Source organism: Nesterenkonia alba DSM 19423 (assembly GCF_000421745.1).
Lineage (GTDB): Bacteria > Actinomycetota > Actinomycetes > Actinomycetales > Micrococcaceae > Nesterenkonia > Nesterenkonia alba.
The window spans coordinates 229,775-345,117 of record NZ_ATXP01000001.1 but is presented as its reverse complement, the minus strand read 5'-3'; the positions used below and the strand labels follow the sequence as shown (position 1 = coordinate 345,117).

General features: G+C 64.5%; 100 protein-coding genes, 5 tRNA genes, 1 other RNA gene and 2 riboswitches (2 of these 108 running past the window's edge). Of the genes, 48 read left to right on the top strand and 58 right to left on the bottom strand.

Annotation, left to right across the window (positions count from 1 at the left end):
• From H578_RS0101575 to H578_RS0101555, 5 genes are all read left to right on the top strand, one after another.
• Positions 1-1,176, top strand: partial view of a DNA polymerase III subunit delta' gene (locus H578_RS0101575; protein ID WP_022871958.1) — the 3' portion only. The gene continues 42 nt to the left of window position 1, outside the view; only the last 1,176 of its 1,218 coding nucleotides appear in the window; its start codon lies off the left edge, out of view; its stop codon occupies positions 1,174-1,176.
• Entirely contained in the window at positions 1,169-2,716 is a 1,548-nt protein-coding gene (locus H578_RS12480; RefSeq protein ID WP_022871957.1) for an alpha/beta hydrolase, read from the top strand. Before H578_RS0101575 ends, H578_RS12480 begins: the two co-directional genes overlap by 8 nt.
• Before the next feature lie 143 nt (positions 2,717-2,859).
• On the top strand, positions 2,860-3,867 hold the full coding sequence (locus tag H578_RS0101565) for a universal stress protein (RefSeq protein WP_022871956.1): 1,008 nt from the start codon (positions 2,860-2,862) through the stop codon (positions 3,865-3,867).
• Between the two features lie 125 nt (positions 3,868-3,992).
• Positions 3,993-4,068, top strand: a tRNA-Thr gene (locus tag H578_RS0101560).
• A gap of 14 nt (positions 4,069-4,082) precedes the next feature.
• Positions 4,083-6,956 (top strand): FAD-binding and (Fe-S)-binding domain-containing protein, encoded by a 2,874-nt coding sequence (locus H578_RS0101555; RefSeq protein ID WP_022871955.1) that lies wholly within the window; start codon positions 4,083-4,085, stop codon positions 6,954-6,956.
• A gap of 43 nt (positions 6,957-6,999) precedes the next feature.
• Here H578_RS0101555 and H578_RS0101550 read toward each other — a convergent pair whose 3' ends face one another.
• Positions 7,000-7,464, bottom strand: a complete 465-nt coding sequence (locus tag H578_RS0101550) for a hypothetical protein (RefSeq protein ID WP_022871954.1) — start codon at positions 7,462-7,464, stop codon at positions 7,000-7,002.
• A gap of 97 nt (positions 7,465-7,561) precedes the next feature.
• On the opposite strand from H578_RS0101550, the gene H578_RS0101545 reads away from it, so the two are divergent.
• A tRNA-Ser gene (locus tag H578_RS0101545) sits at positions 7,562-7,647 on the top strand.
• Positions 7,648-7,664: 17 nt separating this feature from the next.
• Here H578_RS0101545 and H578_RS0101540 read toward each other — a convergent pair.
• Positions 7,665-8,492, bottom strand: a complete 828-nt coding sequence (locus tag H578_RS0101540; RefSeq protein WP_156837160.1) for a hypothetical protein — start codon at positions 8,490-8,492, stop codon at positions 7,665-7,667.
• Between the two features lie 49 nt (positions 8,493-8,541).
• Here H578_RS0101540 and H578_RS0101535 point away from each other — a divergent pair, with 49 nt between their 5' ends.
• Both H578_RS0101535 and H578_RS0101530 read left to right on the top strand, forming a co-directional pair.
• Positions 8,542-10,029: a phosphohexomutase domain-containing protein gene (locus tag H578_RS0101535; RefSeq protein ID WP_022871952.1), complete on the top strand. Its 1,488-nt coding sequence runs from the start codon at positions 8,542-8,544 to the stop codon at positions 10,027-10,029.
• Between the two features lie 20 nt (positions 10,030-10,049).
• On the top strand, positions 10,050-10,568 hold the full coding sequence (locus tag H578_RS0101530) for a GbsR/MarR family transcriptional regulator (protein ID WP_028463829.1): 519 nt from the start codon (positions 10,050-10,052) through the stop codon (positions 10,566-10,568).
• Here the strand turns inward: H578_RS0101530 and H578_RS0101525 are convergent.
• The 4 genes from H578_RS0101525 to H578_RS0101510 all read right to left on the bottom strand — a co-directional run bounded on the left by H578_RS0101525 (position 10,538) and on the right by H578_RS0101510 (position 15,754).
• Entirely contained in the window at positions 10,538-11,596 is a 1,059-nt protein-coding gene (locus H578_RS0101525) for a FecCD family ABC transporter permease (RefSeq protein ID WP_211215166.1), read from the bottom strand. The two genes, H578_RS0101530 and H578_RS0101525, sit on opposite strands and share 31 nt — an antisense overlap.
• Positions 11,597-11,640: 44 nt before the next feature.
• A complete protein-coding gene (locus H578_RS0101520) occupies positions 11,641-12,606 on the bottom strand; it encodes a FecCD family ABC transporter permease (protein WP_245554870.1) in 966 nt (321 codons plus the stop codon).
• A 55-nt stretch (positions 12,607-12,661) separates the two neighbouring features.
• On the bottom strand, positions 12,662-13,708 hold the full coding sequence (locus H578_RS0101515; protein WP_022871948.1) for an iron-siderophore ABC transporter substrate-binding protein: 1,047 nt from the start codon (positions 13,706-13,708) through the stop codon (positions 12,662-12,664).
• A gap of 198 nt (positions 13,709-13,906) precedes the next feature.
• A complete protein-coding gene (locus H578_RS0101510) occupies positions 13,907-15,754 on the bottom strand; it encodes a phosphoenolpyruvate carboxykinase (GTP) (RefSeq protein WP_022871947.1) in 1,848 nt (615 codons plus the stop codon).
• Positions 15,755-16,075: 321 nt separating this feature from the next.
• On the opposite strand from H578_RS0101510, the gene relB reads away from it, so the two are divergent.
• The 4 genes from relB (at position 16,076) to H578_RS12475 (ending at position 18,684) form a co-directional block, all read left to right on the top strand.
• Positions 16,076-16,303: a type II toxin-antitoxin system RelB family antitoxin gene (gene relB, locus H578_RS0101505; RefSeq protein WP_022871946.1), complete on the top strand. Its 228-nt coding sequence runs from the start codon at positions 16,076-16,078 to the stop codon at positions 16,301-16,303.
• A 2-nt stretch (positions 16,304-16,305) separates the two neighbouring features.
• Positions 16,306-16,575: a type II toxin-antitoxin system RelE family toxin gene (locus H578_RS0101500; protein WP_022871945.1), complete on the top strand. Its 270-nt coding sequence runs from the start codon at positions 16,306-16,308 to the stop codon at positions 16,573-16,575.
• Positions 16,576-16,848: 273 nt separating this feature from the next.
• Positions 16,849-17,349, top strand: a complete 501-nt coding sequence (locus H578_RS0101495; protein ID WP_156837158.1) for a hypothetical protein — start codon at positions 16,849-16,851, stop codon at positions 17,347-17,349.
• A 147-nt stretch (positions 17,350-17,496) separates the two neighbouring features.
• Positions 17,497-18,684: an NAD(P)H-dependent flavin oxidoreductase gene (locus tag H578_RS12475; protein ID WP_169558485.1), complete on the top strand. Its 1,188-nt coding sequence runs from the start codon at positions 17,497-17,499 to the stop codon at positions 18,682-18,684.
• Between the two features lie 59 nt (positions 18,685-18,743).
• Here H578_RS12475 and H578_RS0101485 read toward each other — a convergent pair.
• From H578_RS0101485 to upp, 4 genes are all read right to left on the bottom strand, one after another.
• Positions 18,744-18,820 (bottom strand) — tRNA-Arg (locus H578_RS0101485).
• 85 nt (positions 18,821-18,905) lie between these two features.
• Positions 18,906-19,418: a SixA phosphatase family protein gene (locus tag H578_RS0101480; protein ID WP_022871942.1), complete on the bottom strand. Its 513-nt coding sequence runs from the start codon at positions 19,416-19,418 to the stop codon at positions 18,906-18,908.
• 3 nt (positions 19,419-19,421) lie between these two features.
• A complete protein-coding gene (locus H578_RS0101475) occupies positions 19,422-20,222 on the bottom strand; it encodes a winged helix-turn-helix domain-containing protein (RefSeq protein ID WP_022871941.1) in 801 nt (266 codons plus the stop codon).
• Positions 20,223-20,374: 152 nt separating this feature from the next.
• A complete protein-coding gene (gene upp / locus H578_RS0101470) occupies positions 20,375-21,010 on the bottom strand; it encodes a uracil phosphoribosyltransferase (RefSeq protein WP_028463824.1) in 636 nt (211 codons plus the stop codon).
• A 69-nt stretch (positions 21,011-21,079) separates the two neighbouring features.
• Here upp and tadA point away from each other — a divergent pair, with 69 nt between their 5' ends.
• The 9 genes from tadA to H578_RS0101420 all read left to right on the top strand — a co-directional run bounded on the left by tadA (position 21,080) and on the right by H578_RS0101420 (position 32,098).
• On the top strand, positions 21,080-21,571 hold the full coding sequence (tadA, locus tag H578_RS0101465) for a tRNA adenosine(34) deaminase TadA (RefSeq protein WP_022871939.1): 492 nt from the start codon (positions 21,080-21,082) through the stop codon (positions 21,569-21,571).
• A 113-nt stretch (positions 21,572-21,684) separates the two neighbouring features.
• Positions 21,685-21,770, top strand: a tRNA-Ser gene (locus H578_RS0101460).
• Between the two features lie 96 nt (positions 21,771-21,866).
• Entirely contained in the window at positions 21,867-22,325 is a 459-nt protein-coding gene (locus H578_RS0101450) for a 23S rRNA (pseudouridine(1915)-N(3))-methyltransferase RlmH (protein ID WP_022871937.1), read from the top strand.
• Between the two features lie 43 nt (positions 22,326-22,368).
• Complete coding sequence (locus tag H578_RS0101445; RefSeq protein WP_022871936.1) at positions 22,369-23,028, top strand: NADPH-dependent F420 reductase; 660 nt, start codon at positions 22,369-22,371, stop codon at positions 23,026-23,028.
• Positions 23,029-23,097: 69 nt separating this feature from the next.
• Positions 23,098-27,816: an ATP-dependent helicase gene (locus H578_RS0101440; RefSeq protein ID WP_022871935.1), complete on the top strand. Its 4,719-nt coding sequence runs from the start codon at positions 23,098-23,100 to the stop codon at positions 27,814-27,816.
• Positions 27,817-27,883: 67 nt separating this feature from the next.
• Complete coding sequence (locus H578_RS0101435) at positions 27,884-28,468, top strand: VOC family protein (RefSeq protein ID WP_022871934.1); 585 nt, start codon at positions 27,884-27,886, stop codon at positions 28,466-28,468.
• Complete coding sequence (locus H578_RS0101430; RefSeq protein WP_028463823.1) at positions 28,468-29,484, top strand: pseudouridine synthase; 1,017 nt, start codon at positions 28,468-28,470, stop codon at positions 29,482-29,484. The genes H578_RS0101435 and H578_RS0101430 overlap by 1 nt, the downstream gene beginning before the upstream one ends.
• Before the next feature lie 159 nt (positions 29,485-29,643).
• A complete protein-coding gene (locus H578_RS12470; protein WP_245554868.1) occupies positions 29,644-30,273 on the top strand; it encodes a DedA family protein in 630 nt (209 codons plus the stop codon).
• A gap of 94 nt (positions 30,274-30,367) precedes the next feature.
• Positions 30,368-32,098, top strand: coding sequence for a DMT family transporter (locus H578_RS0101420; RefSeq protein ID WP_022871932.1), 1,731 nt, complete (start codon positions 30,368-30,370; stop codon positions 32,096-32,098).
• Between the two features lie 41 nt (positions 32,099-32,139).
• Here H578_RS0101420 and H578_RS0101415 read toward each other — a convergent pair whose 3' ends face one another.
• Positions 32,140-32,853, bottom strand: a complete 714-nt coding sequence (locus H578_RS0101415) for a response regulator transcription factor (RefSeq protein WP_022871931.1) — start codon at positions 32,851-32,853, stop codon at positions 32,140-32,142.
• Between the two features lie 90 nt (positions 32,854-32,943).
• Here H578_RS0101415 and H578_RS12465 point away from each other — a divergent pair, with 90 nt between their 5' ends.
• Positions 32,944-34,122 carry a sensor histidine kinase gene (locus H578_RS12465; RefSeq protein WP_022871930.1) on the top strand — a complete coding sequence of 393 codons (1,179 nt, stop codon included), beginning with the start codon at positions 32,944-32,946 and terminating at the stop codon, positions 34,120-34,122.
• 262 nt (positions 34,123-34,384) lie between these two features.
• On the opposite strand, the gene H578_RS0101405 is transcribed toward H578_RS12465, so the two are convergent.
• The 6 genes from H578_RS0101405 to H578_RS12460 all read right to left on the bottom strand — a co-directional run bounded on the left by H578_RS0101405 (position 34,385) and on the right by H578_RS12460 (position 42,638).
• Positions 34,385-34,849, bottom strand: coding sequence for a hypothetical protein (locus tag H578_RS0101405; protein ID WP_022871929.1), 465 nt, complete (start codon positions 34,847-34,849; stop codon positions 34,385-34,387).
• Positions 34,850-35,395 (bottom strand): NUDIX hydrolase family protein, encoded by a 546-nt coding sequence (locus tag H578_RS0101400; RefSeq protein ID WP_022871928.1) that lies wholly within the window; start codon positions 35,393-35,395, stop codon positions 34,850-34,852.
• Between the two features lie 99 nt (positions 35,396-35,494).
• Positions 35,495-36,616: a glycine cleavage system aminomethyltransferase GcvT gene (gcvT, locus tag H578_RS0101395; RefSeq protein ID WP_022871927.1), complete on the bottom strand. Its 1,122-nt coding sequence runs from the start codon at positions 36,614-36,616 to the stop codon at positions 35,495-35,497.
• 99 nt (positions 36,617-36,715) lie between these two features.
• On the bottom strand, positions 36,716-39,631 hold the full coding sequence (gene gcvP / locus H578_RS0101390; protein WP_022871926.1) for an aminomethyl-transferring glycine dehydrogenase: 2,916 nt from the start codon (positions 39,629-39,631) through the stop codon (positions 36,716-36,718).
• A 51-nt stretch (positions 39,632-39,682) separates the two neighbouring features.
• A riboswitch (glycine riboswitch) is annotated at positions 39,683-39,765 on the bottom strand.
• Between the two features lie 4 nt (positions 39,766-39,769).
• Positions 39,770-39,867, bottom strand: a riboswitch (glycine riboswitch).
• A gap of 12 nt (positions 39,868-39,879) precedes the next feature.
• Positions 39,880-40,818: a DUF368 domain-containing protein gene (locus tag H578_RS0101385; RefSeq protein ID WP_022871925.1), complete on the bottom strand. Its 939-nt coding sequence runs from the start codon at positions 40,816-40,818 to the stop codon at positions 39,880-39,882.
• 86 nt (positions 40,819-40,904) lie between these two features.
• Positions 40,905-42,638 carry a 5-oxoprolinase subunit B/C family protein gene (locus H578_RS12460; RefSeq protein WP_022871924.1) on the bottom strand — a complete coding sequence of 578 codons (1,734 nt, stop codon included), beginning with the start codon at positions 42,636-42,638 and terminating at the stop codon, positions 40,905-40,907.
• Between the two features lie 108 nt (positions 42,639-42,746).
• Between H578_RS12460 and H578_RS12455 the strand changes: the two genes are divergently transcribed.
• Positions 42,747-44,054 (top strand): MFS transporter, encoded by a 1,308-nt coding sequence (locus H578_RS12455; protein ID WP_022871923.1) that lies wholly within the window; start codon positions 42,747-42,749, stop codon positions 44,052-44,054.
• Between the two features lie 3 nt (positions 44,055-44,057).
• Here the strand turns inward: H578_RS12455 and H578_RS0101370 are convergent, their stop codons facing one another.
• On the bottom strand, positions 44,058-44,819 hold the full coding sequence (locus H578_RS0101370) for a LamB/YcsF family protein (RefSeq protein WP_022871922.1): 762 nt from the start codon (positions 44,817-44,819) through the stop codon (positions 44,058-44,060).
• Between the two features lie 198 nt (positions 44,820-45,017).
• Between H578_RS0101370 and H578_RS12450 the strand changes: the two genes are divergently transcribed.
• From H578_RS12450 to H578_RS12440, 3 genes are all read left to right on the top strand, one after another.
• A complete protein-coding gene (locus H578_RS12450; RefSeq protein WP_245554867.1) occupies positions 45,018-46,169 on the top strand; it encodes a quaternary amine ABC transporter ATP-binding protein in 1,152 nt (383 codons plus the stop codon).
• Positions 46,166-47,143 (top strand): ABC transporter permease, encoded by a 978-nt coding sequence (locus tag H578_RS12445; protein WP_022871920.1) that lies wholly within the window; start codon positions 46,166-46,168, stop codon positions 47,141-47,143. Before H578_RS12450 ends, H578_RS12445 begins: the two co-directional genes overlap by 4 nt.
• Before the next feature lie 73 nt (positions 47,144-47,216).
• Positions 47,217-48,188, top strand: a complete 972-nt coding sequence (locus tag H578_RS12440; RefSeq protein WP_022871919.1) for a glycine betaine ABC transporter substrate-binding protein — start codon at positions 47,217-47,219, stop codon at positions 48,186-48,188.
• Positions 48,189-48,230: 42 nt separating this feature from the next.
• Here H578_RS12440 and H578_RS12435 read toward each other — a convergent pair whose 3' ends face one another.
• From H578_RS12435 to aceA, 3 genes are all read right to left on the bottom strand, one after another.
• Positions 48,231-49,820 carry a helix-turn-helix transcriptional regulator gene (locus H578_RS12435; RefSeq protein ID WP_084709791.1) on the bottom strand — a complete coding sequence of 530 codons (1,590 nt, stop codon included), beginning with the start codon at positions 49,818-49,820 and terminating at the stop codon, positions 48,231-48,233.
• 97 nt (positions 49,821-49,917) lie between these two features.
• Complete coding sequence (locus H578_RS16100) at positions 49,918-50,082, bottom strand: hypothetical protein (RefSeq protein ID WP_022871917.1); 165 nt, start codon at positions 50,080-50,082, stop codon at positions 49,918-49,920.
• Positions 50,083-50,091: 9 nt separating this feature from the next.
• Entirely contained in the window at positions 50,092-51,447 is a 1,356-nt protein-coding gene (gene aceA, locus H578_RS0101340) for an isocitrate lyase (RefSeq protein ID WP_022871916.1), read from the bottom strand.
• Between the two features lie 241 nt (positions 51,448-51,688).
• Here aceA and aceB point away from each other — a divergent pair, with 241 nt between their 5' ends.
• The 3 genes from aceB to H578_RS12430 all read left to right on the top strand — a co-directional run bounded on the left by aceB (position 51,689) and on the right by H578_RS12430 (position 54,466).
• The gene (gene aceB, locus H578_RS0101335) at positions 51,689-53,290 is read left to right on the top strand and encodes a malate synthase A (protein ID WP_022871915.1); all 1,602 of its coding nucleotides are present in this window, start codon (positions 51,689-51,691) and stop codon (positions 53,288-53,290) included.
• 130 nt (positions 53,291-53,420) lie between these two features.
• Positions 53,421-53,801, top strand: a complete 381-nt coding sequence (locus H578_RS0101330; protein WP_022871914.1) for a hypothetical protein — start codon at positions 53,421-53,423, stop codon at positions 53,799-53,801.
• A gap of 110 nt (positions 53,802-53,911) precedes the next feature.
• On the top strand, positions 53,912-54,466 hold the full coding sequence (locus H578_RS12430) for a thermonuclease family protein (protein WP_022871913.1): 555 nt from the start codon (positions 53,912-53,914) through the stop codon (positions 54,464-54,466).
• 78 nt (positions 54,467-54,544) lie between these two features.
• Here H578_RS12430 and ffs read toward each other — a convergent pair.
• An RNA gene (ffs, locus tag H578_RS15815) (signal recognition particle sRNA small type) lies at positions 54,545-54,639 on the bottom strand.
• A 78-nt stretch (positions 54,640-54,717) separates the two neighbouring features.
• Between ffs and H578_RS12425 the strand changes: the two genes are divergently transcribed.
• From H578_RS12425 to H578_RS12420, 3 genes are all read left to right on the top strand, one after another.
• Positions 54,718-55,563, top strand: coding sequence for a tyrosine-protein phosphatase (locus H578_RS12425; protein ID WP_169558484.1), 846 nt, complete (start codon positions 54,718-54,720; stop codon positions 55,561-55,563).
• Between the two features lie 118 nt (positions 55,564-55,681).
• Positions 55,682-55,769, top strand: a tRNA-Ser gene (locus H578_RS0101315).
• Between the two features lie 231 nt (positions 55,770-56,000).
• The gene (locus H578_RS12420) at positions 56,001-58,469 is read left to right on the top strand and encodes an ExeM/NucH family extracellular endonuclease (protein ID WP_022871911.1); all 2,469 of its coding nucleotides are present in this window, start codon (positions 56,001-56,003) and stop codon (positions 58,467-58,469) included.
• Positions 58,470-58,857: 388 nt separating this feature from the next.
• Here H578_RS12420 and H578_RS0101305 read toward each other — a convergent pair whose 3' ends face one another.
• On the bottom strand, positions 58,858-60,609 hold the full coding sequence (locus H578_RS0101305) for an alpha/beta fold hydrolase (RefSeq protein ID WP_084709778.1): 1,752 nt from the start codon (positions 60,607-60,609) through the stop codon (positions 58,858-58,860).
• 213 nt (positions 60,610-60,822) lie between these two features.
• On the opposite strand from H578_RS0101305, the gene H578_RS12415 reads away from it, so the two are divergent.
• Entirely contained in the window at positions 60,823-62,850 is a 2,028-nt protein-coding gene (locus H578_RS12415) for an alkaline phosphatase (RefSeq protein ID WP_022871908.1), read from the top strand.
• Between the two features lie 84 nt (positions 62,851-62,934).
• Here H578_RS12415 and H578_RS0101290 read toward each other — a convergent pair whose 3' ends face one another.
• Positions 62,935-64,074, bottom strand: coding sequence for a GuaB3 family IMP dehydrogenase-related protein (locus H578_RS0101290; protein ID WP_022871907.1), 1,140 nt, complete (start codon positions 64,072-64,074; stop codon positions 62,935-62,937).
• A gap of 9 nt (positions 64,075-64,083) precedes the next feature.
• Positions 64,084-65,604, bottom strand: coding sequence for an IMP dehydrogenase (gene guaB / locus H578_RS0101285; protein WP_022871906.1), 1,521 nt, complete (start codon positions 65,602-65,604; stop codon positions 64,084-64,086).
• 240 nt (positions 65,605-65,844) lie between these two features.
• Between guaB and H578_RS0101280 the strand changes: the two genes are divergently transcribed.
• Together H578_RS0101280 and H578_RS12410 are read left to right on the top strand one after the other, a co-directional pair.
• Complete coding sequence (locus tag H578_RS0101280; RefSeq protein WP_022871905.1) at positions 65,845-67,014, top strand: sulfurtransferase; 1,170 nt, start codon at positions 65,845-65,847, stop codon at positions 67,012-67,014.
• An 88-nt stretch (positions 67,015-67,102) separates the two neighbouring features.
• On the top strand, positions 67,103-68,353 hold the full coding sequence (locus tag H578_RS12410; protein WP_022871904.1) for a YeeE/YedE family protein: 1,251 nt from the start codon (positions 67,103-67,105) through the stop codon (positions 68,351-68,353).
• A 49-nt stretch (positions 68,354-68,402) separates the two neighbouring features.
• Here the strand turns inward: H578_RS12410 and H578_RS0101270 are convergent, their stop codons facing one another.
• From H578_RS0101270 to H578_RS0101230, 9 genes are all read right to left on the bottom strand, one after another.
• Positions 68,403-69,233, bottom strand: a complete 831-nt coding sequence (locus tag H578_RS0101270; RefSeq protein WP_022871903.1) for a CPBP family intramembrane glutamic endopeptidase — start codon at positions 69,231-69,233, stop codon at positions 68,403-68,405.
• Positions 69,234-69,398: 165 nt separating this feature from the next.
• Positions 69,399-70,994: a chaperonin GroEL gene (gene groL / locus H578_RS0101265; protein WP_022871902.1), complete on the bottom strand. Its 1,596-nt coding sequence runs from the start codon at positions 70,992-70,994 to the stop codon at positions 69,399-69,401.
• A gap of 47 nt (positions 70,995-71,041) precedes the next feature.
• Positions 71,042-71,338, bottom strand: a complete 297-nt coding sequence (groES, locus tag H578_RS0101260; protein ID WP_022871901.1) for a co-chaperone GroES — start codon at positions 71,336-71,338, stop codon at positions 71,042-71,044.
• A 291-nt stretch (positions 71,339-71,629) separates the two neighbouring features.
• Positions 71,630-72,196 carry an arsenate reductase/protein-tyrosine-phosphatase family protein gene (locus H578_RS12405; RefSeq protein WP_033420056.1) on the bottom strand — a complete coding sequence of 189 codons (567 nt, stop codon included), beginning with the start codon at positions 72,194-72,196 and terminating at the stop codon, positions 71,630-71,632.
• Entirely contained in the window at positions 72,189-72,734 is a 546-nt protein-coding gene (locus H578_RS12400) for a GNAT family N-acetyltransferase (RefSeq protein ID WP_022871900.1), read from the bottom strand. Before H578_RS12400 ends, H578_RS12405 begins: the two co-directional genes overlap by 8 nt.
• Positions 72,735-72,742: 8 nt before the next feature.
• Complete coding sequence (locus H578_RS0101245; RefSeq protein WP_022871899.1) at positions 72,743-74,302, bottom strand: DEAD/DEAH box helicase; 1,560 nt, start codon at positions 74,300-74,302, stop codon at positions 72,743-72,745.
• An 8-nt stretch (positions 74,303-74,310) separates the two neighbouring features.
• The gene (locus tag H578_RS0101240) at positions 74,311-74,544 is read right to left on the bottom strand and encodes a DUF3107 domain-containing protein (protein ID WP_022871898.1); all 234 of its coding nucleotides are present in this window, start codon (positions 74,542-74,544) and stop codon (positions 74,311-74,313) included.
• 117 nt (positions 74,545-74,661) lie between these two features.
• Entirely contained in the window at positions 74,662-75,288 is a 627-nt protein-coding gene (locus H578_RS0101235) for a TetR/AcrR family transcriptional regulator (RefSeq protein ID WP_022871897.1), read from the bottom strand.
• 30 nt (positions 75,289-75,318) lie between these two features.
• Positions 75,319-76,179, bottom strand: coding sequence for a PHP domain-containing protein (locus H578_RS0101230; RefSeq protein WP_022871896.1), 861 nt, complete (start codon positions 76,177-76,179; stop codon positions 75,319-75,321).
• A 111-nt stretch (positions 76,180-76,290) separates the two neighbouring features.
• Between H578_RS0101230 and H578_RS12395 the strand changes: the two genes are divergently transcribed.
• The gene (locus H578_RS12395) at positions 76,291-77,844 is read left to right on the top strand and encodes an aminopeptidase P family protein (RefSeq protein ID WP_022871895.1); all 1,554 of its coding nucleotides are present in this window, start codon (positions 76,291-76,293) and stop codon (positions 77,842-77,844) included.
• A gap of 35 nt (positions 77,845-77,879) precedes the next feature.
• Here the strand turns inward: H578_RS12395 and H578_RS15345 are convergent, their stop codons facing one another.
• Positions 77,880-78,746, bottom strand: coding sequence for a YflT domain-containing protein (locus H578_RS15345; protein WP_051130727.1), 867 nt, complete (start codon positions 78,744-78,746; stop codon positions 77,880-77,882).
• Positions 78,747-78,814: 68 nt separating this feature from the next.
• Here H578_RS15345 and H578_RS0101215 point away from each other — a divergent pair, with 68 nt between their 5' ends.
• Complete coding sequence (locus H578_RS0101215) at positions 78,815-79,942, top strand: Mrp/NBP35 family ATP-binding protein (RefSeq protein WP_022871894.1); 1,128 nt, start codon at positions 78,815-78,817, stop codon at positions 79,940-79,942.
• A gap of 89 nt (positions 79,943-80,031) precedes the next feature.
• Here H578_RS0101215 and H578_RS15340 read toward each other — a convergent pair whose 3' ends face one another.
• Positions 80,032-80,553: a twin-arginine translocase TatA/TatE family subunit gene (locus tag H578_RS15340; protein ID WP_022871893.1), complete on the bottom strand. Its 522-nt coding sequence runs from the start codon at positions 80,551-80,553 to the stop codon at positions 80,032-80,034.
• A gap of 82 nt (positions 80,554-80,635) precedes the next feature.
• Entirely contained in the window at positions 80,636-81,490 is an 855-nt protein-coding gene (locus H578_RS12380) for a hypothetical protein (RefSeq protein ID WP_156837150.1), read from the bottom strand.
• 61 nt (positions 81,491-81,551) lie between these two features.
• Between H578_RS12380 and H578_RS0101200 the strand changes: the two genes are divergently transcribed.
• On the top strand, positions 81,552-82,202 hold the full coding sequence (locus H578_RS0101200) for an O-methyltransferase (RefSeq protein ID WP_022871891.1): 651 nt from the start codon (positions 81,552-81,554) through the stop codon (positions 82,200-82,202).
• 19 nt (positions 82,203-82,221) lie between these two features.
• Here H578_RS0101200 and H578_RS12375 read toward each other — a convergent pair whose 3' ends face one another.
• From H578_RS12375 to H578_RS0101180, 4 genes are all read right to left on the bottom strand, one after another.
• Positions 82,222-82,392, bottom strand: coding sequence for a DUF3117 domain-containing protein (locus tag H578_RS12375; protein ID WP_084709788.1), 171 nt, complete (start codon positions 82,390-82,392; stop codon positions 82,222-82,224).
• A 74-nt stretch (positions 82,393-82,466) separates the two neighbouring features.
• Complete coding sequence (locus tag H578_RS12370) at positions 82,467-82,736, bottom strand: DivIVA domain-containing protein (RefSeq protein ID WP_022871889.1); 270 nt, start codon at positions 82,734-82,736, stop codon at positions 82,467-82,469.
• A gap of 39 nt (positions 82,737-82,775) precedes the next feature.
• On the bottom strand, positions 82,776-83,699 hold the full coding sequence (locus H578_RS12365; RefSeq protein WP_022871888.1) for an undecaprenyl-diphosphate phosphatase: 924 nt from the start codon (positions 83,697-83,699) through the stop codon (positions 82,776-82,778).
• A gap of 15 nt (positions 83,700-83,714) precedes the next feature.
• Entirely contained in the window at positions 83,715-84,533 is an 819-nt protein-coding gene (locus H578_RS0101180; protein ID WP_022871887.1) for an SIR2 family NAD-dependent protein deacylase, read from the bottom strand.
• Positions 84,534-84,627: 94 nt separating this feature from the next.
• Between H578_RS0101180 and H578_RS0101175 the strand changes: the two genes are divergently transcribed.
• Genes H578_RS0101175 through H578_RS15335 form a run of 4 tightly spaced genes read left to right on the top strand, consistent with a single transcriptional unit; the run spans position 84,628 to position 90,050 of the window.
• Positions 84,628-85,272, top strand: coding sequence for a DUF4870 domain-containing protein (locus H578_RS0101175; RefSeq protein ID WP_022871886.1), 645 nt, complete (start codon positions 84,628-84,630; stop codon positions 85,270-85,272).
• A 21-nt stretch (positions 85,273-85,293) separates the two neighbouring features.
• Positions 85,294-86,952, top strand: a complete 1,659-nt coding sequence (locus H578_RS12360) for a phenylacetate--CoA ligase family protein (protein WP_022871885.1) — start codon at positions 85,294-85,296, stop codon at positions 86,950-86,952.
• A gap of 6 nt (positions 86,953-86,958) precedes the next feature.
• Positions 86,959-87,534, top strand: coding sequence for a hypothetical protein (locus H578_RS12355; protein WP_022871884.1), 576 nt, complete (start codon positions 86,959-86,961; stop codon positions 87,532-87,534).
• Positions 87,531-90,050, top strand: a complete 2,520-nt coding sequence (locus tag H578_RS15335) for a hypothetical protein (RefSeq protein ID WP_022871883.1) — start codon at positions 87,531-87,533, stop codon at positions 90,048-90,050. The genes H578_RS12355 and H578_RS15335 overlap by 4 nt, the downstream gene beginning before the upstream one ends.
• Positions 90,051-90,121: 71 nt before the next feature.
• Here H578_RS15335 and H578_RS0101155 read toward each other — a convergent pair whose 3' ends face one another.
• On the bottom strand, positions 90,122-91,417 hold the full coding sequence (locus H578_RS0101155; RefSeq protein ID WP_028463814.1) for a cytochrome P450: 1,296 nt from the start codon (positions 91,415-91,417) through the stop codon (positions 90,122-90,124).
• Positions 91,418-91,564: 147 nt separating this feature from the next.
• Here H578_RS0101155 and H578_RS0101150 point away from each other — a divergent pair, with 147 nt between their 5' ends.
• Positions 91,565-92,506: a cation diffusion facilitator family transporter gene (locus H578_RS0101150; protein ID WP_022871881.1), complete on the top strand. Its 942-nt coding sequence runs from the start codon at positions 91,565-91,567 to the stop codon at positions 92,504-92,506.
• A 99-nt stretch (positions 92,507-92,605) separates the two neighbouring features.
• Here the strand turns inward: H578_RS0101150 and H578_RS0101145 are convergent, their stop codons facing one another.
• From H578_RS0101145 to infC, 5 genes are all read right to left on the bottom strand, one after another.
• Positions 92,606-93,034 carry an RNHCP domain-containing protein gene (locus H578_RS0101145; RefSeq protein ID WP_084709775.1) on the bottom strand — a complete coding sequence of 143 codons (429 nt, stop codon included), beginning with the start codon at positions 93,032-93,034 and terminating at the stop codon, positions 92,606-92,608.
• Positions 92,931-94,025: a TrmH family RNA methyltransferase gene (locus H578_RS0101140; protein WP_022871879.1), complete on the bottom strand. Its 1,095-nt coding sequence runs from the start codon at positions 94,023-94,025 to the stop codon at positions 92,931-92,933. The genes H578_RS0101145 and H578_RS0101140 overlap by 104 nt, the downstream gene beginning before the upstream one ends.
• Before the next feature lie 118 nt (positions 94,026-94,143).
• Positions 94,144-94,539: a 50S ribosomal protein L20 gene (gene rplT / locus H578_RS0101135; protein WP_022871878.1), complete on the bottom strand. Its 396-nt coding sequence runs from the start codon at positions 94,537-94,539 to the stop codon at positions 94,144-94,146.
• A gap of 62 nt (positions 94,540-94,601) precedes the next feature.
• Entirely contained in the window at positions 94,602-94,796 is a 195-nt protein-coding gene (rpmI, locus tag H578_RS0101130) for a 50S ribosomal protein L35 (RefSeq protein ID WP_028463813.1), read from the bottom strand.
• A 209-nt stretch (positions 94,797-95,005) separates the two neighbouring features.
• Complete coding sequence (gene infC, locus H578_RS0101125) at positions 95,006-95,674, bottom strand: translation initiation factor IF-3 (protein WP_245554865.1); 669 nt, start codon at positions 95,672-95,674, stop codon at positions 95,006-95,008.
• A 126-nt stretch (positions 95,675-95,800) separates the two neighbouring features.
• Between infC and H578_RS0101120 the strand changes: the two genes are divergently transcribed.
• A complete protein-coding gene (locus tag H578_RS0101120; RefSeq protein WP_022871877.1) occupies positions 95,801-96,178 on the top strand; it encodes a DUF1844 domain-containing protein in 378 nt (125 codons plus the stop codon).
• Between the two features lies 1 nt (position 96,179).
• Here the strand turns inward: H578_RS0101120 and H578_RS0101115 are convergent, their stop codons facing one another.
• Positions 96,180-96,599 (bottom strand): hypothetical protein, encoded by a 420-nt coding sequence (locus H578_RS0101115; protein ID WP_022871876.1) that lies wholly within the window; start codon positions 96,597-96,599, stop codon positions 96,180-96,182.
• 310 nt (positions 96,600-96,909) lie between these two features.
• Between H578_RS0101115 and H578_RS0101110 the strand changes: the two genes are divergently transcribed.
• Positions 96,910-97,158: a WhiB family transcriptional regulator gene (locus H578_RS0101110; RefSeq protein WP_028463811.1), complete on the top strand. Its 249-nt coding sequence runs from the start codon at positions 96,910-96,912 to the stop codon at positions 97,156-97,158.
• Between the two features lie 63 nt (positions 97,159-97,221).
• Here H578_RS0101110 and H578_RS0101105 read toward each other — a convergent pair whose 3' ends face one another.
• The 4 genes from H578_RS0101105 to H578_RS12345 are packed head-to-tail and all read right to left on the bottom strand — an operon-like array spanning position 97,222 to position 105,744.
• Positions 97,222-98,736 (bottom strand): sensor histidine kinase, encoded by a 1,515-nt coding sequence (locus H578_RS0101105; RefSeq protein ID WP_022871874.1) that lies wholly within the window; start codon positions 98,734-98,736, stop codon positions 97,222-97,224.
• An 11-nt stretch (positions 98,737-98,747) separates the two neighbouring features.
• Positions 98,748-103,589 carry an NAD-glutamate dehydrogenase gene (locus tag H578_RS0101100; protein WP_022871873.1) on the bottom strand — a complete coding sequence of 1,614 codons (4,842 nt, stop codon included), beginning with the start codon at positions 103,587-103,589 and terminating at the stop codon, positions 98,748-98,750.
• A gap of 38 nt (positions 103,590-103,627) precedes the next feature.
• Complete coding sequence (locus H578_RS0101095) at positions 103,628-105,067, bottom strand: CpaE/TadZ family protein (RefSeq protein ID WP_022871872.1); 1,440 nt, start codon at positions 105,065-105,067, stop codon at positions 103,628-103,630.
• Positions 105,064-105,744: an SAF domain-containing protein gene (locus tag H578_RS12345; protein ID WP_022871871.1), complete on the bottom strand. Its 681-nt coding sequence runs from the start codon at positions 105,742-105,744 to the stop codon at positions 105,064-105,066. Before H578_RS12345 ends, H578_RS0101095 begins: the two co-directional genes overlap by 4 nt.
• 166 nt (positions 105,745-105,910) lie before the next feature.
• Between H578_RS12345 and H578_RS0101085 the strand changes: the two genes are divergently transcribed.
• A complete protein-coding gene (locus H578_RS0101085) occupies positions 105,911-106,132 on the top strand; it encodes a helix-turn-helix domain-containing protein (RefSeq protein WP_022871870.1) in 222 nt (73 codons plus the stop codon).
• A gap of 74 nt (positions 106,133-106,206) precedes the next feature.
• Here H578_RS0101085 and H578_RS15330 read toward each other — a convergent pair whose 3' ends face one another.
• Positions 106,207-106,743 (bottom strand): hypothetical protein, encoded by a 537-nt coding sequence (locus H578_RS15330; protein WP_022871869.1) that lies wholly within the window; start codon positions 106,741-106,743, stop codon positions 106,207-106,209.
• Positions 106,744-106,956: 213 nt separating this feature from the next.
• Here H578_RS15330 and H578_RS0101075 point away from each other — a divergent pair, with 213 nt between their 5' ends.
• Entirely contained in the window at positions 106,957-107,697 is a 741-nt protein-coding gene (locus H578_RS0101075) for a LysM peptidoglycan-binding domain-containing protein (protein ID WP_022871868.1), read from the top strand.
• 4 nt (positions 107,698-107,701) lie between these two features.
• The gene (locus H578_RS0101070) at positions 107,702-108,223 is read left to right on the top strand and encodes an Rv3235 family protein (RefSeq protein WP_022871867.1); all 522 of its coding nucleotides are present in this window, start codon (positions 107,702-107,704) and stop codon (positions 108,221-108,223) included.
• Here the strand turns inward: H578_RS0101070 and secA are convergent.
• From secA to mtrB, 5 genes are all read right to left on the bottom strand, one after another.
• Positions 108,220-110,811, bottom strand: coding sequence for a preprotein translocase subunit SecA (secA, locus tag H578_RS12335; RefSeq protein ID WP_022871866.1), 2,592 nt, complete (start codon positions 110,809-110,811; stop codon positions 108,220-108,222). The genes H578_RS0101070 and secA overlap by 4 nt on opposite strands.
• Before the next feature lie 137 nt (positions 110,812-110,948).
• Positions 110,949-111,683 (bottom strand): ribosome hibernation-promoting factor, HPF/YfiA family, encoded by a 735-nt coding sequence (gene hpf, locus H578_RS12330; RefSeq protein ID WP_022871865.1) that lies wholly within the window; start codon positions 111,681-111,683, stop codon positions 110,949-110,951.
• Positions 111,684-111,826: 143 nt separating this feature from the next.
• Positions 111,827-112,699 carry a ComF family protein gene (locus tag H578_RS12325; protein WP_084709773.1) on the bottom strand — a complete coding sequence of 291 codons (873 nt, stop codon included), beginning with the start codon at positions 112,697-112,699 and terminating at the stop codon, positions 111,827-111,829.
• Positions 112,700-112,774: 75 nt separating this feature from the next.
• Positions 112,775-114,526 carry an LpqB family beta-propeller domain-containing protein gene (locus tag H578_RS0101050; RefSeq protein WP_022871863.1) on the bottom strand — a complete coding sequence of 584 codons (1,752 nt, stop codon included), beginning with the start codon at positions 114,524-114,526 and terminating at the stop codon, positions 112,775-112,777.
• A protein-coding gene (gene mtrB, locus H578_RS12320) for an MtrAB system histidine kinase MtrB (protein WP_022871862.1) crosses the window boundary here: on the bottom strand, positions 114,526-115,343 show its final stretch. 832 nt of this gene lie beyond the right edge of the window; the window shows 818 of its 1,650 coding nt (coding positions 833-1,650); the start codon falls outside the window, past its right edge; its stop codon occupies positions 114,526-114,528. Before mtrB ends, H578_RS0101050 begins: the two co-directional genes overlap by 1 nt.

Here is a 115,343-nt window from a genome sequence, read left to right as displayed (position 1 = left end):
ACAGTCTTTGCCGAGCTGGTTGGTCAGGATCCGGTGGTGGAGCAGCTGGTCAGCGCAGCCCGTTCGCAGGCTCCTGCCCACGCGTGGCTGCTGACCGGTCCGCCCGGATCGGGACGGTCCAATGCGGCCCGAGCCTTTGCCGCCGCACTGAACCTGGAGGGCACCGACCCACAGGCTGATGCCCGCCGGGCTGAACAAATCCTCGCCGGAGCACATCCGGCGGTGCAGTTGGTCACCACCGAGAACGTCACCTACAACATCAAAGAAGTCCGTGAGCTGGTCACCACCGCACAGGACCGCCCGCAGAACGCCCAGTGGCGGGTCATCGTGGTCGAAGACGCCGACCGCATGACCGAGCGGACCACCAATGTGTTACTCAAGGCCATCGAGGAGCCCCCACCGCAGACCATCTGGGTGCTCTGCGCACCCTCTCCGGCCGATGTGCTGGTCACCATCCGGTCCCGCTGCCGGCACGTCACCTTGCGGATCCCCCCGGTCGCGGCGGTGACCGATCTGTTGGTCCACCGTGACGGACTGAACCGGGAGGATGCCGCCTTCGCGGCACGGATCTCGCAGAGCCATATCGGAGTGGCCCGCCGATTGGCCCGGGACCCGGAGGCCATGCGACGGCGTAATGACGTTGTCTCCTTGCCGCTGAAGGTCCGCTCTGCCTCCCAGGCGGTGCTCGCCGCCGAGGACCTGGTCTCCATGGCGCAGACTGACGCGGCAGCTGAGTCCGAAGCCCGCCTGGCGGAGGAGCACGCCGCACTGCGCCGGACCCTGGGCCTGGACCCGGAGGAAAAGATTCCCGCCAAGCTGCGCGCCCAGTTCAAACGGTTGGAAGAAGAAAGCGAACGTCGCACCAAGCGCGCGGTGCACGATGCCTTAGACCGCACGCTCATTGACCTCACCGGTGTCTACCGGGACGTGTTGAGCCTGAAGCTCTCCGCCGGCGTCGAGCTCATCAACGAACACCTCCGCGGAGAGCTCACGCAGCTGGCCGAGCACCTCAGCGCCGAGCAGGCCCTGAGGTGCCTGGATGCCATCAATGCCGCCCGGATGAGAATCGGTCAGAACGTGCCACCCAAACTGGCCATGGAGGCACTCATGGCATCGCTGATCCCTCGCGGCGGTACTCCCCGGTACGGTCGGCCCACCAGGAGTAGCCATGGATAGCCGCGCCGGATTCTGGGCCGTGCTGGCCGCGGCAGTGCTGATGCTGACCGGTTGTGGGCTCACTGATGCCGGGGAGGACCCTACTGAAGAGCCGGGTACCACGGAAGACACAGAGCTGACGCAGCCTCAGCGTCCGGGGCCCTCAGTGGTGCCGGAGCCCGAGCGCGAGCTGCTCGAGGAGTTCTACTCTCAGGATGTGCAGTGGGAAGACTGCGAAGCCGGGATGCACTGCACCGAGATCACCGTACCGGTGGACTACACCGACCCCACCGGAGAGACTATCGCCTTGGCAGTCATCGCCGATGGGACCGACCCGAGCGCCGAGTATGTGCTGACCAACCCTGGAGGACCGGGTGAGCCCGGGTACAGTCTGGTCGCCGAGCGGCTCTCCGGTTCAGTGACCGATGAGCTCGCCGAGGAATTCAACATCGTCGGTTTCGATCCCCGTGGGGTAGACCGCTCCTCCGGAGTGGAGTGCTTGGAGGATGAGGACTACGACCAGTACCGCCAGTCGGAGAGTGAAGACACCACTGAAGCACAACAGCAGGCCGAAGAGATCGCCGCCGAATGCGCCGACCGGACGGGGGAACTGCTCGGCCACGTGGACACTTTTTCCGCAGCTCGGGATATGGACATTATCCGCGGCGTCCTGGGCCAGGACGAACTGCACTATGTGGGCTTCTCCTACGGCACCAAACTGGGGATGGCCTACGCCGAGCAGTTCCCCGACCGGGTGGGCCGGTTCGTCCTCGATTCGATGATGGATGTCTCCCTCGATGCCCACGAACTCGCAGTGACTCAAACCGCCGGGTTTGAAAGCGCGTTGACCGGATTCGCTCAATGGTGTGTGACCGACCAGCCGAACTGCATCGCGGAGACGCCCGACGACGTCGTCGGTGTTGTCCAACAGCTCTTCGCCGATGTTGCCGAGGAACCGGTCACAGTCCAGGACGGGCGGGTGCTGACGGTCTCCGGTCTCATCAGTGGGTTTATTGCCCCGATGTACAGCCCCGATGGCTGGCAGTACCTCCACGAGGCGCTCGTAGCCGCCGTCGAGACCGGTGAGTTCTATCCCTTCCAGTACTGGGCGGATCTGCAGGCCGGGCAAGAGGCCGACGGCAGCTACGAGTGGATGAGCACCTGGGCCTTCAACGCGGTGATGTGCCTGGACTACGACTGGCCTGACTCCGCAGAAGAGATGGAACAGGAAGTCGAGGCGATCAGTGAGGAAGCTCCGACCTTCGGCCCCTATATGGGCCACCAAGGGTTGCTGTGTCACGCCTGGGAGCACGAGCCGGTCGGTGAGCCCTGGACTCCGGATGAGGACTTACCACCCATGCTGTTCTTGGCCACCACTGGCGATCCCGCGACACCGGTTCAATGGGCGGAGAGCATGCACCAGCTGGTACCGGCCTCGGCGCTCATCGTCGACGACGCCGAAGGGCATATCGCCTACCGTCCAGGCAATACCTGTGTGACCGACGTCGTCGATGAGTACCTGCTCAGTGGTGAGCTCCCAGAGGGCCGCACTGACTGCTGAAGACCACTGTGAGACTCCCCGCTCATTTTCTACATCGTGTAGAAGAGTGATGTATACTACAGTTGTTGAGGCGGTGGGCCCTCTTCCCGTGGTGATCCCGCCGACCTTGACGAATGTTTTGAGCCCTCAATGAGGAGGCGGAGTTGAAGAACCACGAAATCCACACCCACACCAGCCCCATTCCCTTCGTCTCCACGGAGCGCAACCTCGGCGTGATCGTCGGTTACGACGCCTCCGAGCAGGGAACCTTGGCTTTGCACTACGCGGCTCGTGCCGCCCAGCGGCGCGGCACCACCCTCACCGTGGTTCACGCCTTCACCGTGCCTCCGTATATCAGCGGCTACATCGAGCAGGTTCCCGATGTCAGCGTCGATTCCCTGCAGCGCCAGGGCGGCGAGGAAATCCTCGACAAGGCCCGCGCCTACCTCAAGGACTACCCCGGCGAGGTCACCTACCGCCTAGAAGAAGGCGATGCGGCCGGGGTCCTGGTTCACCTCTCTCAGGCGGCTGAGCTGGCAGTCGTCGGCGGACGCGGACGTGGCGGGTTCCTCGGCCGGGTGCTCGGTTCCGTCGCCTCGGCCCTACCGGGGCATGCCACCTGCCCCACGGTCGTGGTTCCCCGGGCCTATGACCCCGAGGCCAGCGGTGGGGGAAGTTTCGCCCCCGTCGAAGACGACCGTCCTGTCACCGTCGGTATCGACGGTTCCAGCCATTCCCGGGTGGCCGCCCTGCACGCCGCCCAGGCGGCAGCCGATCGTGGTGTCACCCTTCGCATGATCATCGCCCTGCCCCCGATTGACGGGGCGCTGTTGTGGTACCCGGAGCTGGGTCCCCGGGAGGATGCTCACGTCGAAGCCCGCCGTAAGGAACTCGAAGCCAAGCTCGACGCCGAGCGCGCCTGGCTGCGCAATCACTTCCCCGACGTGGAGGTTCTCACCTCGGTGGAGACCGGTGAGTCCTCAGAGGTACTCAGCGCGGCGACGTCGTTCTCCCAGTTGACAGTGGTCGGAACGCGCGGCCGCGGGGGGCTGGCCTCTGTGCTGCTGGGCTCCACCTCCCGGGGCGTGCTGTTGACCGCCGATGGCCCGGTGATGGTGGTGCCCCGCCTGGAGGATGAGCGACTGCGCGACGAGCCGCACTTCGGCACCTGACTGCAACCGGCGACGTCGCCGGAAGCTCTGCATCCAGAGCTGCAGCAGTTGCGTTCGCTGTGAGATCGCCGGGCGCGCGTGGGGTAGACTTTCTCTCCGCGCGCGCCCGTGTCGTGTGCGCGCCGGCCACCTTAGCTCAGCTGGTAGAGCATTCCACTCGTAATGGAAAGGTCACCGGTTCGAATCCGGTAGGTGGCTCCACGTAACCTCGTGACATGACGACCACGACTGTCACACCAGATCAGGCTGGTACCGCCGAGCTCGCCGCGGAACTGCGGCGAGCAGGGGTTTCCCGGGTGGAGGATTCCGTTCTGGCCCGTGGAATGTACTCCTCGGATGCCTCCCTCTACCGCGTGGTGCCGGAGGTCGTCGCGCGACCGCAGCAGGTCGATGAGCTCTACGCTATCCATCAGACCGCTCAACGGCTTGGTGTTCCGGTGACGATGCGCGGGGCGGGAACCTCCATTGCGGGGAATGCCGTCGGGGCGGGCATTGTGGTCGATACCCGGGATCTGAACCGGGTGGTCAGCATTGACCCAGAATCCGCCACCGCCCGGGTCCAGCCCGGTGTGGTCCACGCTGACCTGCAGCGCGCCGCTGCCCCGCACGGACTGCGGTTTGGGCCCGATCCTTCGACGCACTCCCGGTGCACTATCGGCGGGATGATCGGCAACAATGCCTGCGGCTCCCGGGCTCTGGGCTACGGGCGCACCTCCGATAATGTCGAGGCAGTGCGCGTGCTCTTCGGCACCGGTGATGAGGCCACGATCCGCCATGGTGAGGTGACCGGGTCGTCGTCGACCGCTGACCAGCTGCTCAGCGTGGCGCAGAACCATTTGGCGCATATTCGCACCAGCTTCGGCCGGTTCGGCCGGCAGATCTCCGGTTACAGCCTGGAACACCTGCTGCCGGAGAATCGCGGGCGCATCGAACGCTTCCTCGCCGGCACGGAGGGCACCTTGGGGATATTGCTCGAGGCGGAGGTCAACCTGGTGGCTGATGAACCCGGTCGGCGTCTGCTGGTGTTGGGGTATCGGGAGGTCGCTGAAGCCGCCGATGCGGTCCCGCGCATTCTGGACGCCGGTGGGGGTCGGCTCATCGCCTGTGAGGGGATGGATTCCCGACTGGTGGCCCTGGTCCGCGGGGCCGGTAAGCGCGTACCGCCCCTGCCGGAGGGTGAGTCCTGGCTGTTTGTAGAAGCCGCGGGAGAAGACGCCCCTGGGGTGCTCGACGCCGTCAAGACCGCTGGGCAACCGGTGGGTACCCGACTCATCGAAGACCCCGCCGAGGCCGCCGCCCTGTGGAAGATCCGCGAGGACGGTGCCGGTCTGGCCGGGATCAGTCTGCCCACTCCGGCCCACTCCGGCTGGGAGGACGCGGCCGTCCCTCCAGAGCACTTGGGTGACTGGATGCGTGAGTTCGAGTCTTTGATGCGCGACTACGGGCTGCAGGGTTACCCCTACGGGCACTTCGGCGATGGGTGTATCCACTGCCGGATCGATTTCCCCTTCCAGCATGGGGACCCGAGCTCCACGGGGGTTTTCCGTGAGTTCATGCTTGCCTGCGCGGACCGGTTGACCCGTTACGGCGGATCGCTCTCCGGGGAGCACGGGGACGGGCGGGTGCGGTCCGAGCTGCTGCCCACCATGTATGACGAGACCTCCATCGCGCTGTTCAACGAGGTCAAACGGATCTGCGACCCGCAGAACCTGCTCAACCCGGGCATCATCGCCGAACCGGTACCGATCACCGAGAACATCCGCCCCACCCAGCCCAAACATGACCTGCCGTTTCCGGGGTTGCGCATGACCCACGACGACGGCGACTTCGGGGCCGCCGTGCATCGCTGTTCAGGAGTGGGCCGTTGTGTGGCACCGAAGACCAATGGCGTGATGTGCCCCAGTTACCTGGCCACCAAGGATGAGAAAGACTCCACCCGTGGGCGCGGGCGCATCCTGCAGGAGGCGATGGACGGCACCCTGGTGAAGGGACTGGCTGACCCGGCTGTCCATGAGGCTCTTGATCTCTGTTTGGCGTGCAAGGGCTGTGCCAGCGATTGCCCGGCCGGGGTCGATATGGCCACCTATAAGGCCGAGGCCCTGCACCAGACCTACGACCGTGACGCTGAGGGCCGGCCTGCCAAGCGTCTGAGACCACGCAGTCACTACATTCTGGGGCGGCTGCCGTTCTGGGCGAAGCTCGCCGCCCCGTTTGCACCGGTGGCGAACCTGTCGATGAAACTGCCGCCGGTGGCGGCTGTGGCGAAGTGGGTGGCCGGCATCGATCAGCGCCGCGGGGTGCCACGGTTCGCCCATCGCACCTTGACACGCACGGCCCGGCGTGAGGGAGTCACCGGCCAGTTGCCCGATCAGCCGGATGTGTGGGTGTGGGCGGATTCGTTCACCAATCATTTCTTCCCTGGGTCAGGGACCGCTGCACTGCAGTTCCTACGCGACCAGGGCCTCGATGTTCGGGTGATCGACCGCCCGGGCTGTTGTGGGTTGCCGTGGATTACCACCGGGCAGCTGGATCAGGCGAGGGCTTTGATGGATTCTACGGTCACCACTCTCGCGGAGTATGTGGAATCCGGCACCCCGGTCATTGCCGTGGAGCCGAGCTGTCTGGCCACATTACGTTCAGATGCCGTGGAATTGTCCGCCAAACCTGAGGCCCGGACTGTGGCGGATGGGGTGCTCAGCTTTGCCGAGTTGGTCAACCGGCTCGTTGATGAGGGGCGGGTGGGCCTGCCGGATCTTAGTGGGGTCGACGTCGTCGCTCAGCCACACTGCCACCAGGCTTCGATCGTCGGCTGGGAGGTGGATGAAGCTCTGCTGCGGCAGGCTGGTGCCACGGTGACCAAGGTCTCTGGGTGTTGTGGCCTGGCGGGGAACTTCGGTGTGGAGGCCGGGCACTATGAGGTCTCGGTGGCGGTGGCGGAGACCCACCTCATGCCGGCGGTACGGCAGAACCCGGAGGCGGTGGTGCTGGCCGATGGGATGAGCTGCAAGGTTCAGCTCGACGATCTTGCCGGGGTGCGGGCCATGCACTTGGCGGAGCTGTTGGCCCAGCGGCGTGCCCAGCAGTCCTGACCTGGATGGTGGCTGCTCGCACCGGGGTGCGGGTAGCGCGGGATCAGTCGGTGTGTTGTGTGGTCTGCGCTTCGGCGAGGGCTCGTTCGGCGTCCTGGAGGCAGGCCAGCACTTGATCGGCACGACGCCGCACAGCAGGCACCTCGGAGTGGTGCAGCCGGACCATGGCTTCGGCCTCGGCGGTGGTGGCTAGGTGGTTGGCCGCACGTGTGAGGCAGGAGTGTAGTTCCCGCGCTGCCCCGGGGATGTTCATGCCCTCGGCGGGGAAGCGCTGGTGGGCGGCTTTGCAGAGGTCGTAGACGGTGGGCAGTTGTTCGGCCAGCTGGTCACCGATGGCCACCAGTTGGTTGTGTATGTCGTTTTCGGCGACACCTTCGAGAATCTGGTGGTAGCGGTCGAGGCCACGCTCGTACCGGTCGTGGGCTTGGCGCCAGAGTCCGGTGCCGAGGTCTTTCTCCTTCCGGCGGGCGCGTCTGCGCCGTCCGAACAGTTCCGTGACGATCCCCATAGTGGAGGAAGTCTACCGGGCGTGGGTACGTTGACCTGACCTCACGTATAGTGGAGTGCCGGAACTGAAGGCGCCGCTGCCGGCGTCGTCGGCTCCTGGTGCGGTGACCGAGCGGCCGAAGGTGACGGTCTTGAAAACCGTTGTAGGCAACCCCTACCGTGGGTTCGAATCCCACCCGCACCGCCGCATGTTTCGTTTTGTTAGCTCTGGTTCTTGAAAACCACGAGGAAGCGGTGGGCTTCTTCCCGAGTCAGCGGGGAGTGGTCTGCCAACAGCTGGGACGCCTCATCGACGTGGTCGTCGCGCAGCAGGGCATAGAGCTGGTCGTGCACCCAGGGTTCGAGGTCCTCGTGGGAGAGGGTGATTTTCTCCTCCCCGCGCTGGACCTCCAGGTGGAACCCGGCGGGTTCCTCATCCTCAGCAGCCCACTCTTCAGGAATCGTCAGCTCGGCATCCGGATCGAACCCGGAGGCGCGCATCAGCTCCTCAGCCTTGGCGTCGACGTCGTCGTCTGCTCCCGGCTTCTCTCCCCCAGGGATGTCCGGGATGTTCTCCGTGTTCTCCCCCAGGATCTCACCGGTGTTCGGATCCGCCTCAGCAACCGGTTCATCCGCCAGCGGGGCGTCATCGGCGTCGTCGCGGACCTCATCGACCAGGTCCTCAACGTACTCGTCGTCCACCTCATCCTCACCGCGGTGCAAGTCGAAGTCCTGCTCAAACCGAATCTGCGACGGCGAAGGCTGCGGATACTCATTCAGCGCCTGAATGGCTAGCACGCAGTCCCGCAGCGGTGCCCCGGTGGCCTCCTTGAACGTCACCATGGCTTCACGCCCTCGGCCTGCGGCAATGTGCTGGTAGACCGCCTTGTGCTGCTCATCGTCGAGGGCAAGCACCGCTTTGCGGGCCATCTCCGGGGTGACTTCGGCCCGCAGGCGTTCATGGACCTTACGGCCCTGCCGCTGCGCGAGCGCGCGCAGCCCCAAGAACAGCCCGACGCCGAGGGCGACCACCAGGAGGATCTCGACCATGAGGGCCAGTCTACGGGAGAGCACCGGCGGGCTCCCATAGGATGAACCTGTGACCATTGATCTGAGCGAATCCTTCAAGGCCTACGATGTCCGCGGGGTCGTCGGGGAGACCATCACCGCCGAATCCGTGCGAGCAGTGGGGGCAGCCTTCGTCGATGTGCTGCGCCTGACCGGCCAGCAGGTCCTCGTCGGTGGGGACATGCGTCCCTCCTCAGCCGAATTCATCGAAGCCTTCACGGAGGGTGCGACCGCCCGGGGAGCCAATGTCACCCAGCTCGGTGAGATCTCCACCGACATGCTGTACTTCGCCTCCGGCACGCGGCACGCTGCCGGGGTGGTCTTCACCGCCAGCCACAACCCGGCCCAGTACAACGGGATCAAGATGTCCAAACCCGGGGCGGTGCCGCTCTCGGCCGACACCGGTCTCGACGATATCCGCGTGGTCGCTCAGGCTCACCTGGACAACCGAGAGATCCCCTCCACCGGCACCCCGACCACGGTGACCGCCGAGAACCTCCTGGCCGACTATGCCCGGTACTTACATTCCCTGGTGGACTTGCGCGGCATCCGCCCGCTGAAAGTAGTCGTCGACGCCGCCAACGGCATGGCCGGCAAAACCACCCCCGCAGTGCTCGGTGATGCCGTACTCGAGACTCTGCCGGTGGAGCTGGTGCCGCTGTACTTCGAACTCGACGGCACCTTCCCCAACCACCCAGCCAACCCCTTGGAGCCAGAGAACCTGCAGGATCTGCAGCGTGCAGTGCGCGAACACGGTGCGGATATTGGATTAGCGTTCGACGGCGACGCCGACCGTTGCTTCGTCATCGATGAGCGGGGTGAGCCTGTGTCCCCTTCAGCGGTGACCGCACTGGTGGCCCGTCGGGAGATCGCCCGCGCCAAGGCCGCCGGGGATAAGACTCCGGTCATCATCCACAACCTCATTACCTCCCGGGCGGTGCCGGAGCTGGTCGAACGCGAAGGCGGGCGCCCGGTCGTTACCCGTGTGGGGCATTCCTATATCAAGGCGGTGATGGCCGCGGAGTCCGCGGTCTTCGGTGGGGAGCACTCCGCCCACTACTACTTCCGGGATTTCTTCAACGCCGACACTGGGATGCTCGCAGCAATGCACGTGCTGGCCGCCCTGGGGGAACAGGACCAGCCGCTGTCTGAGCTGGCCCGGGAGTTCAACCCGTACTTCGCCTCCGGGGAGATCAACTCCACGGTGGCGAACAAGGAGGCCGCAGTGCACCGGGTCTTGGCGGTCTTCGCCGCCGGTGGTGACGAAAACGCCACCTCCGGACCCTCCGGCGTGGTGGACGCTACCGAACTGAAAGATCCCCGCTCCCCCCTGGCCGATGCTGATGTCACCGTAGAGACCATGGACGGGATCACCATCAGTGCCGAAGACGGCACGTGGTGGTTCAACCTGCGGGCCTCGAACACCGAACCCTTGCTGCGCTTCAACGGTGAGGCCCACACCCGCGAGCTGATGGAAGCAGTCCGGGATGAGGTGCTCGCCATTGTTCGGGGCGAGTAAGAACCACGGTGGGCGCAGACGTGTCAGATCAGGATGCAGCACCCCGCCGGGACGGTGATCCCTTTCGCGAGCAATTCATCCAACGCTTCGCCGAGTATTGGACCTCCGAAGGAGGCCCCCGCGTGGAGGGGCTCATCGCCGCCTACTTGCTGGTTGATGAGTCCGACGGCGCCACCGCCGGAGAGATCTCCGCAGCCCTGGGGTTAAGCCGGGGTGCGGTCTCCACCTACACGCGGAAACTCGTCGATGCCGGCTTCGTCCGCCGGTACCGCAAACCCGGGGACCGTACCGACTACCACGTGATGGACGCCGACGTCTGGGGTGGGTTCCTCCACCACCACCAGGCCTACCTGCAGTCACAGCGTCAACTGGCCGCTGAGGCGCTCCAAGCGGTTGACGAGAACAGCCCGGCCCACGAGCGCCTCCGGTACATGCATGCCTACATGGAGTGGATCACCGAACACATGCGGCTGCCCGAGCGGTGGGCGCAGCACAAGGCCCAGGTGGTTCAGCGGCGCCACTCGAGCACGAGCAAATAGCCGAGGTACACCCCACCGGCAGCCGCGGTGACGATCCCCACCGGCAACCCAGCCAGCCCAGGTGCCTGCTGAGCCAGCAGGTCAGCACTGACCAGGATGAGCGCACCGGTCACCGCCGCCAGGGTGAGATTCGGTCCCGGCGCTCGACTCAACTTCCGGGCGATATGCGGTGCCGTCAGGGCGACGAAAGCCACCGGACCGGCAACAGATACTGCAGCCGCCGCCAGTAAAACCGCCAGGATAATCGCCTGGGTGCGCGTGGTCCTGGCGCCCGCGCCCAGGGTCTCGGCCACATCATCACCAAGGTCCATCACCAGGAGCCGCCGACTGAGCATCACCACCAGCGGGATGAGCACCACGAGCCCGACGCCGATGATCGCCACATGCTGCATATTCCGGGTGCCGAGTGACCCCACCAGATACGCGGCAAGATCATGAGCTGAGTCCCGCAGCGCCACGGCCACCACGTAGTGAGTCACCGCCGTTGCCATGGCGAAGACACCGATGCCGGTGATGATGACCCGCGCAGGGGATCCGAACCCCATACCCGTGGACCACCAGACAATCCCCACTGCGACTCCGGCGCCGATGACGGCTCCCACCGGTGCGGGGAACACCCCCGGCCACCACAGCGTGGACACCGCGACCCCGGCTCCTGCCCCAGCACCCAGCCCGATGACATCCGGACTACCCAACGGGTTCCGGGTCACACTTTGGAAGAGGGCACCCGCCAGCCCGAGAGCTATCCCGGCACCGATGGCAGTCAGTATTCGGGGCCCGCGCAATCGCTCCAGGACGAACGTGGTGGTGGCATCGGCCTCCCCCCGCAGTGCTGCTGCGAGGTCATGCGGGGATGTTCCCATCGGCCCCCAGGCCAGGGTCAGCACTGCCAGTATCCCCATCAGTACAAGGAGCACGACGACGACCACAACAGTGCGGGGACGCCACGGTAGGGTGAGCCGCTCCCCCACCCTTAGAATCCGCACCCCGGGGTGTGCCGGCGTCGTCGTCGGTCTCTCCGGCGTCATCGGCACACCCTTGGTCATCTGTGCCCTGCTCGTCTGTGCCCTGCTCATCCACGCACCCTGCCTCTGCGCACAGCCGCTAGGAGAAACGGCGCCCCCACGAAAGCGGTCACCACTCCGACCATGAGTTCCTGCGGGCGCGCGATGATCCGGGCTGCGACGTCGGCTCCCAGTAGTAATGCAGCCCCGAGCAGCACGGCCATGGGCAATTGCCACCGGTGGTCAGTCCCCACCGCAGCGCGCACCAGGTGCGGGACGGCCAATCCCACAAAGGCGATCGGCCCCACGGCCGCAGTAGCCGCCGCTGCCAGAAGGGTGGCGGCTGTCAGGGCGGCCAGTCGAACCCACTGCACGCGAACCCCCAGCCCGGTGGCGACCTCTTCACCCAGCGCCACGGCGTTGAGGGATCCCGTCATGGCCCAGGCCAACACCGCACCGAGGATCAGTGCCGGCAGCACCGTCCAGAGAGTCTCGAACCGCACACCGGCCAAGGATCCGACCATCCAGTGACGATAGGAGTCGAAGACCTCCGGGCGAGTGAGGATCATCGCCTGCACATAGGCGCCCAGCACCGCGGAGACCACGGCACCGGCCAGCACCAGCGGAATCACCGATGTGCTGCCAGATTGCCGACCCAGCAGCAGCACCGCTGTCACCGCCAGCACCGCCCCAGGGATGGCCGCCGGGACCGTCGCGAGCCCGCTGCTAACCCCGAAGAACGCCGTAGCAGTCACCACTGAGGCTGAGGCACCCATGGTGACCCCAAGCAGGCCCGGTTCTCCTAGGGGGTTACGCATCACCGACTGGATGAGCATCCCCGCCACCGCCAAGGCCGCCCCCACCGTGGCTCCCACCACCGTGCGCGGCACCCGGGCGGCCAACACCTGCTGCATGAAAGGGTCCTCGTCCCCGGTCAGGGTAGCGAGCATGCGGGCGATATCAGTCTCCCGACTGCCCAGGCTCAGGCTGGCCACAGTCATCAACGCCAGCACCACGACAGCCGCGCCGACCATCAGCACACGTGAACCCGTCCCTGCGCGCCGGAAACCTGCAGAGGTAGCCGCAGGACTACTCGATGTTCTCAATGGCCTCTTCGATGAGCGGCTCATAGCGTTCGATGACCCACGGCACGGTCAGCGGGTTGATGATCGACGACGCCGTCACCAAGGAATTGTCCTCTGGGGCCACCACTGCACCGCGCTCAATCGCAGGAATGGAGGCGTAGAGCTCTTGGGCTTCGATCTCCTCCCGGTTGGCCTCATCGGAATACCACGTGAAGATGAGGTCGGAGTCGGCCAGCATGTCTGCGTTTTCAAGGCCGATCATGGCCGAATCAGTGCCTTCGACTTCATATTCGTCGAGTTCCTCGACCACGGGGTCCACCGTTAAGCCGATTTTGCGCACCATGGCCACGCGTTGCTCATCGGGGAAGAACACACCCAGAGTGCCGGGGCCGTCGTTGTAGATGAAGGAGAAGGTGATCTCTTCCCAGGAGGGGTCCCCGGCGTCGTCGAACTCTGCCTCGATCTCAGTGATGAGGTCCTCGGCGCGGTCTTCATACCCTAGCGCAGTGGCTACGGTGTGAATCTGCTCTTCCCATGTGATGGTCCAGGGCAGTTCCGGGTAAGCCACCGTAGGTGCGATATCGGCTAGCACGTCGTACTGGTCCTGGGTGATGCCGGACCAAGGGGCCAGGATCACATCGGGGTCGAGCTCAAGGATCGCTTCGACGTCGAGCTCCGTGCCGCCGTCGAACTGTTCGGGCAGCTCCTCGCCTAAGTCGGTGACCTCTTCGTAAATCCATGGCAGGTATCCGCTGTCATCGGCACCCCAGGCGTACTCCTCGATCCCGACCGGGGTCACTCCCAGGGCAATAGCGGTCTCGGCCGAACCCTGCCCGAGAGTGACCACACGTTCAGGTTGCTCGGTGATCTCCGCTGCACCCAGGGCGTGCTCAATGGTGACGGGAGTGAAGGCATCATCCGGAGCCTCGGTGGCGTCAAGGGTGGGTTCGGCGTTCGACTCGGTGCCGCAGGCGGTCAACACCAGCGCGAGGGCTGTCACAAGGCCCGTGACGGCGGTGGGCGCGGATCGGGTGGTCAGGACAGGGCTCATCGAGGACCTCCATTAGAGGATGTGAGGTGATATTAACGGAGTGAGCCTACCCTAAGTTTCATTTTTCGTGAAACAAGCACGACGACGTCGTCGTTCCGTGCTGCTGTGCCGTTGAGTGGAATGCCAACGCACTTGGGGTGCCCTCCTCGATAAAAGAAGGACACCCCAGTGCTCCGCGGACGGTCGGGTCGCTACGGTTTAGGCCACGCGACGTTTGAGTTCTTCGAGTTCATCCCGGATGGACTCGGGCAGGGAGTCCCCGAAACGGGCGAACCAGGATTCGATGTCTGGGATTTCCGTTTTCCATTCTTCGGGATCCACACGAAGGGAGTCTTCCAACTGCTCTTGGGTGATCTCCAGCCCCTCAGTGTCGATGGAGTCCTGTGTGGGGGTGTACCCAATAGCGGTCTCTTGCGCCTCAGCGGTGCCTTCGATCCGTTCGATGACCCACTTCAGCACACGGGTGTTCTCCGCGAAGCCCGGCCAGGCGATCTTGCCGTCGCGGCCGCGTCGGAACCAGTTCACCAGGAAGATACTGGGCAGCTTGTCCGGGTCAGCCTGGGATGAGACGTCCACCCAGTGCTTGAGGTAGTCCCCGGCGTCGTAGCCGATAAATGGCAGCATCGCCATCGGGTCCCGACGCACTGTGCCGACCTTCCCCTCGGCAGCGGCGGTGGTCTCTGAGCTCAGGGTGGCGCCGAAGAAGATTCCGTGTTCCCAGCTGCGGGCCTGGGTGACCAGTGGCACGGTGGTCTTTCGGCGACCGCCGAAGAGAATCGCGTCAAGCTTCACCCCTTCAGGGTCGAAGTACTCATCAGCGAGCATGTCGGTCTGGTCAATGGGCGTGCAGAACCGGGCGTTGGGGTGTGCGGCGGGCCGGTCGGCGTCCGGAGTCCAGTCGTTGCCCTGCCAGTCGATCAGGTGCGCCGGTGGTTCTTCGGTCATTCCTTCCCACCACACACCGCCGTCATCGGTCAGTGCGCAGTTGGTGAAGATGCTGTTGCCTTTGGCGATGGCCCGCATGGCGTTGGCGTTGGTGTGCCATCCGGTGCCGGGCGCGACGCCGAAGTAGCCAGTTTCGGGGTTGATCGCCCGGAATTCGCCGTCTTGACCAGGGCGAATCCAGGTGATGTCATCGCCGAGGGTCTCGGCTTTCCACCCTTCGAGGGAGGGGTCGATCAGCGCGAGGTTCGTCTTCCCGCAGGCCGAGGGGAACGCCGCGGAGATGTGGTAACTCTTGCCCTGCGGGCTGGTGAGTTTGAGGATCAGCATGTGCTCGGCGAGCCAGCCCTCATCGCGGGCCATGACCGAGGCGATGCGCAGCGCGTAGCACTTCTTACCCAGCAGGGCGTTGCCACCGTAGCCGGAGCCGTAGGACCAGATCTCCCGGGTTTCGGGGAAGTGGACAATGTACTTCTCCTCATTGCACGGCCAGGGCACATCCTGCTCGCCAGGAGCCAAGGGTGCACCCACAGAGTGCACCGCCGGGACAAAGAAGGCATCGAGATGTTCCATGCGCCGCAGCACATCAGTACCGATCCGCGCCATGATGCGCATACTGGCCACCACATAGGCAGAGTCGGTGATTTCGACGCCGAATTTGGGGTCTTGTGCGTCGAGGTGTCCCATGACAAAGGGGATGACGTACATAGTGCGCCCACGCATGGCCCCGTCGAAGACCCGGTTGAGAGTACCGCGCATCTGACCGGGATCCATCCAGTTATTGGTGAAGCCGGCGTCGCGTTCATTCTCTGAGCAGATGAAGGTCCGGGATTCCACACGGGCGACGTCAGCCGGATCGGAGAAAGCGGCAAAAGAGTTCGGGAAGTCCGGGCTCGTGAGTCGGGTGAGGGTGCCGGCTTGAACGAGTTCCTCAGTGAGCCGGTCGTATTCTTCTTCACTGCCGTCCACCCAGTGGATGGCATCTGGAGTGGTCAGTTGGGCGGTCTCGACAACGAAGTCGAGGAGCTTCTGCTGGGTCGTCGGGGCAGTGGCGGCGATCCGCTCTGCTGTTATCTCACCGGGCGCCGTTGCAACGGTGGTCACTGTTCATCCCTCCATTGGGTACAGGTTGTGTGTCACCTGCCCTGACAGAGCCGAGCGTGGTCGAGATCCGGAAGGCTTCCCCCGGTGCGCCACGGCACTGTGGCGTTGACCTCGTCCTGCGCGCGGGAATCCCCGCCTGAGCAGATGTCTCAACTGTAACGTGCGCAGATGACAGCCGTGTGAACGAGCACTGTGAACCTCGTCATGCCGTCCGGCCATCCCCCTGTCACCTGCGGGGAGCGCAACGGGTGCATGTGGCGCGGCCCCTCTGGTAGTGGGACACTAGAGAACACCTGATCCTGACAATCACGGGAGCCTGACATGTCTACCGTCCTGGATTTCGACCCTGAGACTGACGCACGTCTAGAGCGAATCGCTGCGCGTACCGGCCAGTCGAAGAGTGAGCTTGCCCGAGAATTGGTGACCTCCCACGTTGCAGAGCTTGAAGAGGCCGCCGAACTACGGGAACACGTCGAAGCCATCCGGCAGGGTGAGGTCCCCACGGTTTCAGATGAAGAGGTGGGGCGGCGTCTGGGACTTGACGACTAAGCATGTCGAAGTGGGAACTTCGATATGGTCCCCGTGCAGCGAAGGCGCTGGGCAAGCTCGATAAGTCGGTAGCCAGACGCATTCGGTCAAAGCTTCAACGGCTCACAGAACTAGAGGACCCCACTGATGGACTGAAACCTCTCTCCGGGCCGCTGGCGGGCTTATACCGGCTGAGGGTTGGTGATTGGCGAGTACTGGTGGACGTGCAAAGTGACGCTCTGATGATTGTCGCCGTGGACCTCGGCCACCGAAGCGGAAGCATCTACGACTGAGCCGGGCGTATGGCTATGCGCCGCGTCCGACACACCGAGACCACGCAGGACCCCGGAACCAGCACCATCCCCCTGTCATCTGCGGGGGGGGAGTTGGAGGCAGCGAAAACAGATTATGGAAACAAACACAGTAAGCGAAACGAGACTATTTTCAGTGCGTACTATCATGTGTTAAATAGCTGGAAACTATAGAGTTTTATATGCTTTTAGGAGTATATTCAGCGACTAATCCCCGGAATCACCCAGCGGCCAAGGACATGTGAAACTATGCCTATGGAAGAGACCTGGCCCCAGTTGGTTGCGGCAGCTCCACCTGTCATCTATGTATTCGCGTACTTGGTGTACGTAGTTGCCACCATCGGTGACGGCACCTCTAAACGTCTTAGAGTGATGCAACGAGAAAGTGATCTAATTCAGAGCTTGCCGGACCAATTGAAGCATCGTGAGCTTCTGCTTAGCACTCTGAGTCACCGCATTGAGGCCCATCACTGGAAAACGGTAAGGCGTGTCGACGGCGCGAGTGCTGCCGCGCTGATTCTCCTTCTCGGCATACTCGGAGCGGTGCTGTATGCCCTGATCGTTTGGGGTATGGCAGTCCAAAACCTTCTCCCCTCACTCGTGATTTTCGTGGTGGCCGCATTGGTGGGTCTAACCGCTCTAGGAGTTCTCGCCGTGGGATTAGGCCAGCTGTACGTTGACCCCACAGGTAAACGCAGAGACGGCACGGAGGCAAAAAACAGAACAGGTCAAAGTCCAAAGAAAGACCGCACATGACGTCTAGAGGTCCCACAGTGTGGCACGTGGGGGCTCGGTCGTGGGATCAGATAGCCTGTAAGCGTCACCACTTGAGCCGGGCCGGTTTGAGGCCTTATGCTCTGATGTTCTTCGATGTCTCGACCCCGCATTTCGAGACTGACCAGGGTGATTGGTTCGATTGCAGCGAGCACGGTGAACGAAGATGAGAGATTCGTCACAGATGTTAGCGTGACCACAGGCACACGCCATGCAGTCGGCACTTGTGAACTTACTGGGAAGAACGACATCGTGACTGATGAGGAAATGGCCTTGAATCTAACCCGACCCCTGGTGCTTGCACCTATGGCGGGAGGGCCGTCTACGCCTCGCCTCGCAGCAGAAGTGGCAGAAGCGGGAGGCCTCCCCTTCTTGGCTGCAGGCTACCTGAGCCCTGAGAAGCTCGGTGAAGACATCGTTGAACTCGAGAGCAGGATCTCGAAGCCGTACGGTATCAACTTGTTCGTCCCGGACCACCAAGGCCAAGACTGCGACCGCGACGCCTATGAGAGCTACAGGCAGCAGATTGCAACAACACTGGATATTCCAGAGTCTCTCTTGCCAGCCGAGCCTGTTTGGTCGGACGACTATTTCGAAGCGAAGCTCGGCGTTGCCCTGGAGTCTTCGGCGCGATTCGTCTCTTTTACCTTTGGGCATCCCTCAGCCGCTGTCATTGAACGCGTACATGCTGCGGGAAAATTGGCTGTTCTGTACGCCACAAGTCGACCTGGTCTAAACGCGGTCGCAGCGTCGGGAGCGGACGTGATCGGAATTCAGGGTGCGAACGCCGGTGGACACCGAGCGACAGTCTTCGGAGTTGACGACGACTCGGCGGAGCCTCTGGTTTCCCTCATCGAATACGCGCTCTCGATCTCAGACAAACCTGTGTTCGCCGGTGGAGGTATAGCCACCTCAGCTGATGTGCTGGAGGTCTTGAGAGCTGGAGCAACGGCCGTCCAGGTCGGCACACTCTTCCTTGACGCGGAAGAGGCCGGAACTAAAGAAACTCATCGCTGGGCACTTCGTAACCTTAAGGATCGGGACACCGTTGTCACGAGAGCTTTCACTGGGCGGCCTGCACGGGCAATCTCCAACCGGTTCACCGACACTCTCTCCGACGCAGCTCCGGCCCTTTATCCGCAGCTTCACTATCTGACATCAGGACTACGGAAGAAGGCTGCTGAGGGGGAAGACGCGGAGAGCCTAAATCTCTGGGCGGGGACCGGGTTTCCTCATGCGTCCTCTAAATCCGCAGGGCGTATCGTTCGAGAACTCTTTCCCTACCACCCCTCTGCGAATGGCAGCAAGCGGGCATGAGAAAACCCCTGATCTGGCGGTTATCCCGTCCTAACTAGGGGTTTTGCTCGATATTCGGTTGGTGCGCCCATAGGGATTCGAACCCCAGACCTTCGGTTCCGTAGACCGACGCTCTATCCAGCTGAGCTATAGGCGCATGTCCTGAAACAGCCACCTTACCGCGTTTCGGACCTAGACGACTATACAGCCCCCGGCCGATCTGCGACAACTCGACGAGACGTTCACACCTCTGCGGAGACGAATTCGACCAACCGAGCATCGCGGCCGTCCAACTCCACCCAGGGCTTATCCACCGCGAACACCGCACAACCGGCGGGTGGCCAGAACTCCGCCATAGAGAGCACCGTCTCTTCATCAGAATCCACGCTGGCCAGTTCCATGGAGAGATCCTGCACCCCCGGCATATGTGCGATCACTAACAGCGTCTGCACAGTTTCCGGGGTCTCATTGATAACGGAAAGCATCTGCCGAGCCGAGGCGAGGTATAACCGGGACTCCAGCCCCGGCGTCGCACCTTTCTCCCCCAGAACACTGCCGATCCAGATACATGTCTGCCGGGTTCGCATCGCATCCGAGACCACCGTCATCTCCGGCCAGTACCGGGATTCCACGAGCCAACGGCCCACAGCCCGCGCCTGCTGTTCACCGTGACCGGAGAGCGTGCGGGAGTGGTCCTCACCGGTGAAACTCTGCCCGGCTTCAGCGTGCCGCAGAAACAGCAGCGTCTTTGGCACGACTCAGATGGAGTACTCGGGGGCCGCCCAGATCGTCACTTCCGGGTGCTCATAGAACCGGTATCCCTGGCCGCGCACCGTCCGGACGGTGTTGGCCAGCCGGCCAAGCTTGGAGCGCAGCCGGCGGATATGCACATCAATCGTGCGCTCATTGGGCATCTGATCCTCATCGATGTTCCGCCAGAGAGTCTTCAGCAGCTCATGCCGGCCCACCGTCCGCGTGGCGTTATCCACCAGGTAGTTCAGCAGCTCGAACTCCTTATAGGTGAGGTTGAGATCCTCACCATCCAGCTTGACCTCCCGGCGCGCCAGGTCGATGAGCACCCCGGTGCTGGTGGTTGGCTGGGCAGGTTGCGGGGTGGGCTCCACGGTCCGGTTGGCCACGGTGGGGTCACCCAGCGCCTGACGGACCACCTCAAGATCGCTGCCTTCCGCTGCTGCCGAAGCCATCGCCAGGGCGATGTGCACCTGGGCGTCTTCAGCGACATCCTCCACGTAGTCACGAATCTCCCCGGCTAGCTTGTGCAGGGAGGTGCCGGCGGCTGTGGCGGCGTCCTCATCCAGCCCGACGTAGACGACGAAACCACGAGCGACGACGTCAGGATGCACCATGGCAGAACCATTGCCCGCCACTACGGGAATAGGTGCAGTGTGACCATTGGCTACCCCGTTGGCGGCGCCATTGGCCCCACCGGTAGTCCCGTTACGCAGGCGTTTAGCGGCTTGAGCCCGTCGCGCTGCATTGCGCGCGGAGCGATGGATGTAGCCCGTGTTCTTCTGGGCCTGGCTCAGCGGTGCGGACATATGAATCTCAAGCTCTTCCTGGCGAGGGGCCGGGTGATGTGCCCTCCCAGCATCGCCGTAATATTTCCGAAATGCAAGTAACAAAAGCGCCGATATTCCACATCCTGAGACATCAGGTCTCTGCCTCTGCGGCACCCTGACGCCGAAGACCCTTACTCTGCGAGTCCGTAAAGCCTGTCGCCAGCATCCCCCAAGCCGGGAACGATATAGGCCTTTTCATTGAGACCTTCGTCAATGGCTGCGGTGTAGAGCTCGACGTCGAGACCCCCCACTTCGTTCTCCAGACGCTCAATTCCCTCCGGGGTCGCCAAGAGGCAAATACAGGTGATTTTCGCGGCACCGGCCTTCTGCAGGAAACGGATCGACTCCACCAGAGTGCCTCCGGTGGCCAGCATGGGATCCAGCACAAAAACTGGTCGGCCAGTGAGGTCTTCGGGAAGCCGTTCGGCGTAGGTGACGATGTCCAGAGTCTGCTCATTGCGTGCCATACCCAGGAAACCGACCTCCGCGGTAGGAATCATCGCTGTCATGCCATCGAGCATCCCCAGCCCAGCCCGCAGAATCGGTACCACCAGCGGCTTCGGCCCGGCGAGCTGATCCCCGGTCATCTCCGCCACCGGGGTAGTAATCCGCACCGGTTGGGTGGGCAGGGAACCGCTGGCCTCATAGGCGAGCAGGGTGACCAACTCTCGGGTGAGGTCACGGAATGTATTCGACGTCGTCTCCTGCCGACGCAACTCGGTGAGCTTGTGGGCAATGAGGGGGTGTTCGACAACCTGGACGCGCATGAGACTAAAAGTATCAGCGTCGTATGACAGTGACATTGCGCTGCTCATCCCGCGCTCTAGGCTGAAGCAATGAGCTTCTCCCCCCGCGCCTCGGCCACCCAAGCTGAGCTCATCGGCCGGTGTCTGCAGGTAGCCCAACACACCGCTACCGCCGGTGACGTCCCGGTGGGTGCTGTGGTGGTCTCCAACAACGGTGAACTGCTCGGGGAAGGATTCAACACCAGGGAACGCGACGCCGACCCCACCGGGCATGCTGAACTCAACGCCCTGCGCCAGGCCGCCAGCACCCGGGGCACCTGGCGTCTGGAAGGGTGCACCCTGGCGGTCACCTTGGAGCCCTGCCCCATGTGCGCCGGGGCCATCACCCAGTCCCGGATCGGCACAGTGATCTTCGGGGCCTGGGATGAGAAAGCTGGAGCCGCCGGCAGTGTCTTCGACATCCTGCGCGAGCCACGCCTCAATCACTGGGTGGAGGTCCACCCGGGGGTGCGGGCACAGGAGTGCGCCGATCAGCTGCGGAGGTTCTTCGAACAGTTCCGTGCCGATCCGACCCAAGGATGAGTAGCACTCCAAGCAGGATGAGCACCGGGCACCACACAGGCGAGAGACCTGCACCGACGCTCTGCCGGCGTCATGGGTTGCTGGTAGCATGGATAGGCGCGTTTTCGCGCACGGGTGGAGTGTCCGAGCGGCCGAAGGTGCAGCACTCGAAATGCTGTGTAGGTAACCCCTACCGTGGGTTCAAATCCCACCTCCACCGCGATATGACTGACGGGGAGTGCCCCGCTGAAGCCGGTGATCGGAACCAGGCTCGCAGCGGGGCCTCCGCCGAGGTGGCAGAGGAGCGTGAACCCCGGTGAGTATCACGGCTCTGACGGTCGGTAAAAAACATGAGCCCTGGGTCGTCGACGGGATCGAGCGCTACACCAAGCGGCTCCGTAAACCCTATGACCTCACCTGGAAGCTGCTGCCGCACTCCGTTCAGTCCGACGACGCCGCAAGGGATGAGGAATCCACACGGATCCTGCGTGCCCTCTCCCCTCGAGATCACGTGATCCTGCTCGATGAACGTGGCACGAACATCTCCTCACCCCAGCTGGCTACCCGGCTGCAACGCCGATTCGATACCGGTGAGTCCGTCGTCGTGGTCATCGGCGGGGCCTACGGGGTCAACAGTCACATCCACGCCCGAGCCGACTTCACCTGGAGCCTGAGCAAACTGGTCTTTCCCCATCAGCTGGTACGGCTCATACTGGCCGAGCAGATCTACCGCGCCCAAGAGATCAGCGCCGGGCGTCCCTACCACCACAGCTGAGGCATCACCACGCTCGGTCTGCCCCGCCCGATACGCTGACCGGATGGATAACGACCGTCCAGTGGTGGGCATCGTGGGAGCCGGTCGGGCCGGGACCGCCTTTGCCCGCGTGCTACAGGCCGCCGGTGTGGACACCGACCTGTGCTCCACCCGACCGCCCAAGGCACTGCGTCACCACGTGAAGATTTACGCCCCGGGGGCGCAGGCCGTCTGGCCGGAACAGATCGCCGAACGCACCCTGAGGCACGGCCCCGGCGTGGTCATCCTCGCCGTACCGCAGGAAGAGCTCGACGAGGTCGACCCGGAGACCGTCAACGGCACAGTCCTCATCGACGCAACCAATACCTGGCAGTCCGAACCGTTACCAGGCTGGCTGCAAGCCGCGGTGGATGAACAACTGCCCACCAGTAGGGCCATCGCCGGGCGGTTCGGCGGCGCTCGCACGGTCAAAGCGCTCAACCACCTCTCCCACCAGCAGATCGAAGAAGCCGCAGCCTACCAAGCACCCCTGGCTCAGCGGTATGCCGCCGCTGTTGCCACCGATGACGATGAAGCCCGCGCCCGCGTAATGGGGTTGTTAGTGCGTGCCGGGTTCGACCCGGTGAGCATCGGCAGCTTGGATGCTGGCCGGCTCATGGAACCCGGTGGTCCGCTCTTTGGCCGCTTGTTGCGCCGGGCTGACATTCTGCAGCACGTTCGCTGAGCCGACCCTTCCGGTGCCCTCCAGTAAGGTGCGCGCTGGGGTGTCAGGGCCGGCCTTTACAGTGTCCCCATGGCTCTGGAGCGGTTCACTGAGGCGACGCGCACGTGGTTCACTGCCTCCTTCGGCGAACCCACTGCCGCCCAAGCTGGAGCGTGGGAGGCGGTGTCGAAGGGGAAGAACGCCCTGGTGGTGGCCCCTACCGGGTCCGGGAAGACGCTGGCTGCCTTCCTCTGGGCGATCGACCGGCTCATGGCCGGTCGCAGCGAAGACGGTACCGGCGCGGACAGCAATACCCCAGAACAGTCCGACGACGCCGGCTCGTCACCACCTGCCGGCACTGAAGTCCTCTACATCTCCCCGCTGAAGGCGCTGGGAGTGGATATTGAACGCAACCTCCGCAGCCCGCTGGTGGGCATTGGGCACACCGCCCGCCGGCTAGGGACCGAACCGCGGGAAATCAGCGTGGGGGTACGGACCGGGGATACCACGGCGAAGCAGCGCCGGGATCTGGTGCGCCGCCCTCCGGAGATCCTCATCACCACCCCGGAGTCCCTGTATCTGATGCTGACCTCTCAGGCGCGGGCCACCCTCACCGGGGTGAACACTGTCATCGTCGATGAGGTCCATGCCGTCGCCGGCACCAAACGCGGCGCTCACCTGGCGGTCTCGCTGGAGCGGCTCGATGCGCTACTGGACCGTCCGGCCCAACGCATTGGACTCTCAGCCACTGTTGAACCGCAGAATGAGGTCGCACGTTTCCTGGGCGGAACCCAAGCGGTCGACGTCGTCGCCCCCGCCTCAGAGAAACAGTGGGACATTACCGTCTCCGTGCCCGTGCCAGACATGGCTGAACCGGAGGTGGATACCGGCGGCGGGACCGATGCGTCACAGCCGCTGCAGCCAAGCATCTGGCCACATGTGGAGCACAAGGTGGTCGAACTCATCACCCAGAATCGATCCACCATTGTGTTTGTCAATTCCCGTCGCTTGGCGGAGAAACTGACCGGGCGGATTAATGAGATCCACCGGGAGAAAAACGCGCCAGCCCCAGAGCACACACACGATGCGTCCGGGCAGGAGGAACCCGCTCCGGGGGAACCCACACAAGAGACCACCACACCCCAGCGGGAAAGCCCGCAAGAGGCCTCCGGCGTCACCGGTGAAGACCTCGCCCGCTCCCACCACGGATCGGTGTCCAAGGAGCAGCGCGCCCTCATCGAAGAGGACCTCAAAGCCGGGCGGCTGCGCTGTGTGGTGGCCACCAGTTCCCTGGAGCTCGGTATCGATATGGGGGCAGTGGACCTGGTGATCCAGGTGGAAGCTCCACCGGCGGTCTCAGCGGGGCTGCAGCGGATCGGGCGGGCCGGACACCACGTCGGGGAGGTCTCAGTGGGGTGGTTCTTCCCCAAGCATCGTGGGGATCTGGTGAGCACCGCCGTCGTCGTCGAACGCATGCTCGCCGGGCAGATCGAGGCGTTGCGGATCCCCGCCAACCCCTTGGACATCCTCGCCCAGCAGACCGTGGCCGCGGCGGCCATGGAGACCCTTGATGTGGAGGCCTGGTATGACACGCTGCGCCGTGCGGCGCCGTTTACCGCCCTGCCACGCTCGGCCTACGAATCCACTCTCGATTTGCTCGCCGGGAAGTATCCCTCCGATCGGTTCGCCGAACTGCGCCCGCGCCTGATCTGGGACCGCGACGCCGGCACGCTCACCGGCCGGCCCGGGGCTCAACGACTGGCAGTCACCTCCGGTGGAACGATCCCGGACCGTGGCCTCTTCGGGGTCTACCTGGTGGGTGGGGAGGACTCACGCACCGCCGGACGGCGGGTGGGTGAACTCGACGAGGAGATGGTGTACGAATCCCGGGTCGGAGACGTCTTCGCCCTGGGGGCAACCAGCTGGCGGATCGAGGAAATCACCTTCGACCGGGTGCTCGTCTCTCCAGCATTCGGGCAGCCCGGGTCCCTGCCGTTCTGGCGCGGTGACGGACTCGGTCGCCCCGCAGAACTGGGCCGCGGGCTGGGCGAGTTCATCCGTCAGCTGCGTCAGGCCCCCGCAGAGGAGAACGAATCCCGACTGCAAGCCCTGGGAATGGACACCTGGGCCCGGGACAACCTGCTGGCTTACCTTCAGGATCAGCACCGGGCCGCCGGAGCGGTGCCCGATGACCGCACCCTGGTGGTGGAACGCACCCGGGACGAGCTCGGGGACTGGCGGATCATTCTGCACTCTCCCTTCGGCATGGGGGTCCATTCGCCCTGGGCTTTGGCCGTGGGGCAGCGGCTCACCGAGCGCTATGGGCTGGACGGGGCTGCCTTCGCCGCTGACGACGGGATCGTCCTGCGGGTGCCGATGATGGATGAGGACCCTCCGGGGGCCGAGCTGTTCCGGTTCGAACCTGAGGAGCTGGAAGAGATCGTCACCGCACAGGTGAGCGCCTCGGCGGTCTTCGCCGCACGCTTCCGGGAGACCGCCGCACGGGCCCTGCTGTTGCCTCGGCAGAACCCGGGGGCTCGCACACCCCTGTGGCAACAGCGGCAGCGTGCCTCCCAGTTACTAGAAGTCGCCTCCGGCTACCCCAGTTTTCCGCTCATCATGGAAACCATGCGGGAGGTCCTTCAGGACGTCTACGATATGCCCGCACTGCTGGCTCTGACCCGGGATCTGGCCCAGCGCCGAATGGTGATGGTGGAGACGACCACGACGACGCCGTCTCCCTTCGCCCAAAGTCTGCTCTTCGGCTACATCGCCGAGTACCTCTACGAAGGGGACTCCCCGATGGCCGAGCGCCGGGCTGCGGCACTGAGCGTGGACCCGCAGCTGCTCAATGAGTTGCTGGGCCGGGTCGAACTGCGCGAAGTACTCGATGCCGAGGTCATCGCTGAGGCGGAACACCACGTTCAACGGCTCAGCCCCTCCCGACGATTGCGCGGCGTCGAAGGAGTTGCCGACCTGCTGCGACTGCTGGGCCCGTTAACCGGCGAAGAGCTCGCTGCCCGCCTCCAGCACCCCGAGGATGAGGCCCGACCCGCCGAACCGCACACCGCACTGAGGTGGGCGGAGGAACTGGTCGGCGACCAGCGTGCTTTTGCCTTCACCTGGCACGGGCAGACCCGGTATGCCGCGGTGGAGGATGCCGCTCGGCTACGGGACGGGCTGGGCGCCCCCATCCCGGTGGGCCTGCCGCAGGTTTTCCTCGATCCGGTGGAGGACCCGCTGGGGGACCTGGTCTTCCGGTACGCACGAACCCACGGCCCGTTCACGACCGAAGAAGCGGCCTCCGCTCTGCACCTGCCCCGCGCCGCTGTGGAGCAGACACTGCACCGGCTGGTACAGGACCGGCTCATCGTCGAAGGCTTGTTCCGCCCGGATCGCATCACACCGGTGGACCGCGAATACTGCTCTACTGAGATGCTCCAGCGCATCCGGCGCCGCTCGTTGGCAGCTTTGCGTGCCGCTGTGGAGCCGGTACCTCCGACTGCCTATGCCCAGTTCCTCACCGAGTGGCAGTCCACCGCTCCACAGCCGGGGCTGACCGGTCTTGCGGGTCTGGCTGAGGCGTTGAGCCACCTCTCCGGGGCTCCGCTCCCGGCCAGTGGCGTGGAGAGCTACATCCTGCCCGCGCGGGTGGCTGACTACCAGCCCGGGATGCTCGATGAGCTGATCCGCACTGGGGAAGTGCTCGTGGTCGGCCACGGGGCCCTCTCCGGACATGACGGGTGGGTGCGTCTAGTCCCCCGTCACGACGCCGAAGCACTCATCACTGCACATTCCAACGGTGCGGATTCACCGCTTCAACAGGAGGTCCTCAACATTCTACGGCGAGGTGGCGCGTGGTTTCCCGAGGCCCTCCACCACGAGCTAACCCGTGAGGTCTCCACCGGCGGCGACCCGGTGACCACCCCGCTGAGCGCCCCGGGGGTTGAGGCGGTCAAGGACACTCTGTGGGAGTTGTTCTGGGCAGCAGAGGTCACTGTGGACAGTTTCGCCCCGATTCGGGCGCGCCTGGCTGCCGGGCGCACCGCGCACCGCAAGCGGCCAGTGCCCTCCCGGACCCGGCACGCCTCGCGCCGGATGGCACTACGCCGAGCGGTTGAAGCCCACCGTGGCAGCTTCGATACTCCCGATGCCGCACGCTGGCAGCTGATCCCCCACACTGACCCTGATCCCACTGAGGCCGCCCACCTGCGGGCCGAGATCCTGCTCGACCGTTACGGAGTGCTCACGCGGGGATCGGTGGCGGTGGAGGATGTTCCCGGCGGGTTCGCCGGGGTATACAAAGTGCTCAATGCCGCGGAGGAGGCCGGGCGGGTCCGCCGGGGCTACTTCATCGAACACCTCGGAGCCGCCCAGTTCGCCGCCTCCAGTACTGTCGACCGGCTGCGGGAGATCGCCGAGGCTCAGGAGGACGCCCGTTCGGCACCCACCACCGCACTGGCCGCTGCTGATCCTGCCAATCCCTACGGCGCGGCCCTGCTCTGGCCGGAACTGAAGGAGGTCAGCGCCCGGCCGGGACGCAAAGCTGGCGCCGTCGTCGTCCTTCACGCCGGTGAGCTGGTCGCCTACGTCGAACGCGGGGGCCGAACCGTGCTGATCTACACCGAGGATCACAGCACCATGGAGGCTGCCGCCCAGGCGCTGGTCACCCGGTTACAGCAGGCCGGCTCCGCCCGGATCGCAGTGGAGCGGATCAACACCCAGTCCGCCCTGGAGCACCCCTTCGCTGAGGCGCTGAAGTCCGCTGGGTTCCGCACCTCCCCTTCAGGACTGAGATTCTCCGCCTGAACGGTGCCTCGGGCAGACGTGTCCCCCAGGTGCGGCAGTTTCGGGGTCTTGGCGTTAAAGTTCTCCCATGATCCTCTGCCTGCCGTTCGTGATGTTCCAGGGCCGCGCCCAGGAAGCTATCGACTATTACCTGGAGACCTTTCCCGACGCCGAACTACTCGAGATCATCCACCACCCCGAGGGCACGCAGATCCACGACCCCCACGCCGGTGAACAGAACACCGCCACCGCAGAGACCGAGGCACCCGGCAGCGATGACACCGCCGCGATGGAAACCGTGGTGAACCTGGAGCAAACCCTGGTGGCTACTGCCCAGCTGCGGATCGGTGGGCAGATGCTCATGATCCAAGATGCCCTGGTCAAGCAGCCCTTCGACTTCAGCCCGTCGGTGTCGATCGCGGTCGTCGTCGACACCGAAGAAGAGTTCCACAGCATCGTGGAGAAGCTCTCAGCCGGTGGCACGTTCCTCATGGAACCCGGCGATTACGAATTCGCCAAGAACTTCACCTGGGTCACCGACCAGTTCGGTGTCAGCTGGCAGGTCAACCAACCAGCGAACCGACCCGATCCTGAGGCTGATACCGCAGGCGATGAGACCGGCGGCGACGCCGGCGAAGACCCCGCCAGCGCGCAGCCACCCCACTGGGGCTGATGAAGTCACCCCTGCCGGTACGCGATGGGGTCAACGCCACCCGGCTGCGCGTGCCGCTGACCGGGCCGTGGGCCACCGTGCATGACTACGTGCTTGAGACCTTCGGGCACATCGACCACGGGGGCATCACCGAACGGTTCCTGGGCGGCGAAGTGGTCGATTCCCATGGAGAGCCCCTTAAGGTCACTACTCCCCTGGGCGCGGTGGAGTTCCTCTGGTACTACCGTTCAGTGGCTGAGGAACCACGGCTTCCCGTCACCGAGACGATCCTCTATGAGGACGAGCACCTGCTCGCCGTCGATAAACCTCATTTTCTGCCCACCACACCAGCCGGACGGTACGTGCAGGAGTCCCTGCTGGTGCGATTGCGCCGCCGGACCGGAATCGACGAGCTGGTCCCCATCCACCGGCTGGACCGCGGCACCGCGGGAGTGGTGCTCTTCTCCAAGAACCCCCAAACCCGGGGTGCCTACCAACTGCTCTTCGAAAACCGGCAGGTCGACAAAACCTACGAATGCGTCAGCCCGCTGCCTCCCGGCGTCGACCCCCAGAGCCTTTCGGACCGTTTGCCAGTCACGGTGCGCAGTCGCATCCACAAAACCAAAGGCGTAGTGGTCAGTCAGCGGGTACCCTACGACGTCGCCGATTCCGGTCATCGCCCCCATGAACGCACAGCCCCGAAGAAGGGTCGACGTCGCACCACCCCGGTACCCGGGGCCAACGCCTCCAGCCGAGTGGAGCTGCTCACCACCGGCAACAACTCCGAGGGAAATCCGGTAGGCCTGTTCCGCCTGACCCCGCAGACCGGTAAGACCCACCAATTACGGATCCACATGGCGATGCTCGGCCTAGGGATCCTCCACGACCGGTTCTACCCGGAGCTGTGGCCGGATACCCCCGATGACTTCTCCGCCCCGCTGCAATTATTGGCTCGTACCCTGACATTCCCCGACCCCCTCTCCGATGGTGTGACGCGGACCATCGTTTCTGAGCGTAAGCTGAGCGAAGCACCGTAGAGTGCACATCACAACGGTGCCCATCGTGAGGGTGTGCTGCGCAGGGGACTGCTGAACGGGGCAGGGCCACCGCGGCTGAGGCCACTGATGGGACAGTAACTCACAGAACACGTCGAGTAACGGGCCGGACGGGTCAACAGGTCAGGCGAGGGGGTGGCGGTGAACGAGCTGCTCGAGCTTCTGCAGGAGTGGGGGCTGTGGTATCTGCCTCTGCAGGCTCTACTCGTGGCGCTGACCGCGTTCGTTCCGCCGTTCCCCTCCGAGATCATGGTCATCGCCTCCGGTGCGCTGGCCGCCGACGGTCGGCTTCCTCTCAGTGCGGTGATCGCGGTGACGACTCTGGGCTGCTTCACTGGCGACGTCGCCCTCTACGCCACTTTCCGCTATCAACTCCTCCGGGTGCTCTATCGCTGGCGATGGGGTCGGCGGATGCATCGGCTGGTGCTCCGTACCGCCATCCGGGTCGGTCAGGCGAACACTCTGGTGGGGCTGTTACTCATTCGGTGGGTGCCCGGGGGGCGGGCAGCCTCGATGGCCACCGCGGGGATGATGCGTATCACCTGGGGGCGGGCACTGTCGGTGGCGATCCCCGGGGCGGTGATCTGGTCGTTATGGCTGGTGGGATTGGGTTACATTACGGGAACAACTACGGGCGCTCCCCCTCTGGTGAGCACTCTGATCGGCATTGGGGTGGGTACCCTTGTCGGGTTGGCAATCGCCGTGTTCTACACCAGGCGGCGTCGTGCTTCTGCTCAGGTTCGGCTGGAAGCATCGTCTGCCGACGAATGAGGCTCATCAAGCGCCTCCGGTCCGTCCGGGGTGCTTGCGCCTCAGGCCGCAGCGTCGGCATGTCCATGCACCGCACCGAATCGGGGAGGCTTTGTTGACCGATCAGTCTCGCGATCATGCCGCAGCGGGTGTGGACACCGATGCCCCAGACGAGAACACACCTGACCAGGACACACCGGAGCACCACGCACCGGAGCACCACGCACCGGAGCAGGCCGACGACGCCGGCTCCACCCGTGCCGAAGACCGGGCCACCTCCACCGACAGTGCTCAACCCGGCCCCGGCACCGTGAGCGAGGACGAACACTCCGAGACTGAGGCCCCCACCGACTCTGACGATTCACCGGACTCGTCTGCCTCATCCCCCTCGGACGAGGCTGAACCCTCTGGTACGTCCGAGGAGGTCGTGCTCGCTGAGCCGCACACCTCCTCCGCACCGTCCGCGCCGGCGTCGTCCCCCTCTGCCGCCCAGGAGTCCTCCCCGGATTTCTTCGACTCCCTAGACCAGAAACTCAAGAGCTGGTGGGCTCAACGCCAACAGCGGCGTGCGCAGAAGAACGCTCCGCCCACCGAACAGCAGACCACCCCAGCAGAAGGGGCAGCGCAGCCCACCGCAGAAGGTGTGACAAGCACACCGTCAGAGCCCGGCCCGCCTGCACCCGGTACCGGCGCTGAGGTCAGCACCGGCTGGGAGGACGCCACCCAGATTCTGCCGCCTGTACCGGAGGAGGACCACCCCGGTGAGTCCGACCCCTCGGAGACCGCCGAGGGCCGGGTCGCTCTGCCGCCCCCACCGCGGACGCGTCAGCAGCTCGACGACGACCGTCAACGTCACCTCATCGCTCAGAAGGCCGCAGCCATTGAGGCCGCCACCTCTGGGCACCAACAACCGGTGCGCTACGAATCCGCTGACGATGAGGAAGACCTCTACACCTACATCCCTCCGTACAACCTCCCCTCCCGGGATCCCGACCCAGAACCGACCACCACAGATTTGGCCCGGCGCATCTTCGTCACCCTCGGTGCCGCAGCGGCTGTGGCCTCGGTGATGTGGATGCTGGGATGGTTCGGCACCGAGTCGTCCATCCTGCCCGGTAATGGCCTCAATGAGCAGTACTCCGGCGGGTGGTTCTCCGGGGAGTACGCCCTGCTGACTCCGGACCACAACGTGTACTGGCTCTGGCCGGTGCTCGCGCTCGGGCTCGTCGCCCACGCGGTGTTCCAGTGGCAGCCCAGCCAGGAGTCCACCCCGCGGCAACGCCGCTCGGGCTGGCTCGTCGGATCGGCCGCACTGGGCATGCTCGTTGTCACCGCGGGGCTGTACGCCGGGTGGATCACCATCGTGGCGCTGGCATCGGTGGCGATGGCGCTTACCCTGCTCGAGGCGATCCGCCAATTCAACCACTACACCGCACGCAACCGTATGGAACGCCAGTTGACTGACGACGTCGTCGGGCTCTTCTTCGGCTTCGCACTGGTGCAGGCGACCTCGGCGCTCTCGGCGCGGTTGACGTCCTGGGGCTGGGACATCCCCGGTATTCCCTCACTGCTGTGGGCGGGTCTGGGCCTGTTCCTGTGCGTCTGGACCGCGGCGTTCTACTCGATGACCGAACGCGGCCGGGTCACCATCGCCCTCGGACTGGGGTGGGGGATGTTCTGGCTGGTTTTCCCGCGCGTCTTCGGGGAGGTATCCAGCCCCTGGGTGGCCATCGGCGCGGCGATGAGCGCGTTCATCGTCATCCTGGCGACCCAATCACGGCGGCACCGGATCAACCACGCCGAACTCCGAGCCGCCATGGGCCGCCCGTTGGAAGACATCATCTGAGCAGTCAACTCAGCTCCCACGTGGCGTTGGGCCCTAGGGGTTCAGTCCAGTGAGGGATCCACCAGTCCCAGCTCAGTAGCGCGGATGAGGAGCTGGACCCTATCCCGGACTTCAAGCCGCTGCATGAGCCGTCCCATGTACACCTTCATCGTCGCCTCAGAAACCATCATCTTCTGAGCGATCTCCGCATTCGAGCACCCGCTCGCCAGGTGTTTCAACCCTTCGAGTTCCCGGTCGGGGATATGCGGAGCGTGGGGAAAACGCTCCAGGGCACTGGCCACTTGGGCCGGGTCGTTGCGTACGGAGACCATCAGCTGGTGCGCCACCGCCGGGGAGAACGGTGCTAAGCCCTCATGGACCTGCCGGATCGCTTCGATGATCTCTTCTGGTTCGGCATCCTTGACGATGTATCCCCCGGCCCCAGCACGCAGGGCGGGAATGACATAACGCTCAGTGGAGAAGGTAGTCACCGCCAAGACCGCTGTCTGCGGGCAGATCGCGCGAATGGCCCGAGTGGCTTCAATACCGTCCATCTGGGGCATGTGCAGGTCCATGACCACGACGTCGGGGCTCAGCTCCCCGCACATCTCTGCAGCTTGACGACCGTTGCGAGCTTGGCCCACGCACTGCATTCCGTCGGTGGAGTCCACATAGGTGCGCAGGGCTGTGGCCATCACTGGGTGGTCGTCAGCGATGACCACCCGCGTCTCCCCGGATCGCCCCGAGGTGTCATGGTGCTCATCGTCAATGGTCATGGGTTCATCCTATGCACTCACCACACCGCATTCTGGACGTCTGCTGGGTGCTTCCAGAATCCGTTGAGGTCTCTTACTAGGGTGTTACCCATGGCGAGCGTGGTCGATGAGTTTGAGAACGGAGGCTTCTGGCATTGCCGCACGCTCAATAAGTGGATGCTGGTCATCGTCACTCTGGCCTTCGGTATCGCCCTGGGCGCCGATGTGCTCTACGAACTACTCACCAGCTCCGAATTCCCCTGGGCGCTGGGGGTCGCCGGGCTGCTATCACTGATCTGTGTGATCCTGCTGTGGATCTGTGTCACCTACGCTGCGGCGGCCGGCGCGGTGATCCTGGTGCTGGCTCTCTTCGTCGACGGGATCGCCTACTCGGTGTTGCTGGCGGTGTTGTTAACCGGGCTGACAGCGATGACGGCCACCCGTACGTTCCGTCGCGTCACCCTGGGGATCATGGTCCTGTGGGCGGCACTGCTCGGGGCCGGGATGGATCAGCCCTCAGCGGGGTTAGGTACGTTCGTGGCGGTCAGCGTGCTACTACTGGGGGCCTACGGCTTAGGCGGGGCTTTCCGCAATGCGACCAACGCTCGACTGCAGTCCAAGCAGGACCTGGAAGAGGCCGAGGAACGCCACCGGGAGTCGGTCACTGCTGAACGGGAATCCATCGCACGGGATCTACACGACATCGTCGCCCATGACATGACGATCATCGCCATGCAGTCCCGGGCCGCTCAGCTGGAGAACACCCCGGAGTCCTACCGGGAAGCGGTGCGCGTCATCGGGGATTCCTCCCGGGCCGCACTGCAGGATCTCCGCCGAATGCTGGCGCTGCTCAACCCGGACCAGGGAGAGGACCTGGGGTCACCGGGGTCAGCGACCGAGCTCGACGTCCGCCACGGACTGCGCGTGTTCTGCCAGCGGTTGGAAAAACTCGGCATCGCCGTGGAACAGCAGGTGACTGGCGACGTCGACTCCTTATCCCGGTCCGTCAACGCGGCGCTGTACCGCATCCTGCAGGAGTGCACCACCAATATCGCCAAATATGCGGGCGAAGGTGCTCACTGCCGGGTACAACTCAGTATTGCTGAGCAGGTCGACCTCACAGTGACCAACACCATCGTGGAGGACCGTGTGGGGGCCCAGTGGTCGAGTTCCGGTGCCGGGCTTATCGGTGTGCGCGACCGCGCGTCTGCCTTCGGAGGAGAGGCCACCCATGGAATCGACGCTGACGGGAACTGGCGCGTGGAGATCACCGGAATGAAGCGCGCATAAGCCGGTCCGGCAACTCCAGCGAGCTCCCCCGGTTAGAACGTTTTAGACAAAAGTGGACTAGTTCGCCGGGTCTTCAGCGGGAAGAATCTGCGCTGCAAGTGCAGTAACGGTGCACTTCACCGATCAGACCGGATTCGAGCATTCTGAGTTTCGGTGCAACGGCTCAGGAGGTCTTCGTCCAGCCTGCGGCTCGGGCGGTGAGAACGGCGCCGCCCGAGCCACTGCCCGCTCTGCCCCGCCCTCACGCTCATCTTGAAGGGCGTTATCCCTCCGGTTCGAGGACCTGCGCCATGGGTTGCACTGCCCACCGGGCCAGCCCCAACAGCACACCGGCAGGGAACCCGACAATGGGAATCAGCATGGGCACCAGCCCGCCGGCACCCTCAAGGAGTACCACCGGTCCATAAAGCAGTCCGACGACGACGTACCCCAGCACGTGCACCACCGGGTTGGTGTGGTGGCGCAGCAGCCAGGTGACAAACAGTGTTCCCGGTAGACCAATGACCACTGCGGCGCCACCGATCAGCGGGATGAGTGGGGCGAGAAACTCGGTGTCCCAGCCTGGGACCAGGGCGAGGCTCAGCAGAATGACCCCCATGACCAGGGTCGGGGCGAGCCAGGAGATCAGCCAAGCGGTGTAGCCCAGACGCAAGCGGGGCTTGGGCTTGTGGTGACGCGCACTGCGCCGCCGTCCTGTGGTTTTCTCTGGTGCCGGCGTCGTCATCATTTACCCACCTGTGTGTCCTAAGTGCGCCAAGGCCTGGCGGACCAGTTTCTCCCGACCTCCGATGAACTCGGCTTGGATCTCCGGGGAGAGAGCCTGATCCGGGGTGAGCCAGCTGACTTCCAAGGCGTCCTGCCGAGGTGAGCATTCCCCGTTGACCGGCACCACATAGGCCAAGGAGACGGCGTGCTGACGATCGTCGACCAGCCCGGTCTCTGAGGGGTAGGGGAAGTATTCAGCGATGGTGAATGGCGTGGGGGAAGCAGGCAGTTGCGGCAGGGCGAGCGAGCCGAGATCTTTCTCAATATGCCGGATGAGAGCGGCCCGAACCGTTTCGCGGTACATCACACGTCCGGAGACCACGCTGCGGTAGAAGCGGCCATCGTCGTCGGCGGTGTAGAGCAGCCCGATCTCGGTGACGTAGCCCAGGGAATCCAGCCGCACAGGAAGGGCTTCGACGTAGACGATCGGAAGCCGACGCCGGGCCTCGTAGAGGTCCTCCTCGGAGAGCCAGCCCGGGTTCGGGTCGGGAGTACGCACGGATGACATGCCACCATGATGCCTCACCCCTCCCCGCCCGGCGAACTCAAGCGCCCCACCTTCCGCAGGACCCCAGCCCGTCTCCTAGATGCTCCCCGCTCCGCTCACTCAACGGCGTCGGTAAAAGGGGAGGTTGACGACGTCGAACGGCTGAGGTTTACCGCGGACATCGACCTGTACCTGCGTGCCCGGATCGCGGTAGGCGACGTCGACATAAGCCATCGCGATCGCGGTCCCCAGCGTGGGGCTGGGGGCACCTGAGGTGACTTCACCGATCTGTTTCCCGGCGGCGTCGAGCACTGCATACCCAGAGCGGGCGGCACGACGGCTACGACCCTGAAGTCCCACCAGCCGCTGACCACGGGTTCGCCCCAACCCGCTTTCCTTGGCCTCTTGAAGAGCCTTCCGTCCCACGAAGTCCTCCTCCTTGGAGAACGCCACCACGGGAAGTCCCGCCTCCTGTGGCAACCGAGAAGTACTCAGCTCGTTGCCGTACAAGGGCATGCCGGCTTCCAGTCGCAGCGAATCTCGGCTAGCCAGTCCACAGGGCGTCAGCTGGACATCTGATCCGGCCTCCAGCAAAGCTCGCCACAGCGCCCCAGCCCGGTCCTCCGGCAGGTAAAGCTCGAACCCGTCCTCCCCGGTATACCCGGTACGGGCCAGCAACACCTCGTCCCCACCAATCGTCACCGTCGTCTGGGCGTAATAGGGCAGCTCTTCAACCAAAAACGTCTCCGAAGCGCGCACCACGGAGGAGACGATGTGCTCCGAGGCCGGCCCCTGCAGAGCAATCAAGCTAATTCCCTCAGACTCGTCCCAGATCTCCACGTCGAAACCCTCGGCTCGCTGTGTCAGAGCCTGGACCACGGTCTCACGATTCGCGGCGTTCGGGATGACCAAGTACTCGGTCTCCGTGATCCGGTAAGAGATGAGATCGTCGAGGATGCCACCGTCGGCTTGGCAAAGGAGGGAGTACTTCGCCCGACCGGGCCTGACCTTGGCTAAATTGCCCACCAGCGCGGTGTTGAGGAAGACCGCCGCATCCGGACCGATGACCCGCACCTCCCCCATGTGGGAGAGGTCGAAGATGCCGGCGCGTTCGCGCACTGCCTGGTGTTCGGCGACCTCCGAGGAGTACTTCAGCGGCATGCGCCACCCGCCGAAGTCGGTGAAGGAAGCACCGAGGGCCTCATGTTCAGCGGTGAGCGCGGTCTCTTTGAGGTCAGTCATGGGGTCTCTCTCACGTTCTGCATAACACTATGAACTCTGCATAGGGCTATAGCGTGATGCACGGTTCACAGGGTTATGCGGGATTGGCATTCGAAGACATCAGCTGGCGGCGAAGGCCTCAGGCGGCGGACAGGAGCACACCAGATTACGATCCCCGTGGGCGCCGTCGATTCGACTCACCGGCGGGAAATACTTATCCGGGCCGAAGCCCTCCCCGCGCAGGCCCGGCACCGGGAAGGCCGCCTGCTGACGGGAATACGCGCGGTCCCAGGTCTCCGAGGCGACCACCGCAGCAGGGTGCGGAGCATGGCGCAAAGGGGAGTCGGCGGCGTCGTGCTCGGCATCGATGACCTGTTGGATCTCCGCACGGATGGCCACCATGGCCTCGATGAACCGTTCGATTTCACCCAGATCCTCCGACTCGGTGGGTTCGACCATGAGCGTTCCCGCCACAGGAAATGCCAGGGTGGGCGCGTGGAAGCCGTAGTCGATGAGCCGCTTACACACATCCTCCGCGGTGATCCCGGAGGCTTTGGTCAACTCACGCAGGTCAAGGATGCATTCGTGGGCCACCAACCCGTTCTCTCCGGTGTAGAGGGTGGGGTAATGGTCCTTCAGCCGGGCTGCGACATAGTTGGCGGTCAGCAGCGCGTGCGCAGTGGCCGCGGTGAGCCCGTCGCCGCCCATCAGCGCCACATAGGCCCAGCTAATCGGCAACACTCCAGCGGAACCATAGGGCGCGGCCGTCACCGGCGCTGAGCTGCCGGCACCGGCTTCATCCGCACTGCCGGAGGCTCCGCCCACTCCACGGCGGGGCAGGAAATCCACCAGATGCTCCGCCACTGCCACCGGCCCGACGCCGGGACCTCCCCCACCATGGGGGATACAGAACGTCTTGTGCAGGTTGAGGTGGCTGACGTCGCCGCCGAACCGACCCGGCTCGGCCAGGCCCACCAAGGCGTTGAGGTTCGCCCCATCGATGTAAACCTGACCGCCGGCGTCATGCACGGCAGCGCAAACCTCGCGCACATCGGATTCGTACACCCCGTGGGTGGAAGGGTAGGTAATCATGATCCCGGCGATTCGGTCGGGATTCTGGCTGAGCTTGGCCTGCAGGTCTTCCATGTCGATCGTGCCGTCGGCAGCAGTGGCGACAACGACCACCTGCAGTCCGGCGAGCACCGCCGAGGCGGCGTTGGTCCCGTGCGCGGAGGCGGGGATGAGACAGATATCCCGCTCGGCCTCCCCGTTGGCCAGGTGGTACTGCCGGATGGCCAAGAGCCCGGCGTACTCCCCCTGGGATCCGGCGTTGGGCTGGACGGAGACCGCGGCGTATCCGGTGATCTCGGCGAGCTTGTCTTCGAGGTCTTCGATGAGTGCCCGCCACCCGGTGGTCTGGTGTTCGGGGGCGAAGGGGTGGATCCCGGCGAACTCCGGCCAGGAGATCGCTTCCATCTCCGCGGCGGCGTTGAGCTTCATCGTGCAGGAACCCAGCGGGATCATCGTCCGGTCCAGGGCCAGATCCCGGTCGGAGAGCTTCCGCAGGTAGCGCATCATCTGCGTCTCGGAACGCACCGAGTGAAAGACAGGGTGGGTCATGAATTCGCTGCTGCGCACTAGCTCAGAGCTGAAGGCGTACTGCCCAGTGGGTTGCTGCTCATCAGGTGCGGCGGCCACCCCGAACGCCTGTAGCACCACGGCCAAGTGCTCCGGCGTCGTGGTTTCATCACAGCTGATGCCCACGGTGGTCTCGGTGACCCGGCGTAGGTTGATACCGGACTCCTCGGCACCGGAGATGACGGTCTCGGCTGCCTCTGCAGTGTCCAGCTGCACCTGGACGGTGTCGAAGAAAGACTCGGACACCAGGCTGAAACCCCCGGCACGCAGGGCAGCGGCCAGCGCCTGGGCGTGGGCATGAACCTCCGCGGCGATGCGCCGCAGACCCCCAGGCCCGTGGTAGACCCCGTACATGGAGGCCGCCACGGCCAGCAGCACCTGGGCGGTGCAGATGTTCGAGGTCGCCTTCTGCCGTCGGATGTGCTGCTCCCGGGTTTGCAGCGCCAGCCGGTAAGCGGGCCGGCCTTCAGCATCCACAGAGACCCCCACGAGCCGTCCGGGCAGTTGCCGTTGCAGTCCGGGGCCCACCGCCATGTACGCCGCATGCGGGCCCCCGAAGAACAGCGGAACCCCGAACCGCTGGGTGTTGCCCACCGCGATATCGGCACCCTGTTCCCCCGGAGGGGTGAGGAGTGCGCAGGCCAGCAGATCGGCGGCCACCGTCACCATAGCCCCGCGATCCTTGGCCTCGGCGATCACGGCACGGTGGTCCATCACGGCCCCGGAGTTACCCGGCTGCTGCAGCACCACGCCGCAGATTTCACCGGCGGGCAGTCCAGCGCTGAGATCGGCAAACTGCAGCTGGATACCCACGGCTTCGGCCCGCCCGGTGATGACATCCCGAGTCTGAGGGAAGATATCGGCGTCCACGATCACCGGCGCTTCGGCGTGTTTCTTATTGGCCCGGCGCATCAGCAGGATCGCTTCGGCCACGGCGGAGGCCTCATCGAGCAGAGATGCGTTGGCGATCTCGAGCCCGGTGAGATCGGCCACCATGGTCTGGAAGTTCAGTAGCGCCTCGAGCCGGCCCTGGCTGATCTCCGGCTGATACGGGGTGTATGCGGTGTACCAGGCGGGGTTCTCCAGCACGTTGCGACGGATCACTGCCGGGGTTTCTGTCTCGTAGAACCCCTGCCCGATCATCTGCTTCTTGGGCCGATTGTGGGAGGCGAAGAGCTTCAGCGCGGCCAGCACTTGGCTTTCGGACAACGCGTCCCCCAACTGCAGGGGCCGGTCGGTGCGGATGGTTTCCGGCACGGCGGCGTCGACCAGATCCGCCAGCGAGTCGTAACCGAGGGTGGCCAGCATCTGCTCAGTGGCTGCGGTGTCGGGGCCGATGTGGCGGGCGGGGAACCCGTGCTCGGCCGTGTAGGTGCGGGGGGTGTCAGGACGAACCATTGCGGAACCTTCCGGGGGGCAGGCATGAAGCGGGATAGTCTCCCCCTGTTGCTCTGTATCGGACCTGAGAGATTCACCGGCCACTGGGACCGGCTTGCACCTTGGGTGGACGCCCTCGGCGCCGCTTTCCAGAGTTGCCACCCCGGCGCGGTACGGGGGCCTGAGAGATTCGTCAGGGGAGAATCTTGCTCCTTCGGCGCCGGGCACATCAGCCCGGGCTCTCCCGCGCAGGGGACTACAGCCTGTATTCAGTTATCAGCCATTGTGCCAGATGCCTGGCGGCGGGCGATGCGCACATCGATGATGACTAAGAGTACGACGACGCCGAACCCGACTGCCGCGAGGATCAGTGCGGTGGTGAGGTTCTCACCTGGGACCAGCAGCGCCCGGCTTTCATCCTGCCAGGGCCATAGGGTCCGCAGGGCACCGAGCATCACCCCGGCCAGCACCACGAGCGTGAACCGGTGGTGGTGGTCCAACAGCCACTTCAGTCCTTTGACGATGCTGACCACCCCGATGAGCATGCCCACGGCGAAGATGCTCAAGTACGCGATGTCGAGGTCGCGGGCGGCGGCGATGGTGGGCTCGTAGAGCCCAAAGGTCAGCAGCAGGAAGGATCCGGAGAGTCCGGGCAGCAGCAGGGCGGAAACCGCGACGGCGGCAGCGGGCAGCACCAGCCACCAATGCGGCTCCACATGCGCCGGCGGCAGGGACACCAACCAGAAGGTCACCACTGCGGCGGCCAGGCCTGCGATGACATGCCGGGCCGCAAGGGCCCCGGCCATCCGCACCGGCACCGCGATGGAGGCCACCACCATGCCGAAGAACGCCGCGCGGGTGAGCTCCGGGTGGTTCTCCACCGCGTCGGCGAGGAACTGCACCGCACCGAAGAGTCCCAGCGGCATACCGATCAGCACCGGGACCACCACTGGCCAGTACACCTGGCTGAGGTGGTGTGCCGCAGCGTTTTTGCGTCCCTGCCCCTGGCCGGGAGCGATGAGCGCACGGCCAGCAGAGACCAGCGCCGAAGCGGAGGCGATGAGCTGATGGTAGATCCCCACCACGAGGGCCACAGTGCCTCCGGAGACTCCCGGGACTGTTTCCACGATGCCGATGAGTGCCCCGCGGATCACATTGCCCGGCAGGGAGGTTCGCCTGCGCAGCTCTGGCGCCTCAGAGTCGGTCACACTGGCCTGCTTTCTGAACGGAGTTTTTCTCAACGGCGTTCACAGAGGGATGGAGGACTGTAGTTCGGAAAGGCAAGATACTCTGCTCAGCTGAGCGGGCTCAGAGTTTCAGGGTCCACGGCGGTGAAACGCACCTCCGTGCCCGGGGGCAGCTGGGCGGCCAGGCCCAGGTCTTCCCGCACGACGACGCCAATCACCGGGTATCCGCCTGTCACCGGATGGTCGGCGAGGAAGATCACCGGCTCCCCGGAGGGTGGCACCTGCACTGCCCCGCGGATCACCGGTTCGCTGGGCAACTCCCCCTCCCTGGTCCGGGGCACCGGCTGCCCGCCGGCCTCATCAATCAGCAGTCGCAGTCCGACTCGATCGGCCCGGTCGCTGACGGTCCACGTCTGTCCGGTCAGCCGCTCCAGCCCGGGGTTGCGTCCACGCGGTCCGGCGAACCAGTCGTCTCGGGGGCCGGGCACGATGCGCAACCGGGTGGGAGACTCAGGCTCCGGCAGAGCGGTGCGGGCGACATCAGCAATCCCGACAAACCGACTCATCGCTCCCACCAGGCCGAAGGTATCACCAGCCTGCACCGGGGGCGGACCGAGCCCGGAGAGGGTATCGGCTGAGGCACTGCCGAGCACCTTGGGGGCGGCGATCCCGCCGGAGAGGGCAACGTAGTTGCGCAGCCCCCGCGTGGGGGTTGCCAGACGCATCCGCTCCCCCGGGTAGAGCCAGAAGGGTGCCCGCAGCGGAATCGTGCGGATGTCGTCCTCGGTGAGGGGCTCTTCGGCAGCTCCGGTGCCGTTGAGGGCCATATTTGACCGTTCCACCGGCCGCGGGGTGATGACTTCCACCTCAGCCTCGGCCCCCGTGACGGCGAGGACTGCGGTCTGCTGGACGGTGAGTTCCAGGCCACCGGAGAGGACTTCGAAGACGGCGGCGGATTCGTCATTACCGACGAGCTGGTTGGCCTGCCGGGCAGCAGCACGGTCGGCCGCCCCGGAGCGAGGGACACCCAGATCGGCATAGCCTCCCCGTCCGAGGTCCTCGATGAGGGTGCGCGGCCCGGAGGCGAGGATGTCGACGACGTCGCCGCCGGTCGTCGTCGTACGCTGGGTGTTCTGTGGGTTCTGATCGCCCTGGGGCCGCTGGCTGCTCTGGGGGCTCTGCCGCACGGTGATGCGTTCGGGCACCGGGCGGTAGCGCACTGGCGTTCCGGGAGTGATGAGCGCCGGGCGGGGGCGCCCCAGATCCCACATCACCGCATCGGTGGTTCCGATGAGCTGCCAACCACCCGGGGAACTGCGCGGGTAGACCGCGGAGAACTCCCCCGCCAGGGCAACGGCTCCGGCCGGCACGCTGGTGCGCGGAGACTCTAGCCGGGGCAGGCTGTGGTGACTACCGCGGCGGGGACGTCTGCGGTGGGTAAGTTCGGCGGGCACACAGTAGGTGAAACCGGGGGCGAACCCACCGAAAGCCCCCACCCACTGGGTTTCGGTGTGCCAGGTGATGAGCGCCTCGGCACTCATCCCCAAGTGCTCGGCGGCGGTGGTGAGATCTTCGCCGTCATAGTGGACAGGGATCTCCACGTCTTCCGCAGAGGAGAGCTCCGGGGCCTTGGGTTTGAGGCGTTTCAGGGGGCGGACTGCGGCAACAGCGTCCCGGCGGGAACGGAACCTCACCAACACCGTGCGAGCGGCGGCAATCGCCTCGATCTGCCCGGGCAACGGATCTTCACTGAGGTAGTGGTGCAGGGCGAGCACCCCGTTCAAGGCGGTGAACTCTGCCAACAGTGCGCGCTGGCCCACCCAGCGGACGGCGTCGACCATCAGCCCAGCATCCTTCCCGGGGGCATCGGGCGATGTCTATGCGGTCTCAACGGCACCGTCCTCGCTCTTCCCAGGATCTGGCAATGTGTGCATGACACAATCACATGCGTGGATCAGGATACTTCCCGGAATGCTGAGGGCGCCGACAGCGGCAAACGCCCCGAGCCCGGGAAGGAGCCGCTGCTGACCAAAGACTTCATCTTCGCCACGTGCATCAACCTGATCATCACCACCACATTCTTCACGCTGGTTACCGGCCTGGCAGTCTACGCCGCCTCCGAGTTCGGTGCTGGGGAGACCGCCGCGGGATTTGCCGCTAGCGCGTTCGTGGTCGGGGCCCTGGCGGCGAGGCTCTTTGCCGGCAAGTACGTCAACACTCTGGGCCGGAAGGTGACCCTGGTGACCTGCCTGGCGATCTTCACCGCTGCGGGGCTGGGGTACCTGGTGGTCGATACCTTCACCGGGTTGATTGTGCTGCGCATCCTGCACGGCATGGCCTTGGGGTTCGGGCAGACGGCGCTGACCGCCTCGATTTTCGACATCATTCCGAAGTCCCGCCGCGGGGAGGGCTCCGGTTACTACCTGCTGGCCAATTCGTTGCCACCGGCGATCGGACCGCTGGCGGCCATTCAGCTCTCTGAGCGTTATGGCTTCGATGCGATGTTCTGGATGGTCTCGATTATCTCCGCAGTGGCCCTGTTGTTGGCGGTCCTTATCGACACCCCGGAGATCAAGAAGCCGGGTGCCCGCTTACGCGACCGGCTGTGGTTGCGGCCCTCGGACATGATCGAACCTCGGGTGCTGGCCATCGCGCTGGTGGCCTCTCTGGTGGGGGTGTCTTTCGCCTCGGTGATGACCTTCCTCAACGGGTATGCCCGCAGTATGGGAATGCTCGACGCCGCCAGTGTTTATTTTCTGGTCTATGCCGGGTGCATGTTGGCCACCCGGTTGTTCACCGGCAAGATCCAGGACCGCTACGGGGACAACGCTGTTCTGGCACCGTCACTAGTGGTGTTCCTGGCCTCGATGAGCCTGCTGGCCTGGAGTCCGGGGGCTTGGGCGATCATCCTGGCCGGGGCATTAGCCGGGGCGGGGTTCGGTTCGATGTTGCCGGCTCTGCAGGCACTCATCACGTTTAAAGTGCCCAGTCACCGGATCAGTATTGCGATCTCCACGTTCTTCATCTGTATGGATTCCGGGTTTGGTTTTGCTCCGCTTTTCTTGGGGCCGGTGGTGGAGAACTTCGGTTATGAGGCGATGTACATCGGCTGCACCGCGCTGGTGTTCATCACCCTGGTGCTGTATTGGGTGGTGCACGGTCGGCACAATGTGCGCCAGGGAGTGGCTCGCCGTGGACCACGTAAGGGCCAGCAACCGCCGCAGACCGGCATGATGCCTCAGGTCACCAAGGACTAACGACTAGCCGAGGGCGAAGGGCCGAATCTTCACCCCGGCAGCGGTCAGCGCTTCCCGCAGCGCTTGGGCCATCTGCGCGGCACCGGGGGTGTCGCCGTGGGTGCAGATGGAGGCCGCCTCGGTGGGCACCTCGGTGCCGTCGCGGGCGATGATAACTCGGTCGGTGCAGAATCGCAGCATATTGGCCACGACCTGATCGACATCGTGGAGCACCGCGCCGGGTTCGCGCCGGCTCACCAGGGTGCCGTCGGGGTGATACGCCCGGTCGGCGAAGGCTTCCCCCACCACGGGCAACCCCACAGAGCGCGCATACCGCATGGCTTCTGAGCCCGGCAGCAGCAACAGGCTGAGTTCGCGGTCATAGGCGGCGACGGCGTCGACCACCGCTCGGGCCTGCTCAGCATCGGTGACGATGGTGTTGTACAGCGCCCCGTGGGGTTTGACGTAGCTGACCCGCGTCCCAGCTGTACGGGCTATGCCGTCGAGGGCGGCAATCTGGTACAGCACCTCGGCGGTGAGATCCTCTGCGGTGTAGGCGATGGCCCGGCGCCCGAAGCCGTGGAGGTCGCGGTATCCGACGTGGGCTCCGATGGCCACGCCCTGTTCGACGGCGCGAGCCACTGTGCGGTGCATTGTCACCGGATCCCCGGCGTGGAAGCCGCAGGCGATATTGGCGCTGGAGACGACGTCGAGCATCTGCTCATCAGGAAGCTGCCAACTGCCGAAAGACTCACCGACGTCGCTGTTGAGATCAATTGTGGCCATGCCGACATCGTACTCAGATGACAGCTCAGATCTTTCGCATAGATGTGGTCTAAGTCATATTTATGCGCTCTGGTAATGTATTGAGCCAACACACGCACCTGAGGAGCCATAGGGTTGACAGAGTCCAGGAGTACGCCTGAGTCTGCGGTCAGCGTCCGAAACGTTTACAAAGTATTCGGACGGCGGCCCCAGCATGTAGTGAAGAAACTCAAAGAGGGAGCATCCCGGGATGAGCTGAAATCCCAGGGTATGGCGGCAGTTATCGACGCTAGTTTCGAGGTCGCTCCCGGGGAGATTTTCGTGGTAATGGGGCTTTCTGGCTCCGGGAAATCCACGCTTATCCGCACCCTGAACGGTATTCAACCGCCCACTGAGGGTGCGGTCGAAATTTTCGGCCAGGACATCACCGCAATTAACCCTCGGCAGTTGCGGTCCATCCGGCGGGAGAAGATCTCCATGGTCTTCCAACACTTCGCCCTGTTGCCTCACCGCACGGTGGGCCAGAACGCCGCCTACGCCCTGGAAGTCCGCGGAATCAACCGTGCTGACCGGGAAGCCAAGGCCGAAGAGGCCCTGCAGCTGGTGGGGCTCGGCGGATACGCCGGGTACTACCCCCACGAGCTCTCCGGCGGGATGCGCCAGCGCGTCGGCCTGGCCCGAGCCTTAGCCGCCGAGACCGAACTGATGCTCATGGACGAGGCCTTCTCTGCCTTGGACCCGCTGATCCGTAAGGAGATGCAGGACCAGCTGCTGGAGCTACAACAAGAGCTGGGGAAGACGATCGTCTTCATCACCCACGATCTCAATGAGGCGATGCGCCTGGGCAACCGGATCGCGGTCATGCGTGACGGCCGGATTGTGCAGAACGGGACCACCGAGGAGATCCTCAACGATCCCGCCAATGACTACGTGGCCCAGTTCATCCAGGACGTGGACCGCACCCGGGTACTCACCGCACGGGACGTCAAGGAACCACCGGTGGCTCTGCTGGGGGCCGAACAGGGTCCGCGGGCCGCACATCGTCTCATGCGTGAGCACCAGACCAGCGCCCTGTGCGTGGTGGACCAGGCCAAGCGGCTCCAGGGTGTGGTCTATGAGACCGACGCCGCCGAAGGGGTCGCCACCGGCAAGGACACCTTGGAGGGGCTGATCCGGCCCATGCCGACCACAGCCCCGCAGACTGTGCTGGCCGAGCTCCTCACCGCAGCCGCCGAGCACGATGCCGGAGTGGCCGTGGTGGATAGTGACGGACGCCTGGAGGGCGTGATCCCCCGGGTGACCCTGCTCAGCGCCCTGGCCGACCCCTCCTCCGGAGATTTCCAGACGATCCCTGAGGAGGTGCAGGTATGAGCTCTGCAGCACTGCTCGCCACCGAGGAGACTGAAAGCACTGTCATTCCGCGGCTGGAAGTGGGCCAGTGGCTGGAAGACGGGTTCAACTGGTTCCAGGACACCTTCAGCCTGCTCATCGACTGGGCGGATGTGGTCTTCGAAACCTCCGCTGAAGGGCTGGCCGGGATCCTCGCCGCCCCGGACGCTTTAATTCTCACCCTGATCTTTGCAGTAATTGCCTGGCTACTACGGGACTGGAAACTCTCCCTGCTGACGATCCCGTTGATGCTGTTCATCGTCAGTGTGGACCTCTGGGAGGAGTCCCTGGAGACCTTGGCGATGGTGGCGGTCGCCGTCGTCGTCGCGCTCATCATCGCCATTCCACTGGGAATCCTGGCGGCGAAGAGTCATGCGGTCTCACGGGCGGTCCGGCCGGTGCTGGACCTGATGCAGACCATGCCGGCACTGGTGTGGTTAATCCCCACCCTGTTCATGTTTGGTCTGGGCATGCCCGCCGGGATCCTGGCCACCATTATTTTCGCGCTCCCCCCGGGTGTCCGGCTCACGGAGCTGGCCATCCGTCAGGTGGACTCCGAAGTGGTGGAGGCCGGCCATGCTTTCGGCTCCACCAGCACTCAGATCCTCTTCCGCATCCAGCTGCCCCTGGCGACCAAGACCATCATGGCCGGGGTGAACCAGGTCATCATGCTAGCCCTGTCGATGGCCGTGTTCGCCGGCTTCGTCGGCGGCGGCGGGCTCGGTGGGGTCGTGGTCGGAGCCATCAACCGGCTCGACCTGGCTCGGGGCCTGGAGGCCGGGCTCTGCGTGGTGATGCTCGCGGTGTTCTTGGACCGGGTCACCGCATCCCTGGGGTCGGCTGAGGGCAGCACTCTGGCGCGTCTGCGCCGGCGCCGCCGCTCAAGCAGCCAGCACCAGGAGCAGCAGAACGAGCAAGAGGCCGACCTCGAGGCGGCCGCCACCAAAACGGCCTGATGAGATTTACCTGCCCTAGGTGGCAGGTCTTGATGAGTACACCCCAAGTAGTGAAGGAAGGAACAGAGGAATCATGAGGACCACATCGAAATTCCTGAAGTCCGCCGCCATTTTCTCGATGCTCGGCCTGACCCTGGCCGCCTGCGCCGATGACAACGGTGACGAGCCCGACGACGACGCCGACGTCGAGGACACTGACACCGACGACACGGACACTGACGCCGAAGAGGACGACGACGCCGAGGCTGACGGTGATGGGGGCACCATCACCCTGGGTTACATCGAGGGTTGGACCGATGGCTCCTCGCTGACCTTCCTGTGGCAGCACATCCTGGAGGAGCAGGGTTACGACGTCGAAATCGAAGCCCTCGGCGACGCCGCTCCGGTGTACCAGGGCCTGGCCGACGGCGACATTGACGTCTACCCCTCCGCCTGGCTGCCAGCCACGCACGAGAGTTACATGGACCAGCACGGCGATGAGCTCGAAGACCTCGGTGCTTACTACGAAGGTGCCGTGTTGACCCTGGCGGTTCCGGAATACACCGACATCGACTCCATCCCAGAGCTGCTGGATGACCCGGCCGCTTTCGACAACCAGATCGTGGGCATCGAAGCCGGTGCCGGCCACATGGAGACCACTGAAGGCACGGTGATGCCCGAATACGGTCTGGATGCTGAGTTCGACCTGATCGAATCCTCCACCGCTGCGATGCTCTCCGAGCTGGACAACGCCATCAGCAACGAGGAAGACATCGTCGTCACCCTGTGGCGTCCCTTCTGGGCCTACGGCTCCTGGGACTTAAAGGACCTGGAGGACCCGGAAGGTCACTTCGGTGAGGAGGAAACTCTGAACCTGGTGGCAAACTCTGAGTTCTCCTCACAGTTCCCTGAGGTGGCTGAGTGGATGAGCAACTTCGAGCTCACCGATGACGAGTACGCCGAGCTCGAGGACCTGGTGGTCAACGAGTACGACGACGGCCCCGAGGGTGCTGTCGAGTGGGCCGAGAACAACCAGGACCTCATCGACGAACTCATCGGTGAGTGATCCCACCGTGATACAGGGAGGCTGAAGGCCTCACTGATCTCTTCAGCGGCGGCCGTCGTCCGGGTTTCCCGGGCGGCGGCCGTTGCCGTTGCCACTACCATCCACCGGAGCGTGGGCGGCGAGGAACTCGTAGACCTCCGTGGAGTCCACGCCGGGGAAGGCGCCCTGTGGCATAGCCGCCAATAAGTGCGTATTGGCCCGAGCCGCCGGCCAAGCGTAGCCCTCCCAACTGCGGGCCAGGTCCTGCGGGGGTTGGCGGCAACAGGTGGGGTCATCCGGGCAGCGGGACTGGGAGCGAGCGGTGGTGTCCCGGCCGCGGAACCACTTGGCGTGGTCAAACGGCACCCCGATGGATAGCGAGTACAGCCCTGAGGAGTGGGCCTCGGTGCGCGCGGTACACCAGTAGGTCCCGGCAGGGGTGTCGGTGTATTGGTTGAATGACCGGAATTTGTCCTCGACGTCGAAGACCTCCCGGGATGTCCACCGCCGGCAGACAGTCTGGCCTTCGATGGCCCCGGAATGGTCGGCGGGGAAACTGACGCCGTCGTTCTCATAGGCCTTGTGGATGATTCCGGATTCGTGGACCTTCTGGAAATGGCAGGTGATTCCCAGGTGCTCGGTGGCCAGGTTGGTGAACCGGTGGGCTGCCGATTCGTAGGAGACCGCGAAGGCGTCGCGGAGGTCCTCAATGGCCAGTTCCTTGGCGTGCTTCGCTGCGGTCAAGTATTCAACCGCGGTCCGTTCCGGCATCAACAGGGCCGCGGCGAAGTAGTTGGTGTACACCCGCTGCCGGAGAAATTCCGAGTAGTCGGCGGGTTCGGCGTGCCCGAGCACCTGGTGACCCAGCGCCTGCAGGAGCACACTACGGGCATCCCAGTCCCGGGAGCTGCCCTGGGTGAGGTAGACGATGCGGTGCTTGGCATCGGTGACCGAGCGGGTCTCATGCGGCAGTCGGGGCACAAAGCGGATCGTGTATCCGAGGTACTCGGCAATATCGGCAGCGATGTGGTGACTCAACGGACCGGCGTCGTGCCCGACTGCCTGCAGGATCGCGGCGGCTTCAGCTTCGATTTCCGGGTAGTAGTTGTTCTTTGCGCGCATCTCCTCGCGCAGCTCGGTGTTGGCCCGGCGAGCTTCCTCCGGTGTGGCGGCTTGTTCCTCCAACCGGGCTTTGAGCTGGCGCTGTAAGGCAACGATGGACTCAAGCACATCCATCGGCAGCCTGGATGAGACCCGTACCGGAGGGAGATTCAACGCCGCGTAGAGGGGTCCGCGCTGGGTCTTCTCCAGTTCGATCTCCAGTGCGGCACGGCGTGAAGGCGGTTCGGCTCCGAGCAGATCATCGGTGCTGACTCCCAGGGCGCTGGCGAGCTGGCGCAATTGGGAGAGCTTGGGTTCACGTTTGCCGTTCTCCAGCAGGGAGAGCTGACTGGGGACAGTATCCAGTTCGCCGGCGAGGTCTTCTAGGGTCTTACCGCGTTGCTTCCGCAGGTGTCTGACACGGCGACCCAGGGCGATGAGGTCGATGCCGGCGTCGTCGGGCTCTTCGACCACGCGCAACCGGGCGGGGCCGGAGTGCGGGTCATCACCTCCGGCCCAGGGCTGCCTGGGGGCACTCTCCGTTGAGCGCATATCAGGAACCATACCGTATGGCCTCCACGGGTGAGACAGGAGCAGGCGGCCGCCTCCTCGAGGGCCGAGTGAGGAGAGCGGCCGCCTGCAGTCTGAGTCAGCCCGCTGATGCGACCCGGCGGCGCGCCGAGGCCGAGGGGCGGCGCGGAACCGTCTCCACGGGCTCATCCCCTTCAGGGGCGCAGCTGAGCAGGTTGAGGGATCCGACGGCGGGCACGGGTTTTCCGTTGAGTTCGATTCCCGTGTGTTCTGCAGCGGGCATCGTGGCCTCCTAGTGGAACTGGCCCTCTTCGGTGGAGCCCTTCAGGGCCACCGTCGAGGACTCGGGGTTCAGGGTGGTGGAGATGGCGTCGAAGTAGCCGGTGCCGACTTCGCGCTGGTGGCGGGTGGAGGTGTAGCCATCCGCTTCGGCGGCGAATTCCTTCTCTTGCAGGGCCACGTAAGCGGTCATCTGCTCCTCGGAGTAGCCCTTGGCCAGCTCGAAGGCCGAGTAGTTCAGCGCGTGGAATCCGGCCAGGGTGATGAACTGGAAGGTGAAGCCCATCTGACCCAGTTCGTTCTGGAACTTGGCGATGGTCTCGTCGTCGAGGTGCTTCTTCCAGTTGAACGACGGCGAGCAGTTGTAGGCCAGCATCTGGTCCGGGTATTCGGCCTTAACGGCCTCGGCGAACTGTTTGGCCAGCTCGAGGTCCGGAGTGCCGGTCTCCATCCAGATCAGGTCGGAGTAGGGGGCGTAGGCCTTGGCCCGGGCGATACAGGGCTCCAGGCCGTTGCGCACCTTGTAGAACCCTTCAGCGGTACGCTCCCCGGTGATGAAGGGTTTGTCCCGCTCGTCGACATCGGAGGTGATGAGAGTGGCGGCTTCGGCGTCAGTTCGAGCAACGATGACGCTGGGCACATTGTGCACATCGGCGGCCAGCCGGGCAGCCTGCAGAGTGCGGATGTGCTGACTGGTGGGCACCAGCACCTTCCCGCCCAGGTGACCGCATTTCTTTTCACTGGCCAGCTGGTCTTCCCAGTGCACACCGGCTGCTCCGGCGTCAATCATCTGCTTCATCAACTCGTAGGCGTTCAGCGGTCCACCGAAACCGGCCTCTGCGTCGGCGACGATAGGCACCAGGTAGTCCTCCACCGTGCGCACACCTTCGAGGTACTCGATCTGATCCGCCCGCAGCAGCGCATTGTTGATCCGGCGCACGACGTTGGGCACCGAGTTCGCCGGGTAGAGGGACTGGTCCGGGTAAGTGTGTCCGGAGAGGTTGGCGTCACCGGCGACCTGCCAGCCGGAGAGGTAGATGGCGCGCAGACCGGCTTTGACGTACTGAACTGCCTGGTTTCCAGAGAGCGCCCCGAGGCTGTTGGTGTACTGACCGGCGGCGTGCTCCTCGGTCAACTGCTCCCAGAGCTTACGGGCGCCGCGGTCGGCCAGGGTGTAGGCCTCCTGGACCGTTCCCTGCAGTTTGACGACATCTTCAGCGGAGTAGTCGCGGGTGGTGGTCGCCCAGCGTGGGTCGGTGTCCCAGCTGCGCTGCAGCGCCTGGACCTTCTCCTCGAAAACGTCCCGGGGTTCGGGCTGGAAGCTGGTGCCGTCAGCGGCGGCGGAGTCGCGGGTTAGCGTCTCGGTCATCGTGAGTCTCCTTTGAATCGTCGACCGTGCCCGTGGCCGAACCTCGTTGTCCGGTGGGCGTATCTCCAGTCAACGGCCCGCGCAACCCTCTTCACCACCCGATTCGGGAAAAAATTCTGCAGTTCTTCGCGATCACGAAAAATCTTCGAATATCGTGATGCAACGCACACCCACTGTCCGGGTTGATCCCGTAGAAAGGACAGTGAGCCGTAGCACCCCGTGATGCAAAGGAGCGTCCACGATGACGATTACGACCGCACCAGAGACCGAAGAACTCACCGGAGCCGAGACCATCCTCACCGAGGAGGCGCTGCAGTTCGTTGAAGAGCTGCACCGCAGGTTCGCCCCGACCCGTAACCAGTTGCTCGAAGATCGCAAGACCGCCCAACAGCGGGCCGCCGAGACCGGGACCCTGGGATTCGATCCGGCGACCCGGCAGGTGCGGGAATCGGACTGGACGGTGGGGGAGCATCCGGCGTCGTTGGCGGATCGGCGCGTGGAGATCACCGGACCGGCGGCACCGGCAAAGATGGCCATCAACGCCTTGAACTCGGGGGCAAAAGTCTGGCTGGCCTGCTTAGAAGATGCCCTATCCCCCTCCTGGGCTAACCTCATCGAAGCCCAGTACAACCTCTACCGGGCTGCCCGGCGCACCTTGGAGTTCACCTCACCGGAGGGCAAGCAGTACACCCTGCGCGAGGACGTCGACCTCCCCACGGTCATTATGCGGCCACGGGGATGGCACCTGCCGGAGAAACACCTGCAGATCGACGGGGAGCCGGCCGTCGGCGCGCTGGTGGACTTCGGACTGCACTTCTTCCACAACGCCAGCGTGCTCCACGCTGCTGGTGAGGGCCCGTTCTACTACCTGCCCAAATTGGAGCACTACCGTGAGGCTCGGCTGTGGAACGAGATCTTCAGCTTCACCGAGGACCAGTTCGGGCTGCCGGCCGGCACGGTCAAAGCCACCGTGCTCATCGAGACGATTCCTGCGGCCTTCTACATGGACGAGATCCTCTACGAGCTGCGCGAGCACGCCTCTGGCCTCAACGCCGGGCGATGGGACTACCTGTTCAGCCTCATCAAGTACTTCCGCACCTCCGGGGAGAAGTTCGTGTTGCCCGACCGCGCCGCAGTGGGCATGACCCAACCGTTTATGCGCGCCTACACCGAGCTGTTGGTGGCGACCTGCCATAAGCGCGGAGCCTTCGCCATGGGTGGGATGGCAGCGTTCATCCCCAACCGGCGGGAACCCGAGGTCACCGCCCGGGCGATGGAGAAGGTCCGCGAGGACAAGGCCCGGGAGGCCTCTGATGGTTTCGACGGTTCCTGGGTTGCTCACCCGGACCTGGTGGATCTCTGCGCCGAGGAGTTCACCAAAGTGCTCGGGGAATCACCCAATCAGATCAGCCGACAGCGCCAGGACGTCAACGTCACCGCCGAGGACCTGCTCAACACCGGCGCCGCCGAAGGCGATGTCACCGCCAATGGTGTGCGCACCAACCTCTACGTGGCGATCTACTACACCGCAGTGTGGCTCTCCGGCAACGGTGCGGTGGCGATCCACAACCTCATGGAGGATGCTGCCACCGCCGAAATCTCCCGGTCCCAGGTGTGGCAGTGGATTCACAACGGCACCGTCACCGCTGATACGGGCCAGAAAGTGACCACCGAGCTGGTGGAGAAGCTGCTGGATGAGGAGACCGCCCGGCTGCAGGAGGAGATCAACGACGCCGAGACCTTCAGCCGGTACTTTGAACCGGCTGCTCAGATCGTTCGTCAGCTGGTGCTCTCCGAGCAGTACGAGGACTACCTGACTCTGCCGGCCTACCAGCGGCTGTGATCTGACGACGACGCCGGTGGCGAGGTCGGCAGGGGACCTTCAGCAAGGTGCCCAGCCACCTGGGCAGTTCTACGAGGTGTAGAAGTACACTGGAGGGTGACGCTGTGACCCCGAACCTTTCAGGAGTGCCATGACCGAGCAGGCCTACACCTCCAGCCCGATGCCCAAGCTGACCTTCGCCACCGGTGGCGTGCTCGTGGCCATTGGGCTCATTGCTACCGTGGTGACGTCGTTCGACTCGTGGACGTCATTGATCCCGGCCATCATCGGGGTCTTGTTGCTCATCAGCGGCGGTATTGCGCTGAAGAATCTCATGGTCGGTATCCACATTGCCCTGGCTCTTGCGGTCATCGGGGCCCTGGCGATGCTGCACCCCATCATCAGCGGGATCGCCGACTTCACTGCCCCGGCGGTCACCGCACTGATCTCCGTGGTGGTGCTGGTGATCTACGTGGCACTGGGGGTGCGCAGCTTCCTCGCCGCTCGGCGGTGGAAGAAGCAGAACGCTTGAGTCCTCACCTCGGTGGCCCGGCTGACCTGCGAAACTGACCGGAAGTTGAGGTTTTCCACCTGTGGAGAGCCGGCACTCGGTGACCCACTCCAGCGGTAGAGTCCGGTGCCGTGAAGGTGCCGAATCGATTCATCGTCTGGACCGCAGTGCTGGTTGTCGTGTGCGTAGCCGCCGCTGCGGCTAGCTGGTGGCAACAGCACCGGGCTCTGGCTGAGGGCGACTACCGCGATGGCCAGGTGGCCACGCTGGTGCGCGTCATCGATGGGGATACGATCGTCGTCGACGTCGATGGTGTCGAAGAGCGCGTCCGGCTGCTCAATATCGACACCCCCGAGTCTGTCCATCCCGACCAGCCGGTGGAGTGCCTGGGTCCGGAGTCCAGCCTGCGCCTGGAGCAACTCATTCAGCCCGGGGATCAGGTGAGCTTGGAGTTCGATCTCGACCAGCGGGACCACTACGGCCGGTTGCTGGCGGCAGTGCACCGTGAGGACCTGTTCATCAACGAGCAGATGGCTCGTGATGGATACGGCGCACCGATTTACTTCCCACCCAATGAGCGTTTCCTGCCGGAGATCATTCAGGCATGGGAAGAGGCTCAGACCGCCGGGGCCGGCGTCTTCGCTGAGGATCTGCCCTGTGACCCGGAGATCCCCGCCCTGCCCTGAGCAGCAGGGGCCCGCGTCCATGCCGGTGCCGGCAATACATTCCCGGATGTGCCGATCACCCAAGTTCCCTCACGGAATGGAAGTGCCCCACGCGCACCTGCCAGAGCCCGCCTACCCTTGCTACCTTCCGGTCCTGGGGGAGTTCAGCAGGATGACACCACGCGTGGGGCGAACTCCATGGTATCCGGCAACCCCACCGGAGAGCGAACTGCCTACTGATGTAAGCAGGTTGAGCGCCTATGATGGCGCCGATGACCACGCAACGTTCTGGGCTGGGATCCCCCGGTGCTGCCCAGCCCGAGGGGTCCCCCGGCGTGGGTGGACAACCAGGAAGTACCGCCCAGCCGCTGGCGAATCTGCGGGACTTGGGAGGCACCCGGGTCGATGGCGGGGTGCTGCGGACCCGCACGCTATGGCGCGGTGACGACCCCACCCTCTCCCCGGCCCAAGAGATCGCGGCCCTGGCCTCCCAGGGGCTGACCGCGGTATTGGATCTGCGGTCCACCGGAGAACGACGTGTTTCACCGCTGGCGGCTGCGCAGCGGCACCGGATCGCCCACCACCACTTACCGTTGGCGGAGGCTGCGGTGCATCCGCTGAACCTGGTGAACATTGCGCACACTATGCGCACACCGCGGGATGTGGGGCGCTGGTACGCCGAACTGGTACGTAGTCACCGTCACGAGGTTGTGGAGGCGCTGCGGCTGCTGACAGCCAGTGAGGGCGGTGTGCTTTTCCACTGTGCGGCGGGTAAAGACCGGACCGGAATCCTGGCTGCGGTGATTCTCAGCGTGCTCGGTGCCGAGCGGGAGGTCATCATTGCCGACTACGCGGCCACCCAGGAGAATACCGAGGCGATCTTCGCCCGGCTACGGCGAGCCGCCTATGCTCAGGCGAAGGATCACCCGGCCGACGAAGATGCCGCCCGGGCCGCGACGTTCTTCGCCTCAAACCATCCGCTGCTGTCTGCTGCGGCGGACAATATGGACTCCATGCTCCAGGAACTGGGTGGACAAGGTGGTGTGCTCGACCTCATTGCCACCGAGGACGATCCTGACGCCATCAGTGAGCAACTGCGGGGCAAACTCGTCGAGTAGTACCCCGTGGGCGCGGGGCAATCGGGGTAGAGACGATGAGTCGATGTGCGCGGGCCGGACCTTGTGAGCTACGATGGTCTCTGCTCTTGTCCGGGTTGAGTCCGTGCAAGCAGTACCAGGAGGATTCGCCTAGCGGCCTATGGCGCACGCTTGGAACGCGTGTTGGGTTCACGCCCTCGGGGGTTCAAATCCCCCATCCTCCGCCACATGTTCGACGTGAGAACCCTCGCCACGAGACACCCTGGCGGGGGTTCTCACGCAGAATGCCACGCCGCCGGGTGCCTACCTGTGCGGGAGTTTTCCCATATTCGGACACACCCCAGCTGTGGTTTGCCTGACGTTCACCTTTCTGTGGGTACCGTTATGCTTGAACGCTCCGACAGCGGCAATCGGTGCGCATCACGCTTCATGACACGGATGAGGAACGGACCCCTTCCATGGCCATCACTAACGAGGCACGTCTCACCCGACCTCCCACCCGCCTGCTCGCCAACCGGCTCCTCAAAGGTCTGGGTACCGCAGCGCTGACCGTTGGCCTCTTGGGGGTCACACCCTCGGCGATGGCGACGGAAGCCGATGAAACACCCACTGACGCACCCACAGCCACCCAGCAGTCCACCGAAGCCGCTGAAGAGCCCACCGAGGACACCGGGAGCGACGACGCCGAGGACACCGGCGATTCCACGCAGGATCCCCCGGCCGAAGAGCTCAGCATCCCGGAGATTCACACGCTGCTGGAAGATCATGAGGACACCGGCGACACTGCCGTGACCACCCGCGGAGTCGTCACCGCCGTCTACCCCGACGAGGAGAGCTTCGGCGGCTTCTACCTCCAGACCGAAGGCACCGGCGGGGACCTCTCGATCGATGAGCACACCACCTCTGAGGCGATCTTCGTCTACTCCCCATCCAGCGTAGAGGAGGACGACGCCGACGTCGTCATCGGTGACTATGTAGAACTCACCGGGGATGCCACCGTCTACGCGGCCAACGGCCAGCCCCAGATCAGCCTCTTCCCCGGATCGGAGGAGACCGAGCACCACGAGCTGAGCGTGCTCGATGACGATCACGAGCCCGTCACCCCAGCTCAGGTGACTTTCCCCGAAACACCTGAGGCCCGCGACTCGCTGCTGGGCATGCTGATCGAACCGCAGGGCAGCTACACCGTCACCGACCACTACACCCTGAACCAGTTCGGGGAGATCGGGCTGGTGCTCGGCGATGAGCCGCTGTACAACCCCACCAGCGTTGTCGAACCCGGCGAGCCCGCCCGTGCCCTGGCGGAGGAGAATCGTCAGCGGCTCTTCTACCTCGACGACGGGGCGACGACGAACTTCACCCAGTCACCGGGGAATCAGAGCCAGCTGCCCTACATCACCGCCGAAGATCCGGTGCGTGTGGGCGCCGAAGCTGAATTCCACCAACCGGTCATCGTCCACTACGACTTCGGCGAATACCGGTTGCAACCGGTCGCTCCCCTTCAGGGCCCCGAGGATGAACACACCCCGGCCAGCTTCGAGAACACGCGCCCGCCGCACCAGACACCGGCTGAGCGCACCGGGGATCTGCGTATCGCCGGATTCAACGTGCTGAACTACTTCGTCCACTTAGGCGAGGACGAACCCGGGTGCGAGTATTTCGCCGACCGGGATGGCAACCCGACCACCACTGACTGGTGTGATGTGCGCGGGGCTTACAGTCAGGAGTCGTTCGAACGGCAGCAGGCCAAGATCGTCGCCGCCATCAATGAGATGGACGCTGATGTGGTGGCCCTGCAGGAGATGGAGAACTCCGGGCATTTCCATCCCGAGGCTGACCGGGACTACGCCCATGCGCGGCTGGTGGAGGCGCTCAACGAGGATCTGGGTTACCAGGCGTGGGACTACGTGGCCGAGCCCGAGGATGTCCCTGCCTTGGAGGATGAGGACGTGATCCGCAACGGCTATATCTACAAGCCCGAGGCGGTGGAGGTCGTCGACTCCTGGATCCTCTTCGACGAAGGAGTCGAGGAGTTACCCACAGCGGCGTTCGAGGACCTCGACCGGGAGTTGGCCGATATCTACTCCAACGCCCGCGAGCCCTATGCGGTGGAGTTCCAGCCGGTCGAGGGCACCGAACAGGACCGGTTCATCGCGGTAGTCAACCACTTTAAGTCCAAGTCAGATGGGGAGATGGCCGACGTCGACCCGGCCGCTGACCCCAATGCAGACCAGAACGATGGACAGTCCGCCTGGAACGCCGACCGGATCGATCAGGCCCGCGGGGTCCAGGCCTTCGCCGAGGCGCTAGTGGAGCACACCGGCACGGAGAACGTCCACCTCATGGGGGACTTCAACTCCTACGAATTCGAAGACCCGCTGCAGGTGTTCTTCGAGCAGGGGTACACCAACCTCTCTGCGGAAACCGGGCAGCATTCGTACATGTTCGACGCCGAAGTCGGCTCTCTGGACCACCTCATCTCCTCCCCCAGTGCCGCGGAGACGGTCACCCACACGGAGATCTGGCAGATTAACGCGGTGGAGCCTATTGCTCTGGAGTACAGCCGGTACAACGGCAACGCCTCCGATCTCTTCCGTACAGATCAGTGGCGTTCCTCCGATCACGACCCCATCGTGGCTGACATCGTCCTCACCGGCGATCAAGACACCCAGACCCCTTCTCCTGAGTCGACGGAGACCGAGGACCCCGGCTCCCCCACATCGGATCCCTCCCCCACGCCGACGGGCGCCCCTGAAGACACCGAGGACCCCGCAGCTGGGGATCAACCTGAGGCCAGCGATGACCGACGGGACCTGGCACGCACTGGCGCCACTGTCGGCGTCGTCGCACTGGGTGCGTTTGTGCTGCTGGCCATGGGCGCGGCACTACTGCGGCTGACCCGCAGGGAGCTTGATCTCTTCGACTGAACGTGCCGCCGGCCGTTTGCCTAGATGTCACCTGATGTTTACCCGGACTTGCTCAGATGAACTGTGGCGTTCGCCGCGAGGGACTGCGGGACCGGGAGGGTGCGAGCTTCTGGTCCCGCAGCACCACCAGACCGTAACAAATGCAACATAGTTGTTCTCAGTCGCAAAGTTTGCTACTGTGAAGGCACTGCACGGGATTGCGATGGGAAGCACCCACAGCAGGCGGCGTTGTCACTGACGTCGAATGTCACTGCGGTATCTGAAACCCCTCAGTGCGGACAGAGGGAACGGGCAGGGCCCCGGAGTCGGACATTCCGGGGCCCTGCTGCTCTGCGGGCCTGTTCCCTGCCCAGGGCGCTCGCTTGACACCAGCTGAGGGCCCTACGCTTCAGCAGGTGGTCTGGGGAGCGGGAACAAGACCGCCGAGCAGGTATTCGTCCACCAGAGCGTTGATGCAGTCGTCACGGCCGTAGGCACCATGCCCTTCACCCTCGTAGACCACAGGCAGCCCGGTGAGCAGGTGAACCGCTAACCGCTGACCCCACCCCGGATGGGTGAGAGGGTCCCCCGTGGTGCGTAAGACCATCAGTGGCCCGGTGCCAGAGGCTTCAGTGGACCGCGGCATCGGCTCCGAGGCCTCTTCAGTCAGTGCCGCACACAGTCTCTCGCGGGCCAGGAACCAGGGGGCGAACACTTCCGAGGCCTCCCAGATCGCTTCGGGAAGCTCGGCTCGCTCCTGCTCCTCAGCCAGGGGCCGGTCCAGGCAATGCACACTCCACTGGTTCCGCAGCGCCGCAGCATCAGCCGGCACCGTGGCATCAGCCGACTCAGTGCCGAGCGCATCGGCTGTGAGGTCCACTAGTCCCGCTGCTCGAGCCTCGGCGGGGAGGTTCAGCGCAGCAGTGAGCTCTGCCCAGCGTTGCGGTTCCTGCAGGGCTGCGAGGATCCCGGCGATCGCGAGCGCTTCAGTATCCTCTTCTCCGGCGGTCGCCACAGCCTCTGCCACGAGGTCGAGCACCTGCTGGCTCTCCTCGGCGGGGCAGTCGGTCATCTCGGGGCACTGCTCGGCGAAGCTCTCGAGGGTCCGTTGGAACTCCGCGGCTTGGTCCACCGGAATCTCGGCGCCGCTTAACGATGGGTTGAGTCCGCCGTCGAAGACCATTCGCTGCACTGAGGTCGGGTACACATCGGCTGTCAGGGCCATCAGGTATGACCCCTCGGCCCGGCCGTAGTGGTGCAGTTGGAACTCCTCGAGCGCCTCACGCAGCACCTCGAGGTCGTCGGCTGCGGCATAGGCGTCGATGACAGCGGGTAGGTCCTCCTCCGCACAGGAGAGGGTCTCGGCCTCGTCTCCTTCCTCCGACTCCTCCCGGTGGGTCCGCGCCGCGGCGATGAGTTCCTCCGGGTCCAGCCTGTCCAGGCACTGCGGGACCGCTGCCTGGTCCGCTGCACTGTGAAAATCAACACCGTGAAAATCAATACCGTGAGAATCAGCACTGTCAGGGTCAGTACTGTCAGAGTCAGTACTGTCAGCTGCCGGGCTGCTGGGGTGGGCACTGAGGACTCCACGCCGCTGCAGGGCGACCAGGTCGTAGTGCTGAAGCACCTCCGGGCTGATGATCTGCTCAGCGCGAGCCACTGCCTGATGAGGTGATGACACTCCACTACCGAAGTGCACCACCAGCACTCCCCCGGGTGTTCCTGTTCCTGCCACGTCTTCTTCGCCCTGACCCTGACTACTGTCCCCTTCAGCGGCCCCATCAGCACTGCGGCGCACGACGTCGAGTTGCAGCCTGTCACCTTCGGGTTCGGTGTATCTGGCCGGCACCTGAAGCGCTGCGCACTCATAGTCCTCGCAGGCCTGCCAGTCCAGCTGCTGGTCGGCGTACTCTTCGAGCCCTCGGGCCGGGGCAGGCGGGTTCCCGCCTCGGACCTCCCGGCTGAGCACGTCATCGTCGGTGTCGGGTCGGTCGGAATCCTGCCGCTGATCATTATGGTGCGGGCTAGTGGGGTGCGTGTGCGTTGCCGACCCCGGTGCCGGCGTCGTCGGCTCCTGGGGTGAGGATCCGGTGCTGCAAGCGGTGACCAGCAGCAGGGCACCGATCAGGGCACTGCAGAGTATGCGGCGGGACGAAGGCATGGCCGGAACCGTAACCAGCCGAAGTGACCTGCAGGTGAACGCGCTCGTGAGCTCCCCGGGCACTCAGGCCTCCTTCACCGAGAGTTCACGCGGGGTTTACGACGTCGTGGATCCGTAGACACTTCCACCCGATGGGCTGGACCGGTCTGCCCAGCTGGACAGATAACTGACACATCACACAACAGCATGTCGTACTGATAGGACATTGAATACATGACCTTCTTGCGTTCCGCACGCTTAGGGCTGGCCGCTACTGTGGCCGGCACCTTCGCCGCAACCTCATTCGCTGCAGCCCCGGCCACCGCCGATGAGGCCTCCGCCGGACCGGAGAACATCATCGTGATGATCGCCGACGGAATGGGCTACAACCACGTCGACGCCGCCAGCCTGTTCCAGCACGGGCAGAGCAACTGGCAGGTCGACGTCGACCCGGAGACCGGGGAAATCGACTACCAGGACGGCTACGGGGAGACTCCCAGCCAGGTCTACGAGACCTACTCCGTGCAGCTAGGCATGTCCCACCACTCGCTCAACAGCCCGGTCTACGACGGGGAAGCCGCCTGGGGCGACTTCGACTGGGTGCGCGAGGACCCCACCGACTCGGCCGCCTCCGGCACCGCCCTGGCCACCGGTGAGAAGACCCTCAACGGGTACCTCGGCGTCGATGCCGACGGCAACCCGATCCAGAACGTCGCCCAGTTCGCCCAAGAGACCGGGCGCGCTGCCGGTGTAGTCTCCGATGTACCCTTCGGTCACGCCACTCCGGCTTCCTGGGGTGCGCATGTGGCCAGCCGTAGCGCCAATCACGAGATCGCCGAGCAGATGATCTACGGCGACCTCGATGTCATCATCGGTGCCGGCCACCCGCTCTACGACAACGACTCCCAGCCCCGGGAAGCCGACTGGGAGTGGATGACCGAGGAGCACTACGCCGACCTGCAGAACGGGGAGACCGGCTTTAGCTTCGCCGAAGACAATGCCGGGATCCTCGATGTTGCCTCGGGCGCGAACGTTCCCGAGCGGTTCTTCGGTCTGGCCCCAGTGGCCTCCACCCTGCAGTACAACCGCTCCAGCTTGGAAGAGACCGAACCGCGGCGCGATGCCGGGCGTGAGGACGGGGTTCCACTGGAGGAGGGCCAGTCTCCGCTGCCGTTCGAAGCGGAGCGCAACGACGTCGTCGACTTAGCGGATATGACCTCGGCAGCTTTGAACGTGCTGTCTCAGAACGAGAACGGCTTCTTCACCATGATCGAAGCCGGTGCGGTCGACTGGGCCGGTCACGCCAACTCCACTGCCGGCAACATCGAAGAGATGATCGCTTTCAACGAGGCCGTGGAGACCGTCCACACCTGGGTGGAGACCAACTCATCCTGGGATGAGACCCTGGTGATCGTTACCGCTGACCACGAGACCGGCTACCTGGAGGGTCCCGATGGCGACCCCGAGTGGACCACGATGACCGGCGAGCAGGGTCAGCTTCCGGTGGACGGCTGGTACTCCGGTGACCACACCCAGCACCTGGTGCCGCTGTTCGCCCACGGTGCCGGAGCCGAGCAGTTCCACTCCTACATCCAGGGTGAAGACCCGGTGCGTGGAGCCTACGTGGACAACACCAATGTCGCCCACATCGCCTTTGACCTGTGGGCCGATGACGCCGACCCGGACAACGGTGAGCCCGGTGAGACCGTTCCACCGGCTGAGGTGAGCGTCTCCCCCGATGAGGTCGCCCCCGGGGACACCGTCGAGGTGACCGGGAGTGGGTTTGCCGCCGACGAGCAGGTGCGCATCGAACTCAACCCGGAGCTCGGCACCACAGAGGCCGACGACGACGGCGAGATCGCCACCGAGGTCACCATTCCCGAGGATACCGAGGAAGGGCCACACGAGCTGACCGCCACCGGGGAAGACAGCGGAGCCACCGGTTCAGCCGAAATCACCGTGACCGCGGGCGAAGGGGATGGAACCACCTCACCCTCCCCGACTGAGGACGCCACCGAAACCGAGGAGCCCACCGAGTCCCCCTCACCCACCGGTGATGCGGAACCGACTGAGGACTCCACCGAGACCAGCTCCCCGCAGCCGACTGAACCCGCTGGGGGCGACGACACCAAACAGGGTCCCCGCCTGGCGGACACCGGTGCCACGATCGCTGGGGTGGCCATCGGCGCGCTGCTGCTGCTCAGCGCCGGGATCTTCCTGGTGATGCGCAACCGCCGGCGCCGCGCCGGAACCTCTGCCTGATGCACCTCAACGTGCTCACCGTCAGGTGAACGCACTGTGGGCCCGGGGTTCTCCCCGGGCCCACAGTCATCTCAGCGTCAGTGGTTACCGGTTCGCAGACACGGGGGAAACAGTAGCGTCCACCCGCTGGAAAGACTTCAGGTCCACGTAGCCGGTGGCGGCCATGGCGTGGCGCAGCCCGCCCATGAGGTTAGAGGTGCCGTCGGTGTGGTGGCCCGGTCCCCAGAGGACCTCCTCCAGCGGGGCAACAGTCCCCACTCGGGTGCGGTGTCCGCGGGGGAAGTCCGGGTGGACGGCTTCCAGACCCCAGTGCCAGCCGCGTCCCGGGGCTTCCTCCGCCCGCGCCAGGGTGGTGCCGAGCATCACCGCATCGGCTCCCATGGCTAGTGCTTTCACGATGTCCCCGCTGGCACCGAGCCCTCCATCAGCGATGACATGGACGTAGCGGCCGCCGGACTCGTCGAGGTAGTCCCGCCGGGCGGCTGCGATGTCACTGATCGCAGTGGCCATGGGAACACGAATTCCCAGGGCGCGGTGCGTCGTCGTCGCCGATCCCCCACCGAAACCGACCAGGACCCCTGCCGCCCCGGTGCGCATCAGGTGCAGCGCCGGTGTGTAACCGGCAGCCCCGCCGACGATGACCGGCACGTCGAGTTCGTAGATGAACTCCTTGAGGTTCAGCGGGTTCTGTTGGGTGGAGACGTGCTCCGCGGAGACGGTGGTGCCACGGATGACGAACATATCCACCCCGGCGTCGAGTACCGTCTGGTAGAACTCCTGAGTCCGCTGGGGGGTCAGCGAGCCGGAGACGACGACGCCGGCTTCCCGAATCTCCGCCAGTCGGGCGGTGATGAGCTCGGGTTTGATCGGCTCGGCGTAGAGCTGCTGCATCCGGCGGGTGTTCTGCGGGGAGATCTCCTGGGCCTGGAGTGCGGCGATCTCTTCGAAAACCGGCTCGGGTTCCTCATACCGAGTCCACAAGCCTTCGAGGTTGAGCACCCCCAGCCCGCCGAGCTTGCCCAAAGCGATGGCAGTGGCCGGTGACATCACCGAGTCCATGGGCGCGCCGATCACCGGCATGGAGAAGGTGTAGGCATCGATCTGCCAGTCGAGGGAGACATCCTGAGGTGACCGGGTCCGCCGGGAGGGGACCACGGAGACATCGTCCAGGGCCCAGGCGCGGCGGCCGTTCTTCGCCAGTCCGATAGGGATCTCTGTGCTCATATCGCTGGTCTACCTCGTCCTGTAGTTCGGGGCCTCGACGGTCATCATCACATCGTGGGGGTGGGATTCCTTCAGCCCCGCGGAGGTGATCCGCACGAACTGACCCTTGGCTTTGAGCTCGCCGATGGTGTGGGCTCCCACGTAGAACATCGTCTGGCGCAGCCCGCCGGTGAGCTGGTGCAGCACCGCCGAGAGCGGACCCCGGTAGGGCACCTGACCTTCGATGCCTTCGGGGATGAGTTTCTCGTCATCGGGCACATCGGCTTGGAAATACCGGTCTTTGGAGTAGGAGGTGTTCTTCCCACGGGTCTGCATGGCACCCAGAGAACCCATGCCACGGTAGGCCTTGAACTGTTTGCCGTTGTAGAAGACCAGGTCGCCGGGGGATTCGGCGGCTCCGGCCAGCAGGGAACCAAGCATCACGGAGTCGGCTCCGGCCACCAGAGCTTTGCCGATGTCACCGGGGTGTTGGAGTCCGCCGTCAGCGATGACAGGAACCCCTGCGGGACCGGCGGCCTTGGCGGATTCGTAGATCGCGGTGATCTGGGGGACCCCGACGCCGGCGACCACCCGGGTGGTGCAGATCGACCCTGGGCCCACTCCGACTTTGATGGCATCGGCACCGGCGTCCACCAGCGCCTGGGCACCAGCGCGCGTGGCGGCCTGTCCGCCGATGACATCAACCCCGGCAGCGCGCGGTTCGGCCTTGAGCTTGGCGATCATCTCCAGAACCCCGCGCGTGTGGCCGTTGGCGGTGTCGACCACCAGCACATCAACTCCGGCCTCAATGAGTGTCATGGCCCGTTCGAACCCTTCACCGAAGAACCCGACGGCGGCACCGACACGCAGCCGGCCCTCCGGGTCCTTGGTGGCTTGGGGGTACTTATCGGCCTTATCGAAGTCCTTGATGGTGATGAGCCCGGTGAGTTTTCCGGCGTCGTCGACCAGCGGCAGCTTCTCCACGCGGTGCTGGCTGAAGATGTTCAGCACCTCGGCATTGGAAATGCCTTCCTGTGCGGTGATGAGCGGCTGGGGGGTCATCTTCTCGTAGACCTTGGTGGTGAGGTATTCCTCCCGGGGCAGGAAACGGATATCCCGGTTGGTGATGATGCCCAGCAGGGTGCGGTCCTGGTCGACCACCGGCAACCCGGAGATTCGGTAGTGCCCGCAGATACGGTCAAGGTCTTCAATGGTGGCATCGGGGGTGATCGTCACCGGGTCGGTAATCATGCCGGACTCGGAGCGCTTGACCTTGTCGACGTGCCGGGCCTGGTCATCGATCGAAAGGTTGCGGTGGATGATGCCCAGTCCGCCCAGCCGGGCCAGAGCGATAGCCATCGGGGCCTCGGTGACGGTGTCCATCGCGGCCGAGACCACCGGGGCGCTCAGCCGAATGTTCCTGGTCACCTGGGTGGAGGTGTCGGCCTCCGAGGGGATGACGTCAGTCTCACCGGGCAGCAGCAGCACGTCGTCATAGGTCAGTCCGACCAGGGCGAAGGGGTCGGATCCCTCGGTGTGGAATTGGCTCACGGCGGTCCCTCTCAATCAAGCACGGTTTTGAGTACCCGGTCCGGGCGTGCGGGCACTCGGTCCACCAGTCTACGCGCCCGCAAGCACCCTTCGGCTCGCTCGCGGGCACCGGGAGGCCCGACAATATGACGCAATGTGAACAATGTTCAACTAAACCTGAAGATATCTGGCATAGTGGTGGGTCGAACATTCGTACCTGGCACCTGATCTGGTGTCTGCGTTTCACGAGAGGGTAAGAACGTGACTGAAGAAAACACCCCTGCAGAGAAGACCGAGCAGCCCAAGAGCTCCGGTACCGCCAAGACCGCTGTGGCCGTTATTGCCGCGGCTGCTCTGGCTGGCACCGCCGGCTTCCTGGTGGCTAACTCCACCGGAGGCGACGACGCCGGCACCACCACAGGCGGCGGGACCACCGCAGGTGAGGCCGCCAGCACCGTGGCCGAGGTCGACATCCCCGGTGAGAACCGCGGCTTCGACGATGTCCACACCGACGAACCGCTGGTCTCCACGGACTGGCTGGCCGAGCGTCTCGACGAGGGCGACCTCTACGAGCAGGGCATCGTGCTGCTGGATGTCTCCGAGGAGCTGGCCAGCTCCGAGCTGACCCCTTACTCCGAGGCCCACATCCCCCAGGCCCAGTACGTCAACTGGACCACCGAGTTCACCCAGCCCAATACCCGCGAGTTCATTGACCAGGATCAGTTCACCGAGCTGGCCCAGTCCCTGGGTATCAACGATGACACCACCGTGGTCATCTACGGCGATAACAACAACTGGTTCGCCGCCTACGCTGCCTGGGTCTTCAACCTCTACGGAGTCGAAGACGTCAAGCTGCTCGACGGTGGTCTGCACAAGTGGGAGGCTTACGACGGCCGCGAGCTGACCGAAGAGAAGCCCGACGTTGAACAGGGCAGCTTCGAGGCCAAGCCGCAGAACCACGACATCCGTGCCTTCCAACCTGAGGTGCTGGAAGTCGCTGAAGCCAATGCTGCCGCCGATGGGGAGAACGTTGGGGAGTACAACCTCGTCGACATCCGCTTCCAGGAGGAGTTCGACGGCGAGGTCGGCGCTGACCCCGACCTCTTCGAAGGGGAAGGTGCTGCCATCTGGGGCCACATCCCCGGGGCCATCAACGTTCCGTGGGGCGAAATCGTCGACAGTGAAACCGGTGAGTTCCTCTCCGAGGATGAGATCCGTGAGGTCTACGAAGACGCCGGCGTCGACTTCGATAAGGACATCATCGCCTACTGCCGGATCGGCGAGCGCGCCTCCCACACCTGGTACGCCCTGAGCCAGATCCTGGGTGAGGATGTCAAGGTCTACGACGGCTCCTGGTCCGAGTGGGGCAACACCGTCGGTGTTCCGGTGGCCAACAACACCGGTGAACGCGGCGGTATCTGGGGCGAGTAACGAGAACCGCTAATATTTCCAGCTAACGCGTCAGGAACCGGGTCCGCACCAGCGGGCCCGGTTCTACGCGTGTGGTGAAAGGAACCTGATGACTGTCGAAGTCAAAGCCGACCGGGAACTCGGCTGGACCAGAGCCGATACGGTCCGCACGTCCATCGCGGTGGCGGTGGCTGCTCTGCTACTGGGCACCGCTGGCTACCTCACCGCCACCGGCGGGGAAGGCCTCGGCGGGTCCAACGCGGGCCTGATGCTGCTGGTCGGCGCTGGCCTCGGCATTCTCTTTGAACGCGGGCGGTACTGCTTCTTCTGCATCTTCCGGGACATGTTTGAGAAGAAGAATTCCCGAGGCATGTACGCCATCCTCGTCTCCATTGCAGTGGGGATGATCGGCTACGCGGTCATCTTCTCCACCCGGGTCTCCGACCCCTCCTCCGGGAATCTGCCCTCCGATGCGCATATCGCCCCGGTCTCCATCGCTCTGGTCATCGCCGGGCTGGCGTTCGGGCTCGGCATGGTGATCTCCGGTGGCTGCATCGCCGGGCACCTCTACCGGTTACCCGAAGGGCACCTGCGCTCCATTCCCGCTCTGGCCGGAGTGGTCCTCGGTTTCGGAGCCGGTTTCCTCTCATGGGACTTCATGTACTCCAGTTTCATCCTGGGGGCACCTGTGCCCTGGCTGCCCGCCGGTGGCGGCTACACCCTGGCGATCCTCGTCCAACTCGGGGTGCTCATAGCCCTGGGCGTGTGGCTGCTGAAGTGGAACCCCCCAGTTCAAGGCCGCGGTGATCGCGTCGTCGACGCTACCGAGGTCCGCCGCCTGGTGTTCTTCAAACGCTGGCCAGCCCTGGCCACTGGCGCGGCCGTGGGGCTGCTGGCCGTCCTCGCCTACTACAAAGACCAGCCACTGGGTGTCACCCAGCAGATCTCATCGCTGACCCGCACGGGGATGACGGAGATGGGTTTGCTGCCGGGTTTTATGGCCGGGCTCGATGAACGCCTCGCCGGCTGTGTGGCCGTGGTGGTCAACACCATCACCAGCAACGGGTGGCTCATCATCGGCATCATGCTGGCGTCCTTTGCCGCAGCCCTGCCCGGTCGCCGGATTCGGCTTGAGAAGGTCACTACCTTCAACTCCGCCACGGCCCTGGTCGGCGGGATCCTGCTGGGCTGGGGCGCGATGATCGGGCTGGGCTGCACCATCGGGGTGATGCTCTCCGGCACGCAAGCCTTTGCGCTCTCCGGCTGGGTCTTCGGCCTCGCGGTGGTCGTCGCCTCTGGTATCGGCTTCCGGTACGGACTGCACCGCAAAGCTGCTCCCGGGGTGTTCCCAGCCCGCTGAGCTGTCACCCTCCTGGCCGGGCCCCACATCCGCTGCCCGATGCCGCGGCTTATATCCCGCTGAGCCCAAAGGTGCTCAGCACCAGGGGAAAGGCGAGGAAAGCGACGGCGTCGAGCAAAAAATGAGCCACCACCAGCGGCATGACCCGCCCGTACCGGTAGTAGAACCACCCGAAGATCAGACCCATGATGAGGTTTCCCACCCCGGGCCCGAAGCCCTGATAGAGGTGATAGGTGCCCCGGAGGAGCGCTGAGGCCCCGATGACCAGCCAGACCGGCCATCCGGGCCACCAGCGGCCACGGCACCCCTGTCGGAAACCGGCGTCAACCTGTGGCCAGATGCGCCGGGCCCGATCACACAGATAAGCCACCATGATGACTTCCTCGAGCAGGGAGTGGTGCACCGCCCCCGCGAGCAAAGCGACCGGGGTCCACCAGTACTGGGTGACATCGGCCGGAACAATCTGCGCTGTCACCCCCAGGCTGCGCCCGACCGAGTAGACCACCAACGTGCCGGCTCCGATCAGCGTAAAGAGTCCCACTCCGAAGAGTGCATCCGCACCGGGTCGGCGTAGGTCGAGTCCCCAGTGCCGCAACGGATTCACACCGTGGAGGAAGAGCAAGTAGAGCACCAGCGCCACGGGCATTAAGCCGAAGACCACGTCGAGGAACTGATAGGCGGCGTCGAAGATTTCATGACGGGAGCGGGACCGCTGCACCGTGGCGATCTGGTCCGTCAGGGGAGCAACCTGCAGCCGCTCGGCCAACTGCAGCACCGCGTAGACCGCGGACCGCCCCAGGGACAGGGCCAAAATGATCCCCACTTCCCAGGCGTAAAACCTCCGTGGGGGCTGTATGCCGATCTCCGGCGTCGTACGCATACCCCTCATTATGCGTTTTTACTCACCCTGTGTACGTTTCATCGGGCGATCACCGGATGAGGTATCCACCACCGCATGGACACACCGCGGGGGAAACAGCGGTGGCCCGGTTCCGCGGACGCATTGCCGCAGAACCGGGCCACCGGTTAGGAAAGGGTCAGACGATCAGTCCTCGTCCTCGTCGTCCTTCTTCTCGACCACCAGGGTCTCGGTGGTGAGCACCAGCGCAGCGATGGAGGCGGCGTTCTGCAGAGCAGAACGGGTCACCTTCACCGGGTCGATGACGCCATCGGCGATGAGGTCGCCGTACTCGCCGGTCTTGGCGTTGAAGCCGTGGTTGGGCTCGAGTTCGGCCACCTTGGAGGCCACCACGAACCCGTCAGCACCGGCGTTGGCAGCGATCCACCGCAGCGGCTGGATGAGAGCGCGGCGGACGATGCCCACAGCAGCGGCAGCATCGCCGTCAAGAGCCTTGACCTCCTCATCCTCATCGAGCACGGACAGGGCGTTGATGAGCGCGGTACCACCACCGGCCACGATGCCCTCTTCCAGGGCAGCGCGGGTGGAGGAAACGGCGTCCTCGATGCGGTGCTTGCGCTCTTTGAGCTCCACCTCGGTGGCTGCACCGACCTTGATAACGCCGACGCCGCCAGCCAGCTTGGCCAGCCGCTCCTGCAGCTTCTCCCGGTCCCACTCAGAGTCCGAGGCGTCGGCCTGAGACTTGATGAGCGCGGCACGAGCCTCGACGTCCTCCTTGGAACCGGCACCATCGACGATGGTGGTCTCGTCCTTGGTGACGGTCACTCGACGGGCAGTACCGAGGTCCTCGAGCCCGACCTGGTCCAGCTTCAGACCCAGATCCTCGGTGATGACCGTACCGCCGGTGAGCACGGCGATGTCCTCGAGCATTGCCTTGCGGCGATCGCCGAAGCCCGGGGCCTTCACGGCCACGGCCTGCAGAGTTCCGCGCAGCTTGTTCACCACCAGGGTGGACAGAGCCTCGCCCTCGACGTCCTCAGCGATGATGAACAGCGGCTTCTTGGACTGCAGCACCTTCTCCAGCACCGGCAGGAACTCCTGCATATTGGAGATCTTGCCCTGGTGGATGAGGATGTACGGGTTCTCCAGCACCGCTTCCTGGCGCTCTGCGTCGGTGACGAAGTGCGGGGAGAGGAAGCCCTTGTCGAACTGCATCCCCTCGGTGATGTCCAGTTCGGTCTGGGTGGTGGAACCTTCTTCAATGGTGATGACACCATCGGTTCCCACAGCCTGGAAGGCCCGGGCGATCAGCTCACCGACCTCGTCGTTCTGCGCGGAGATGGCCGCCACGTTGGCGGTCTGCTGACCTTCAACCTCCCGGGCGTTCTCCCGCAGCCGGCGGGTCACCGCGTCTACGGCGACCTCGATACCGCGCTTGATCTCACCGGGAGCCGCACCGGCGGCCACATTGCGCAGCCCTTCGGCCACCAGAGCCTGGGCGAGCACAGTGGCGGTAGTGGTGCCGTCACCGGCGACGTCGTTGGTCTTGGTGGCGACTTCCTTGGCCAGCTGGGCACCGAGGTTTTCGTAAGGGTCGGTGACCTCGATGTCCCGGGCGATGGTCACACCATCGTTGGTGATGGTCGGGGCGCCCCAGGACTTGTCGAGCACGACGTTGCGGCCCTTGGGGCCCAGGGTGACTTTGACCGTGTCGGCGAGCTTGTCGATACCGGCCTGCAGTGCTTTGCGGGCAGCATCGCTGTAGAGCAGCTCTTTTGCCATAGGTTCTTACTCCTTATGTCCGTCTGTGGAGTCGAGCGGAAAGTGGATTACTTCTCGACCTTGGCGAGGACGTCGCGGGCGTTGAGCACCAGGTACTCTTCGCCGCCGACCTTGACCTCGGTGCCGCCGAACTTGGAGTAGATCACGACATCGCCTTCAGCGACGTCGACGGGGATGCGCTCCCCTTTGTCGTCGAACTTGCCGGGGCCCACTGCCACGACTTCACCCTCCTGGGGCTTCTCTTTGGCGGTGTCCGGGATGACCAGGCCGGAAGCGGTGGTCTGCTCGGCCTCCAGGGGGCGGACAACAATACGATCCTCGAGGGGCTTGATGGAGACTGACACGTCAGCTCTCTCCTTTGCTCAGTGAAACTGCTTCTGGACTGTTGCTCGCCTTAGGAGTGACCAACCGTCGTCGCGGGAGCCGGATGGTGCCCCGTCAGGCTTGTGTTCCCCGCTGAGTTGACGGCTCGAGCGGGTTAGCACACGGTGACGTTGAGTGCTAACACAAACTATATGCACCGCTTAGCACTCAATCAAGCAGAGTGCTAAGTCCAGTGGCTCAGACTCACCATCGCGCGAAACATGACCATCACGCCGAGGCGAAGGTCACCGCCTCCTGCCGGGAGAGGGAACTCACCCGCGGTTCAGCAGGCGGGCGAGGGTCTCGATGGGCTCGCGGATCTGACCAAAGGAGGCGTCGTAGACGTCATCGGGCAGCATATAGGGGTCGACGACGTCGTCATCGGCCTGTGCACTGGGCGTTTCAGTGCGTGCCCTGCCGGCCACAGCCACCAGGGCTGCCAGCTGCTCCGAGGCCGGCCCTTGCGGCAGGTGGTCCGGCTCGGTCTCGGCGATGAGCCGTCCGAACTCCGGCAGGGTGAACATCTTCTCCCGCGCAGCGGGTACCTCTGCGGCCATATCGGCGATGTGCTCGCCTGTGGCGGTGAGGATGAGGTCGGCCTCGCGGATCATCGTCTCGGTGACCTGCTGGGCAACGAAACCGCCGGTGTCTGCCCCATAGGCGGCGACTCGTTCCTTCATGGGATCCTGCATATCCCAGCCTTGGTGGGCGAAGGTGCCCGCTGAGATGACCTCCACGTCGGCGTCGTCGGCGAAGACCTGCGCCAGTAGACGTTCCATCGCCGGGGAGCGGCAGATATTGCCGGTACACACGGCCAGAATGGTGTATGGCTCAGCCATGGGTGACCTTCCGGATGAAGAACGGGAAGCGGGCCTGTTTTTCCGGGACGGCGAGGACGAAGTCTCGCAGCGGGTCCTCGACAAACCCTTCAGACCGGTAGAGCGCGTGCGCACCGGTCATGGACTGCAAACTGCACAGGGTCACTGCGGTGATCTCCGGGCGGGTCTGGGCTTCTGCGACGATGTGCCGTACCAAGCTCCGGCCGATCCCCCGACCCTGGAACTCCGGGGCCACTGCGAGCATCCGGAACTCCATCTCACCGGGGCGGGAGACTTCGGCGTACTCGCCGTGGTGGTCGGTCACCGTCACCGTCCCGGCCACTGCCCCCTGGGCCTCGGCCACCAGCACGCGGGCCTTTTCGGCCCGATGCTCCACCGCGGTGAGGTGTTCCAGATACGGGTCCTGTGCACGGAGGAATCCCCCGTCGATATAGGCCCGCACGGTGATGTCCGCGATGCGCTGGAAGTCTGGTGGCTCGGCGGGGCGGATCACCAGCTCGGTGGCGGGCGCGGTGGCCCCCATAGTTGTTTCGGCCATGGGGGTGCTCAGCTGTCGCTGTTGTCCGAGCCGGTGACCTTTTTCCGACGCCGACGACGACGCCGGCCCGAGGACGATCCAGAACCCTCACCTGAGGTGTTCTGCCCGGCTGGAGCATTGTCCCCGCCGCCGGAGCGTTCACCACCGGAACGCCGCCGGGTGCGGTTGCGTCCACCCCCGCCGTGAGAGCGCTCGCCCCCGGAGGGCCGACCGCCGCGACCACCGCGGCCTCCGCGGGGTGCGGAGTCGCCGGGGCCGCCGAGGTCTTCAAGCTGTTCGGCGTCCAGTCCGGCTTTGGACCGCTTGTGCCGGGGCAGGCGACCTTTGGTGCCCTTGGGGATGTCGAGGTCTTCAAACAGGTGCGGGCTGGAGGAGTAGGTCTCCACTGGCTCGGGCACACCGAGCCCAATCGCCTTATTGATGAGGCTCCAGCGGGGAACATCTTCCCAGTCCACGAACGTCACCGCGGTGCCCTTCTGCCCGGCTCGGCCGGTGCGGCCAATGCGGTGCAGGTAGGTGGACTCGTCCTCAGGGCACACGTAGTTGATGACGTGGGTGACATCAGTGACGTCAATACCGCGGGCGGCGACGTCGGTGGCTACCAGCACATCGACCTTGTCATTGCGGAAGGCACGCAGCGCCTGTTCGCGGGCTCCCTGGCCGAGGTCACCGTGGATGGCGCCTGCAGCGAAGCCCCGGGACTGCAACTCAGCGGAGAGCTTATCCGCCTGGCGCTTGGTCCGGGTGAAGATGATCGTCCGACCCCGCCCCTGCGCCTGAAGGATGCGGGCGATCATCTCGTCCTTATCCAGGGCGTGGGCCCGGTAAACGACCTGCCGGATGTCTTTTTTGGTCACGCCTTCGTCGAAGGGATCGGCGGCGCTGATGTGGGTCGGCTTGGTCATGAACCGTCGCGCCATGGAGACCACAGGGCCCGGCATCGTGGCGGAGAAGAGCATGGTCTGCCGCACCTCCGGGACAAAGGAGAGCAGCTTCTCCACATCGGGCAGGAACCCGAGGTCCAGCATCTCATCGGCCTCGTCGAGCACCACGATCTTCACGTTCTTCAAATTCAGGTGCTTCTGCCGGTGCAGGTCGATGAGTCGCCCGGGGGTGCCCACGACGATCTCTACGCCGCGCTGTAGTTCTTCGATCTGCGGTTCGTAGGCCCGGCCGCCGTAGATGGTGGCAATCCGGGCACCCAGCTTGGCCCCGGCGGTGGTGATGTCGCCGGCGACCTGCACCGCCAGTTCCCGGGTGGGCGCGATGATGAGCGCCTGCGGCGCCCCGGGGCTGGGCAATTGTTCATAGGCCTCTGTGCCGGGGTGGGCAATACGCTGTAGCGCGGGGATACCGAAGCCCAGCGTCTTGCCGGTTCCGGTTTTGGCCTGGCCGATGATGTCATTGCCACCCAGGGCAATGGGCAAGGTCTCTGCCTGAATCGGGAAAGGGTGAATGATCCCCTTCTGGGCTAGGGCTTCTACGATTTCAGTGCGGACGTTGAAGTCCGCGAAGGTCTTCTGCTGCTCAGGAGCAGCGGGGGTGGTCTCTTCGGTGGTGTCAGTCATGCGTTCTTTCAGTCGGCGACTGCGGCGAAGCCGACAGTCTGCTTGGTGTCGGATCCGATCTCGACGTAGCCAAGGGATGCGGTGGGAACCACGATCTTCTTGTCGCGACGATCGGTGAGCGTCAGCAGCGGCTTGGATGCCTCGATAGCTTCAGCGACGGTCTTCTCCACCTCTTCGACGGAGGCGTTCGTTTCGACGACGATCTCGCGGGCGACGTTCTGAACTCCGATGCGTACTTCCATGCCACTCCATTCTGGGTCATTCTTGCGCGCCCGAAAGAGTAGATCAGTCACGAGGGCACGCGGGTTTCAGGCACGGTGTGCCTCAACGGCACGAGTCTACCGCCGGTGTCCAGCTCGTCAGTCACTTTCCTTGGGAAACCCGCTGATTCCCTTCCACGCCAGCCGGGCAGTCAGCTCCGCGGAGGTGGTCATCTCTGGACGCTCAGAGAGCTGGGCCCAATGCCGGGCCGCTGAGGTGGCCATACCGATTAACCCGTGGCCGAGCATGCGCGCTTCAGCCGCCGGCAGGGAGGTGTCCTCGATAATGAGGTCCGCGATGGCGGTGGCCATCCGGGAGTAGAAGTCCTCTAACCGACTGGAGACGGCGTCGTCGTTATCCATTCCCGCGGAGAAGACCAGCCGATAGGCCTCATCCTTGCGAGAGAGGAACTCATAGAACGCAGTGACGGTATCGGCGACGCGTTCACGATTCTCCTTACTACTGGCCAGGGCTGCGGTGAGCTCATCGGTCAGCTGCTCCAAGTGAGCATCCAGTAAGTCGAGGAAGAGCTCGTGCTTGCCCGGAAAGTGCTGATACAGCACCGGCTTGGAGACTTCGGCAGCTTCGGCGATGTCATCCATCGACGCGGCGTGATACCCCTGGGCGACAAAGACTCCCAGAGCGCACTCCAGCAGCTGACGGCGACGCTCCTGACGAGGAAGGCGCTTACCGCGGATGCTGGGTGATGAGGCCTGGGCTGTCATGTCCAGAAAGTCTAAAGGATGTGGCGCACGTTACACGGCAGGTGGGCCACCGAGGGCTTCCGTGCCGGTTCCTTGCTGCAGGATCCGTAAAACCATCTCCGCATCCGTGGTGTTCTCCCCCAGCCGATTGGGCTTGCCAGTACCGTGGTAGTCAGAGGATCCGGTGACGATGAGATCTCGGCGCCGCGCCAGGTCCAGCAACAGCTCTTTGCCCTCGGCAGTATTGTCCCGGTGATAGACCTCAACCCCCGCCAAACCCGCCTGAACCATCTCCTCTAGTTCGGCGAGGCTGACCGTACTGCCGCGGCGTGACGCCATGGCGTGAGCGATGACCGGCACGCCTCCGGCCTGGCGGATGAGCGTGATGGCTTCCACTGGGGTCATCGTGTCTTGGGGTACGTAGTACTTACTGCCCTTGTGCAGGTAATGGGTGAAGGCCTCACTGCGGTCAGCGACCACCCCTGTGGTGACCAGGGCATCAGCAATATGTGGACGGCCCACGGTGGTCTCCGGACCCACGTGGGTGAGGACATCGGCCCAACTGATCTCGAAGTCTTCGGCGAGGTTAGCCACAATGCGCTTGGCCCGCTGAACCCGCCCACTGCGGGCCGCGGAGTTTGCCGCGGCCAACCCCGGGTGCTGGGGGTCGTGGAGATAACTGAGCATGTGCACCGAGGTACCGGCAGAAGTCTTAGTCGTAATTTCTGCACCGGGGATGAACAGCAGGCCGTGTTCTCTGGCAGCGGCGCGAGCCTGCTCCCAACCCACCGTGGTGTCATGATCGGTGAGCGCCAGTCCCCGCAGCCCGGCACGCGCGGCAGCAGCCACCACCTGCGCCGGCGGCTCCGTTCCGTCGGATACCTCGGAGTGGGTGTGCAGGTCATAGCTCATGCCCCCAACTCTAATCCCGGGGCGGGACATCGAAGTGTGTTCGGATCGGCGTCACTCACACACCCTGGACCCTGTGACATTGCACAGGGGGTCTCATGCAAGACTGGTGCCATGAGCGAGAACACCACGCAGACCGATACAGAACCCACCGGCACCCCCTCAGGTGAGGACACGCCCACACAACGGGATACCAACCGCTCCCAGAAGCCGACGTCGAAGGCTTTTAAGGAATTCATGGCCTCCCACTGGGCGCCATCACAGCCCCCGGAGTACACCCGGGATGAGGTCGCCGACCATGCCGCTCAGCGGCGCCGGCGAGTCTCTGAGGAGTTTCGCGGCCAGCGCGTGGTGGTTCCCGCAGGCCCGCTCAAAGTCCGCTCCAATGACACCGACTACCGGTTCCGGCCGCATTCAGCCTTCGCTCACCTGACCGGCCTGGGGGTGGACCACGAGCCCGATGCAGTGCTCATCCTGGAACCGGTGGATGAGGGAACCGGCGACGACGGCGGCCATCACGAGGCCACCCTGTACTTCAAACCTATGGCCGGCCGCGATACCGAGGAGTTCTACGCCTCGGCTCGGCATGGGGAGTTCTGGATCGGCCCCCGGCCGGTGCTGGAGGAGTTCCGGACCCGTTTGGGGCTGCGCACTAAGGACATCGACGAGTTCGAACCAGCGGTGACCAAGGACGCCGGGGCTACCCAGATCCGGCTGCTGCGTAACTCCTCACCCCAGGTGGATGCGCTCATCGACTCCGCCCGCAGCCAGGCCGGGGTCGAACTCGAGTCCGCGGTGGAAGCCGACGGCAAAGTCACCGAATTCCTCTCCGAGCTGCGTCTGGTGAAGGATCCGTGGGAGATCGAACAGATGCGCTCCTCCGTGGCAGCCACACAGGCTGGTTTCGAGGATGTCATCCGGGCCCTGCCCCGGGCGGTGGGCACCGAGCGTGGTGAGCGGATCGTTGAAGGTGCGTTCTTCGCCCGGGCACGTCTGGAAGGCAACGACCTCGGTTATGACACGATCGCCGCATCGGGCAACAACGCCACGATTTTGCACTGGATCCGGAACAATGCGCGGATCGAACCGGGTGAACTGCTGCTGCTGGATGCTGGCATCGAGGTCGATTCCCTCTATACCTGCGATATCACCCGCACCATCCCCGTCTCCGGGACCTATTCACCTGTCCAGCGGCGGATCTATGAGGCGGTCTTGGCAGCCCAGAACGCGGCGATGAGCATTGTGCGGCCCGGCGTGAAGTTCCGTGAGCTACACGCCACGGCGGTACGGGTACTAGCTGAGCATCTCGATGAGTGGGGTCTACTCCCGGTGAGCTTGGATGAGGCGCTCTCGCCGGAGGGCCAGCATCACCGCCGGTGGATGCCCCACGGCACCAGCCACCACCTGGGCCTGGATGTCCATGATTGCGCTCAAGCCAAACGGGAGCTCTACCTGGATGGGGAGCTGGAGCCGGGGATGATCTTCACCATCGAACCGGGGCTGTACTTCAAGAAGGAAGATCTCGCGGTGCCGGAGGAGTACCGGGGCATTGGTGTTCGGATTGAAGACGACATCCTCGTCACCGAAGACGGCGGGGAGAACCTCTCCGCTGCCGTGCCACGCGAGCCCGACGACGTCGAAGCGTGGGTTCAGCGTTTGCTCGGCTGATCGACACTGACCTCAGAGCCGGTGGCTGTCAGGCGTTATTCCTCGCCGCGTGGTGGCCGCTCGGAGTGTGAGTCCTGGTCCTCGGCTCCCGCTGCGGATCCAGTAGGTGCCGCGGATTTCTCCTGCGCCGATTCCTGCGGCGCTGTTTCCTGGTGAGCTGGGGGATCTTCCTGGGTGCGGGAGGAGTCGCGGGGAGGGTGTTCGTAGTCCTCACGGCGGGCACCGTAACGGGGCCGCCCATCCGGCAGGGTCTCATAGCCGGTACGGGCCGGGGTCCCAGCTGAGGTGCCGGCGTCGTCGCCCCTGTCCGCTGAGGCAGGCGCCCCGGAGGACGGCGCAGCGGGTCCGGACATACCTGCGGGAGGCTGGTGGGCCTGGGGGCCGGCGAGGTTCGTGGACCGACCGGTCGGGTCGTTGGACGCATTGAGGCTGACCACCCCGGATTCCCGGACCAGCTGGCGGGCCCGCCCTACCTGGGAGAAGTCACAGACCACGTCATAGGTGGTGGCGATCAGCTGCTGGGTGGAGGAGAAGTCCCGGCGCCCACGGCGGATGGCGTAGCCGATGATCCCGGCGATCATCCACACCGCTGCACCGAGGAAGATCATCGCGACCAGCTCCACTAAGGGAGCTTGCGGGGAAAACAGGAAGAAGATGAACGCGATGAACCCGCCAAACAGTGAGCCTTGAGCCGCCCCGGCTAGCGCCACCCGGGGGTAGGACAAGCGCGAGCGGATGTGCTCCACACTGCGCAGGTCATTGCCCACAATGCTGAGGGCTTTGACATCGAAACCCTCGGCACCGGCCAAGTGATCGACCACCCGCTGGGCCTCCTCGTAGGTCCGGTAGCGTCCCAGCAGCTCCCCGGTAGGCAGCCCGGAGGAGTTCGTCGGTGCATTCATAACTGCTTATTCTGCCAGGCCAGTCTGAAACCTCTGCAGGCATTGCACAGGCTCCTAAACTGAGGGGTGTGAACACTGAGACCGTGGAGAGTATCCGCCGTCACCTCGAGCAGGTGATGGACCCCGAATTGCGACTGCCCATTACGCAGGTTGGCATGGTGGGGGAGATCGACGTCGACGACGACGGGACCGCTGAGGTTCAGATCAAACTCACCACTGAGGCCTGCCCCATGCGCAGCCGGATCGTTGACGATGTTGTTGCCGCGGCTGCACGAGCCCAGGGGGTACGCACCGCGGAGGTGGACCTGACGGTGATGAGCCCTGAGGAGCGCGCCGAACTCAAAGACCGGCTGCGCGGAGGCGAGGCCGGCAAGGTCAATCCCTTCGCCCGTGAGGACTCCCTGACCAGGGTCTACGCGGTGGCCTCCGGTAAAGGGGGGGTCGGGAAGTCCTCGGTGACAGTGAATCTGGCCTGCGCGATGGCTGAATCTGGATTGAAGGTCGGCATCATCGACGCCGATGTACACGGGTTCTCCATTCCTGGACTGATGGGGATCACCATGAAACCCACCAGGCTCGATGAGATGATCCTGCCGCCGGTGGCCTATGGGGTGAAGACGATCTCGATCGGCATGTTCGTGGAAGGCAACCAGGCGGTTGCCTGGCGGGGACCCATGCTGCACCGGGCTGTGGAACAGTTCCTCACCGATGTGCACTTCGGAGACCTCGACGTCCTGCTCCTCGACCTGCCCCCGGGCACCGGCGATATCGCCATCTCCGTGGCGCAGTTACTGCCCGGCTCGGAACTGCTGGTGGTGACCACCCCGCAGGCGGCGGCCTCGGCGATTGCCGAACGCGCCGGGAGCTTGAGCGAGCAGACAGGGCAGCATATCGCCGGAGTGGTGGAGAACATGGGACCGATGACTCTGCCCGATGGCACCGTACTGGACCTTTTCGGCTCCGGTGGAGGGGCCACAGTGGCCCAGAGTCTTAGCGAGCAGTTGGATGCCGACGTCCCTCTGCTGGGTTCGGTGCCCCTGGATCCGGCTCTGCGGGAGGCCGGCGACGCTGGTGAGCCGGTGGTCCTGTCAGCGCCCGATTCCGCAGCCGGCTCCGCGCTGCGTCAGATCGCCTCCCGGCTGGCCGCTCGCGGCCGCAGCCTAGCCGGACGATCCCTCCCCGTCACAGTGACCTGAGACCTCTGGTCCCATGAGTTCTCATCATTGCCTTCGCCTGATGGCTGGGATTTCGGAGCCCACACACTGTGGGCTGAGGACTCTGCGGGTTAGGTGGCGTCGATGTCAAAGGGGGCTGGTCCGGGTGTATCGGCCTCGTCTGTTGAGGCCGACACACCACCACTACTGGCAGCCCCGGTGGTGGCTGAACCGGCCACCCCGGCAGCGAGCGCTCCGCCTGTCTTCTTCGGTGCTGCGGAGCTGAACAGTTCACGAGGGTCCACTGTCTTCTGGGCCTCACGGCGCACCCCCCGGCCCGTGGAGCGGATATCGCGACCCACCGCCCGTACCTCGTTCGTCACCCCACGGACATCGTCGATCTCCTCGGCAAGGGCTTCGCGGATAATCCGGCGCGGGTCATACTGCCGGGGATCGTACTTGTGCCAATCCACATCGTCGAAGTCCGTTCCTGTCTCCTGGCGGAACCGCACCTTGGCATCCACCGCCATGCGCCGTAATTGACGAACCCAGTCGGCCAGAGTGCGGGTGTAATCAGGCAGACGCTCGGGACCGATGAGCACAATGGCCAGCACAATAAGAATGAGGAGCTGGTAGCCGCTGATCCCGAACACGGATCCACTTTACCGCTCTAGGCGGGCACTGAGTCCGCCCGATCGCCGCACCTGATGCGCCTGCCGTCCGCGAGGCGAAACCTCAGTCAGTGAACCAGGAGACCAGCTCATCGAAACCGCGTTCCAGCCGGTCCGTCGGCCCCGCCGGTTCCGTCGAAGGATCCACCTGAACCCGGGAACGGTCCGTAATCATCACCCAGGAGGTAATCTCCCCAGCCCGTTCAGCCGGGGTATCCGAGGTGATGACGTACTGCACATTGTGCGTCTGGATCCCCGCAGTCCAGGTCTCAGTCTCCTCATCGACGTAGACCCGAGCCTCATCCCCGGTACTCAGTGGCACATCCTCTACCGCCGCTGAACTGACATCCAGGGTGTCGGCGATTTTCTCCTCCAAAGGAGCCAGTTCGACGTCGTCCTCTTCCGGACGGGTCTCCGAGACACTGACAATGTGCTCACCATCGGTCAGATGCACCTGGATGGTACGCACCCCGCCGATCGTGCCGGTCTCCGCCTGGACTGGTTCATACCCCGGCCGGGAGAGATAGGGCACAGCCCATCCGATGGGCTTTAAGTAGCTCAGGCTTTCCACCGGCACTTCAAAGATCTCGGCACCGCCCCGCGCCCCCGGCAGTGCCACCGCGACCTCCCCGTTGACGCTGACTGTCTCGGGCTGCTCCGCAGCGGTGGTCGGCACAGTCCCCGTGGGTGAAGGCTGCCCATCCTCAGTCGATTCTGGCTGATCCTCAGGCGGCAATAAGGTCTGCACTGAAGGCGTAGAAGGTGCGGTACGCCCCCCAAGCACCCATGCAGCAGCGACGACGAAACACACCACCGTGGCTACCGAGGTCATGAAGACAGCAAGCACCCACCCGGCGTGCAGCCGGCGGGTGGGCAGCTGCCGGGACCCGGCGCGAGGGGACATCGTCTCAGGGGACATCCCGGCCAGTATGCTAACTATTACTGAGAATAAGCTTAATTTAATCTGAGAAAGGTGAACGATGAGCGCGAGGCCTGCTGCCTCCAAGCACAGCAGCTGGGTATACACCGAGCAGCTGGCCGAGGGCGCTGACCCGTTCGCCGAGGTGCGTCACCGTGCCGCGGAGATGGGAGTCGAGGTCGTCTCCCCCGCTGTGGCGGCTACCCTGACCGTGCTGTCCTCAGCGGTGCGTGCCGAAGCGGTCGTCGACGTCGGCACCGGAGTGGGCCTCTCCGCTGCGGCACTGCTTCGCGGAGCCAGTCCCCAGGCTGTGCTCACCGGCATCGACCCGGCCCCGGATTCCGCGGAAGAGGCACGGCGGACCTTGCGGCACTACGCACCCACCGGCACCCGCCACCGGCTCATCGCTCAACAGGCCGAACAGGTGCTGCCGCGGCTGGCTGCAGGCTCCTATGATCTGGTGTTCTGCGACGCCGGGGCGCAGACTGCCGATCAATGCACTGAGGACGCGATTCGGCTATTGCGGGGCGGCGGGCTGCTCATCCTCCACGATGCGCTCGACCAGGATCGGGTGCCCCGTCCGGCGGTGCGCGAGGAAACCACCCAACGCATGCGTGGAGTGCACACCAGGCTGGTGGAGGATCCGCGGCTGCATTCGACGCTGCTGGCCACCGGAGCTGGGCTGTTCGTCAGTGTGCGCCGGGCGGCTTAAGAGGCCGCGGGCGGCAGTGCTACTCTCCGACCGCCTCGATGAGGCACTGCTTGAGGGATTCGGCCTCTTCATTGTTGATTTCCAGGACCAGGCGCCCGCCGCCGTCGATCGGCACGCGCATAATGAGGCTGCGTCCCTCCTGGGTGACCTCCATTGGACCGTCGCCAGTACGCGGTTTCATTGCAGCCATCGGGTACATCCCTCTCAGTGTCGTCCTACGCTAACGCCCCTATTATCCCTCAGACTCTGGGGATGTCATCCCGGTCACTTTCGCTCGCGCAACTGCTCGGACAGTGCGGCGAGCAGCTTATCAACTTGATCCATGCGGTATCCGCGGGCCGCGGAGTCGAACTCAACGGCGTCCACATCCTCGGCAGTGAGGTGGCCTTCAGCCCGGGCCAGTAGCTGATCGACGTCATCACCCGCAGTGGCTGGGCTCTCCTCGGCAGGGGCCTCAGCCCCAGACCACCGCCCGATGAACACGACCACGACGAGTCCGAGAATGGCCAGCGCGACGAGGTAGAGCCACATCATGACCCCAGCTTACCGAGCCCGGTACCCGAACATCCCGGTTCAGTAACCGCGGGTCTCAACGTCGAGCTGCTCCTCCTCCACCGGGATCTCGTCCACCGGGGGCGGGTCAGAGAGGTCAGGTTGGAAGATGAGGATGAAACCGGCGAAGAGCACCACATAGACGGCAAAGATGCGGAACCTGGCCCGGTAGAGCAGAGTAAGCACCAGCCACAGGGCACCGGCCCCGACCACCGCGGAGACAATAAACGCCATCCAGTACGCCTCAGCGCTGATGCTGAACCCGCCCTCGTGCCCCAGCAGACTCAATGACTGCACCCCTGTGGCGGCAACGATCGTGGGGATCGCGACAAAGAAGCTGTACTGGGCAGCGATCCGACGGTGCATGCCCAAGGCCAAAGCTGCGGCGATGGTGATCCCCGACCGGGAGATTCCCGGGAATAGGGCGATCGCCTGGGCTAAGCCGATGACGACGGCGACCCAGATGGTCATCTGTGCCGCTCCCCGCCACGTGGTCTTCACAGAGTCGGTCCACCACAGGATGGCTGCGGTGATGAGCAGCAAGACCGCAACGATCCAGGGGGTGGCGAAGACCTCGGTGCCGAATTCACGCACCAGCAGTCCCAGTACCCCTGTGATACCCACAGTGATGACACCCAACAGCATGAGTTTCAGGTGGATGAGGTGGCGTAAGGTTCCACGGCGGCGCAGCAGCCCGATCTCCCGCCATGTGCCGGCCAGCAGGCGGCTCAATGGTCCCCACATCACCACCACGACCGAGACCATGGTGCCCAGGTGGACCACCAGGTTGAAGAAGATCATCTCTGGGGTGTCCGGTGCGGGGATCTGTGAACCGGTGTCGGCCAGCCAGTGCTCAGCGATGACCAGGTGAGACGAGGAGCTCACCGGGATGAACATGAACAGCCCTTGAATGGCGCCCAGGAGCAGGGCTTCCCAGAGTGTCAATCGGAACCAGCTTTCCTATGCAGTGGTGGTGCGGCCTGGCTGGCCACCCCAGGTCGCGGCGTGCAGTAGCTGTGGCAGCAGCTGTCCGGAGGGTCCACGGAGGCACACGTCCATGGCCTCGGATAGCTCGGTGGCTTCGGGGTTGACCTCCACCAGCGGGGTGCCGCGCTCTAGGCCGAGCAGCGGCAGGGATGCTGCCGGCTGCACAATACCGGAGGTTCCTGCCACGACAATCAGTTCCGCGGCCCGGACCGCCTCTGCGGCGGCGTCAAAGGCATCCATCGGCAGCATCTCCCCGAACCACACCACAGAAGGGCGAACCATTCCTTCCCCGCAGACCGGGCAGCTGGGTGGGGATTCGGTCTGTTCCGGCGGGGTGAAGCCGTCGTAATCGGGTTCGGGCAGCTCAGCCGGTGCGGAGCAGGCGGTGCAGTGGAAGGCGAAGATGCTGCCGTGCAGGTGGGCCAGGACCTCAGCTCCGGCGCGTTCATGCAGGTCGTCGACGTTCTGGGTGATGACATCGAGCCGCCCGCCAGCCTCGGTGAGATGCCGCTGCCACTGGGCGATGGCTGTGTGCCCGGGGTTGGGGGCAACCTCGCGGATGAGGGACTGCCGCCAGCGGTACCAGGTCCACACCCGGGCCGGGTCCAGGTGGAAGGCCTCCTCAGTGGCCAAATCTTCGGCGGAGAACCGTTCCCACAGCCCGGTTTGGACTTCGCGGAACGTCGGGACTCCAGATTCGGCGGAAATCCCCGCTCCGGTGAGCACGGCCACGCGGCGGGCCCGCTGGGCCCAGGCGGAAACCTCATCGTCGATGGTGGTCAGCACCTTCATAGTCTCCACGGTACCGGCGCTTCCCGGAGGGAAGTAAAGCACCTAAGATCGTGGCCATACTGCCTTTATTTCAGCGGCATACGGAGGGAAACACGTGACGGAACAGCACGGCCACCACGGCTGGCAGGGGCAGGACCCTGAACAATCCGGGGGTTACCAGCCCAGTGGCCATCCCCACCCGGGGTATCAGCAAGGCGGTTATCAGCACGGCGGTTATCAACACAGTGGCTACCCGCAGGGTGACTACCAGCACGGCGGGTATCAACACTCATCCTCCGCTCCGACGGGGGACTACCCCTTCAATGAGGCGGCCCGCTATGCCGATGAACAACCGCTCAGCCCCTCGGAGGAACAGGGCTGGGGGGTCGGGATCCACTTAGGCGGACTGTTCTTCTCCTTCATTGTGCCGCTGGTGATATGGCTGATCTTCCGGCGTCGTTCCCGGCTGATCGATGACCACGGCAAAACCGCACTGAACTGGGAGTTGACCCTGGTGGGGGTCTACGTGGTGGGTAGCATCCTGTTCTTCATCAGCTACTTCGGCATGTTTGCGTTCATCCTCGGTGCCGATCCGGGTGCCGGGGGCGTGGTCGCCGGTGGCATGGCCCTGGTGTGGATGATGCTACTGCTGGCGTTCATGGCGGTGATGACTATCAACGTGGTGCTCTCCATCCTCGGTTCAGTGGCTGCCTACCGCCGGAAGAAGTTCAAGTACTGGGCGATTCCGTTCATCCGCTAAAACACTCAAAGGGGGACTGGCATGGCGTCATGGAGTTCGGCACTGAAAGCGCTGCGGCTCACGCCGGCGCGACCCAAAGCTGAGCACGCCCACCTGAAGCGGCTCCCCCACCGGCTCGGTCCGGTCAATATCGCCCGGCAGCTGACTCTGCGCACCGCGAATGTGGGACTGACCGCCCTGTTTGGGCTGTACCGCTCGGACCCCTCGGTGTGGCGGTTCACCGCCCGGAATTACCATCCCGGTCTGGAGCGCTTCGCTCGCGTCAACGCCTGGATGATCTGCCAGCACGCCAGCCTCGATGTGCCCGCCTACCAGGACTACCTGGCTCGCCGGGACTTCACCTTCCGCTGGTGGGATATCTCCGCCTACCCGGAGACCTCTAAGGATGACTACGTTCGCCGCTATGAAGAGGATGCTCGGTGTTGGGGCGGGGAGATCGAAGTCCCCGGCACAGTGGTCGATGAGTCTTCCGGCTCCTCGGGCCGGCCGTTCAACTGGATGCGTTCTGCCGCCGAGCTGGATACCGTCCACAAAAACGTTGCCGGCTACGTGACCATGCTCTTCGGCACGGAGAACTTGTTCTGCATTAACGCGTTCTCCATGGGTGCCTGGGCTACCGGCACCAACACCGGTCAGGCAATGGCGAAGATCGCCATGGTGAAGAACACCGGACCGGATCTGGAGAAGATCCTCGACACCCTGCGGCACTTCGGTCCCGACTTCACCTACCTCATCACCGCTTACCCGCCGTTTCTCAAGCACTTGGTCGATCGGCTCGACGCCGCCGGTGAGGAGTTCGCTGACTACCGGCTCAACGGGTTCGTTGGCGGGGAAGCGATGACCGAGGGGCTGCGCGACTACCTGCAGCGGCGCTTCGACCGGGTCTACTCCGGTTACGGGGCCAGCGATCTGACCATCGGTATGGGTGGGGAAACTGATCTCTCGGTGACGCTGCGCAAAGAGCTGGAGTCCAACCCCAGCTTCCGACGTCGTCTGCTCGGCGACCATGAGCACCGCACTCCGATGATCTTCCAGTACAACCCCTTAGAGACCTACATGGAGACCACCGACGACGACGAACTAGTCGTCACCATTAACTCCGCTGCGGTGATGAGCCCCCGGCTGCGGTACAACATCGGCGATGAAGCCCGCATTCTCTCCTTCCCGGAGATGGTGGAGATCACCCGGGAGTTCCCCCAGCTGACAGTCAAGCTCAAGCAGGCCTACCGACACCAGCGCATGAAACTGCCGTTTTTATTACTGTTCGGCCGGTCCGATTCGACGATCTCCTACATGGGGGCAAACATTTACCCCCTCGATGTGCAGAACGGGCTCTACCGGGACCCGGAGACCGCCAAACTCATCGACTCCTTCCAGATCGAGTTGACCGAGATCAGCGAGTTCGAGCACCGCCCCACCCTGCACATCCAGCTGCGTGACCCCCAGACCCACCCGGAGGCCGCACTGGACGAGGACGCCCGCCAGCAGCTGGCCGAGACCTGCGCCACCGGAGTATTGGAGCACCTGGCTGCGGTATCCCGCGATGTGGCTGAATCACTCCAGGAGGATCCCAGTGCCGCGGAGATCCTGGTTCAGATCCACGATTACGGCACCGGCCCTTTCGCCGAGACGCCCCAGAAGATCAAAAACGTCTACCTCACCCGCAATCAGGGAGGCTGATCCGCTGTGCGCACCCGCGACTTCTCCGCATGTAAGGCCCCTCAGGCTCGCGCCGGGGCGGTGTTCCTGGGCCAGAACGAGTACCGCACCCCCAAGGGGTTCCTCCAGCAGCTGATCCTCTGGCCGCCGCTGGCCCGGCGGCTGAAGCAGGCACCCGGATACCTGTGGCACTTGAGCTACTACCGTTTTCCGCTGCGGATCGGCCTGGTGGTGGCCTTTGAGACCCGAGAGCAGCTCTACGAGTTCGCCAAGACCGATGAGCATCAGGCCATCATGCACTGGCTGGTCGGCACCGATGAGAACTCGGGCACCTGGCCGGCTGACCCGGATTCCGCCCCGGTGCTCGGCGGGTTTATCCGCACCTACACCGCCGATGAGGTGGGCTACGCCAATGGCACCTGGCGGGCGGATCGTGACGAACTGCGGATGATCGAACGGTGGGAGTCTCAGCGCTCGGCTGACCGGCCACCCGGAAACCTGCCGGCCCGGCTGCGGGCAGGCATCCGCGGCGCCGGGCAGGTGGCAGCCCTGGGACGCGCCCTGACCGGCTCAGCACGGGACACACTGGTACGACGCCGATGAGCCTGCTCATCGAGCCCGTCACCTCCCAGACCGAGGTGGAGGAGTTCATCCACCTCGGGACAGGCAGTGCCGGTCGGCTGGGGCGGTGTCAGGGCCACCACGTGCCGCTGATGGCCGATGACATCCGCGCCTGGGCACGGGGAGAACATCCCGGGGTCGATATCGCCACCCTCCACCTGGTGCGGGATTCGGCGACCGGGCGGGCCGTGGCGCGTATGGTGGTCCACCGTTCGGCACTGCTGGATGCTCGGCTCCGTGCGGCGGGGGTCACCACCGGGACGGGGGCGCTGTATTTCGGCGCCCTGGAGTGGGAACACACCGAGGCGTTACACGCCGCTCTGGATTGGATCGAAGCCGAGGCTGCCCGCACTGGCGCCGGAGGGGTCTTCGGTCCGGTGAGCCTGCTGCCGAACCAAGTCGGCGCAGCGGTGACCGGTGGCTTCGAGCACCCAGGATTCTTCGATAGCCCGTGGAATGACGCGGAACTGCCGGAGATTCTGGCATCCCGCGGCTTCGAACCGTGGTACCCGGCCGCAACCTGGGAGGTGCCGGTGCAGAGCATCCCAGCGGACCGGCGTCGTCGGCCCCATGCAGAGGAGTACCGGGCCGCAGGGGTTCGCCGGGTCCCAGTCCGACGGTGGCGATTCCGTGGCCGGCGCGGCGTCATGGAGCAACTGCGCGCAGGTCTCAACGCCTCCTTCGCCCAGTTGCCCTACTACACGGAGATCTCCCGAGCCCAGATGACCCAGCAGACCGCGGGATTGGAGCTGCTCGCTGATCCGCGGCTCATCGTCACCCTGGCCGCGACGGGTCACGGTGAGGACGGCACCAATCCTGAGCAGCCGCCACTGGCGAGCTTTGCGTTGGTGGTCCCCGATCCGGTCGACGCCCTGCGGGGCACCGGCGGCAGACTGGGTGTGCAGGAGCTTCCGGGGCTGCTGCGCCGACGGTTGCCGCCGGTCCGGCAGCGGCAGGATTCTCTGCAGGACGCAGTACTCATCGTTCAGGGCACCCATCCGAGATTCCAGGGGCGCGGGCTGCTCAGCCTGGTCTCCCGGGAACTCTTCGCACAACTCTACGAAGGCGGGTACCGGAAGCTGCGGGTGACCTTCATTGGGGAGGAGAACCCGGCCTCAGCGGCGGTCTTCGCCCGGGCCGGCGGGTATCGACTGCACCGGCTGGCATTCTTCCGCAAAGAGCTGAGCGGGGGTGCGCAGCCTGAGGTGACCGTGCAGACAGTGGCCTCCTGGGTGGAGATCGCCGGACGGGCCCCGAGTGCTCACAACACTCAACCGTGGGCGCCTGAGGTGATCGAAGACGACGAGGGCGTCGTCGTCCGCCTCCGGGTGCATCCGGACCGAGTGCTACCCGTGGGAGACCCCACCTTCCGGGACCTCTACTTAAGCCTGGGAGCTTGGGTGGAGTCACTCGACGCTGCAGCGGCCGAGGCTGGAGTCGAGGTTGAGATCCGCGCGGTGACCGGCAGCGGCACAGACACGCAGCTGAAGCTGGGCTTCGTTCCCCGCACAGGCGTGGTGCCAGCACAGGCCGAGGATGTGCTGACCCGGCGGGTGTACCGCGGGACACTGCAGAGGAACTGGGAGGCCTTGGTGGAGGCTGGCCACGCGGCCGGGCTGAGCAGCCTTGCCGGCCTGGTGGACCTGGCGGCAGAGCCGGCTGAAGGTGGGGAGGCCACAGCAACTGGCGCACCAAAGTCAGTGGAGGCCGTAGCGGTGGATCCGGTGCTGGCTGCCGCCTGGGAACGGGTTGCGGCCCGGCACTTCACCGCTTCCGGACAGCTGATGACCGAGCTGCTTCAGTGGCTGCGAATAGACCCGCAGCACCCCGACTACCATCGCGACGGGTTGAGTCTTAACTGCCTGCTCCCGGAGAACAGAACCACCCGCAGTTCGGCAGGGCTGATGGCTCAAACGCTGGCCGGAGGGGTGCTGCGCAGTGCCCCTGCCCGACGGATCACTCCGGCGGCAGCGGGGATCATCGCCCGGATGACCCCGGATGCGAACGAATCGGCACTGCAGCGGGCCGAGCGCGCCGCCTCAGAACGGGCGTTCTACCCATCGCGGCAGAAGCGGATACTCTCCCGCATCAGCAAAGCGGTTCGTGGGGTGCCCCTGGGTGCGGTCCGCGGTGCGGCCCGGCTGACAGAAGTCCCCGATGATGGGCGCGGAAACGCCGTCGTGCTGTTCGTCACCGCACCTGAGTCGGAGGGAACGGCCCACCTCGATCCGGCTGGCCTCATCGAGGCTGGGCGGGTGCTGCAGCGGTTCTGGTTGCAGTTACACCGCCGCGGACTGGCGGTTCACCCGGTCAGTGAGGTGGTCGACGAGGCCACCACCCGCCGGGCAGCCAGCAGGTGGGTCACTTCTGTGCTCACCCCCACCGATGAGCACGGCGAACAGACCGGACCTGCCCCGGAGGTGGTCCCGGTGGCGTTCTTCCGCGCTGGTGTTCCCGCCGATGTGCCGCCCCGGTCAGCGCGGCTCACCGCCCGCTGAGACCCGAGCGCTTAAGACCCCGAACGTGAGACGTCAGCGAGGATGCCGGAAGTCACCGACGCGTCACCGGTTCACCGTGCCTGCAGTCTCACCGGTGCCCCGTCCCCGGGCACATTGGTGATGTTGCGCAGTGTGGTGGGCGCGGGTTTCTCTGCGCTGAGTCGGAATCGAGTGAGGATTTCCTTGAGGCTGACCACTCCTTCCATCGTGGCGAAGGCCGCCCCCACGCAGCGGCGCACGCCCCCACCGAACGGGATCCACGTATTCGCCGCCGGAGTGTTCTCCCCCAGGAAGCGTTCGGGACGGAAGGAAGCGGCGTCGTCGTGGTGTGTCTCATCGTGGTGGGTGAGCATGATCGCCGGCACCACCCCGGTGCCAGCCGGCAGAGTCCACCCGCCGATGGTCTGTTCACTGCGCAGAATCTTCACCACGAAGTCGATGATCGGATGCAGGCGCATTCCCTCTTTGAGGCAGGCCTCCAGGTAGTCTTCGTCCCCCTCGGCGGCGGCGTCTGCGGCCCGCTGCTGGATCTGCGGGTGGCGGGCCAGTTCGTGCAGAGTCCAGCTCAACGCGGAGGCTGTGGTCTCATACCCGGCCAGCACCAAGGTGACCAGTTGATCGCGGATCTCCTGCTCGCTCAGAGGCGCTTCGGCGTCGTCGGTGACCTGAAGCAGGTGGGAGAGCATGTCCTGCCCGGTGCCGCCGGAGGCCCGGCGTTCGGCGATCTCAGCGTAGATGAGCTCATCAATGGCTTCGAGGTTCTTCTGGGGGCCGCGCCAGGGCGGGATGCGGGTCAGGGTCCTCGGATACATCCACCCCAGGGCCAACAGCGGGTCGACGTCGACCAGCTTCAGCAGCCGGGGTCTGAGCTGGGTCATGCGCTCTCCCGTGGTGAGCCCGAAGACCAGCTGGAGCATGACTTCTAGGGTGATTCCGCTCATCGCCTGGAGGGTTGTGACCTTCTCTCCGGGTCGCCACGTGGACACCTGGTGGGTGACGATCTCCTCCACCCTGGGACGGTAGGCGCGTACCGCCCGTGGGGAGAAGGCGGGCATCAGGTACTTGCGCATGCGGCGATGGGCCGCGCCGTCGTTGAGCATCACCGAGTTGTCCCCCACAGCCGCGCGGAGGACTTCGTTACCACCGGCTCCAGAGAACTCCCACGAGTCTCCAGCGAAGATCTCTTTGATGTCCTCCGGCCGGGTGAACATCACGTAGGTCACCGGGCCGGGATAGGCGCGCAGGGTGAAGGTGTCTCCATAGCGGGTGTGAAAGGCCGGAAAGGCCGATTGCCTCCGGGAGTAGAACTGCAGAGTCTGCACAGCGGCAGGGGTGCGGGGTCCTGGGGGCAGAGAGTGGGTGCTCACACGTTCAGTCTTGTACGTGCTGAGCACGGGTTCAACCGGTATGGGGGATGGATAACGGACGACGCCGGCGTCGGGCCCTGTTGCGAACCGGACTGACTAGGGTTCGCACCTTAGGCGATTCTCAATAGTGGGGCTTACTGTGAAGGTATGGGTTTCGGACACGACCACCATCACGGTGGCGAGCAGCATGCAGCGGCTGCGGCGTCAGGGCATCGGCGGCGGCTGGTCATCGCCTGCTGCATCACCTTCGGCATCGTGGCCGCGCAGGGGCTCGGAGCGTGGGTCACCGGGTCGCTGGCGCTGCTGACCGATGCGGTGCACTCGCTGACCGACAGCATTGGGCTGGTGATGGCCGTGGTGGCGGCGAGTCTGATGTTCCGTGCCGCGAGCCCGCGGCGCACCTGGGGTTTCCGGCGCGTGGAGATTCTCGCTGCGCTGCTGCAGTCTGCACTGTTGTTGGGCATCGGCGTCTACGCCCTGGTGGAGGGGATTCAGCGACTGCGGGAGCCCCACGATGTGTTGCATGTGGAGTTGCTGATCTTCGGTGCCGTGGGGTTGGCAGGCAATATCGCCTCCCTGGTGGTGCTGTCGTCGGGGCGGCGGGCGAACTTCAACATGCGAGCAGCCTTCCTTGAGGTACTGGCGGATGCGCTGGGTTCGCTGGGGGTCATGGTGGCTGCAGTGGTCATCTGGTCGACCGGCTGGCAGCAGGCTGATGCTGTGGCGGCTCTGCTCATCGCCGCAGTCATTATTCCGCGGGCTGCCTTGCTGTTGCGGGAGACCGTGCGGATTCTGCTGGAGTTCGCGCCCCGGGGCCTCGACCTTGAACAGGTGCGCCGCCACATGCTGGAGGTGGAGCATGTCGAAGAGGTTCACGATCTTCACGCTTCGACGATCGCTACGGGGTTGCCGGTCATTTCTGCTCACGTGGTGGTGCATGAGGACTGTTTTCGGCATGGTTGCGCCCCGCAGAAACTCGCCGAACTACGCGCCTGTGTGGCTGAGCATTTCGATGTCGCTGTGGAGCACTCCACCTTCCAGCTGGAGACCCGCGACCTCGCCGCGGAGGAAACCCACACCCACGCCTAGGGCGTCCTACCGGCTTAAGGTGCAGACGTTTCGCGCACTCGCCGATCGCGCACTCCCCGACTGTGGCCGCGCCTCTCTCCACTGACAGGTGCGCACGTACTACGCAGGACGCTGGAGGCTGATGAGGACGTCGAGGTCATCGTCAGGGGCGAGTTTATTGCGGTCCACTGCGCCGCACACGGTGCACCGGTGAATGAGGATGTACCCCTTCTTGCCCGAGTGGTCCACTGCTTCCGGGCGCATGGGAGCTTGGCAGTCGGCGGCCCGGTCCCCCGGCGCGATATCCACATGCACCGACCACAGGCAATACGGACAGTGGTTGCGGTAACTACCGCCAGGATGGGCTGGGACCTCCCGACCACAGTGCGCACACCTAAAGCCAGTATTCTCCTGCTCGCGGCTGGTGGGAGCGTAGCTCACCGACTTATCTCCCCCGGGCGCCAGAGGCGCCGCTGTGCTGGGCCATCGCTGAGGCGTAGAGACACACTGCCCCCGCCACTGCCACGTTGAGCGACTCTGCTTGGCCATACAACGGCAGGGCGATGCGGGCATCCGCCATAGCTTGGTGGTCTTCGGTCAGACCGTGGGCCTCATGACCCAGTAACCACACGGTGGGGGCGTCCAGGCGCACCCCCGCCGCATCTGCGGTCTGCAGCTGATCCAGCGTGATCTCGGCGTGACCATCGGCAGCCAGCACCTGCACCTGGTTGTCTCGCAGAAACGTGGTCAACTCACCGGGGTCAATTCCGGTGGCAATCGGCACGTGGAAGTGCGACCCAGCGGCTGCCCGTACCACTTTAGGAGCCCACGGATCCGCGCTGCCGGGGGTGAGCACGACGACGCCGGCACCAACAGCATCCGCAGTACGAATCACCGTGCCCACGTTGCCGGGATCCTGCAGACCCACCAGGACCGGAGCCAACCGGACGGGGGCGTAGTCGACTGTGAGCCCGGAGGATGTTGTTCCATCTGCTGCCAACCGGACGAAAGTCTCGCTCATGCCCACCAGCAGCGAGTCGAGACCTTCGAAGGCAATCGCTGGCGGACGGCACACTGCCAGCAGGCCTTGGGAGGTCTCCGCATCACTCATGGCGGCAAGCACCTCTGCTGTCGCTTCCCGCAAGAAGAACCGAGCCTCGCGGGGTAGGTTCCGACCGGGATCGAACAGGACACCCCTGGCCCTGTCGAGCAGTGCCTCTACATCGGGATGCTGGGCCAACGCTTCCGGCGTGAAGTACAGGGCGTCGAGAGCGGGAAGGTAGTCTTCGGGTGGCTTACTGGCTTGGATCCGGTGTTCTCCGGCGTCATCGACCCCGGTGCGTTGCGCGGTCTGTGAACCAGCGACGTCGTCGGCCTCCGGTTCCCATCTGCGCAGCCACAGGGTGAGCGCCTCACGGACTGATTGTGGGCCCTCCGCGAGAAAGGCGCCCTGTTTCCGCCGCGCGGCACGGGTCGCTAAAGCGGCAACATTTTTGACCCGCTCGGCCCCGGGATTATCCAGCACGAATTCACTACTCACCGGGTCATTGTCTCAAGACCGGGAGCGGTAAAGACACACTCATCCCACCGACACACGACGACGCCCGCCTCCCTGGTGCCAGGTGAGACGGGCGTCCTCGTGTGAAGGGTTGAGCGATTCAGCGTGAGGCTGCGTCTGCCTGGGGGGCGTTGACGTCCTCCGGCAGTGCCTTCTTGGCCTGCTCGACGAGTGCTTCGAAAGCAGCCGGGTCGTTCACGGCCAGTTCAGCCAGCATGCGACGGTCGACCTCCACCTCAGCGGCCTTCAGACCCTGAATGAACCGGTTGTACGTCAGGCCGTGGGCGCGTGCGGCAGCGTTAATACGCTGGATCCACAGGCGACGGAAGTCACCCTTGCGCTTTTTACGGTGCTGGTAGTTGTAGGTGTAGCTGTGCAGCAGCTGCTCTTTGGCCTTGCGGTAGAGGCGGGAGCGCTGGCCGCGATAGCCGGAAGCGTCCTCAAGGACCTTGCGGCGCTTCTTCTGCGCATTGACTGCGCGCTTCACTCGTGCCATGAGATATCTCCTGAAGTCTTAAAAGTCTGTGGTCTTCTGCGTCGGCATCCCGGGAAGGGGAATTACTTGCCGAGCATCTTCTTGATGCGGCCCTCGTCAGCCTTGGTCACGATCTGGTCTTTGGCCAGGCGACGGGTCAGGCGGGAAGACTTGTGCTCCAGGTAATGGCGACGGTTGGCCTGCTGGCGCTTGATCTTCCCGGAACCAGTGAGCTTAAAGCGCTTCTTGGCTCCGGAGTGCGTCTTGTTCTTCGGCATAATGCCGTACTCCTTCGTGTTGAGCGGACCTACAGCACCTTGAAGTCCGTGCGGGTTACGCACTGGACGCGGTGCAGAGGTGGGCCACCTGATTCTGCGAACCGGTCACCCCTTGTCACTGGGTCAACGCGATGCCGTGCTCCACAGGAGCGGGCACAGGCACGCAGACCCAGCTATCCATCTTACGGGATGGGCAACTGAAGGGCGAATCAGAGGTTCTTGAGCTCGTCCGGCAGGTAGTCCGCCATGGAGTTGCTCAGTGGCTTGGCGTCCTTAGGGCTCGTGGAGACCTTCTCCTGACGCTGCTGCGTCTTACGCGCACGGCGTTCGTTCTTCTCTCGCGTACGCGCCTTGTTGTCCTCGTTATCCGAGGGGGTGTCCCCACTCTTGGCCTGCTGGGCCTTAGTGCGCAGGGGCCCCACCACCATGACCATGTGCCGTCCGTCCTGACGGGGCGCAGATTCCACTTGGCCAAGATCAGCGACATCCTCGCTGAATCGCTGCAACAGGCGCACACCCATTTCCGGCCGCTGCTGCTCGCGGCCACGGAACTGGATCATTGCTTTGACCTTGTCCCCGGCTTCGAGGAACCGGCGGGCGTGGCCGACCTTGGTCTCGTAGTCATGGTCATCGATCTTCAGGCGGAAGCGGACTTCCTTCAGCGTGGTGGTGGCCTGATTCTTCCGCGACTCGCGGGCTTTAACGGCGGCCTCGTATTTCCACTTGCCGTAATCCATCAGCTTGCAGACCGGAGGCTTAGCCTGTGGGGCCACTTCCACCAGATCCAGATCAGCCTCCGATGCCAGTCTCAGTGCGTCTTCAATACGCACGATTCCCACCTGTTCCCCCTGGGGACCCACCAGGCGGACTTCCGGCACACGGATACGGTTGTTGATGCGTGGTTCGCTGATCTGTCCTGCTCCTGCTTCGACGGCAATGGTCTGATGATGTGTCTGCCGGCACGCAGCATTGCGGCCAGTTGAGACTGTGACAAGCTTACCAGCATGGACTCTGCGCAGAACACCCCACATCCCGAAGATGCCGCCGCTGCAGCGGCCGCCCAGGCACGCGATATCGCCGAAGTGCCAGCAGTGGAACTCATCAATACCGTGGCGGTGCACCTCATGAGTGCCGCTGCCGTGAAAACCGGGCTCGCCGAGGGGCCCGACGCCGAGGACTTAAAAGATCTGGATGAGGCCCGCAAACTCATCTCCGCTTTAGCGGGACTGGTCACTGCCGCAGCCCCGGAAGTCGGCTCCACCCACGCTGCCCCGCTACGCGACGGACTGCGTTCTTTGCAGCTGGCATTCCGTGAAGAATCAATCATTCCCGACCCACCGGGCAAGGGCCCCGGGGAGAAGTGGACTGGCCCGGTGAATTAGCTTAAGCCGACTGCTGGTCCGGTTCGGCGGTGCCCTCCAGCCACTGCTGGGTGGGCCGGATGAACAGCAACACGAGGGCAACGGCTGCCGGGACGAGGAAGGTCAGCCCGACGACCCACACTCCCCCGGCGAAGAAGCTGAAGGACAGCACCACCATGAGCAATTGCAGCACCATGGCTGGGGTGCGCGCTGCAGCGGAACCTAAGAAAAGCCGAAACCCCAGCAGAATGAGAACGACACCGGCCAGCAGGTAAAGCACTAACAACGCGATCTGGCCGGCAGTGTCAAGTACTTCGGCATCGGAGAGCAGTACCTCCGAGACCGTCGCGAAGATCACGGCCGCCCCCTGAACAAAGTGAATCAGGTAGAGCAGCCACACGGAAAAGGGGCGAGCAGGGCCGGGGCCAGGGGATGCGGACATGTCCCATATTCAAACATGGGTAGCGACGACGACACACAATGTAATGTGATGAATAACACATCTTATCGCCGAATTTGCGACACGTAAGGTCTTGTTAACCTCTGCGTCACATGTCAGTCTTGAATGTGTAGTAAGGCGGGGCAAGAGGCCTTTCTCCCCGCGGCTGAAGCGCCTGAGCAGCGCCTGTCATTCGCACCACACGCCGCAGCGGGAGAAGGCTCTGACGTGTTCCCGCACGCACCCGAGCATAGTGGCCCCTGCACTGTGATGCACATTCCGGGCGGAGGCCACCCAAGGAGTAGTGATCGCCATGGATTGGCGCAGCCGAGCAGCCTGCCTGGACAAGGATCCGGAGCTGTTCTTCCCCGTCGGCAACACCGGTCCTGCCCTGTTGCAGATCGAGGAAGCCAAGAGTGTCTGCCGCCGGTGCCCGGTGATGGACACCTGTCTGCAGTGGGCGCTGGACACCGGCCAGGACGCCGGCGTCTGGGGCGGCATGAGCGAAGACGAGCGCCGGGCCCTCAAACGGCGAGCCGCGCGTGCGCGGCGAGCATCGTAAAACGCCGGCGCTCGTCGTCAGCGACTGAGCCGGGTTCCCTGCAAAGCAATGGCTTTGCTCTTTCTACCCCAGGATGGGTGCCCGCAGCCTCACCCGTGTGCCGCGCCCACCTTCGCCGGGTCCCCATTCGATAGAGCCGTGCAGTTCTCCGCGCACCAAGGTGCGCACAATCTGCAACCCAAGACCGGGTTCCCAGTGACCTTCTGGTAGTCCGACCCCGTCGTCGGTGATGTCCACGTCGAGGCGTTGGCGGCCGGCGGCGTCGACGTGTCGCTGCACACTCATCACCACGGTAAGGTGGGCGGCTTCCTCCTGCTGGTTCGTCAGGGGCTTCAACCCGTGCTCTACGGCGTTAGCGACCACCTCGGTGACCACCAAGGCCAGTGGTGTCACCATCCCGGTGGGAAGGTGGCCGAAGCTGCCCTCGAGTCGGGTCACCGCAGAGCCTTCGGATTCGGCCATCTCAGCGGCCAGGTGCAGCTGACGTCTCATGAGTTCGTCGACGTCAACGGTTTCATCGAGTCCGGCAGATAACGAGTCGTGGACCATGGCGATAGTTTCCACTCGCCGCATGGCCCGGGTGAGTCCCGAGCGACCCTCTTCGGAGTCCATCCGGCGGGCCTGCATCCGCAGCAGTGCCGAGACTGTCTGAAGATTGTTCTTCACCCGGTGGTGAATCTCCTTGATGGTGGCATCTTTACTCATGAGCTGCTTCTCCCGGCGGCGCAGCTCTGTGACGTCCCGGCAGAGCACCAGTGCGGCGAAGCGTTCGCCGTCACGGTACAGCGGAATAGAACGTAGGGTCACCGTGGCTCCGTGGGCTTCGAGTTCGCTACGCTGAGCACGGCGGCCGGTGAGCATCATCGGTTGAGATTCGTCCACGGCCACCCCGGTGGCCCGCTGTAGCTCCGCGCCGATACCGGCCAGGGACCGACCTTCCAGAGTCTCGTTGACTCCTAGGCGCAGCAGGGCCGAGACGGCGTTCGGGCTGGCAAAAGTGATCTTGCCGGTGGCATCGAGCCGCAGCAGCCCATCACCCACCCGGGGGGCACCGGAGTAGCCGGTGAACTCCTGAGCCGGATCCGGCCACTGACCGGCTGAGACCATTTCCAGTAAGTCGGTAGCGCAGCGCCGGTAGGTCAGCTCCAGGGTGGAGGGGGCCCGTAGGGCAGAGACCGCGAAATGCATGGTGATGACCCCCACGGTACGTCCGGAGCGCACCAGCGGCACTGCGGTGACCCGCATCCGGGCCGGTGAGGGTTGCCCCTGATCGGAGGAGTTCGTCTCCACCTGGTGCTCCCAGGCGCGTTCCACCATGGGTTTGAGATCGGCTCGGATCCGGTCGCCGACGACGTCGCGGTGGATGATGGTCTGGGTCGTGGAGGGCCGTGCCTGGGCCAGAGCGACGAAGGACCGTCCCTGCGCGGAGACCACACCGTCGGCGGTATGCGGGAACCACAGCACCAGGTCAGAGAAAGCCAGGTCGGAGAGCAGTTGCCAGTCCCCCACCAGAGCGTGGAGCCACTCGATGTCATCAGGGCGCAGGTGGCAGTTGGTGTCGAGGCGGTCGGTCAGCACGGCGGCGCGGATTATGTTCCGATCAGGCCGCGCAGGTGGCGCAGCAGCACGGTCAGCGAAGCCATGGTCTTATCTCCGTCGTCGAGTTCGGCGAAGAGCCGCTCGGTGCGCGCCAGCTTGGTGGTGTGTTCCTGCTTCCACTGGTCAAGCCGCGCGGCGGCGTCGTCGGGCTCGGTGGTGGTGAGCACCGATTCGGTGATTTCCCGCACCGCGAAGTACAGCTCGTCGCGCTGAGCACCCCGGGCCAGGGCCTGCCATTTATCAGTCCGCGGCAAGGTGGTGATTTTCTCGAGCAGGTCGTCGACGTCGAACTCCGCGTAGACCTGATAGTAGACCCCGGCAACTTCGCGGGAATCCAACTCCAGCTGCCGGGCGAGTTCAGCAATATCGAGCAGAGAGAAGGACTCGAACAGTTCGGCGTACCAGCCGGCGAGTTCCTCGTACATGCCGTAGCCGATCGCGTCTTCACGTCGGGCGGCGACCCGGGCCCGGTCCTTCTCTCCCAACACGTCAAACACCCGGCGGTAGAGGGGTCCGATATGTTCCGCGTAGGCGGTGATCTCCTCGGAGATGGACAACGCCGGGCCCCCGTGGTTGACGAACCACCGCACCGCCCGATCCAGCAGCCGGCGCATATCCACGTACACCGGGGCCCACAGTTCCGTGGGGAAGCTGGCCGGCAACCGGCGCATGGCTGCGTCGAACGCGTCGAGCTCGAAGAGTTCACGCACGACCACGAATGCCCGGACGACCTGCTCCTCTGAAGCGAAAGTCTCCTCCATGGTGCGGAAGACGAAAGTGGCCCCACCCATATTGATGGCGTCATTGGCGACGTCGTTAGCGATGATTTCCTCGGCCAGCGGATGCCGTGCTAGCTCGTCGGCGTACCGGGAGGTGATCTGTTCGGGGAAGTATTCCTCCAAGGTGCCGCGGAACCACGGGTCAGCGGGCAGGTCGGAGTCAGCCAAGGCCGATTTCAGCTGGATCTTGGCGTAGGCCACCAAGACCGCCAGTTCCGGCGCGGTCAACGGGGCAATGCCATTCTCTGTCCGGGTGACAAGCTCTTCGGCCGAGGGCAACACTTCCAGGTCCCGGTCCAGGCCGGCAGTCTCTTCAAGGAAGCTGATGAGCCGCCCGAAGCTGGGAGACCATTCGGTCAGCCGCTGCCGATCGGTCAGAAGGAGCACGTTCTGGTCTTCATTGGTGCGTAGCACCAGCTGGGCGACGTCCTCGGTCATCTCGGCCAGCAGCTCGTTGCGTTCTTCGGCCTGCAGCATGCCAGAGTCGATGAGCTGATCCAGCAGGATCTTGATGTTGACCTCATGATCGGAGCAGTCCACACCGGCGGAGTTGTCGATGGCGTCGGTGTTCAGAAGCACGCCCTGCTGGGCGGCCTCGATCCGTCCGGCCTGAGTCAGGCCCAGATTGCCGCCCTCGGCGACGACTTTGGCCCGCAACTGCCGGCCATCAGCGCGCAGCGCGTTATTCGCCCGGTCGCCGACCTGTTCATGGGTCTCCGTGCTGGCCTTCACGTAGGTGCCGATACCGCCGTTGTACAGCAGGTCCACCGGTGCGGTGAGCAGAGTGTGGAGCAGCTGCGGCGGGGTCATGGTCTTCACATCAGGGTCGATGTCGAAGACGTCGCGCATCTGCTCGCTGATGGGGATGCTGCGAGCCTCGCGGGAGAAGACCCCACCGCCGGCTGAGATGAGGTCGGTGTTGTAGGCATCCCAGCCGCGTTTCTCCGCGGTGAAGAGTCGCTTTCGTTCAGTGAAGGAGGCTGCCGGGTCGGGATCCGGGTCGATAAAGATGTGCAGGTGGTTGAAGGCGGCCACCAGCCGAATGTGCTCGGAGAGCAACATCCCATTACCGAAGACGTCACCACCCATATCCCCGATACCCACTACGGTGAAGTCCTCGCTTTGGGTGTCGACTCCCAGGGTTTTGAAGTGGGACTTCACCGACTCCCAGGCCCCCCGAGCAGTGATGCCCATCTCCTTGTGGTCATAACCAGCCGACCCGCCAGAGGCGAACGCGTCACCGAGCCAGTGGCCGTACTCGGCGCTGATCTCATTGGCGGTGTCGGAGAACGTTGCAGTGCCCTTATCCGCAGCGACCACTAGGTAGGCGTCATCGCCGTCGTGACGGACGATGTTCTCCCGGGGAACGATCTGCGGTTCGGCCCCGCCGGCGTCGTCACCGGGAATTTGCCGGTCGGTGACATCAAGGAGGCCACGGATGAAGGTCTTGTATGCTTCCCGGCCGGCTTCGAACCAGGCACTGCGGTCGTGCTGCGGATCGGGTAGCTGTTTGGGGTAGAACCCGCCCTTGGCCCCGGAGGGCACGATGACGGCGTTTTTGACCATCTGCGCTTTGACCAGGCCCAGCACCTCGGTGCGGAAGTCCTCCTGCCGGTCGGACCAGCGCAATCCGCCGCGGGCGATAGTGTCGAACCGCAGGTGGGTGCCTTCCACCTGCGGCGAGTAGACCCAGATTTCGTGGGCGGGACGGGGCTCTGGGGCGGCGTCGATATCTCCCGGACGCAGTTTCATCGACACCCACTCGTGCCCCTGGTAGAGGTTGGTGCGGTCGGTGGCATCAATCAGGGTGAGGAAGCCGGAGAGTACCCGGTCGGCGTCGAGAGTGGTCACCGTGTCCAGGGCTGTGGTCACACTCTCGCGGCAGGCGCGGATGGCCTCAGTGCGGGCCTGTTCGATCTCGGGGTCGAATTTGGCAGTGAAGTAGGCAATCAACGACGCCGTCACGTCGGGATTCTCCAACAGCGCCTCGGCGAGGAAGTCGTAGGAGTGCGCGCTGCCGAGCTGACGCATGTACTTCGCATAGGCCCGCAGGACAGTCACCTGCCGGATGCTCAACCGATGGTGGAGCACCAGCCGGGAGAAGACATCGGATTCCACCCGCCCGGTGAGGACCTGGTGATAGGCCTCCTTGAACAGCTCGATACTGGCCTGGGGATCCACTCCCGCCGGGTAGCAGAGGCCCAGGTCGTAAAGGTAGTAGGAGGCCGGCTCAGCGCCGTGTTCGGTGCTCTCAGGCCGCACGGTGTAGGCCCGCTCGTCGAGCACGGCCAGACCGAAGTCGTCAATGATCGGCAGGGTGTCGGTGAGTGTTTTGGGGTCGCGTAAGTAGAGCTTGAGACGCAGGTGAGCATCGTCACCTGGGCCCGGGGGGTAGAAGGAGATCCGCGGACCGGCCTCCGGTTCGGCCTGAAGTGTCTCGAACTGGGCGGCGTCGTCGAGCGCGTCGGTGACTTCGTAGAGCACCCGGTAGTCGGCGGGGAAGGCCTCCCCCCACCGCTGGCCGATCCGTTCAGCTCGCTCGGCGGTGTAGCGGACGGCGGCTTCTTCGGCGATTCCCTCAGCCCAGGAACGCACTGCCCGGGCGAGTTTCTCCTGCAGTTCAGTGGCGCTGATGCGTAAGGGTTCGGCCTCAGGCTTCAGCCGCAGGCGGAAGAACACACGGGCCAGGACCGAGTCGGAGAGACGGACGTTGAAGTCGATGGATTCGGCGTCGATGTGGGCCATGAGCTCCTGCTCCACCCGCTGCCGCACCGCGGTGTTGTACCGGTCGCGGGGCAAGAACAGCAGCGCCGTCATGAACCGGCTGTGGTGGTCGCGGCGGAGAAAGAGTTTGACCCGCCGGCGCTCCTGTAACTGCAGAATCTGCCAGGCGACGTCTTCGATCTCCTCGATATCCATCTGCAGCAGCTCATTGCGCGGATAGGTCTCCAGGATCTGCATCAAGTCCGCCCCGGAATGGGAATCCGGGCTGAACCCGGAGCGCGCCAGCAGCTGCTTGGCCCGGGAGCGCAACAGCGGGATGGTGGTGATCGACTGGGTGTAGGCCCGCTGACTGAACAGCCCCAGGAACCGACGTTCCCCCCTCGGACGACCGGCGGCGTCGAAGGTCTTCACCGCCACGTAGTCCATATAGGTGCGCCGCCGCACTGTGGAGCGGGTGTCGGCTTTGGTGATGACCAGCAACCGTGGCTTCGGGGACGCGTCTTCGGCCGGTGGGGAAAGCTCAGAGGCTCGCGCATCGATGGGTGTGCCGTCCACATCGGCGAGGATGCCCAGTCCGGTGCCGGGAATCGGACGCAGCTGGGCCGAGCCGGTGTCCTCCTCAAGGGCGTACTCCCGGTACCCCAGGAAGAGGAAGTGCCCCGAGCCCATCCATTCGAGCAGCTCGGCAGTCTCGTTACGTTCGGGCACATCATCGAGACGACGAACGTCGGTGGCCGCTTGGTAGGCCTCGGCGACCATGGCGTCCTGGTCCCGTTGGGAGGCTTCGACATCGCCGAGGATGCTCCGCAGCCCGCAGCGTAGCTGTTCGGCCTGCTCATCGGTGACCGCGGAGGTGAGTTCTACCGCGATCCAGGACTCCACTCCGGCCCGGTCATCGGCGTCGATGAGTGCCGACAAGGAGGGAATCGCCTGAGTATCTCCAGAGGAGAGCGAGCGCCCCTGCGTGGGTAAGGATTTGACGGATTTCAGGGTGCCGTCGCTACTGCGGGAGGTCAGCAGGATGGGGTGGACCACCAAGGCGATGGCGTGGCGCTGCCGGGTGATTTCCGCGGTGACGGAGTCCACCAGATAGGGCATATCGTCGGTGACTACCATGACGATGCTGCGCCGACCCACCGTGGTGACATCGATAGCCGCTTCGCCGCGGGTACGAGCCTCGGCCAGTTTCAGGTGGGCGGTGAGCCGTTCACGCTGCTGTTCAGCGCTGACCTGGGCGAGGTCCTCTTCGGCAATATGGGCGTAATAGGCCTGGCTGAGGCGGTCCAGCTGCGGGTCGTCTCGGGTGTAGAGGGTCTTCTGCTGGGCCATCGCATCCTCGCGGTTCCGGGTGGGTTGAGACTCGTTCTTCAGCCTATCGCCCGGGAGGTCTTCTGTCTGCGCGAGCGCAGCCGCGGCGACCGTGGTGCCAGCTCTACCCCCACAAGGCCGGCAATGCTGAGCCGCAGGGGACTCTGGGGTGCCGCCTCGGCCAGCACCTCGCCCCGCCGCAGGGCGGTATCGCAGCTGGGCCGGTCATCGGGAAGGAAGGCGCTGATCGACTGCCCGGTGCTGTAATGGTTCCAGGCGTCGTCGAGCTGGCGACGAGGAGAGCGTCCGACGACGTCACGGCGCACCTGCGTGACGACCACCGTAGGTGCCACCGCCTCGGGCAGGATGCTGCGATAGTCCTCCACGGTCTTGATGAGCCGGGAGAATCCCACCGGGTCGGCTGTTCCCAACACCAGGGCGGTGTCGGCGGCCTGCAGCACAGTGGCCGCAGTGTCACTGCGCTGGGGGATGTGCTCGAAGCTGAGGTCATCGGCCGGGTCAAGCCCGCTGGCCAGATCGACGACGACGTGGTCGTAGGCTTCAGTGGCACAGTCAAGCACGGTCTGCACCGCCTGAGGACGGAGCTCGGCCCAGCGATCAGCCCGGGGCAATCCGGTGAGCACATGCCACGTGGTTCCGCGGGTTTCCACGGTCACCACGGCCCGGCGTAGGGCGGCAGCATCCAGGGTGCCATAATCGGCGGCACGGCAAGCCTGAGCGATGCCGGCCGATTCCTCGAGCAACCCGAGATGCACTGCGGCGCTGGCCGCTGTGGTGTCGGCGTCGATGAGGAGCACCTGTGCCCCAGAGATCGCCAATTCGGCGGCGAGGTTAACCGCCGTGGTGGTCCGCCCGGGCGCCCCGGCAGTGCCCCACACCGCGATGAGCCCTCCCGCATCGCCCGGCCCGTCAGCGGACTCCTCGTCAGTGGGCTCACCGATCGTGTCCTGCTCAGCTCCCCTCTCAACGGGGCTGTGCTGCTTGACTGGGCTAGACTGCTTAACTGAGCTGTACTGCTCGGTCGGTCTGTGCTGCTCGGTCGGTCTGTGCTGCTCAACGCGTCTGTGGTCGTCAAGGTCAAGCCCGTTGGCTTGCAGCAGGGAGCTGAACTCGGCGTCGGTGTTCTCCGCCGGAGAGGCACTGATGTTCTGCAGTGCGGCGGCGAGCGTACCGGCGGCGACGTCGTCGGGAAAGCAGACTGCCCCCAGTGCGGTGAGCCGCTCCCGTTCAGCGGGAACATCGGAGATCACCACCACAGTGAGGCTCTCAGCGGTGAGCTCGGAGAGCACACTGGCGGTGAGATCCGCGGTTTCACCGATGATGAGTGCCGCATCGGCTCGACCGTGGCGAGCAGCGGTGAGCAACTCGACGAGATCTGTGCAGCGCCGATCCACCGTCACCGGACCCTGCAGACCTTCCAGCCCGGCGATGTGATCGGTGCTCAGCTGGCCGGTAGTGATGACCGAGCACCGGTTCACGGGGTCTCCCCCGCTGGCAAGACCGAGAGCTCAGCTCCCGTACCGGTGGCGGAGAGCAGCCCGGAGACCTCCTCGGGGTCCACCAGCAGTTCGACGGTCCGGGCAGAATGTGCACCGAAGGCCGATTCCGACTCCCGGACGTCGGCAACTTCGGCGGCGAGCACGAGCCGGTCCACCTCGGCATCCTCTTCAGGTCCCGGTGCGTGGGCGGCCCAGACGTCCACGGCGCTGCCAGGAGAAACGGCACGGGCCAGCTCGTGGTGGATCTCTACCGTAATCGCTTGCCGTCCAGCTGGATCTGCCTCGGCCACGGCTCGAACCGGCAGCAGCTCCCCCTCTTCGATACGGGTGACCACCTGAGCACGCTCCGGCAGGGAGGACTCCGGACTGAGGTAGGTGTCTACGGCGTCGTCGATCCTCACCTGGGTGACGGTGAGATCCTCCGGGGTGATCTGCTCCCCCGGTGTGAGGCTGCGCGCTGCGGTATAGACCGGGGTGGTCTGGTCCTGGGAGGCCACCAGCGCCACAGTGCCAGTCACCGAGACCAGCACCAGGAGCACCCCGGCCAGAAGCCTGGGGTCCCGCCACGAAGGCCTGCGCAGCCGGGCGGCTGGCTCATGGTGATCCGGCGGGCGTTGTCCGGGTTCCGCTACTGTCGTGGGCACTTTCACTGCCATACGTCCCCTCCTGCGTCACACTGTTGTGAAGAGAATGGAGCGCGGTGGTGCGCGACGGAGCATAGATTAGCCCACCGGTGAGCGACTTCGCACACTGATGTGGAGCTTTCACTATGAGACATGCAAGAATAGAACCAAATGACATCAAACGACGAGGAGTTGAGTGATGCGCCGGTTCTACACACTCCCCGACGTTGCTGAAGCCCTCAATATCTCGATGTCCCAGACGCGCGCGCTGATCCGCAGTGGAGAACTCGAAGGCATTCAGATCGGCGGGCGGGGTCAATGGCGCGTCGAAGAGGCCAAACTCGACGAGTTCATCGAACGTCAGTACGCCGTGCAGCGCGAGGCCCGTGCAGCCCGCGCACGCGAAGAGCAGGGCAGCTAACCCTTCATCCGGCTCGGCTGCCCCCCAAACCCTCTGAAGGCCTGCGTTCACATTGAGTCCATGGAGTCCTGGGGTCAGAACTGGATCGGATCGCGGCTGCGGATCAGCTCCACCGAGGAAAACAGGACGCTCCGACGCCGAGCCCGCTCACCGCGTACCCCGAGGTCGAAGTGGTCAGCTCCGGCTCCGAGCACGATTCCGCCAGCCACCTGCCGACCGGCCGCATGGACGGTCACCTCTGCACGCTGCTGGGCGAGGCGGCGGATCACTGCAGCGATACCCAGGCGCTGCCGGGTCACCGATGACTCCGCTTGCCCTTTGGGGGCTACATCATCTACCCCCAGAACCGCCGCCAACGGGATCAGCACTCCACGACCGGCAGCGTAGCCGGCCATCCAGTCCGCCCCGAGCGCCTGCAGCCTCAGCTGCACCGGCCCTTCGGAGAGCAAGTGGACAGTGACCAGTTCTCCGATGTGGACACGCAGCCGATCCGCCAGCTGGAGCCTGGATCGCTCCACCGCAGAGGCTTCAGCAACCTCAGCTCGGAACTCACCCTGCCGCTCGGCGGCGAGTTGGGCTTCCATATCGGCAAAGAGCGCATCCCAGCGCACGAGGGCCTCCTGGGTCGTTCTGAGAACAGACACTCATCTCTCTCGGGGTAAGAGCACGGATCCATTATGTCTGGTCATGCACTCTTCGCACCCTGCCTCTGGGATCAACCGCTGCACACTTCACACATCGAATGAGATCGTGTACTCTTCAGATCGATCACAGATCACCAAATGACATCAAATGAAACGTTTGACTCTTGAGGTGCTCGTGAGATGAGAGTCGCTCACCGTGTTCAGGACCTGGTCCTCACCGGGATCTTCACCGCTGCTGGCCCCGTATTGCTTTTCTGCGCCAGTCACCTGCTCGGCGGTGTTCCGAGCGCCGGGATCCTGCACACCTTAGAAAGCCACGATGCTCGGGCCGCCGAGTACGGCGTCGGGCTCCTTGCCGCCGGCACTGGAGCGGCCCTGAGCCTGTGGTGGTGCCTCTGCGCTGCCGTGACCTGCCTCAGCGTCGTGCTCGAGCATCGCAGTCCCCGACGCCGAGGCCGGCTGCCACACCTGGCCCCTGGATTCATGCGGCGCACCGCCGCCCTGGTGCTCGGCATCGGCCTGGCGGCCTCGGCGACACCTGCAGCGGCCGACACATCCCCCTACCCCGCTGAAAGGATCGAGGCACCTGTCTTCACTGCCACCGCATCCGAGAACTCATCAGAAACCCTCCAGGAGGAGACGGTGAAAGGCCCCCTGTTCACCCCGCACATTCCTTCACCCAGCGCCGAGCGCCACCTGCAGCTCCCCCAGCGGGAAAGCCAGGAGAGCACACAGGTGACGGTCAAACCCGGGGATTCGTTGTGGACGATCGCCGCCGAGCATCTGGGACCCCAAGCCACCGACTGGGAGATAGCCCGTCACTGGCCCCGGTGGTATGAGGCCAACCGGACCGTCATCGGTGATGACCCTGCGCTCCTGCAGCCTGGAACCATACTGACACCGCCCGAGGAGAGGAGATAAGCCAATGACCGCCACCGTTGAAGCTCCCACTGTGGAACAGTCTTCTGCACCCGCACCCGGTAGGCCTTTCCGGCTCCACCGGGAGGCGGAGGTGCCCCGGATGCTGCGGCGGATGGGACATCCGGAACTCGCCGCTGAAGCCAGCGAGGACACCGACCGGCAGCGTCCGGTGGAATTGGCCGGTTTCGCCGAGGAGCGGCGGCAGATTGTCGCGGTGAGCCGCGTGGTCTGTCAGGCGGCACTGGAGACCTTGGCCGGTCTGCGCCCGGCTCATCAGATGCAGCGCTGGTGCGCACCGGCCATTCAGCAGAAGATCGCCCAGCGTGCCGAACTGGTTCACCACACCGTCGGGGGTCGGGCTCAACCCCAGCGGGTGACATTCCTCAGCGTTCGGGCAGACCGGGTGCGCGCGACGGTGTGGGAGGTGGCACTGGTCTTCACCGACGGACACCGGGCCAGGGCCTGTGCGCTGCGGCTGCAGGCGCACCGTCGCCGGTGGCAGGTGGTGGCCATGGAGCTCGGTTAGGAGCTCAAGGAGGCTTCCTTCGGTTCGGTGCCCTTGGTGTCCTCGTCGCTGCCGGCGTCGTCGGCGTCTTCTGCCGGCTTCGCCGGGCGCACGGACTTTATCTCGGCGGCGAAGAGCTTACGGACGGATTCCTCACGGATGCTCTCGGCCATGGCCTGGAAGAGGAGGTAGCCTTCTCGCTGATACTCCACCAGGGGGTCACGCTGAGCCATGGAGCGCAGACCGATACCGGACTTCAGGTAGTCCATCTCGTAGAGGTGTTCCTGCCACTTTTCGTCGATGACCGAAAGCAGCACACGCCGTTCCAGCTCGCGGAGCGGCTCAGAACCGACCTCTTCTTCCTTGTTCTCGTAGGCGATCTTCGCGTCAGAGACGATCTCGCGCTTGAGCTTCTTGGTGGTGAGCTGGTCAATACCCCCGGCGTCTTCGACGAGCTCCTCGATGTCCAGACTGATGGGGTAGAGCTGACGCAGTTCCTCCCACAGCCCTTCGAGATCCCAGTCCTCAGGTGAAGAAGCCACCGTCTTCTCATCGATCATCAACCCGATGGCGTCTTCGATGAAGTGCTGGACCTTCTCATGGACATCGTCACCTTCGAGGATCCGACGACGATCCGAGTAGATGGCCTCGCGCTGCCGGTTCATCACGTCGTCGTATTTCAGCACGTTCTTGCGCTGTTCGGTGTTCTGCGATTCCCGTTGCTGCTGAGCGTTGGCGATGGCCGAGGAGACGAATTTGTGCTCCACGGGAATCTCGTCATCCATGGCCGAGGAGTTCATGATCCGTTGTGCGGCACCCTGGTTGAACAGACGCATCAGGTCATCGGTCAAGGAGATGTAGAACCGGGACTCACCGGGGTCACCCTGACGTCCGGACCGACCACGCAGCTGGTTGTCGATTCGTCGAGACTGGTGCCGTTCAGTGCCCAGCACGCAGAGACCGCCGAGTGCACGGACCTCCTCAGCCTCGGCCTCCGCCTCTTCTTTGGCCTTGGTGAAGACCTCGTCCCACTTCGCTTCGTACTCTTCGGCGTCTTCGACCGGGTCCAGGCCGAGTTTTTCCATCTCCCGGACGGCGTTGAACTCGGCGTTACCGCCGAGCATGATGTCAGTACCACGTCCGGCCATATTCGTCGCCACCGTGACCGCACCCTTACGTCCGGCCTGGGCAACGATCGCCGCCTCACGTTCGTGGTTTTTCGCGTTGAGCACCTCATGGCGGATGCCCTTTTTGGCGAGCAGTTTCGACAGGTACTCGGACTTCTCTACCGATTCGGTACCCACCAGGATCGGCTGGCCCTTCTTATGCCGTTCCACGATGTCCTTGACCACGGCGTCAAACTTAATGACTTCGTTCTTGTAGACCAGGTCGTTGTGGTCGATCCGCTGGCGAGGCTTATTCGGCGGTATGGGCACCACACCGAGTTTGTAGGTGGACATGAACTCGGCCGCCTCGGTTTCAGCGGTACCGGTCATCCCGGAGATCTTCTCGTAGCCGCGGAAGTAGTTCTGCAACGTCACCGAAGCTCGCGTCTGGTTCTCCGGTTTGATCCGCACACCCTCTTTGGCCTCAATCGCCTGGTGGAGGCCTTCGTTGTACCGACGCCCCTTGAGAATACGGCCGGTGTGCTCATCGACGATGTGGACTTCGCCGTCGACGACGACGTAATCAGTGTCCTTTTTATACAGTTCCTTGGCTCGGATGGCATTGTTGAGGTACTGAATCAGCGTGGTGTTTTGGGTCTCGTAGAGGTTCTCGATACCCAGATAGTCCTCCACCTTGTCGATGCCGGATTCCAGCACCCCGACGGTCTTCTTCTTCTCGTCGACTTCGTAGTCCTCATCCCGCTTGAGGTGCTTGACCAGGGTGGCGAAGTCGGCATACCACCGAGAGATATCCCCAGAGGCCTGCCCGGAGATGATGAGCGGGGTGCGGGCCTCGTCGATGAGAATGGAGTCGATCTCATCGATGATCGCGTAGTGGTGGCCCCGCTGGACCAGGTCATCGAGAGACTGGGCCATATTGTCGCGCAACCAGTCGAAGCCGAATTCGTTGTTGGTTCCGTAGGTGATGTCCGCGGCGTAGGCCTCCCGGCGCGCGGCCGGCTTCATCTGATTGGTGATCGTTCCCACGCTGAGTCCCAGGAACCGATAGACACGGCCCATGAGGTCTGACTGGTACTTGGCCAGGTAGTCATTGACAGTGACCACGTGCACACCCTTGCCGGTCAAGGCATTGAGATAGGCCGGGGCGGTGGCCACCAGTGTCTTCCCCTCACCAGTGCCCATCTCCGCGATATTGCCCAAGTGCAGGGCGGCCCCACCCATGATCTGCACGTCGTAGTGGCGCTGACCCAGGGTGCGGTCAGCGGCTTCCCGGACAGCGGCGAAAGCTTCCGGCAGCAACGAGTCGAGGGATTCGCCCTCCTCGAGCCGCTCCTTGAAGCGGTCCGTCTCGGCACGCAGTTCAGCGTCGGAGAGCTCTTTGAACTCGTCCTCGAGCAGATTGACGGCGTCGGCGTATCCGCGCAGCCGCTTGAGGATCTTCTTGTCCCCGGTTTTGAGGACTTTTTCGAGCAAAGTGGGCACAGCTAGCATCTCCGTGGGGTTATCAACAGCGTCAACTTGTCAGTGTAAGGCTCCTGACCGTCTGCGGCCACACCTACGCCGGCTCCCGCGGCGGCGCTGCACGCGGGAACCGGCGGATGATGGTGGGTGCTGAGGACTCAGGCCGCCTGTTGGCGGGAGCCCAGAGTGTTCAACGTTGCTCCGTTATCCGGGCGATAGTCCCGCTCCTCGGTCTGGGGGCCTTCCCCGGCTTCGGTGTCCAAGGAGATCACTCCGTAGGTCCATCCGCGGCGCCGGTAGACCGCCGAAGGCTGGCCGGTCTCGGCGTCGAGGTAGAGGTAGAAGTCGTGGCCGAGCAGTTCCATGGCGTCGACGGCGGCGTCGACACTCATCGGCTCAGCGGGGAAGACTTTGCGGCGGATCTTGATCGGCTCGGTCCACTCATCCTCAGCCGGGGGAACGTCATCGGCCGCCTCGGCGTCAAGCACCTGCTCGTACAGGGGGGTGTCCGGGTCCACCGGGGTCAATCCGGCCAGTGCCTGGCCCAGTGAGGCCGGGGCCTGAGCGTTGCCGTTGGCCCGAGCGCGCGACTTCTTCTTATCGCGAGCCCGGCGGAGCCGTTCACACAGTTTGTCCCAGGCAATTTCGAAGGCGGCGAATTTGTCATCGGACTGGGCCTCGGAGCGGATGACCTTCCCGCGACCCACCACGGTGAGCTCCACGGTGATCGTGGTTTCGGCGGCTCGGTGGCCGTGCTGGCTGGAGACTTTGACCTCGAGCCGCTGCCCCTTATCGGCGAGGGCCTCAGCCTTCTCGCTTTTGGCCTCCACGTGCTCTTTGAAGGCGTCGGGGATCGTGATGTTGCGGCCGGTGTAGGTGACCTGCAGGGTCATGCGTCCTCCTTCAGTCCGTAGCGTACGCACAGCTTCCGGTGGACGTCTTCAGAGTCCACCGCTGCTGCGATGGGACTCTTTATCAGGTACCCATACTTCAGCCTATGCCACATGACAGCCCGGCGTGAAGTCGCCTCGACGATTCAGCGCTGACCTGGGGTATCACCCCGGGGTGTGGCCGCCACAACAGCGGCACCGCAGACGTGGGCACCGGCGGCGGAGGCCAGTTCGTAGAGCCGACGCAGTGTGGAGCCGGTGGTGAGGACATCGTCGACCAGTAGCACCTCGGTGGTGGCCAGCTGCGCCTGCGCACCGGCGGCCAGCTGCAGCTGCTCGTGGGCCTGCCGGCGGGCTGCACTGCCGCGGGTTTTCTGGCTGGCACCGCCGACGACGGCGGTTGCCACCTCGGTGACTGGACGGCGAGTGATGAGGTGGTCACCTCGGGTGAAACCCTCGACGGGCAGTGCCCCCTGTAGGAGCTCATCGAGGGGGTCACGTCCGCGGCGCACGTGGGCGGCCAGGCTTGGCGGGGGTCTGAGCAGCACCACCGGCACCCCGGCCGGTACGAGGTGATCGGCGGCGGTGGTCATCGCCCGCCGCAGGGCCGGAGCGAGAACTCTGCGCAGGCCGACCCGTTCGTGTTCCTTGAAAGCGACCACGACATCAGCCACCAGGGTGCGGTACCACCCCGCTGCGAAGACTGGCAGCACACGCAGGTCGTCGTCGGTCACATCGATCACCGGCAGGGCATCGGCACCGGCTTCCGCAGCGACAGGACGCCGAGTCAACAACCGCAGGTCGTCAGTGCACTCCGGGCACAGATCGGTGCCCTCGGCACCGCACCCCACACACCAGCTGGGTGCCATCAGATCAGCAGCAGCCTGAAGCCCGTGCCGCAGGTGCCTGCCGGTGGAGGAGAACCACATCCAGTCCAGGACGTCTGGCAGGGTCCGCGGGCCTCGAGTCGCCTGGCCCTGCGGGTCTGGGGTTCTGTGTAGCCGTGTCCTCTCCAGCATGCTTCTATGCTGCCGCGCCCGATGGCACCTGACCACCGGGGATCGCCGGTCTGTGGAAACCACCCTGGATGGACATCACCCCGGGTAGGCGTAGTCGCGGATCTCGATCTGGTGGTCATCGACATTGGCATTGGGCTGCCAGCTGTCCCCGATGAGTTGGTAATAAGCCGAATCGGGGTTCTCCGCGTAGATGGCGTCCTGCCCTTCGCCGGCGGAAACGTTGAGCAGTCCGGCCACCGAGGTGTATTCCTCAATTTCTCCAGAGAGTTGGATCTCTCGGATGCTCATCACTTCCACCGGCTCATCGGGGTCTTGGCGCTGCCAGGTGATGACGGCGTCGTTCTCCGACCAGCGCACCTCGTCCATGGAGCCGCTGTCCTCCAGCAGCAGAGGCGGTCCGAGCAGCCGCGGGACTCCTTCTGAGTTCCGGATCACCGGCGCGATGACGACCATTCGCTCCCCGGCGTCATCGACCACCAGGGCTGCCCGGGTTCCGTCCTGGGCGATCCGCATCGAGGTGACTGTGCGGCCTTCGAGCCATTCGGCACTGACTTGGGTGGCCGAACCGGCGGAGTCGTCATAGGGCACCGCATGGATGACCTGGTCGTCGCCGTTATCCGCGGCAACCCAGGTCCACCCGAAGTTATCCATCGAGGGGCGGGTCATACCGGGGGCTTCGACGACCTCATCGGGGGCCTCGTCTTCGGGCCTGACGTGGAAGAGCGCTTCCTCGCCGTCCTCGTTGTCCCCCACGAAGGCGAAGACCTCCCCCTCGGCGGCCGCCGGGGTGGCCGGCAGACGCGGGTTGTACTCATTGAGTTCAGGTACCCCTTCGGCGGCGAAGGTCGTGGTGCCCTGCTGCCGGGCGAGTTCACCCTCGAGGATGCCCACTTGGGTGTCCGAGGTCACCGGATTGACTTCGATGTCCGGACGGTCCTCGGTAGGTACCTCATCCTCGTCTGGGATGTCTAGTTCTACAGACCCGGCGGTGATCTCCACACTGGTGACCCCCTGCAACTGGGTGAGCACCAAGGTGAGCTGCTCTTCGATGAGGAGCAATTCGGCGTCGTCGAGCCCACTAGCCATCACCGGGTCCAGGTCCACTTGGGCGGTCTGGGTCTCGGTGTCAACATCGGTGGAGACGGTGAGCTCAGGGTCCTCGGGGAACGCGGAGACCACCGCCTCGGAGAGCCACTGGGCAGGGCCGGCGACCAGTTCGTTGACGATCTCGGCCGGCAGCCCCGGCTGGTTGACGAACCACCGGGCATCTGGCACTGCGTAACGCAGCTCCGGGTCGAAGAAGTACAACGTGAGGTCCTGGTAGGCGTTATTGAACGCGTCCTCACTGAGTACTGTGCCCTCGGGTGGGGTGGCGATCCTCCACTGACCGTCCTGCTGCTCAAGTTCGAAAACGAAGCTCTCTACAGCCTCCGGTCGGGTCATTGTGCCGGATTCGTCAACCCGGGAGTCGACGACCACAGACATATCGAAGGCGTCCTCGCCTCGGGCGGTGATCTCCGGTTCCTGAGTGTGGATCCAGGTGGTCTGCTCCGGCACCCACGCCTGAGAGGCCTCGTCGGTGAGGTATTCGCGGGCCACGGCGTAATCGTCTTGGACCCCGACCCCAGCGGCGAGGAAGCCCTGGATGATCTCCTCCGGTTCGGCTCCCGGCTGGGGCGGATCAGGGTTGGCCACGTAGGTGTATTCCTCCTCGGGCTGAACCTCGGAGACCCCCACGGGACCGTCATCGGGCACGCTGGGTGCGCAGGCGGTTAACAACACCGCAGCGCAGGCGGCGGCAGCGGCCAGGCCGGTTCCTCGAGTCATCAGCTGCTCTCCTTCCGGTAGAGCGCCTGTTCGTGCACACGATCGTAGGCGACCTCGTGGCCGGGCAGCAGATCGTCCTCGGTGATCGACTGCCGGTCTTCAGGGTTATACGTGGGCGGCAACGCCAGCGGGGAGGCCCGGTAGGGCTCAGCCTGCCGCCGCGGCAACACCACACGGAAGCAGGCCCCCTGGCCCTTCTGTCCCCAAGCGTCCAGGCTGCCGGAGTGCAGGCGGGTGTCCTCGGTGGCGATGGACAGCCCCAGCCCAGAACCGCCGGTGGTCCGCGCCCTGGCCGGATCAGCGCGCCAGAACCGGTCGAAGACGTGGGCGACCTCCGCCGGATCCATCCCCACCCCGTGGTCACGCACCGCGATCGCGATCGCTGTGGGACTGGAAGCGATGACGACGTCGACAGGTCGGGATTCGGAGTGTTCGATGGCGTTATTGACCAGGTTACGCAGAATCCGGTCGATGCGCCGGCGGTCCACCTCCGCGGTGAACCCGCCTGGTTGGTCCGCTTGACCCTGGACAACCAAGTACAGCGGGGTGCCGTTGCGGTCGGCTAAGGGTTTGGCGGTGGCCAGCACCTCTTTGGACAGTTCCAGCAGGTCGACCTCGCTTAAGGCCAGTTCGGCGGCGCCGGCGTCGAACCGGGACATCTCCAGCAGGTCAGAGAGCAACGCCTGGAACCGTTCCACCTGGTGGTGGAGGATCTCTGCGGAGCGTTGGCTGACCGGGTCGAAGTCGTCCTTGGACTCGTGGAGCACATCGGCGGCGATGCGAACCGTGCTCAGCGGGGTGCGCAGCTCGTGGGAGA

What these genes read in the sequence shown, in the direction of transcription:
- H578_RS0101245 (WP_022871899.1), bottom strand. Translation starts at nt 74,302, where the DNA reads ATGACTGACACCACCGAAGAGACCACCCCCGCTGCTCCTGAGCAGCAG.
- H578_RS0101430 (WP_028463823.1), top strand. Translation starts at nt 28,468, where the DNA reads ATGAAGTCACCCCTGCCGGTACGCGATGGGGTCAACGCCACCCGGCTG.
- H578_RS0101500 (WP_022871945.1), top strand. Translation starts at nt 16,306, where the DNA reads ATGTCGAAGTGGGAACTTCGATATGGTCCCCGTGCAGCGAAGGCGCTG.
- H578_RS0101145 (WP_084709775.1), bottom strand. Translation starts at nt 93,034, where the DNA reads ATGGCCAAGCAGAGTCGCTCAACGTGGCAGTGGCGGGGGCAGTGTGTC.
- H578_RS0101115 (WP_022871876.1), bottom strand. Translation starts at nt 96,599, where the DNA reads ATGTCCGCATCCCCTGGCCCCGGCCCTGCTCGCCCCTTTTCCGTGTGG.
- gcvP (WP_022871926.1), bottom strand. Translation starts at nt 39,631, where the DNA reads ATGGTTCGTCCTGACACCCCCCGCACCTACACGGCCGAGCACGGGTTC.
- H578_RS12395 (WP_022871895.1), top strand. Translation starts at nt 76,291, where the DNA reads ATGAGCGAGAACACCACGCAGACCGATACAGAACCCACCGGCACCCCC.
- H578_RS0101370 (WP_022871922.1), bottom strand. Translation starts at nt 44,819, where the DNA reads ATGGCCACAATTGATCTCAACAGCGACGTCGGTGAGTCTTTCGGCAGT.
- H578_RS12400 (WP_022871900.1), bottom strand. Translation starts at nt 72,734, where the DNA reads ATGGCCGAAACAACTATGGGGGCCACCGCGCCCGCCACCGAGCTGGTG.
- H578_RS0101550 (WP_022871954.1), bottom strand. Translation starts at nt 7,464, where the DNA reads ATGGGGATCGTCACGGAACTGTTCGGACGGCGCAGACGCGCCCGCCGG.
- H578_RS12440 (WP_022871919.1), top strand. Translation starts at nt 47,217, where the DNA reads ATGAGGACCACATCGAAATTCCTGAAGTCCGCCGCCATTTTCTCGATG.
- H578_RS12325 (WP_084709773.1), bottom strand. Translation starts at nt 112,699, where the DNA reads ATGCTGGAGAGGACACGGCTACACAGAACCCCAGACCCGCAGGGCCAG.
- H578_RS15345 (WP_051130727.1), bottom strand. Translation starts at nt 78,746, where the DNA reads ATGAATGCACCGACGAACTCCTCCGGGCTGCCTACCGGGGAGCTGCTG.
- H578_RS0101235 (WP_022871897.1), bottom strand. Translation starts at nt 75,288, where the DNA reads ATGACAGCCCAGGCCTCATCACCCAGCATCCGCGGTAAGCGCCTTCCT.
- H578_RS0101110 (WP_028463811.1), top strand. Translation starts at nt 96,910, where the DNA reads ATGGATTGGCGCAGCCGAGCAGCCTGCCTGGACAAGGATCCGGAGCTG.
- groL (WP_022871902.1), bottom strand. Translation starts at nt 70,994, where the DNA reads ATGGCAAAAGAGCTGCTCTACAGCGATGCTGCCCGCAAAGCACTGCAG.
- H578_RS0101415 (WP_022871931.1), bottom strand. Translation starts at nt 32,853, where the DNA reads ATGACCATTGACGATGAGCACCATGACACCTCGGGGCGATCCGGGGAG.
- tadA (WP_022871939.1), top strand. Translation starts at nt 21,080, where the DNA reads ATGAGCTTCTCCCCCCGCGCCTCGGCCACCCAAGCTGAGCTCATCGGC.
- H578_RS0101475 (WP_022871941.1), bottom strand. Translation starts at nt 20,222, where the DNA reads ATGTCCGCACCGCTGAGCCAGGCCCAGAAGAACACGGGCTACATCCAT.
- H578_RS12375 (WP_084709788.1), bottom strand. Translation starts at nt 82,392, where the DNA reads ATGGCTGCAATGAAACCGCGTACTGGCGACGGTCCAATGGAGGTCACC.
- H578_RS0101290 (WP_022871907.1), bottom strand. Translation starts at nt 64,074, where the DNA reads ATGAGCACAGAGATCCCTATCGGACTGGCGAAGAACGGCCGCCGCGCC.
- hpf (WP_022871865.1), bottom strand. Translation starts at nt 111,683, where the DNA reads ATGACCCTGCAGGTCACCTACACCGGCCGCAACATCACGATCCCCGAC.
- H578_RS12445 (WP_022871920.1), top strand. Translation starts at nt 46,166, where the DNA reads ATGAGCTCTGCAGCACTGCTCGCCACCGAGGAGACTGAAAGCACTGTC.
- rplT (WP_022871878.1), bottom strand. Translation starts at nt 94,539, where the DNA reads ATGGCACGAGTGAAGCGCGCAGTCAATGCGCAGAAGAAGCGCCGCAAG.
- H578_RS0101520 (WP_245554870.1), bottom strand. Translation starts at nt 12,606, where the DNA reads ATGGTCGGCGCGGCTGTCGTGGTGCTGGCGTTGATGACTGTGGCCAGC.
- H578_RS12480 (WP_022871957.1), top strand. Translation starts at nt 1,169, where the DNA reads ATGGATAGCCGCGCCGGATTCTGGGCCGTGCTGGCCGCGGCAGTGCTG.
- H578_RS0101070 (WP_022871867.1), top strand. Translation starts at nt 107,702, where the DNA reads ATGACCGCCACCGTTGAAGCTCCCACTGTGGAACAGTCTTCTGCACCC.
- H578_RS0101515 (WP_022871948.1), bottom strand. Translation starts at nt 13,708, where the DNA reads ATGAGCCCTGTCCTGACCACCCGATCCGCGCCCACCGCCGTCACGGGC.
- H578_RS12380 (WP_156837150.1), bottom strand. Translation starts at nt 81,490, where the DNA reads ATGTCCCCTGAGACGATGTCCCCTCGCGCCGGGTCCCGGCAGCTGCCC.
- H578_RS0101400 (WP_022871928.1), bottom strand. Translation starts at nt 35,395, where the DNA reads ATGTCATCCGTGCGTACTCCCGACCCGAACCCGGGCTGGCTCTCCGAG.
- H578_RS0101330 (WP_022871914.1), top strand. Translation starts at nt 53,421, where the DNA reads ATGACCGAGCAGGCCTACACCTCCAGCCCGATGCCCAAGCTGACCTTC.
- H578_RS0101085 (WP_022871870.1), top strand. Translation starts at nt 105,911, where the DNA reads ATGCGCCGGTTCTACACACTCCCCGACGTTGCTGAAGCCCTCAATATC.
- H578_RS0101555 (WP_022871955.1), top strand. Translation starts at nt 4,083, where the DNA reads ATGACGACCACGACTGTCACACCAGATCAGGCTGGTACCGCCGAGCTC.
- H578_RS0101050 (WP_022871863.1), bottom strand. Translation starts at nt 114,526, where the DNA reads ATGACTCGAGGAACCGGCCTGGCCGCTGCCGCCGCCTGCGCTGCGGTG.
- rpmI (WP_028463813.1), bottom strand. Translation starts at nt 94,796, where the DNA reads ATGCCGAAGAACAAGACGCACTCCGGAGCCAAGAAGCGCTTTAAGCTC.
- upp (WP_028463824.1), bottom strand. Translation starts at nt 21,010, where the DNA reads ATGCGCGTCCAGGTTGTCGAACACCCCCTCATTGCCCACAAGCTCACC.
- H578_RS12465 (WP_022871930.1), top strand. Translation starts at nt 32,944, where the DNA reads ATGGCGAGCGTGGTCGATGAGTTTGAGAACGGAGGCTTCTGGCATTGC.
- aceB (WP_022871915.1), top strand. Translation starts at nt 51,689, where the DNA reads ATGACGATTACGACCGCACCAGAGACCGAAGAACTCACCGGAGCCGAG.
- H578_RS0101525 (WP_211215166.1), bottom strand. Translation starts at nt 11,596, where the DNA reads ATGACGCCGGAGAGACCGACGACGACGCCGGCACACCCCGGGGTGCGG.
- H578_RS12360 (WP_022871885.1), top strand. Translation starts at nt 85,294, where the DNA reads ATGGCGTCATGGAGTTCGGCACTGAAAGCGCTGCGGCTCACGCCGGCG.
- H578_RS0101180 (WP_022871887.1), bottom strand. Translation starts at nt 84,533, where the DNA reads ATGAAGGTGCTGACCACCATCGACGATGAGGTTTCCGCCTGGGCCCAG.
- H578_RS12460 (WP_022871924.1), bottom strand. Translation starts at nt 42,638, where the DNA reads ATGGTCGACGCCGTCCGCTGGGTGGGCCAGCGCGCACTGTTGGCAGAG.
- H578_RS0101435 (WP_022871934.1), top strand. Translation starts at nt 27,884, where the DNA reads ATGATCCTCTGCCTGCCGTTCGTGATGTTCCAGGGCCGCGCCCAGGAA.
- H578_RS0101405 (WP_022871929.1), bottom strand. Translation starts at nt 34,849, where the DNA reads ATGATGACGACGCCGGCACCAGAGAAAACCACAGGACGGCGGCGCAGT.
- H578_RS12435 (WP_084709791.1), bottom strand. Translation starts at nt 49,820, where the DNA reads ATGCGCTCAACGGAGAGTGCCCCCAGGCAGCCCTGGGCCGGAGGTGAT.
- H578_RS0101305 (WP_084709778.1), bottom strand. Translation starts at nt 60,609, where the DNA reads ATGCCTTCGTCCCGCCGCATACTCTGCAGTGCCCTGATCGGTGCCCTG.
- H578_RS0101200 (WP_022871891.1), top strand. Translation starts at nt 81,552, where the DNA reads ATGAGCGCGAGGCCTGCTGCCTCCAAGCACAGCAGCTGGGTATACACC.
- H578_RS16100 (WP_022871917.1), bottom strand. Translation starts at nt 50,082, where the DNA reads ATGCCCGCTGCAGAACACACGGGAATCGAACTCAACGGAAAACCCGTG.
- H578_RS15335 (WP_022871883.1), top strand. Translation starts at nt 87,531, where the DNA reads ATGAGCCTGCTCATCGAGCCCGTCACCTCCCAGACCGAGGTGGAGGAG.
- H578_RS0101075 (WP_022871868.1), top strand. Translation starts at nt 106,957, where the DNA reads ATGAGAGTCGCTCACCGTGTTCAGGACCTGGTCCTCACCGGGATCTTC.
- H578_RS0101445 (WP_022871936.1), top strand. Translation starts at nt 22,369, where the DNA reads ATGGATAACGACCGTCCAGTGGTGGGCATCGTGGGAGCCGGTCGGGCC.
- H578_RS0101230 (WP_022871896.1), bottom strand. Translation starts at nt 76,179, where the DNA reads ATGAGCTATGACCTGCACACCCACTCCGAGGTATCCGACGGAACGGAG.
- H578_RS0101540 (WP_156837160.1), bottom strand. Translation starts at nt 8,492, where the DNA reads ATGGTCGAGATCCTCCTGGTGGTCGCCCTCGGCGTCGGGCTGTTCTTG.
- H578_RS12410 (WP_022871904.1), top strand. Translation starts at nt 67,103, where the DNA reads ATGACTGTCGAAGTCAAAGCCGACCGGGAACTCGGCTGGACCAGAGCC.
- H578_RS0101150 (WP_022871881.1), top strand. Translation starts at nt 91,565, where the DNA reads ATGGGTTTCGGACACGACCACCATCACGGTGGCGAGCAGCATGCAGCG.
- H578_RS0101240 (WP_022871898.1), bottom strand. Translation starts at nt 74,544, where the DNA reads ATGGAAGTACGCATCGGAGTTCAGAACGTCGCCCGCGAGATCGTCGTC.
- H578_RS0101495 (WP_156837158.1), top strand. Translation starts at nt 16,849, where the DNA reads ATGGAAGAGACCTGGCCCCAGTTGGTTGCGGCAGCTCCACCTGTCATC.
- H578_RS12425 (WP_169558484.1), top strand. Translation starts at nt 54,718, where the DNA reads ATGACCACGCAACGTTCTGGGCTGGGATCCCCCGGTGCTGCCCAGCCC.
- gcvT (WP_022871927.1), bottom strand. Translation starts at nt 36,616, where the DNA reads ATGACTGACCTCAAAGAGACCGCGCTCACCGCTGAACATGAGGCCCTC.
- H578_RS12420 (WP_022871911.1), top strand. Translation starts at nt 56,001, where the DNA reads ATGGCCATCACTAACGAGGCACGTCTCACCCGACCTCCCACCCGCCTG.
- relB (WP_022871946.1), top strand. Translation starts at nt 16,076, where the DNA reads ATGTCTACCGTCCTGGATTTCGACCCTGAGACTGACGCACGTCTAGAG.
- aceA (WP_022871916.1), bottom strand. Translation starts at nt 51,447, where the DNA reads ATGACCGAGACGCTAACCCGCGACTCCGCCGCCGCTGACGGCACCAGC.
- H578_RS0101120 (WP_022871877.1), top strand. Translation starts at nt 95,801, where the DNA reads ATGGACTCTGCGCAGAACACCCCACATCCCGAAGATGCCGCCGCTGCA.
- H578_RS0101100 (WP_022871873.1), bottom strand. Translation starts at nt 103,589, where the DNA reads ATGGCCCAGCAGAAGACCCTCTACACCCGAGACGACCCGCAGCTGGAC.
- H578_RS12345 (WP_022871871.1), bottom strand. Translation starts at nt 105,744, where the DNA reads ATGGCAGTGAAAGTGCCCACGACAGTAGCGGAACCCGGACAACGCCCG.
- H578_RS12405 (WP_033420056.1), bottom strand. Translation starts at nt 72,196, where the DNA reads ATGGCTGAGCCATACACCATTCTGGCCGTGTGTACCGGCAATATCTGC.
- H578_RS0101440 (WP_022871935.1), top strand. Translation starts at nt 23,098, where the DNA reads ATGGCTCTGGAGCGGTTCACTGAGGCGACGCGCACGTGGTTCACTGCC.
- H578_RS12415 (WP_022871908.1), top strand. Translation starts at nt 60,823, where the DNA reads ATGACCTTCTTGCGTTCCGCACGCTTAGGGCTGGCCGCTACTGTGGCC.
- H578_RS0101270 (WP_022871903.1), bottom strand. Translation starts at nt 69,233, where the DNA reads ATGCGTACGACGCCGGAGATCGGCATACAGCCCCCACGGAGGTTTTAC.
- H578_RS12370 (WP_022871889.1), bottom strand. Translation starts at nt 82,736, where the DNA reads ATGATGTGGCTCTACCTCGTCGCGCTGGCCATTCTCGGACTCGTCGTG.